Origin of the sequence: Flavobacterium sharifuzzamanii, assembly GCF_003254585.1 — a bacterium.
Classification (GTDB): domain Bacteria; phylum Bacteroidota; class Bacteroidia; order Flavobacteriales; family Flavobacteriaceae; genus Flavobacterium; species Flavobacterium sharifuzzamanii.
The window spans coordinates 461,370-576,712 of record NZ_QJGZ01000041.1; the positions used below are offsets into that span (position 1 = coordinate 461,370).

At 34.1% G+C, this 115,343-nt stretch carries 97 protein-coding genes, 2 tRNA genes and 1 riboswitch (2 of these 100 cut by a window edge); of the genes, 54 read left to right on the forward strand and 45 right to left on the reverse strand.

All coding sequences use genetic code 11. The features are described 5' to 3' along the window. Positions 1-2,435, reverse strand: partial view of a type IX secretion system sortase PorU gene (gene porU / locus DMA14_RS19235; RefSeq protein ID WP_111426151.1) — the 5' portion only. Its footprint begins 1,402 nt before the window's first position; only the first 2,435 of its 3,837 coding nucleotides appear in the window; its start codon is at positions 2,433-2,435; the stop codon falls past the left edge of the window. A gap of 212 nt (positions 2,436-2,647) precedes the next feature. Here porU and gldJ point away from each other — a divergent pair, with 212 nt between their 5' ends. The 3 genes from gldJ (at position 2,648) to DMA14_RS19250 (ending at position 6,390) form a co-directional block, all read left to right on the forward strand. After that, positions 2,648-4,333: a gliding motility lipoprotein GldJ gene (gene gldJ / locus DMA14_RS19240; RefSeq protein ID WP_111426152.1), complete on the forward strand. Its 1,686-nt coding sequence runs from the start codon at positions 2,648-2,650 to the stop codon at positions 4,331-4,333. A 117-nt stretch (positions 4,334-4,450) separates the two neighbouring features. Continuing rightward, the gene (locus DMA14_RS19245; RefSeq protein WP_111426153.1) at positions 4,451-5,734 is read left to right on the forward strand and encodes a UDP-N-acetylmuramoyl-tripeptide--D-alanyl-D-alanine ligase; all 1,284 of its coding nucleotides are present in this window, start codon (positions 4,451-4,453) and stop codon (positions 5,732-5,734) included. Between the two features lie 380 nt (positions 5,735-6,114). Then, positions 6,115-6,390, forward strand: coding sequence for a SymE family type I addiction module toxin (locus DMA14_RS19250; protein WP_111426154.1), 276 nt, complete (start codon positions 6,115-6,117; stop codon positions 6,388-6,390). A gap of 40 nt (positions 6,391-6,430) precedes the next feature. On the opposite strand, the gene DMA14_RS19255 is transcribed toward DMA14_RS19250, so the two are convergent. After that, on the reverse strand, positions 6,431-9,310 hold the full coding sequence (locus tag DMA14_RS19255) for a helix-turn-helix and ligand-binding sensor domain-containing protein (RefSeq protein WP_111426155.1): 2,880 nt from the start codon (positions 9,308-9,310) through the stop codon (positions 6,431-6,433). 345 nt (positions 9,311-9,655) lie between these two features. On the opposite strand from DMA14_RS19255, the gene DMA14_RS19260 reads away from it, so the two are divergent. The 13 genes from DMA14_RS19260 to DMA14_RS19320 all read left to right on the forward strand — a co-directional run bounded on the left by DMA14_RS19260 (position 9,656) and on the right by DMA14_RS19320 (position 33,180). Beyond that, the gene (locus tag DMA14_RS19260; RefSeq protein ID WP_111426156.1) at positions 9,656-12,886 is read left to right on the forward strand and encodes a SusC/RagA family TonB-linked outer membrane protein; all 3,231 of its coding nucleotides are present in this window, start codon (positions 9,656-9,658) and stop codon (positions 12,884-12,886) included. A gap of 16 nt (positions 12,887-12,902) precedes the next feature. Continuing rightward, complete coding sequence (locus tag DMA14_RS19265; RefSeq protein ID WP_111426157.1) at positions 12,903-14,609, forward strand: RagB/SusD family nutrient uptake outer membrane protein; 1,707 nt, start codon at positions 12,903-12,905, stop codon at positions 14,607-14,609. Between the two features lie 28 nt (positions 14,610-14,637). Further along, the gene (locus DMA14_RS19270; protein ID WP_111426158.1) at positions 14,638-15,429 is read left to right on the forward strand and encodes a hypothetical protein; all 792 of its coding nucleotides are present in this window, start codon (positions 14,638-14,640) and stop codon (positions 15,427-15,429) included. 975 nt (positions 15,430-16,404) lie between these two features. Further along, the gene (locus DMA14_RS19275) at positions 16,405-19,515 is read left to right on the forward strand and encodes a SusC/RagA family TonB-linked outer membrane protein (protein ID WP_111426159.1); all 3,111 of its coding nucleotides are present in this window, start codon (positions 16,405-16,407) and stop codon (positions 19,513-19,515) included. Positions 19,516-19,530: 15 nt separating this feature from the next. Further along, the gene (locus DMA14_RS19280) at positions 19,531-21,039 is read left to right on the forward strand and encodes a RagB/SusD family nutrient uptake outer membrane protein (protein ID WP_111426160.1); all 1,509 of its coding nucleotides are present in this window, start codon (positions 19,531-19,533) and stop codon (positions 21,037-21,039) included. A gap of 169 nt (positions 21,040-21,208) precedes the next feature. Then, positions 21,209-22,663, forward strand: a complete 1,455-nt coding sequence (locus tag DMA14_RS19285) for a glycoside hydrolase family 30 protein (protein ID WP_111426161.1) — start codon at positions 21,209-21,211, stop codon at positions 22,661-22,663. A 93-nt stretch (positions 22,664-22,756) separates the two neighbouring features. Then, positions 22,757-24,208 (forward strand): glycoside hydrolase family 30 protein, encoded by a 1,452-nt coding sequence (locus tag DMA14_RS19290; protein ID WP_111426162.1) that lies wholly within the window; start codon positions 22,757-22,759, stop codon positions 24,206-24,208. A gap of 29 nt (positions 24,209-24,237) precedes the next feature. After that, entirely contained in the window at positions 24,238-25,707 is a 1,470-nt protein-coding gene (locus DMA14_RS19295) for a glycoside hydrolase family 30 protein (protein ID WP_111426163.1), read from the forward strand. A gap of 18 nt (positions 25,708-25,725) precedes the next feature. Continuing rightward, positions 25,726-27,471 carry a cellulase family glycosylhydrolase gene (locus DMA14_RS19300; protein ID WP_111426164.1) on the forward strand — a complete coding sequence of 582 codons (1,746 nt, stop codon included), beginning with the start codon at positions 25,726-25,728 and terminating at the stop codon, positions 27,469-27,471. A gap of 60 nt (positions 27,472-27,531) precedes the next feature. Continuing rightward, on the forward strand, positions 27,532-28,602 hold the full coding sequence (locus tag DMA14_RS19305) for a glycoside hydrolase family 16 protein (RefSeq protein ID WP_111426165.1): 1,071 nt from the start codon (positions 27,532-27,534) through the stop codon (positions 28,600-28,602). Positions 28,603-28,674: 72 nt separating this feature from the next. Further along, a complete protein-coding gene (locus tag DMA14_RS19310) occupies positions 28,675-29,514 on the forward strand; it encodes an endonuclease/exonuclease/phosphatase family protein (RefSeq protein ID WP_111426166.1) in 840 nt (279 codons plus the stop codon). 2 nt (positions 29,515-29,516) lie between these two features. Continuing rightward, positions 29,517-30,941, forward strand: a complete 1,425-nt coding sequence (locus DMA14_RS19315; protein WP_111426167.1) for a glycoside hydrolase family 30 protein — start codon at positions 29,517-29,519, stop codon at positions 30,939-30,941. Positions 30,942-30,954: 13 nt separating this feature from the next. Next, positions 30,955-33,180, forward strand: a complete 2,226-nt coding sequence (locus tag DMA14_RS19320; RefSeq protein WP_111426168.1) for a glycoside hydrolase family 3 N-terminal domain-containing protein — start codon at positions 30,955-30,957, stop codon at positions 33,178-33,180. Positions 33,181-33,225: 45 nt separating this feature from the next. Here DMA14_RS19320 and DMA14_RS19325 read toward each other — a convergent pair whose 3' ends face one another. Continuing rightward, on the reverse strand, positions 33,226-35,247 hold the full coding sequence (locus DMA14_RS19325) for a hypothetical protein (protein ID WP_111426169.1): 2,022 nt from the start codon (positions 35,245-35,247) through the stop codon (positions 33,226-33,228). A gap of 151 nt (positions 35,248-35,398) precedes the next feature. After that, positions 35,399-35,656 carry a hypothetical protein gene (locus tag DMA14_RS19330; protein WP_111426170.1) on the reverse strand — a complete coding sequence of 86 codons (258 nt, stop codon included), beginning with the start codon at positions 35,654-35,656 and terminating at the stop codon, positions 35,399-35,401. Positions 35,657-35,938: 282 nt separating this feature from the next. Here DMA14_RS19330 and DMA14_RS19335 point away from each other — a divergent pair, with 282 nt between their 5' ends. Further along, positions 35,939-36,694, forward strand: coding sequence for an NUDIX hydrolase (locus DMA14_RS19335; RefSeq protein WP_111426171.1), 756 nt, complete (start codon positions 35,939-35,941; stop codon positions 36,692-36,694). Positions 36,695-36,720: 26 nt separating this feature from the next. Beyond that, a complete protein-coding gene (locus DMA14_RS19340) occupies positions 36,721-37,041 on the forward strand; it encodes an MmcQ/YjbR family DNA-binding protein (RefSeq protein ID WP_111426172.1) in 321 nt (106 codons plus the stop codon). Between the two features lie 5 nt (positions 37,042-37,046). Here DMA14_RS19340 and DMA14_RS19345 read toward each other — a convergent pair whose 3' ends face one another. The 10 genes from DMA14_RS19345 to ahcY all read right to left on the reverse strand — a co-directional run bounded on the left by DMA14_RS19345 (position 37,047) and on the right by ahcY (position 46,213). Beyond that, positions 37,047-37,655, reverse strand: coding sequence for an alpha-ketoglutarate-dependent dioxygenase AlkB family protein (locus DMA14_RS19345; protein WP_111426173.1), 609 nt, complete (start codon positions 37,653-37,655; stop codon positions 37,047-37,049). Then, complete coding sequence (locus DMA14_RS19350; RefSeq protein WP_111426174.1) at positions 37,642-37,887, reverse strand: Ada metal-binding domain-containing protein; 246 nt, start codon at positions 37,885-37,887, stop codon at positions 37,642-37,644. Before DMA14_RS19350 ends, DMA14_RS19345 begins: the two co-directional genes overlap by 14 nt. 222 nt (positions 37,888-38,109) lie before the next feature. Next, on the reverse strand, positions 38,110-38,823 hold the full coding sequence (locus tag DMA14_RS19355) for a 2OG-Fe(II) oxygenase (RefSeq protein WP_111426175.1): 714 nt from the start codon (positions 38,821-38,823) through the stop codon (positions 38,110-38,112). Between the two features lie 116 nt (positions 38,824-38,939). Further along, the gene (locus DMA14_RS19360) at positions 38,940-39,782 is read right to left on the reverse strand and encodes a bifunctional helix-turn-helix domain-containing protein/methylated-DNA--[protein]-cysteine S-methyltransferase (RefSeq protein ID WP_111426176.1); all 843 of its coding nucleotides are present in this window, start codon (positions 39,780-39,782) and stop codon (positions 38,940-38,942) included. A 184-nt stretch (positions 39,783-39,966) separates the two neighbouring features. Further along, the gene (locus DMA14_RS19365; protein ID WP_111426177.1) at positions 39,967-40,428 is read right to left on the reverse strand and encodes a GNAT family N-acetyltransferase; all 462 of its coding nucleotides are present in this window, start codon (positions 40,426-40,428) and stop codon (positions 39,967-39,969) included. Positions 40,429-40,451: 23 nt separating this feature from the next. After that, on the reverse strand, positions 40,452-41,411 hold the full coding sequence (locus tag DMA14_RS19370) for a Fic family protein (RefSeq protein WP_111426178.1): 960 nt from the start codon (positions 41,409-41,411) through the stop codon (positions 40,452-40,454). Positions 41,412-41,452: 41 nt separating this feature from the next. Next, positions 41,453-41,785 carry a DMT family transporter gene (locus DMA14_RS19375; RefSeq protein WP_111426179.1) on the reverse strand — a complete coding sequence of 111 codons (333 nt, stop codon included), beginning with the start codon at positions 41,783-41,785 and terminating at the stop codon, positions 41,453-41,455. A 52-nt stretch (positions 41,786-41,837) separates the two neighbouring features. Beyond that, positions 41,838-42,122, reverse strand: a complete 285-nt coding sequence (locus DMA14_RS19380) for a hypothetical protein (protein WP_111426180.1) — start codon at positions 42,120-42,122, stop codon at positions 41,838-41,840. A 252-nt stretch (positions 42,123-42,374) separates the two neighbouring features. Then, positions 42,375-44,693 (reverse strand): patatin-like phospholipase family protein, encoded by a 2,319-nt coding sequence (locus DMA14_RS19385; protein WP_111426249.1) that lies wholly within the window; start codon positions 44,691-44,693, stop codon positions 42,375-42,377. 203 nt (positions 44,694-44,896) lie between these two features. Next, positions 44,897-46,213: an adenosylhomocysteinase gene (gene ahcY / locus DMA14_RS19390; RefSeq protein WP_111426181.1), complete on the reverse strand. Its 1,317-nt coding sequence runs from the start codon at positions 46,211-46,213 to the stop codon at positions 44,897-44,899. 294 nt (positions 46,214-46,507) lie between these two features. On the opposite strand from ahcY, the gene DMA14_RS19395 reads away from it, so the two are divergent. Beyond that, complete coding sequence (locus DMA14_RS19395) at positions 46,508-47,158, forward strand: 4'-phosphopantetheinyl transferase family protein (protein WP_111426182.1); 651 nt, start codon at positions 46,508-46,510, stop codon at positions 47,156-47,158. A gap of 159 nt (positions 47,159-47,317) precedes the next feature. Here the strand turns inward: DMA14_RS19395 and DMA14_RS19400 are convergent, their stop codons facing one another. The 3 genes from DMA14_RS19400 to DMA14_RS19410 all read right to left on the reverse strand — a co-directional run bounded on the left by DMA14_RS19400 (position 47,318) and on the right by DMA14_RS19410 (position 48,679). Further along, positions 47,318-47,716, reverse strand: a complete 399-nt coding sequence (locus tag DMA14_RS19400; RefSeq protein WP_111426183.1) for a group III truncated hemoglobin — start codon at positions 47,714-47,716, stop codon at positions 47,318-47,320. After that, on the reverse strand, positions 47,713-48,000 hold the full coding sequence (locus DMA14_RS19405) for a hypothetical protein (protein WP_111426184.1): 288 nt from the start codon (positions 47,998-48,000) through the stop codon (positions 47,713-47,715). The genes DMA14_RS19400 and DMA14_RS19405 overlap by 4 nt, the downstream gene beginning before the upstream one ends. Before the next feature lie 82 nt (positions 48,001-48,082). After that, positions 48,083-48,679: a Crp/Fnr family transcriptional regulator gene (locus DMA14_RS19410; RefSeq protein ID WP_111426185.1), complete on the reverse strand. Its 597-nt coding sequence runs from the start codon at positions 48,677-48,679 to the stop codon at positions 48,083-48,085. A gap of 94 nt (positions 48,680-48,773) precedes the next feature. Between DMA14_RS19410 and DMA14_RS19415 the strand changes: the two genes are divergently transcribed. The 5 genes from DMA14_RS19415 to DMA14_RS19435 all read left to right on the forward strand — a co-directional run bounded on the left by DMA14_RS19415 (position 48,774) and on the right by DMA14_RS19435 (position 55,099). Then, the gene (locus tag DMA14_RS19415; RefSeq protein ID WP_111426186.1) at positions 48,774-49,502 is read left to right on the forward strand and encodes a geranylgeranylglyceryl/heptaprenylglyceryl phosphate synthase; all 729 of its coding nucleotides are present in this window, start codon (positions 48,774-48,776) and stop codon (positions 49,500-49,502) included. 20 nt (positions 49,503-49,522) lie between these two features. Then, positions 49,523-50,146, forward strand: a complete 624-nt coding sequence (pnuC, locus tag DMA14_RS19420) for a nicotinamide riboside transporter PnuC (protein WP_111379299.1) — start codon at positions 49,523-49,525, stop codon at positions 50,144-50,146. After that, entirely contained in the window at positions 50,107-52,221 is a 2,115-nt protein-coding gene (locus tag DMA14_RS19425) for a DUF4301 family protein (protein ID WP_111426187.1), read from the forward strand. Before pnuC ends, DMA14_RS19425 begins: the two co-directional genes overlap by 40 nt. 1 nt (position 52,222) lies before the next feature. After that, positions 52,223-52,627: an alternative ribosome rescue aminoacyl-tRNA hydrolase ArfB gene (arfB, locus tag DMA14_RS19430; protein ID WP_111426188.1), complete on the forward strand. Its 405-nt coding sequence runs from the start codon at positions 52,223-52,225 to the stop codon at positions 52,625-52,627. A 282-nt stretch (positions 52,628-52,909) separates the two neighbouring features. Then, entirely contained in the window at positions 52,910-55,099 is a 2,190-nt protein-coding gene (locus tag DMA14_RS19435) for a TonB-dependent receptor (RefSeq protein ID WP_111426189.1), read from the forward strand. Between the two features lie 53 nt (positions 55,100-55,152). Here the strand turns inward: DMA14_RS19435 and DMA14_RS19440 are convergent, their stop codons facing one another. Beyond that, positions 55,153-55,569: a Rieske (2Fe-2S) protein gene (locus tag DMA14_RS19440; RefSeq protein WP_111426190.1), complete on the reverse strand. Its 417-nt coding sequence runs from the start codon at positions 55,567-55,569 to the stop codon at positions 55,153-55,155. A gap of 159 nt (positions 55,570-55,728) precedes the next feature. Here DMA14_RS19440 and greA point away from each other — a divergent pair, with 159 nt between their 5' ends. Both greA and DMA14_RS19450 read left to right on the forward strand, forming a co-directional pair. Then, on the forward strand, positions 55,729-56,205 hold the full coding sequence (gene greA, locus DMA14_RS19445) for a transcription elongation factor GreA (RefSeq protein WP_026728641.1): 477 nt from the start codon (positions 55,729-55,731) through the stop codon (positions 56,203-56,205). 71 nt (positions 56,206-56,276) lie between these two features. Further along, on the forward strand, positions 56,277-56,666 hold the full coding sequence (locus tag DMA14_RS19450) for an HIT family protein (RefSeq protein ID WP_111426191.1): 390 nt from the start codon (positions 56,277-56,279) through the stop codon (positions 56,664-56,666). 54 nt (positions 56,667-56,720) lie between these two features. On the opposite strand, the gene DMA14_RS19455 is transcribed toward DMA14_RS19450, so the two are convergent. Further along, the gene (locus DMA14_RS19455) at positions 56,721-57,872 is read right to left on the reverse strand and encodes a sensor histidine kinase (protein WP_111426192.1); all 1,152 of its coding nucleotides are present in this window, start codon (positions 57,870-57,872) and stop codon (positions 56,721-56,723) included. Positions 57,873-58,033: 161 nt separating this feature from the next. Here DMA14_RS19455 and DMA14_RS19460 point away from each other — a divergent pair, with 161 nt between their 5' ends. From DMA14_RS19460 to DMA14_RS19475, 4 genes are all read left to right on the forward strand, one after another. Then, positions 58,034-58,909: a flavin reductase family protein gene (locus tag DMA14_RS19460; protein WP_111426193.1), complete on the forward strand. Its 876-nt coding sequence runs from the start codon at positions 58,034-58,036 to the stop codon at positions 58,907-58,909. Between the two features lie 33 nt (positions 58,910-58,942). Beyond that, a complete protein-coding gene (locus DMA14_RS19465; protein ID WP_111379285.1) occupies positions 58,943-59,314 on the forward strand; it encodes a DUF3127 domain-containing protein in 372 nt (123 codons plus the stop codon). 241 nt (positions 59,315-59,555) lie between these two features. Beyond that, entirely contained in the window at positions 59,556-60,200 is a 645-nt protein-coding gene (gene aat, locus DMA14_RS19470) for a leucyl/phenylalanyl-tRNA--protein transferase (protein ID WP_111426194.1), read from the forward strand. A 3-nt stretch (positions 60,201-60,203) separates the two neighbouring features. Then, positions 60,204-60,998, forward strand: a complete 795-nt coding sequence (locus DMA14_RS19475) for an MOSC domain-containing protein (RefSeq protein WP_111426195.1) — start codon at positions 60,204-60,206, stop codon at positions 60,996-60,998. Here DMA14_RS19475 and DMA14_RS19480 read toward each other — a convergent pair. From DMA14_RS19480 to DMA14_RS19530, 11 genes are all read right to left on the reverse strand, one after another. Next, complete coding sequence (locus tag DMA14_RS19480) at positions 60,995-61,705, reverse strand: HesA/MoeB/ThiF family protein (RefSeq protein WP_111426196.1); 711 nt, start codon at positions 61,703-61,705, stop codon at positions 60,995-60,997. The two genes, DMA14_RS19475 and DMA14_RS19480, sit on opposite strands and share 4 nt — an antisense overlap. 77 nt (positions 61,706-61,782) lie before the next feature. After that, complete coding sequence (thiH, locus tag DMA14_RS19485) at positions 61,783-62,895, reverse strand: 2-iminoacetate synthase ThiH (RefSeq protein WP_111426197.1); 1,113 nt, start codon at positions 62,893-62,895, stop codon at positions 61,783-61,785. Between the two features lie 151 nt (positions 62,896-63,046). Continuing rightward, positions 63,047-63,823, reverse strand: coding sequence for a thiazole synthase (locus DMA14_RS19490; RefSeq protein ID WP_111426198.1), 777 nt, complete (start codon positions 63,821-63,823; stop codon positions 63,047-63,049). Continuing rightward, entirely contained in the window at positions 63,804-64,442 is a 639-nt protein-coding gene (locus DMA14_RS19495) for a thiamine phosphate synthase (RefSeq protein ID WP_111426199.1), read from the reverse strand. Before DMA14_RS19495 ends, DMA14_RS19490 begins: the two co-directional genes overlap by 20 nt. Continuing rightward, positions 64,435-65,187, reverse strand: a complete 753-nt coding sequence (locus DMA14_RS19500; protein ID WP_111426200.1) for a hydroxymethylpyrimidine/phosphomethylpyrimidine kinase — start codon at positions 65,185-65,187, stop codon at positions 64,435-64,437. The genes DMA14_RS19495 and DMA14_RS19500 overlap by 8 nt, the downstream gene beginning before the upstream one ends. Then, entirely contained in the window at positions 65,145-65,768 is a 624-nt protein-coding gene (locus tag DMA14_RS19505; protein ID WP_111426201.1) for a thiamine phosphate synthase, read from the reverse strand. The genes DMA14_RS19500 and DMA14_RS19505 overlap by 43 nt, the downstream gene beginning before the upstream one ends. An 89-nt stretch (positions 65,769-65,857) precedes the next feature. Beyond that, positions 65,858-67,681: a phosphomethylpyrimidine synthase ThiC gene (gene thiC / locus DMA14_RS19510; RefSeq protein ID WP_111426202.1), complete on the reverse strand. Its 1,824-nt coding sequence runs from the start codon at positions 67,679-67,681 to the stop codon at positions 65,858-65,860. A gap of 101 nt (positions 67,682-67,782) precedes the next feature. After that, a complete protein-coding gene (gene thiS / locus DMA14_RS19515) occupies positions 67,783-67,989 on the reverse strand; it encodes a sulfur carrier protein ThiS (RefSeq protein WP_111426250.1) in 207 nt (68 codons plus the stop codon). 66 nt (positions 67,990-68,055) lie between these two features. Then, positions 68,056-68,152, reverse strand: a riboswitch (TPP riboswitch). Between the two features lie 85 nt (positions 68,153-68,237). Then, on the reverse strand, positions 68,238-68,801 hold the full coding sequence (locus DMA14_RS19520; protein WP_111426251.1) for a DNA-3-methyladenine glycosylase I: 564 nt from the start codon (positions 68,799-68,801) through the stop codon (positions 68,238-68,240). A gap of 16 nt (positions 68,802-68,817) precedes the next feature. Then, entirely contained in the window at positions 68,818-69,495 is a 678-nt protein-coding gene (locus DMA14_RS19525; protein ID WP_111426203.1) for a hypothetical protein, read from the reverse strand. Between the two features lie 18 nt (positions 69,496-69,513). Beyond that, complete coding sequence (locus DMA14_RS19530; protein WP_111426204.1) at positions 69,514-70,176, reverse strand: queuosine precursor transporter; 663 nt, start codon at positions 70,174-70,176, stop codon at positions 69,514-69,516. A gap of 173 nt (positions 70,177-70,349) precedes the next feature. Between DMA14_RS19530 and DMA14_RS19535 the strand changes: the two genes are divergently transcribed. After that, positions 70,350-72,413 carry a M3 family metallopeptidase gene (locus DMA14_RS19535; protein ID WP_111426205.1) on the forward strand — a complete coding sequence of 688 codons (2,064 nt, stop codon included), beginning with the start codon at positions 70,350-70,352 and terminating at the stop codon, positions 72,411-72,413. A gap of 57 nt (positions 72,414-72,470) precedes the next feature. Here DMA14_RS19535 and tsf read toward each other — a convergent pair whose 3' ends face one another. The 6 genes from tsf to DMA14_RS19565 all read right to left on the reverse strand — a co-directional run bounded on the left by tsf (position 72,471) and on the right by DMA14_RS19565 (position 77,141). Then, positions 72,471-73,433 (reverse strand): translation elongation factor Ts, encoded by a 963-nt coding sequence (tsf, locus tag DMA14_RS19540; RefSeq protein ID WP_111426206.1) that lies wholly within the window; start codon positions 73,431-73,433, stop codon positions 72,471-72,473. Positions 73,434-73,576: 143 nt separating this feature from the next. Continuing rightward, a complete protein-coding gene (rpsB, locus tag DMA14_RS19545; protein ID WP_111367996.1) occupies positions 73,577-74,344 on the reverse strand; it encodes a 30S ribosomal protein S2 in 768 nt (255 codons plus the stop codon). A gap of 176 nt (positions 74,345-74,520) precedes the next feature. Beyond that, complete coding sequence (gene rpsI, locus DMA14_RS19550; protein ID WP_008466792.1) at positions 74,521-74,907, reverse strand: 30S ribosomal protein S9; 387 nt, start codon at positions 74,905-74,907, stop codon at positions 74,521-74,523. Further along, positions 74,907-75,362 (reverse strand): 50S ribosomal protein L13, encoded by a 456-nt coding sequence (rplM, locus tag DMA14_RS19555; protein ID WP_008466793.1) that lies wholly within the window; start codon positions 75,360-75,362, stop codon positions 74,907-74,909. Before rplM ends, rpsI begins: the two co-directional genes overlap by 1 nt. A gap of 194 nt (positions 75,363-75,556) precedes the next feature. Continuing rightward, positions 75,557-76,369, reverse strand: coding sequence for a ferritin-like domain-containing protein (locus tag DMA14_RS19560; RefSeq protein WP_111426207.1), 813 nt, complete (start codon positions 76,367-76,369; stop codon positions 75,557-75,559). 25 nt (positions 76,370-76,394) lie between these two features. Next, on the reverse strand, positions 76,395-77,141 hold the full coding sequence (locus DMA14_RS19565; protein ID WP_111426252.1) for a ferritin-like domain-containing protein: 747 nt from the start codon (positions 77,139-77,141) through the stop codon (positions 76,395-76,397). 207 nt (positions 77,142-77,348) lie between these two features. Here DMA14_RS19565 and DMA14_RS19570 point away from each other — a divergent pair, with 207 nt between their 5' ends. Then, positions 77,349-78,374, forward strand: a complete 1,026-nt coding sequence (locus tag DMA14_RS19570; protein WP_111426208.1) for a LacI family DNA-binding transcriptional regulator — start codon at positions 77,349-77,351, stop codon at positions 78,372-78,374. A gap of 36 nt (positions 78,375-78,410) precedes the next feature. Here DMA14_RS19570 and DMA14_RS19575 read toward each other — a convergent pair whose 3' ends face one another. From DMA14_RS19575 to polA, 3 genes are all read right to left on the reverse strand, one after another. Then, entirely contained in the window at positions 78,411-78,803 is a 393-nt protein-coding gene (locus tag DMA14_RS19575; protein WP_111426209.1) for a hypothetical protein, read from the reverse strand. Between the two features lie 2 nt (positions 78,804-78,805). Further along, complete coding sequence (locus DMA14_RS19580) at positions 78,806-79,924, reverse strand: hypothetical protein (RefSeq protein WP_111426210.1); 1,119 nt, start codon at positions 79,922-79,924, stop codon at positions 78,806-78,808. A 134-nt stretch (positions 79,925-80,058) separates the two neighbouring features. Next, positions 80,059-82,896, reverse strand: a complete 2,838-nt coding sequence (gene polA / locus DMA14_RS19585) for a DNA polymerase I (RefSeq protein WP_111426211.1) — start codon at positions 82,894-82,896, stop codon at positions 80,059-80,061. A 323-nt stretch (positions 82,897-83,219) separates the two neighbouring features. On the opposite strand from polA, the gene DMA14_RS19590 reads away from it, so the two are divergent. The 6 genes from DMA14_RS19590 to DMA14_RS19615 all read left to right on the forward strand — a co-directional run bounded on the left by DMA14_RS19590 (position 83,220) and on the right by DMA14_RS19615 (position 87,707). Continuing rightward, positions 83,220-83,447 carry a hypothetical protein gene (locus DMA14_RS19590; RefSeq protein WP_111426212.1) on the forward strand — a complete coding sequence of 76 codons (228 nt, stop codon included), beginning with the start codon at positions 83,220-83,222 and terminating at the stop codon, positions 83,445-83,447. A gap of 186 nt (positions 83,448-83,633) precedes the next feature. Further along, the gene (locus DMA14_RS19595) at positions 83,634-84,308 is read left to right on the forward strand and encodes a response regulator transcription factor (RefSeq protein ID WP_111426213.1); all 675 of its coding nucleotides are present in this window, start codon (positions 83,634-83,636) and stop codon (positions 84,306-84,308) included. 10 nt (positions 84,309-84,318) lie between these two features. Then, entirely contained in the window at positions 84,319-85,647 is a 1,329-nt protein-coding gene (locus DMA14_RS19600; RefSeq protein ID WP_238990009.1) for a sensor histidine kinase, read from the forward strand. Positions 85,648-85,751: 104 nt separating this feature from the next. Further along, the gene (locus DMA14_RS19605) at positions 85,752-85,934 is read left to right on the forward strand and encodes a hypothetical protein (protein ID WP_111426215.1); all 183 of its coding nucleotides are present in this window, start codon (positions 85,752-85,754) and stop codon (positions 85,932-85,934) included. 161 nt (positions 85,935-86,095) lie between these two features. Beyond that, complete coding sequence (locus DMA14_RS19610) at positions 86,096-87,331, forward strand: metallophosphoesterase (protein WP_111426216.1); 1,236 nt, start codon at positions 86,096-86,098, stop codon at positions 87,329-87,331. 73 nt (positions 87,332-87,404) lie between these two features. After that, positions 87,405-87,707 carry a thioredoxin family protein gene (locus tag DMA14_RS19615; RefSeq protein ID WP_008466807.1) on the forward strand — a complete coding sequence of 101 codons (303 nt, stop codon included), beginning with the start codon at positions 87,405-87,407 and terminating at the stop codon, positions 87,705-87,707. Positions 87,708-87,732: 25 nt separating this feature from the next. Here DMA14_RS19615 and DMA14_RS19620 read toward each other — a convergent pair whose 3' ends face one another. Then, entirely contained in the window at positions 87,733-88,374 is a 642-nt protein-coding gene (locus DMA14_RS19620) for a polysaccharide deacetylase family protein (RefSeq protein WP_111379249.1), read from the reverse strand. A 100-nt stretch (positions 88,375-88,474) separates the two neighbouring features. Next, the gene (locus DMA14_RS19625; protein WP_111426217.1) at positions 88,475-91,753 is read right to left on the reverse strand and encodes a glycosyltransferase family 117 protein; all 3,279 of its coding nucleotides are present in this window, start codon (positions 91,751-91,753) and stop codon (positions 88,475-88,477) included. A gap of 246 nt (positions 91,754-91,999) precedes the next feature. Between DMA14_RS19625 and DMA14_RS19630 the strand changes: the two genes are divergently transcribed. Then, a tRNA-Gln gene (locus tag DMA14_RS19630) sits at positions 92,000-92,070 on the forward strand. Positions 92,071-92,179: 109 nt separating this feature from the next. Beyond that, a tRNA-Gln gene (locus DMA14_RS19635) sits at positions 92,180-92,250 on the forward strand. A gap of 220 nt (positions 92,251-92,470) precedes the next feature. On the opposite strand, the gene DMA14_RS19640 is transcribed toward DMA14_RS19635, so the two are convergent. The 3 genes from DMA14_RS19640 to DMA14_RS19650 all read right to left on the reverse strand — a co-directional run bounded on the left by DMA14_RS19640 (position 92,471) and on the right by DMA14_RS19650 (position 95,740). Next, positions 92,471-93,277, reverse strand: a complete 807-nt coding sequence (locus tag DMA14_RS19640; RefSeq protein WP_111426218.1) for a helix-turn-helix domain-containing protein — start codon at positions 93,275-93,277, stop codon at positions 92,471-92,473. A gap of 61 nt (positions 93,278-93,338) precedes the next feature. Next, on the reverse strand, positions 93,339-94,760 hold the full coding sequence (locus tag DMA14_RS19645) for an aldehyde dehydrogenase family protein (protein ID WP_111426219.1): 1,422 nt from the start codon (positions 94,758-94,760) through the stop codon (positions 93,339-93,341). A gap of 155 nt (positions 94,761-94,915) precedes the next feature. Continuing rightward, a complete protein-coding gene (locus DMA14_RS19650; RefSeq protein ID WP_111426220.1) occupies positions 94,916-95,740 on the reverse strand; it encodes a universal stress protein in 825 nt (274 codons plus the stop codon). Positions 95,741-95,915: 175 nt separating this feature from the next. Between DMA14_RS19650 and rimP the strand changes: the two genes are divergently transcribed. The 5 genes from rimP to DMA14_RS19675 all read left to right on the forward strand — a co-directional run bounded on the left by rimP (position 95,916) and on the right by DMA14_RS19675 (position 102,191). Continuing rightward, positions 95,916-96,380 carry a ribosome assembly cofactor RimP gene (rimP, locus tag DMA14_RS19655; protein ID WP_162536295.1) on the forward strand — a complete coding sequence of 155 codons (465 nt, stop codon included), beginning with the start codon at positions 95,916-95,918 and terminating at the stop codon, positions 96,378-96,380. 19 nt (positions 96,381-96,399) lie between these two features. Continuing rightward, entirely contained in the window at positions 96,400-97,653 is a 1,254-nt protein-coding gene (gene nusA, locus DMA14_RS19660) for a transcription termination factor NusA (protein WP_095927936.1), read from the forward strand. A 58-nt stretch (positions 97,654-97,711) separates the two neighbouring features. Then, a complete protein-coding gene (gene infB / locus DMA14_RS19665) occupies positions 97,712-100,585 on the forward strand; it encodes a translation initiation factor IF-2 (protein ID WP_111426221.1) in 2,874 nt (957 codons plus the stop codon). A 224-nt stretch (positions 100,586-100,809) separates the two neighbouring features. Next, positions 100,810-101,607, forward strand: a complete 798-nt coding sequence (locus DMA14_RS19670) for an acid phosphatase (protein ID WP_238990010.1) — start codon at positions 100,810-100,812, stop codon at positions 101,605-101,607. Between the two features lie 71 nt (positions 101,608-101,678). Beyond that, a complete protein-coding gene (locus tag DMA14_RS19675) occupies positions 101,679-102,191 on the forward strand; it encodes a DUF4920 domain-containing protein (protein WP_111426223.1) in 513 nt (170 codons plus the stop codon). 77 nt (positions 102,192-102,268) lie between these two features. Here DMA14_RS19675 and DMA14_RS19680 read toward each other — a convergent pair whose 3' ends face one another. Continuing rightward, positions 102,269-102,658 carry an SPOR domain-containing protein gene (locus DMA14_RS19680; RefSeq protein WP_111426224.1) on the reverse strand — a complete coding sequence of 130 codons (390 nt, stop codon included), beginning with the start codon at positions 102,656-102,658 and terminating at the stop codon, positions 102,269-102,271. A 220-nt stretch (positions 102,659-102,878) separates the two neighbouring features. Here DMA14_RS19680 and DMA14_RS19685 point away from each other — a divergent pair, with 220 nt between their 5' ends. From DMA14_RS19685 to ruvB, 9 genes are all read left to right on the forward strand, one after another. Then, the gene (locus DMA14_RS19685) at positions 102,879-104,213 is read left to right on the forward strand and encodes a c-type cytochrome (protein WP_111426253.1); all 1,335 of its coding nucleotides are present in this window, start codon (positions 102,879-102,881) and stop codon (positions 104,211-104,213) included. Positions 104,214-104,245: 32 nt separating this feature from the next. Next, positions 104,246-107,296, forward strand: coding sequence for a TAT-variant-translocated molybdopterin oxidoreductase (locus DMA14_RS19690; protein ID WP_111426225.1), 3,051 nt, complete (start codon positions 104,246-104,248; stop codon positions 107,294-107,296). 34 nt (positions 107,297-107,330) lie between these two features. Continuing rightward, complete coding sequence (gene nrfD / locus DMA14_RS19695) at positions 107,331-108,734, forward strand: NrfD/PsrC family molybdoenzyme membrane anchor subunit (protein WP_008466839.1); 1,404 nt, start codon at positions 107,331-107,333, stop codon at positions 108,732-108,734. Beyond that, a complete protein-coding gene (locus DMA14_RS19700) occupies positions 108,727-109,251 on the forward strand; it encodes a DUF3341 domain-containing protein (protein ID WP_111379238.1) in 525 nt (174 codons plus the stop codon). Before nrfD ends, DMA14_RS19700 begins: the two co-directional genes overlap by 8 nt. 8 nt (positions 109,252-109,259) lie before the next feature. Next, positions 109,260-109,805, forward strand: a complete 546-nt coding sequence (locus tag DMA14_RS19705) for a c-type cytochrome (protein WP_111426226.1) — start codon at positions 109,260-109,262, stop codon at positions 109,803-109,805. Positions 109,806-109,832: 27 nt separating this feature from the next. Further along, positions 109,833-111,227, forward strand: coding sequence for a cation-translocating P-type ATPase (locus tag DMA14_RS19710; RefSeq protein ID WP_111368074.1), 1,395 nt, complete (start codon positions 109,833-109,835; stop codon positions 111,225-111,227). 19 nt (positions 111,228-111,246) lie between these two features. Then, positions 111,247-112,437, forward strand: coding sequence for a cytochrome c oxidase subunit II (locus tag DMA14_RS19715; protein WP_111426227.1), 1,191 nt, complete (start codon positions 111,247-111,249; stop codon positions 112,435-112,437). 30 nt (positions 112,438-112,467) lie between these two features. Continuing rightward, entirely contained in the window at positions 112,468-114,270 is a 1,803-nt protein-coding gene (locus DMA14_RS19720) for a cytochrome c oxidase subunit I (RefSeq protein WP_111368034.1), read from the forward strand. 107 nt (positions 114,271-114,377) lie between these two features. After that, on the forward strand, positions 114,378-115,343 hold the 5' portion of the coding sequence (gene ruvB, locus DMA14_RS19725; RefSeq protein ID WP_111426228.1) for a Holliday junction branch migration DNA helicase RuvB. Its footprint extends 57 nt past the window's final position; 966 of the gene's 1,023 nt are visible here — the first part of the coding sequence; it begins with the start codon at positions 114,378-114,380; its stop codon lies off the right edge, out of view.

Genomic DNA, 115,343 nt, shown 5'->3' on the forward strand with positions numbered 1-115,343 from the left:
TGATTGGTAAGGTTTTGTCCGTCAGATTTCTCCCAAATTCTTTCGCTGGCCAATCCATCCTCACCGCCATGTCCTAAATAATTAAATATTAGAGCGCCTTTTTCAAAAGCATTAAAAAAGTCGGTTCTTGCTTTTGGGTATCTCGATCCGCCTGCAGAAGCTTCTTGAGTGTAGGCGTCTAGAAAAATTTTGTCGATGTTAAAAAAAGGTTTTTCAGTCGCGATTTGATCTGCAAGTGCGTTTTGATTTGCCTGTAAAGTCTGGTCGCCTGCTTTGTCTGAGTCATCGCTAATTAAAACTACATTGTTTCGCCAGTTTCCATAAGATTTTGTGTCATGATACTCCAAAACTTTGCTGACCATTTCCTGCGCTTGCGCATTGTCTGAAACCAACATTCTTCCTAAGGCAATATCAATTCCTGCAAGAGACGGAATGACAACTCCTTCGTTAGCATCCATCAATCCGTAAAAATCATCAGAGGGAAACGAAGCTTCGCCTACAGTATTACTGATTAATGATTGATATATAGGTACAATATTAGTATTGTTCGAAATTCGGTCTTTGTAATCATACGAAGCGTCTCCGAATAGATTTAAGTAACGTACTTTTCTCTCTGTAGAGGAAGCATTGTCATAAATATATTTGATGCAATTTCGGATAGCGGCAATATCTTGTTTACCAGAAGAAAATTCTTGATAGATGTTTTCTAATGCAATAACTTTTACACTTAAATGGGAGTTTGTTCTATGGAAATTGGCCAATCTCTCGGCTTGAGAAGCTAAGGATTTTGGAGTTATTATAACATAATCAATGTCTTGAAAAATATTTTGGCTGTTTCTAAAAAGGGTCCCTTTTAAATTCTGATTGGCAATTTTTGACTGATTTTCTTTTAATGGAGCATAATAATCAGAAGGATCTATTGCAATGTATTTTTTAACCTCTCCTAAATTAGCTTTAAAGCTAAAAGAAGACTGATTAGCGTTTTCAATTTTAGAAACATTATATAGGTCAGTAACGTCCCAGATTTGAGTTATTCCTGATGCGTTTCCAATTGTATAATTGGCAATTCCAGCTGTAGAACCTGCAGCATTATATTGAAAATGAAATTGTTTGCCTACGCCTAAAAGTTTTCGTTTAGCTGTTAGGTTGATGTAATCTAAATAGCCTTTTGATCCTGGAACACCATTGTTATTATAAGTAAGTTTTATTCTGATATTGTCTGTTCCAGTAAATTGAGCATTTGTAGGGAGTTTGCCTATTGTGTATTTCGTGTCAGAGTTGGCAATTAAAGAGGGAAAACTTATAGAACCTACGTTTTGTCCGTTGGCTGTTATGGCAAAAGAAGTAGGCGTTAAAGACGCGGCGGCTGCGCTTACCTCTATTTTTACAGGTATAGAAGTTTCCAGGTTTGGAAAACTAAAAGTGAATTCTTGTTCCTGATTAATGTCAAATGATTCTCCGAGCCATTGACGTCCAAGATGTACAATGTTGGTTTGGTCAATTTCGTGGTATTGATAGTCATCAAACGTGTTTAACTCTAAAGTGCTATTTCCTGTAGGTTGATTTAGGTTTTGAATTCGCTTTCCATCACCGCCAGAAACGGTGATATAATAATAGGACTTGTTGTCGTATAGGTTAATGTTGGTTTGGCTTTCGGAATTCCAGTTGTCAGTTCCTTCAGCATAAAAAAGAATATAATCTTCATTATTAAAAACACCGTCATTTTCGCCAGCTATCTGAATTGCGTTTTCTGTTAAGTCATTAGGATAATAAGCGCTGTTGGCAAGAGGAAGCATTCTTCCTCCGTTTCCATAAATTTTTATTCTCCTTGGATCAACTCTAGAAGCGTCGAATCCTAAACTTTGTAAAAAAGACCTGTCTATTTTATAAACTCCTGATTTCTGGATGTAAAACCGATACCAGTCTCCTGAGGCTAAAACAGAATTTGAAATTGCGGCGGATTTTTGAAATGAAGAAATTGCTGCTGTTCGGGTAGATGTATTGCTAATAAAGTAAGAAAAGGATTTTATTCTTTTGTAGCTGTTTCCTTCTTTAATTATAGGAGACAAAGAAAGGAAAGAATATTGTATATCTCTTGCGTTGGTAACAATTACCGATTCGTTTAGTTTTTCAGGGATGTTTTCAGGGGTTAAATCGCCTAAATCTGTTCTGGAAATTGATTCGTAAACAATGTTGCTAATTTGTGCAGAACTGCCAGCTGAAATGCCAGATTGATTTAGATTTTGAAGCAATATTATGCTTTTTTTTGTAATGTCGAAGCGAAAACTGCTTCCTGAGAAGTATGGAATTGTGATTTTGTTTTCGCCATAATTTACCTCTTTTTTATTTTGCCAATCGATTGTTATAGTCCCATTTGTCTGTGAAAACGAGAGAATTGGAATTAAAAAAAAGTAAATTAGAAATGCTTGCTTCATCGGTTAAAAAGGCGAAATTTAATTAAAAAATAATTAGTAAGTAAAAATATAGTATTTCATGTTATAGTAATAATAAAAAGTATATTTTTGCGTTCGTAACTAAAGGTTATTTTCTGGTAAAAAACAGCTAAATAAAATTATTAGAACAGATGTTGCCAATTAAATGTTAATTATTATATTGCAGCACCTAAATTTATCACCTAAGAATGAGTATGAAAGTAAACAAAATTGTAGTCTTGCAGTTAATGATGTCAATGGTATTGATGTTGGGCACGGCTAGTTGTAGCAAAAAATCGAGTTCCACTCACGCTTCTAGAGCTACTGGCTGGGATGTAGATAGTCAGAATGGAACTGCTGCCAGAAATGCAGGTAAAAAACAACAGGCTGGTCCTGGTTTGGTTTTTGTTGAAGGAGGTACGTTTACTATGGGTAAAGTACAGGATGATGTTATGCACGATTGGAATAACACACCAACTCAACAACACGTTCAATCATTCTATATGGATGAAACCGAAGTTACGAACGGTATGTACTTAGAATACCTAGAGTGGTTAAAGAAAGTTTTCCCACCAACAGAAGAAAATTACAAAAACATTTACGAAGGAGCGTCTCCTGATACATTAGTTTGGAGAAATCGTTTAGGATATAACGAAACGATGACTAACAACTATTTAAGACACCCATCTTATGCTAACTATCCTGTAGTTGGTGTTAATTGGATTCAAGCTGTTGAATTTAGTAAATGGAGAACAGACCGTGTAAACGAGGCTGTTTTAGAGAAAAGCGGATATCTTAAAAAAGGAGCTAAAACAAATGATGTTAATGCTGAAAATGCATTTAATACGGAAGGATATTTAATGTCTCCAAGTACATCACGCGGTGCAAGCGAAGAAATCGTATTAAAGAAAAGCCCTGATGGAAGAAAACCAAAAGCAGGAAAAGACGGTGTAGTACCTGAACAGACAAATGTATACGCACAACGTTCTTCTGGAATCATTTTACCAGAATACAGGCTTCCTACTGAAGCAGAATGGGAGTATGCTGCTGCTGCTGATGTTGGACAAAGAGAGTACAATATCTACAAAGGACAAAAGAAATATCCTTGGTCTGGAGATTACACACGTTCTAACAAACGTAAAAACAAAGGTGATCAATTGGCTAACTTTAAACAAGGAAACGGTGATTACGGTGGAATTGCAGGTTGGTCAGATGATGGAGCAGATATCACAAATGCTGTGAAAAGTTATGCGCCAAACGATTTCGGTCTATATGATATGGCAGGAAACGTTGCAGAATGGGTAGCTGACGTTTACAGACCTATTATTGATAATGAAGCAAATGATTTCAACTATTACAGAGGTAACCAATATGCTAAAAACAAAATTGGTAAAGATGGTAAAATTGAAATCGTTACAACATCTACTATTAAATATGACACTTTAAGTAACGGTAAAGTTATTGCAAGAAACCTTCCAGGAGAAATCGCGCAAGTGCCAGTTGATGAGCAAGAAACTTACTTGAGAACAAATTTCAGTACAAGCGATAACATCAACTACAGAGATGGTGACAAACAATCTTCTAGATTTTTTGATTTTGGTGATTCAGAGTCTGGACCTAAAGCAGATCAGGCAATGTACAACTCTCCTAAACACAACGTTACAACAGACAGTTTAGGAAAAATGATCAGAAAATATGATAACTCTAGTAAACGTACAACTTTAATCGATGATAAAGTAAGAGTTTACAAAGGAGGATCTTGGAGAGATAGAGCTTACTGGTTAGATCCAGCTCAAAGAAGATACTTCCCTCAAGATATGGCAACTGATTATATTGGTTTCAGATGTGCAATGTCTAGAGTAGGTTCTAAAGCTGAAAAAAGAAAATCTCCTAGAAACTAATATTTAGGAATTCAAATAATAAAAATTCCAAATTCCAAAAGCTGAATATTCAGTCTGGAATTTGGAATTTTTTTATTGTTTTTTTTCTACTTTTATGACTTATTAAAATATATATAAATGAATATTCAAGACATTCATAACTTGTTTTTACAATGCAGTTCTTTGTCTATTGATACAAGAAAAATCGAGAAAAATTCGATGTTTTTTGCTATTAAAGGAGAGAATTTTGATGCGAATACATTTGCCCAAGAAGCTTTGAATTTAGGAGCTTTATTTGTAGTTATAGACAATGAATCTTATTTTATTGACGACAGGACTATTTTGGTAGAAAACAGTCTTCAAACGCTTCAGGAATTAGCGAAATTTCACAGAGCTTATTTGGCTCTTCCAATTGTTGCTTTGACAGGTAGTAACGGAAAAACAACAACAAAAGAATTAATCAATGTTGTGCTGTCAAAAAAGTTTAAAACAAAAGCTACTGTCGGCAATTTAAATAATCATATTGGCGTACCATTGACTTTGCTTTCTTTTACAAAAGAAACAGAAATTGGAATTGTTGAAATGGGAGCGAATCATCAAAAAGAAATTGAATTTCTATGCCAGATTGCTCAACCTGATTTTGGCTATATAACGAATTTTGGAAAAGCGCATTTAGAAGGTTTTGGAGGAGTTGAAGGTGTGATTGCTGGTAAAAGCGAAATGTATCAATATCTTGCAGCAAATCAGAAAACAGTTTTTGTAAATCTGGAAGATCCAATTCAAATAGAAAAGTCAAGAGGAATAAAAGCATTTACTTTTGGGGTAAAAAAAGAAAATGCAGATTTAAATATTCAAAACATTACAGCAAATCCATTTGTTGCTATTGAATACAATGATTTTGCTATAGAATCGCATTTAATTGGACTTTACAACGCGAACAATATAAATGCAGCTACAGCAATTGGAAAATATTTTAATGTAAAAGAAAGCGATATAAAGAGCGCTATTGAAAATTATATTCCTGCTAATAATAGATCTCAGATGATGCAGAAAGGATCAAATGAGATTATTTTGGACGCTTATAATGCTAATCCTAGCAGTATGGCTGTCGCTATTGCTAATTTTCTACAATTAGACAAGAAAAATAAGATTATGATTCTTGGAGATATGTTCGAATTAGGCGACGAAAGCCTTTACGAGCACAAGGTTATTGTTGATTCTTTAGCAAATCAGAATGATGCTCAATGCTTCTTGTTGGGTAAATCTTTTTTTGCTAATAAGATTTCGAATGAGAATATTCAGTTTTTTGAGACATTTGATGCTTTTGCTGAATTCTTAAAAACCTTCAAGTTTGATTCTAATATGATATTAATAAAAGGTTCGCGAGGCATGGCCTTAGAAAGAACGTTAGATTATATTTAAAAAGAAAGCCATTCAAAATATAGTTTACGTTCAAAAGCTTAGGCAAACTTTATAAGTACGTTTGATATGATAAAGAGCTCGATATTTTGTCGGGCTTTTTTTTTAAATTTGAAAATTACTAGTTTCGTGCCCATGTAAGTTTTGAAAACTTTTTTAATCTTTTTTCTTACAAAAAAATAAGATTTTTAGTTACATTTGCTACGATTTACATTTTATCGGGCGAGTATTTTGTCAAAAGAAAGTAGATTTTTATCTAATAATAAATACGCGGTTTTGGTACCCCCGTGTGGTGCGTTAATGCGCCCACTGCTCTTAAAAGGTGTAAGTCAACGGGAAAGGCTAAAACCGTATTTTTTTTGGCCGGCTAAAAAATTTCTGAAATGACTTACACAGAAAAAGCAAGCAGTAAAGAGGTGGAAACAAGGATCTCTACAATCAAAAGAACTTCAAAAGTATTATCAATTCGGAGAATGAAAGCTTATGGATTTTATAGACTTTCGCGCTCTATTGGCATGTATAAAACACAGCCAGTAATTGTACCGCAAATACGGTTGTGCGGTAATTGGCTCAAAGATGCTGGATTTTTAATTGATGAAACTGTTGCCGTAACGGTAATGAAAGGAAAACTTATTATACGGCCCATACAAAAGGAATAATTAAAAAAAGAAAGCCATTCAACACTGAATGGCTTTCTTTTTAAATACTCATTAAGAACCCAATTAGGTTTTCTTTTTTGTTTAAACCTAATTTCTTTCTTAAACGATAACGGGCCAATTCAACTCCACCTGTTGAAATATTCATAATTTCAGCTATTTCTTTGGTAGACATGTTCATTAGCAAATAAGTAGACAAATCTAATTCTCTAGGAGAAATGGTCGGATATTGCCCTTTTAATCGCTTTAAAAATTCGAAATGAACGTTTTTAATGTGTTTTTCTAAGTCTTTCCAGCTCTTGTCGGTGTTTACTTCTTTTACAATGCTTTTGTGAAGTTTACTAAATTCGGCTTTAGTAGTATCGTCTAATATGGCAGTGTCTATGTCTTTCAGTTTATGAATAATTCCATTCAAAACCTTATTCTTTTTAACTACTTGCAAGGAGTTGTTTACTAATTCTTTGTCTTTTGCTAAAATTTTAATTTGAAGCTTATCGTTTTTCAGTTTTTCGATTTCTTTCTCTAAATCATGCTGCTCATGTCTGATTTTTGATTCTTTTTCTAGGTATAATCTTCTTTGTTCTATGGTTTCGTAATACCTATTTTTTCTGATTTTCAGTTTTATCCTAACGGAAATCAAGTATGCTCCAAGTAAAATGAGCATCAAGTAAAACAAGTAAGCCAGAAAATGCCTGTACCAAGGTGGAGATACTGTAAATTCGACTTCAGTAATATTTGATTCTATGCCATAGCTATTTCTTGCTCTTAATTTCATTACATAATTACCTTCTCTTAAATTGGTATATTCTTTTATCGCTGTAGATGACCAGCCACGCCAATTTTCTTCAAAAGGTTCTAATTTATACGAATACATTACGTTTTCCTGATTTTCATAAGTTGGCGATGCAAAAGTAAATTTGACGCGATTGTACTTGTAAGGTATGCTGTATGATTCCAGTCTATTGGTTAGATTTCCGGTTAAAATCGTATCTCCAGGGTTGGTGAAACTTTCAATAAAAGCTTTCGGCTTTGTCATAAAAGTGTTTGGAATAGTCGAATTGTAATGCGCTAAACGATCTGTTAAACCAATAAAAATATTTTGCGGATCTATAGCGTTAACCGAAATATAATTGTTTACCAGATTCCCTGTTAAATTAGAAAATATGGCCTGTTTCTTAGTAAAAGTCCCATTTTTATTTTTAACCAATACGCCAAGTGATTCGTTAAAAGCATACCAAAGATTTCCTGCAGAGTCCTCAATTAAGGTGTTTATAGTTGGGATTCCGTTGAATAAGTTTGTTATTTTTTTATCTTCAAAAAACGTTTCTTGTTCAACAGAATATCTATAAAAATGATTTTTTACTTGGAAGTATACTTTACCGTTAATGTTTTGCAGGCTGTTTATTCCTTTAAATTTTTCTGAAATGTTAACATGCTTTTTTATGAAATCAAACCTTTGTAAGTCTTCCGATAACTTTACTTGATACAGGAATGGATTTTTCTTTAGCCACAAATAATTTGCATCTATTTCCACAGAAAAATTATTGGTCGTTTCGTCAAAACCTTTTACTTGATGTAAGTAGTCGTATCCTGTTGCTGATCGTTTGAAAACCGAAAAGCCGTTATAACTTTCACCTATTATATAGTTTTCATGATCGGGTATTTTTTTAAATCCGAAATAACCTTTGTTGTCTAGTATTTTTGAAACTCTATTGTTCTCAATAATTAATGCTCCACTATTACTGGCACATATTAAAACATTATTTATGACTTGAATATTCCAAACTTGAGAGATTGTTCCTTCGACCCTTGTAAATGGACTGTCTTTAAAGGAACTTCCCCACGCGTGATAAAATAATCCCTGGTTTGTAGCCACATAAAGATTTCCGTTATGGGTTGTTGAAGCATATACTGTTCCTATATTGTAGCTATAATCAAAATAGGAGAAGGGTGAATTTTCATTTATAAAAGTGATACCATTATCAAGTCCAAGCCAGATATTATTTTTCTTGTCGACAAAAGAAGCCAAAATGGTATTGTTCTGAATTCCTTTTTGACGATTTAAATGTTGAATTATTTTTCCGTTTAAATCACAGATAATGGCTCCATCTAATACAGAATTTAGTATTATAAATCTGTTTTTGATGATGGCGCCTCCAAGAGAAGTGTTTTTCTTGATAAACTCGTTGGCTTCTGTTGCCCAAGGCTTGATAACGCCGTTTTCTGATACGAAAAGACCTTTTTCCAGAGTGGCATATAATAATCTGTTATTTGATAACGGAAAAAGGGACCATATTTCTTTATCATTAAAAATAGTTGTGCCTTTTATTGCGGTAAGTTTTCTGTTTTTATATTCTAGCAGACCTAAAGTTTTGTCCTGAAAATACAGACGGTTGTTTACCAAAAATGAAAATTGAAATTTATGCGGAGCAGTTAGAGTCGTTACTTTTTCATTTTTTAGGAAAAATACTTTGCTAAAAGATTGAAAAATAACTTCTCCATTAAAAATGTGAATTCTCCAGATAAGATTAATGTTTTCTTTGTCTATTGGACTTAAGAGATTGTATAAAGAATGATATTTTAAGATTCCTTTCTCGTCATTTTTAAAGTATCCAAATTCATTATTTCCTCCAACAAATATCCTTCCTAAAGCATCAATCTTTAAGCTTCTAATCTCAGATTTGTTTGGTAAAGAGTATTTATGCCAGTTTGAACCGTCAAATTGAATCAGACCGCTATTATTTGCAAAATAAATGTTTCCGTTTTTATCCTGATCAATACTCCAGTTTTGAGTTCCACCTTTATATTCTGATCTTTTATAGTTTTTAATGTCTGGAATTCCAATATTTTTTACTTGAGAGAAACTTTTTATTTGTAAGAAAAATAATAAAATTAATACAAAAGATCTAACTGTGGATTTCATAAAATTTTAAATATATTTTTATTATAAATGCTTTATTTTGATTTTAAATTGTTGATTTATCAATCAGAATAAATCATGATTTTTAAATTATTTTCAATTTATAACGCAATACTTGCTGTTAAACTAATGTAATATACGTTTTTTTTAATTAACATTTTTGTAACATTTTTTTTTCAAAATTAAATTACTGTAAATTAATTAATTATGAGTTATATGTTGTGTTTTTGTAGAGTGTTAAAATTTAATTTGAAGTGTTTTTGTAAAGAAATCTAATCTAATACTTATTAAAATTTAACATTATAATTGCATCAAATTACTAATTAATTAACCAAAATTTTTAGAAAAATGAAATTAACAAAATTATTTATTTTTTGTGTTTCGTCTTTACTGTTTTCTGTAGTCGCATTTGCTCAGGATGTGACTATAAATGGAATCATTAATGACGAAAGCGGATTACCCGTCCCAGGAGCGACGGTTTTAGTAAAGGGGACTAATAAAGCAACTGCATCTGACTTTGATGGGAAATTTCAGATTAGTGCTCCCTCTAATGGAACTTTGACAATTAGTTTCGTTGGTTTTGAAACTGTAAATGAGCCAATAGGCGGAAAAACAAAGCTTACAATTGCTCTTAAGGCAGTATCTCAAAGTTTAAATGAAGTTGTGGTTATCGGTTATGGTACACAAAAGAAAGCTTTGATTACTGGTGCTTCGACAAACTTAAAAGGAGAAACGCTGCAGGAACTAAATACTGGATCTGCAATGGAAGCTCTTCAAGGTATTGCACCTGGTATTAGTATTACAAGAAATAGTGGTGCGCCAGGAGCTGGTACAAAAGTCGTTATCCGAGGTATTGGTACAATCGGAAATTCAAATCCTTTGTACATTGTCGATGGTGTTGCTGTAGGAGATATCGATTATTTGAGCCCTTCGGATATTGAATCTATAGATGTTCTTAAAGATGCGGCTTCTGCTGCAATCTACGGTTCTAGAGCAGCAAACGGGGTTGTTTTGGTGACTACAGTGAAAGGACGTAAAGGTAAACCAGCTAGAATTTCTTACGACTCTTATTTTGGAATTCAAAACATCTACAAAAATCTGGATCCTTTAAATGCACAAGAATACATGTATATCATGGATGAAGGAAGGGTTAATGACGGACTTGCGCCAAATGACTGGAAAAAGATGCTAACCAGCAACGATTGGTTGGAGCGTAATTATCCGGGCGCAGGAACACAGCTTGGAGAAGAAATTTGGAATAAATTGCAAAATGGCTGGACAGGAACGAACTGGATTAACGAAATGTCTAAAAAAGATGCTCCTGTAGTAAACCATACAATTAATATTACAGGTGGATCAGAAGATATCACATACTCATTAGGGGTTTCTTATTTTGATCAAGACGGTATTTTGGGAGGAAATATTATAGACGCAGGATTTAAAAGATTGACTACAAGATTGAATACTCAAATGGTTTTGAAAAAGAATGAAAGCCATAACATCATTACCGTTGGAGAAAATGTGACATACACAAATATTCAAAAAAGAGATGTTTCTAGCGGAAATATTTATGGTAATGACTTGCATAATGCTATAACGCAAAACCCGTTGCAACCTGCTTATTGGCAGACCGCGATTGATAGAAATATTAACGAATTTGGATTTACCCCTACGTTAGACGGCTTAAGTACAAATCAGACTAATCCTTTGGCTGTAATGTATTACAGAAGTAATTACAATTATCCAAAAGATCATAAAATTATTGGAAATGTGTTTTTAGAGGTTGAGCCTATTTCCAATCTTAGATTTAAATCGGTTTACGGAATTGATTCATGGTTTGGCTACAATAGAACAATGAATCCAACCTATCATTTAGGAGTGCTTTATGATGATGCAGTTGATGGTGCAACTCAATCTCAATATTTTGGAGCTAATTCAACTTGGACTAATACGGTTGCTTACCAAAAACAATTTGGGAATCATAATATTAACGCTGTTATTGGTACTGAGCTATGGAAAAAAATTGTAGAGAATAACGTTTATGGCTCAAGAAACGGTTTGTCGTTTCCTAATGATCCAAAATATGCTTATTTAGACAATACAAAAAGCCCAGGTTCAGTTGCGGATATCAATACAACAGGTTTTGATAAAGCAGCAGGAGGAGGAGCTATTATGTCGTATTTTGCTCGTGCACAATATGATTATAAAGAAAAATACCTTCTTTCTGGTATTATACGTCGTGACGGGTCTTCTAACTTTGGGGATGGTCATAAGTATGGTAATTTTCCGTCGGTATCTGCGGGTTGGGTTGTTACCAAAGAAGATTTTATGGCTAGCACATCAAAATATCTTGATTTCTTGAAGTTGAGAGCTAGCTGGGGGCAAAATGGTAATCAATACACAGATTATGCCTTTTACTACTCATCTAATATTAAATATGCCTTTCCGGGTTACTTTTTTGGAGATACTAAACCAGTTTCTGGCCAGACTGCTTACCCTGCTAAAGTTACTAATGCAGACGTTACTTGGGAAACTTCTGAACAGTTAGATTTTGGATTAGATGCAAGTTTATTCAATTCTAGATTAGGAATAACATTTGACTGGTATAAGAAAAAAACTAAAAACTGGCTGGTTTTAGCTGAATTGCCAGGAACTGCTGGTGCGGATTATCCTTATAAAAATGGCGGGGATATTGAAAACAAAGGTGTTGAATTTTCTGTAAGCTGGAAAGATAAAGTAGGCGATTTTAAATACGGTTTAACTGTGAGCGGTGCCTTTAATAAAAATGAAGTGACAAGAATTGCTAATGCAAACGGTATAATTAATGGGCCAACAAATGTATTGTCACAAGGGACATCAGAGATTTCAAGAGCGCAAGTAGGTTATCCAATTGGTGCTTTCTATGGTTTTAAAACGGCTGGAATTTTACAAAACCAGCAGGAGGTTGATGCATACGTAGGTCCTACAGGTCAGCCTTATTTTAATGATCAGCGCCCTGGAGATGTTCGTTTTGTGGATCAAAATAACGACGGAGTAATTGATGAAAAAGACAAAGTAATTTTAGGAGATCCAAATGCAAACTTCCAATTGGGTATCCAATTAAACTTGGAATACAAAAATATCTATCTGAATACTACAATGGCAGGTAAGTACGGAATGCAAGTGATGCAATCTTACAGATCATTTGCTGATATGCCGAAACAAAATTATACTTCTGATGTCTTTGATCGTTGGCATGGAGAAGGAACTTCAAACAAAATGCCTCGTTTAAGCTCAGTGTCAAACAGAAACACAAATTATATTTCTGATATCTATATGCAGAATGCTGATTATCTAAGAATTAATAATGTAACTCTAGGTTATAATTTTAATGAAATTTTGAAAGACATTAAATTTATTTCAAATCTTAAATTCTACGTTGCTGTAAATAACTTATACACATTTACAAAATACGATGGTATGGATCCAGAGGTTCGTTGGTCAGGAGATAATACAAATGCTCCATGGGCTTCGGGAGTAGATTTAGGTTTATATCCACAATCTAGAACAGTAATGTTTGGATTAAGTGCAGATTTTTAATATTAAAACATTGACAATGAAAAAACTAAGATATATAATAGCGATCTCAGCAATTTTTGTGGTATCTAGCTGTAATGATGAGCTTGATACAGAGAATCTTTCAGAAAAGAGCTTGGATAATTTTTATAAAACTCCAACAGATATAAATGAAGCAATGGCCGGTGTTTATAATGCCATCTATACAGTAAATGTGCATAGCGAGGAACAAGTTGCAGCAAATTTGATGGATAATATGATGTTTGGCGGGGGAGGTCCTGATGATAAATCGGCTAAATGGGTTGATAATTTTGAAGATCCTGCAGAAGACACTTATCGTGATATGTGGAAACAATCTTATAATGGGATTTCGAGAGCGAATGCTATCATAGAAAAAGCGTCGTTAGCAGATTTTTCCAAGCATTTCAATACGCCTCAAGAAGCAGAAGATTTTAAAAAACAGGCTGTTGGTGAAGCCTTGTTTATGAGGGCTTTCTTTTACTTCAGATTAGCTAAATTCTTTGGAGGAGTACCAATGATCATAAAATATGATGGAGATAGATTGGTAGCGAGATCAACTTATACCGAAACATTTGCGCAAATAGCATCCGATTTAAAATTGGCTATCGAGACTATGCCTGCCACGCCATTTCCAAGTATTCCGACTTCAAGATACGGTCATGCAAATAAATGGGTTGCAGAAGCATATCTAGGGCGCGTATTTTTATTTTACACTGGATACATGAGTAATATTGAAAAGAAGGCAACTACAGATTTACCACTTGTAGGAGGAGGTTCTTTAACAGGAGCACAAGTGGCAGCGTATTTAGATGATTGCATCAATAATAGTGGACATAAATTGGCATCTGATTTTAGAAATCTTTGGGCTTATTCTTATGTAAATAAAAGTGCAGGAAAGAATGTATTGCCTTGGGCTACAACAGAAGGCTTAGCATGGGTAGGTCAAGATGGAGTCACTCCTACATTTGGAACAGGAAACTATGAGACTATGTTTGTGCAAAGATTCTCTTTTGGCGATTGGGGTTGGACAAATGGTAATATTTATACCAACAGATTAGCGTTGTTTAATTCGTTGCGTGGCAATTCACTAGTTCCTTTTGGAGAAGGATGGGGATGGTGTACTGTAAACCCAAAATTGTATAGTGGTTGGGATGATGCAGATCCAAGAAAAAGAGGTTCTATATTAGAAGTAGGCAGAGCTGATCAAGGAACAGATGGTTATGCAAAAGACAAAGGAGATCATGAAACAGGATATTTCAATAAAAAATATACTTCGTTGCAGCATGATAATGGCAAAGGATCAAATGTAGGTATGTTTGTTCAGATGTATGCTTGGTCAAATGCAGATATGCAGTTAATGCATGCCCAAGATTTTATTTTTATGCGTTTTGCAGATGTATTATTAATGCATTCTGAAATTACCAAAACAGCAGACGGTATGAATGCGGTAAGATTGAGAGCACACTTAGGACCAGTTGCTTATTCTCTTGACAATATTAAAACAGAGCGTCTGCACGAATTGGCTTTTGAAGGTATACATTGGTTTGATCTTGTTCGTTGGGGAGATGTCGATACTGCATTTAATGATGTGATCCAAGTTAGAAACTCTGGAGTGGATGCTAATTATAGTGTGAAATACAGAACAGAAACGAAAGGTTTAGTTCCTATTCCTGAAGCAGAAGTAAGACTGCTAAATGGAGTTTACAATCAAAATCCAGGTTGGTAATATTCAATAACTTTTAATAATTAGAAAGATGAAAATTCATAATATAAAATATTTACTAATTGTTGCGTTTATGCTGGTCTTTTCAGCATGTGACCCGATTGTAGATGAACAGCATTTACAGAATTCTACAGACGTTGCAGGGGTTGAATTAAAGAGTTCACAAAGTCCTGCAGGTGGAAATAAGATTACTTTAAGCATGAATACACCTGGTGTTACAGGTTATTGGGATTATAATTTAGGGAAAGCACTAACGAATGAAGTGACTATTGTTTATCCAATTCCTGGGAAATCGACTTTTACATTTGTTGGTACGCTAGGTGGTGAATTTTTTACTAAAGCCATTGATGTTCAGGTTGATAAACTTGACACTCCGTTAGATCAGGACTGGTACGATTTAGTTAGTAACAATACTGTTGCTGGTAAAACATGGGTATTTGATGGCGTTGCGGGTACTGGTGATCAGTACTGGTTTATGTCTCCTCCGGATAATCCAGATTCTGCTATGAGTGCATGGTGGAATGCAGGTGATTGCTGTCCTCCTTTGGATGCAAGTGGTAAAATGCACTTTGACTTAAATGGTGCAGCAAACTATAATCATTATCAAACCGCTTCTGCAGCAGCAGAAAAAGGAAGTTTTGTTATGGATATTGCTAATAAAAAATTATTTATTAGTAATTCTAAAATTTTAGGATACGAGGCTGGAAATACAGCTAATGAGTATACCATTATTACACTAACAGAAGACAAATTAGTACTGTATGTTCCTAGAAGTTTAAAAGATCCTGGAACTGGCTGGACATTTGTTTACAAACCTGAATAATATATTTTGTGTTAGTTATTTCGAAAAAGGAAGACTAAAAGATTCCTTTTTCGAATTTCAAACATTTTATGCTCGTGCTAAATCGTGCAAGCATATTTTAAGATTTAAACTATGGTTAGTTTAAGTTAAGTTTATTGCCTGGGTAGCCCATAATTTCGATTATGGGCTATTTTTTTTGCCTTTTACTAGGATAAAGGTCGAATTATTGCAAAACATGGCATATATAGAAAAGATAAAGTGTAAATGACAATGTGAGAATTCAATTTTAAGAGTGTATTTGACTTAGATGCCATTTTCCTTCATATATGCAGGCAGTGTTGAAAAGATCAAATATTTGCGGACATTATTTCTGCTTGTTTTGATGCTTGGTCCCCTCTAAAGTCTTTAAGATAAAAAAGCAATCTCAGATCTTAGAATTGCATATAAAAAAGACTTAGTGATGATTTTTATAAAAAAAACGACCTTTTTCCCAATTTTAGAAGATGAAATTTCGTTTTTTCTTGCTTATAATTCTTATTAAAAGTAAGGTATTTTTTATAAATTTATTGAAAATAAGATTTTTCCTTCGTTAAAAATTATTATCAATAATGTAAAAAAAGTAGGGTAAAAATATCATATTCTTTATTTTTTGGTTTTTATGAAAAATCAGGATTTTGGTATCGTAATTATTTAAAAAATAGCTATTTACGAGGTGTTTGGTGCTACTACCACGTTGTAGTTTTAATATTTTTTGCTAGAGTTTTTCTCTATAAATATAGTGTAGTGTTATTTTTTAAAATTAACTTTTCTTTAGTACTATTTTTTGTTTTTGTAAATATTTAAAAATCAATATATTATGTTTTTTTTGATGTGTTTTTATAATATTATTTTTTTCGATTTGATGTGTTTTTGTAATGATTTTTGCCTGTGAAAAGTAAAAATTTAGTTTTAGTATTGCATCAAATTACTAATTAATTAACCAAAATTTTTAGAAAAATGAAATTAACAAAATTACTTGTTTTTTGTATTTCATCTTTGTTATTCTCGGTTATAGCTGTGGCTCAGGATGTCACAGTAAATGGAATAATTAACGATGAAAATGGTTTGCCTGTTCCAGGCGCAACAGTTTTATTAAAAGGTACTACAAAGTCTACTGCGTCAGACTTTGACGGAAAGTTCCAGATTCAGGCACCTTCAAACGGATCATTAACAATTACTTTTATTGGTTACTCTACAGTAACAGAAGCAGTAAACGGAAGAACAAAAATTACAATTCAATTAAAACCAGAATCACAATCTTTAAATGAGGTTGTAGTTGTTGGATATGGTACTCAAAAGAAATCTGTTGTAACTGGAGCAATCTCTAGTGTAAAATCGGCTGATCTTGAAAAAGTACCAAACGGAAGAGTTGAACAGGCCTTACAGGGTAGAGTAGCAGGGGTTTCTGTTGCTGCAGTTTCTGGACAGCCAGGTGAAAAGTCTAAAGTTCGTGTTAGAGGTATCACTACATTTAGAGAAGGTGGAAACGATCCTTTATGGGTTGTTGACGGTATCGCTGTAGATGCAAACGCAATTGGTTTTATCAACCAAAGTGATATTGAGTCTATCGAGGTGCTTAAAGATGCTGCTTCTGCTGCAATCTATGGTACTCGTGCAGCTACAGGGGTTATCTTAGTTACAACTAAAAAAGGTAAATCAGGAAAAATTTCTGTAAACTATAATGGTTTTGCTGGTATATCTGCTCCGGCTAAAAAATTAGATATGTTGAATGCTACTCAGTATGCAACTGTAATGAATGAAAAATCTTTAAATGACGGAGGAGCTATTAAATATCCTAATCCTTCAGCATTAGGAAAAGGTACAAATTGGCAGGATGCAATCTTTAATGATTCTGCTTTCAGATACACACATGAATTAAGTATTAGTGGTGGTGGTGAAAAATCTACTTTCTACGCTTCTTTCGGAATTCAAGATCAGGAAGGTATCGTTACTACAGATATTTCTAACTATACTAAGAAAAACTTCAGATTAAACTCTACACACAAAATTTCTGATTACTTTACTTTCGGACAAACTTTTGGATATACACATCAAAAAACAAAAGGTATTGGTAATACAAACAGTGAGTTTGGTGGACCTTTAAGCTCTGCGATCAATTTAGATCCGCTTACTCCACTTGTAGTTACTGATCCGACGGAAGCAAATTCAGGATTTTATACTAATCCAAATGTTGTTAGAGATGCAAATGGTAATCCTTACGGAATATCTTCTTTAGTACAACAAGAGATGACAAACCCTCTTGGGTATATCCAAACAAGATTAGGAGGATACAGCTGGTCAGATGATTTTGTTGGTAATGCTTATTTAGAGGCTAACATTACAAGTCACTTAAAATTTAGAACTACTCTTGGTGGTAAGTTAGCTTATTGGGGAGATCAAATGTTTACTCCAGTTTTCTTCTTGAACCCAAACATGAAAGCTGATAGAAATAACTACAGCCAAAACAACAATAAATCTTTAGCATGGACACTTGAAAATACTTTAAGCTATGCTAACAAATTTGGTGATCACAACGTAAGTGTTTTAGCTGGACAAGGAGCTTATGTTGAAAATATTGGTGGCTCTATTGGAGTAACAATGTTCGGATTGCCAATTACAAGCTACAAAGATGCTTCTTTTAACTTTGATATTCCTCAATCGGATAGAGTTAACAGAGCAAGTGATTTTGTAGAGCACAAATTATCTTCATTGTTTTTGCGTGCTAACTACGATTACATGGAAAAATATCTTTTTACTGGTATTGTTCGTCGTGATGGATCAACTCGTTTTGGTGAAAACAATAAATGGGGAGTTTTCCCTTCATTCTCTTTAGGATGGGTACTTTCAAAAGAAGGTTTCTGGAAAGAAAACAATGTAGTTAATACTTTAAAACTACGTGGAGGTTACGGAGTTGTAGGTAATGATAACATTGATGACTTCAAATATAGAGCTTTAGTTGTTGGTGGTTATAACTATGCTGTTGGAACTTCAGGAGGTATTACAACTGGATATGGAAACTCGACTCTTCCAAATGCAAACTTAGGATGGGAAGAAACTTCTCAAACTACTGTTGGTCTTGATGCAAAATTATTTAATGATTTTTCTCTTACACTTGATTACTACAAGAAAACAACAAAAGGTATCTTGAGAAACGTAGTAATTCCTGGATATGTTGGAGTAGTTGACGCGCCATCTGCAAACATTGCTGATATGGATAACAGCGGTTTTGAAGCTGAATTAGGTTACAAGAAAAGACTTGGAGAGTTCAATTTAGGTGTTAATGCAAACTTTGCTTACTTGAAAAATGAAATTACTTATGTTGGTTCATCTACAAACTTCATTGTTGGAGATGCTTCTTTCCAATCTATGGGACCTGTAACAAGAACACAAGTTGGACACTCATTTAACGAATTCTACGGATTTAAAACAGCAGGAATTTTCCAAAATGATGCAGAAGTTGCAGCTTACAAAAATGCAAATGGAGGCTTAATTCAGCCAAATGCTAAACCTGGAGATTTCCGTTGGGTGGATGCTAACAACGATGGAAAAATTACTGATGACGATAAACAATTCTTAGGAACTAACATCCCTAAATATACTTTTGGTTTCACAGTAAACTTAGATTACAAAAACTTTGACTTTATGGCATTTACTCAAGGAGCTGCTGGAAGCAAAATTTTCCAAGGTTTAAGAAGGCTTGATGTATTGAATGCAAACTACCAAACAAAAGCTTTAGATCGTTGGCACGGTGAGGGAACTTCAAATGACTACCCAAGATTGACAAATAATGATCCAAATAAAAACTACACAAACATGTCTGATTTTTATCTTGAAGATGGAAATTACCTACGTTTAAAAGTGGTAACTGTTGGATACACAATGCCAACTAACTTATCATCTAAAATTGGAGCAGATAAAGTTCGTTTTTACCTAACAGGAGAAAACTTAGTGACTTTTACAAAATATACTGGGTATGATCCAGAAATTGGAGGTCAGGTTTATGGTGTAGATAAAGGAGTTTATCCACAAGCAAGATCTATTCTGTTTGGAGCTAACGTTCAATTTTAAAAAAATTAAAGAATCATGAAAACGATAAAATTTAAATATATATATGTAGCTGTGGCATTGGCAGTTCTTGGATCTTGTTCTGAGGATTTTGTGACCATCAACCCAGAAGGAAAATTTGATACAAGTACTTACTTTTCTAATGAGCAACAATGTTATGCCGCTTTAATTGGAGTTTATGATCCGATTAGAAAAAACACAGGTGGTTTTGAAAATTTAGTAGCAATGTTAAATGCTGGTTCTGATGATTTTTATGCTGGTGGAGGTAGTTCTACAGATGGAACAGGAATTCAGAATTTCTCTACACACTCGCTTACTTCAATTACCATTCCGGGAAGCTACTGGAATGATCACTATCAAGGGATCTCTAGAGCAAATATGTTGTTAGCTAAATTACCAGCTGCTTCAATGAATGATGCAGTTAGAAACAGATTTGCAGCAGAAGCAAAAACATTGCGCGCATTTTACTATTTCAACTTAGTAAGATTGTTTAAAAACATTGCATTAGTTTTAGAGCCATTGTCTACAGAAACAATCTATAATCCTGAGCAAGTTGCACCAGAAGTAATTTATGCTCAAATTGAGAAAGATTTAACTGAAGCTATTGCAGTTTTACCAAATAATGTAGCTAAGGATACTGAAGCAGGAAGATTTAATAAAGGAGCAGCTCAAGCACTTTTAGGGAAAGTGTATTTGTTTGAAGGTAAAAAGACAGAAGCTGCTGCAGTTTTAGCAGAAGTAAATGGTACTCCAGGAGCTGTAAATCAATATGGTAATAAATTATTAGATGATTATAGTGATTTATGGGATACATCAAACAAATTCAACGAAGAGTCATTAATCGAAGTATCTCACAGTAGTGCAGGTAACTCTGATTGGACGTTCTGGGGGAATGGTAGAGACGAAGGTAACTCTTTAAACATCATGGTTGGACCTAGAGGATATTCAAAAACAAAAGGTACTGATGCGCCAGATCTTCCTTCAGGATGGGCTTTCAACGTTGCAACTCAAAAATTATATGATGCAATGCAAGGCGATCCACGTAAAGATGCTACAATTCTTGATTTAAAAGCATTAAAAGCAGCAGGTAAAGCAAATTATATCCCAGCTTACCAAGATACAGGATATTTCTTGAACAAATACCTTCCAAGACAGTCAGATGTTAGTACAGGTGGTGGTAACTCAGAGTTGAACTACAAACAAAACTCTTACGTAATCAGACTTGCAGATACATACTTAATGGAAGCAGAAGCTTTAGGATCTGGACCAAGAGCACAAGCATTACTTGATGCAGTTAGAGATAGAGTAAAACTACCTCACGTTCCTGTAACGTTAGCGGCTATTAAGCATGAAAGAAGAATGGAATTAGCAGGTGAAGGACACAGATTTTTTGATTTAGTAAGATGGGGAGATGCAGCAGCTGCATTATCTGACAGAGGCTTTGACGCTGGAACAGATGAGATTTTCCCAATTCCGTACACAGAACTTAACGGTACTAAATTGAAACAAAATCCTAACTATCAATAAAAGTTGAATTCCGACAAAAATAAAAAGTTAAGTTAAGTTTAAGTTTAAGTTTGGTTGTAAATAGCCCATAATCATTATGAGTATGGGCTATTTTTTAAATCCTTCATAGGTAGAACTCGATTTTGATTTCTTCTAAACTTCAATTTAAAATCATAATAATTGGAAGCGAATGAAAAAAAATAGTTTAAAAATTTTATGCCTTTTGTTTTCTGCTGCAGCTTTTGCACAACAGCCAAAAACAAAAAAAGAGTTTACAACCAACGGAAAAAAAATAACCGTTTACACTACCGCAGAAAACTCAAAGTTGCGATTAACCACTACAGATAATTTAACTTTTTCTGCCGCAAAACAGCCTCTAGAAACAGAAACTTCTGTTTTTGTACAGCCAGCTAAAAAATTTCAAACTTTTATGGGAATCGGTGGAGCTATCACAGATGCTAGCGCCGAAATATTTGCTAAACTTTCAAAAGAAAAACAAGCAGAATTCTTAGATGCTTATTACGATAAACAAAAAGGAATTGGCTATTCTTTGCTAAGAACAACAATTCAAAGTTCTGATTTTAGCAGTGGAAGCTATTCTTATATCGAAGAAGGAGACAAAGATTTGAAGACTTTTTCTATTGATCATGACAAGCAATATCGTATTCCTTTAATAAAACAAGCCATTCAGAAAGCTGGAGGAAAATTGACAACATACGTTGCGCCTTGGTCGCCAAATGCTTTTATGAAAAGCAACAAGAATGTATTAAAAGGAGGAACTTTACTTCCTGAATACTATCAGACTTGGGCAAATTTCTATGTAAAATTTATTAAAGCCTACGAAAAAGAAGGCATTCCAATTTGGGGAACTTCTACACAAAATGAGCCAATGGCGGTACAGACTTGGGAATCTTGTATTTATACAGCTGAAGCCGAAAGAGATTTCATCAAAAATTATCTTGGGCCAACTTTGAAAAAAGAAAACCTTGGCAATAAAAAAATTATTGTTTGGGATCATAATCGTGATTTGATGAATTATCGTGCAAACGTAATTTACTCAGATCCTGAAGCAGCAAAATATGTTTGGGGAATGGGATTTCACTGGTACGAAACTTGGTCAGGCGGAGCGCCAATGTTTGATAATGTTGGAAAAGTAAATGAAGCTTATCCAGATAAAAAACTGATGTTTACAGAAGGGTGTATCGAAAAATTTGACGCATCAAAATATCAATTTTGGGGTAATGCAGAACGTTACGGCACTAACATGATTCATGACTTTAATAACGGAACTGTTGCTTGGACAGACTGGAATATTCTTTTAGACCAGAATGGTGGACCAAATCATGTTGGAAATTTCTGTTTTGCACCAATTCACGCAGACACAACAACAGGAGAATTAATCTACACGCCATCTTACTATTACATCGGACACTTTTCAAAGTTTATCCGTTTAGATGCTGTGAGAGTAAGTACTGCAGTGAGCAAAAGCGCTTTATTGAGTACCTCTTTTTTAAATGCTGATGGAACTATGGCCACTATCGTCATGAACCAATCAGCAAATGACCTTACCTACAATTTGATTATTGGAGATCAAAAGGCAGAAGTAAAAATTCCGCCACACGCTATACAAACACTTGTTTATTAATATTTTGTAGTAAAGTAATGAAGAGGACTAATTTGAATCATCCATATTAGTCTTCTCTTTGCTTTTAATTTTTAAAACGATTTTTTAAGCAACATGAAAGTTACCTCTCAAATATTTTTATCAGCCTTTGTCTTAATGCAATTAAGCTGTTTTACCTCAAAAATAACAGCTCAAAAAAATAATAAAATAAAGGTTTATACTACTGCCGAAAACACCAATTTGAAATTATCATTATCAAATGATCTAATTTCAAAAAACAACACTACACAACAAAAAACATCAACAGTATCTATTTTAGTAAATACTGAAAAAACAGACCAGACCTTCCTGGGAATCGGTGGGGCAATTACAGATGCTAGTGCAGAAGTTTTTGCAAAATTGTCGCCAAAAAAACAACAGGAATTCTTAACGGCCTATTACGATAAAAACAAAGGTATTGGATATTCTTTGGCAAGAACAAACATTCACAGCTGTGATTTCAGTAGTGACAGCTACACTTATATTTCTGAAGGAGACAAAGACCTTAAGACTTTTAATATTGACCACGATCGCAAATATAGAATCCCTTTAATCAAAAAAGCAATTGAAACAGCCGGCGGAAAACTAACCTTATTTGTCAGCCCATGGAGTCCCCCAGCTTTCATGAAAGACAATAATGATATTTTGCACGGCGGCGTTTTGTTGCCTGAATTTGCTCCAGCTTGGGCATTGTATTATGCTAAATTTATAAAAGAATACGAAAAAGAAGGAATTCCAATCTGGGGATTAACGGTTCAGAACGAACCAATGGCAAAACAAAGATGGGAATCTTGCATCTTTACTCCAGAAGCAGAAAGGGATTTTCTTAAAAATCATCTTGGTCCAACTTTAGAAAAAGAAGGTCTAGGTTCTAAAAATGTTATTATTTGGGATCATAACCGAGGAAACATGCTAACTAAAAGAGCAAATCTCGTTTTCTCAGACCCAGAAGTTTCTAAATATGCTTGGGGAATCGGATTTCATTGGTATGAAACTTGGAATGGAGGTCCGCCTCAATTCGAATCGGTAGCAAAAGTTCACGAAGCATTTCCAAACAAAAATCTACTTTTTACAGAAGGATGTATTGAAAAATTTGATGCTTCTAAATATCAGTTTTGGGGAAATGCAGAACGTTACGGAATCAATATGATTCATGATTTTAATAATGGAACTGTAGGCTGGACAGACTGGAATATTCTATTAGATCAAAATGGAGGTCCAAACCACGTTGGTAATTTCTGTTTTGCACCGATCCATGCTGATACTACAAAAGATGAATTAATTTATACTCCGATGTATTATTATATTGGACATTTCTCAAAATTCATTAGACCAAACGCAAAAAGAGTACTTGAAACCACAAGCGATAAATCTTTATTAAGCACTTCTTTTAAAAATTCTGACGGACAATTGATTACGATTGTAATGAATCAATCTGAAAAAGAGGTTGTTTATTCTTTAGAAAATCAAACTGGAAAAGCGACAATTACAATTCCAGCACACGCTATACAGACTATTGTATATTAATTGTCAGACTAACTAAAAAACCACATAAAATGAAGTTTAATTTAAAGAATGCCATAAAAGCATTTTTCTTAATGGCAGTTATATTGGCTCAAGTAAAATGCTCCTCTTCAAGTGATCCTATAGAAAATACACCTATAGATCCGCCAGTGGTAAATCCTCCAGTAGTTACAAAGGATGTTGATTTCTGGCTGACAAAGGGCAATCAGAGTGCTTTACTGGAAAAACAATCCTTGATATTAGGATTTGGTACAACAGCAAATGCTTATGCTAACATTGAAGTCAAGGATACGCAGAAGTATCAAACTATTGATGGTTTTGGATATACTTTGACAGGAGGAAGCGTAGACGTTATTAACCAATTAAATGCAACAAAAAGAACTGCTCTTTTGCAGGAGTTATTTGGTTCTGGAGAAAACGCAATAGGAGTAAGTTATATTAGGATCAGTATTGGGGCTTCAGATTTAAGTGCTGCGCCTTTTACTTATAATGATCTTGCAACTGGAGAAACAGATTTAAATTTAGATAAATTTAGCTTAGAAAAAGACAAAAATCTAATCGCCATGCTGAAAGAGATCTTGGCAATTAATCCCAAAATTTTAATCTTAGCAACACCTTGGTCTGCACCTATTTGGATGAAAGATGTTGCTAGTTTTAAAGGAGGGAAACTAAAAACAGAATATTATAATGTTTACGCTAAATATTTTGTAAAATACATTCAGCAGATGAAAGCTGAAGGGATTACAATCGATGCAGTAACTCCTCAAAACGAACCTTTGCATGACGGAAACAATCCAAGCATGTATATGTCTGCAGCAGATCAGGCAAGTTTTATAAAAAATAGTTTAGGGCCAGCTTTTAAAGCAGCAAATCTAAATGTCAAAATTATTGCCTACGATCACAATTGCGATAATCCAAATTATCCAAAAACAATTTTGGCAGATGCAGATGCTTCTCCATTTGTAGACGGATCGGCTTTTCATTTATATGCGGGAGATATCAGTGCACTAACTGATGTGTATAATTCATACCCGACCAAAAATGTGTATTTCACAGAACAATGGACTTCTTCTGATGGGCAATTTGGAGGCGATTTAAAATGGCATCTTCGAAATGTAATTATCGGATCGATGAGAAATTACAGTAAAAATGCATTAGAATGGAATTTGGCTAACAATGCAAATTTTGGTCCTCATACAGATGGAGGTTGTGACATGTGCAAAGGCGCTATAACTATAACTTCTAACAATAGTTTTGATCGTAATGTAGCGTATTATATTATTGCACATGCTTCAAAATTTGTCCCAATGGGATCAACTAGAATTGAAAGTAATTCAACTGGCAATTTGCAAAATGTAGCTTTTATCACTCCTTCAGGTTCTAAAGTATTGATTGTTGAAAATGATGGTGCTGCTACAGAAACCTTCAATATCAAATTTAATGGGAAATGGGTAACAACTTCGCTTGAAGGGGGATCAGTTGGGACTTATACCTGGAAATAAATTTAGAAACCTTTCGATATGAAAAAAATAATTTTAACAATACAGCTTTTAGTTTCTATTGCTTCTTTTGGGCAAGGTTTCTTGCACAGAGACGGACAAAAAATTGTTGACGGTAATGGAAAAAATGTTCTTTTAAGAGGTTTAGGTCTTGGCGGATGGATGGTGCAGGAAGGTTATATGTTGAAGACACAGCCATTTGCCAGCCCGCAATATCAGATTCGACAAAAAATACAAGATGTAATTGGCGAAGAGGGAACAAAAGAATTTTATGCAGCCTATAAAGCAAACGGAATTACAAAACGAGATATAGACTCTTTGGCAAAATGGGGATTCAATTCTATTCGTCTTCCAATGCATTACAATCTGTACACTCCACCAATTGAGCAGGAAAAGAACGGTGAAATCACTTGGATAGAAGAAGGTTTTACCATGACCGATAATCTACTGAAATGGTGTGCAGAAAATAAAATATATCTGATTTTAGATTTGCATGCTGCTCCAGGCGGACAAGGAAATGATGCTGCAATTTCGGATTTTGATACAACAAAACCAGCACTTTGGCAGAGTGAGGCTAATCAGAAAAAAATGATTGCGCTTTGGAAAAAATTGGCTTCTCGTTACCGTGATAATCCGTGGATTGGGGCTTATGATATTATCAACGAACCCAACTGGAATTTTACTGGATCAAATAAAAATGGCTGTGATGAAAACTCAAATGGGCCTTTAAGAGATTTGATGGTTGCGGTTACAAAAGCCATTCGTGAAGTCGATACCAATCATTTAATTTTTATTGAAGGAAATTGCTGGGGAAATAACTACAACGGAATTTTTCCGTTATGGGATGATAATCTAGCTTTAAGTTTCCACAAATATTGGAACTATACCGACAAGGCTTCGATTGAACAAATGTTGAGCTACAGAGAAAAATACAATGTACCAATCTGGATGGGAGAAAGCGGAGAAAATTCTAATGTTTGGTTTAAAGATGCTTTGACATTGGTTGAAACAAACAACATTGGATGGGCATTCTGGCCAATGAAAAAAATAGACAATATTGCTGGAGTAACTTCTGTTACTAAAACTCGTGAATATGATGCTCTGTTGAAATATTGGAAAGACGGTGGTTTAAAACCATCTCCAGAATTTGCAAAAAAGACTTTGATGAAAATGGCGGATAATTACAAAATGGAAAACGTAACTGTTAAGCCAGATGTAATAGATGCAATGTTCAGACAAGTACAGACTGATGATACAAAACCATACAAGAAGAATGCAGTTCCTGGCAAAATTGCAGCAACACATTACGATTTAGGAACCAACGGAAAAGCTTATTCAGATACTGATTTTATAAATTATAGATCGGTAACTGGAAAAGACGAGCAATGGAATCGCGGTAACAGCATGAGAAATGATGGAGTTGATATTTTGCCATGTAAAGACAAAGATTCAAACGGTTATCAAGTTTCATTTATCGAAGACGAGGAATGGATTCAGTACACTGTTGATGCAAAAGAAGGAACTTACAATATTGCTATTCGCTATTCTAGCGAAAAAGCAGAAGGGAAATTGTATTTAGAAATTGAAGGAGGAACAAAATCTGAAGTGATTTCACTTCCTGCAACTGGAGGAAATGACAAATGGAAAACAGCTGTTTTATCTAATGTAGCATTGAAATCAGGTTCAAATAAAGTAAAAGCTGTATTTGAAAAAGGAGGTTTTAATCTGAACTATTTTGACTTTGTTTTGAACAAAACAAAAAAATAGAGGAAATAATATTTATCTTGATATTCAATTTATTAACTAAACCATTTAAATAATAAAAAGATGAAAATAATCAATCTCGCAAATAGAGCAGGAGTATTTACCTTAATTCTATTGTTTGTATTTCAGTCTTGCAGCAGTAACAACGATACAACTGATACTCCTGTTGTAACTCCCGATAAAATTTCTGTTCAAGTTGATGTAGTTGGAAAAACTGCTGAAATGCCAAATGGAGACGGAAGCGGAAAAATTAATTTAAAAATTGATGCTTCTAATGCAAAGTCATATAAAGTTGTGGTAAACAATGAAACAAAAGAATTTACAACCAGCAATTTTTCATATGAGTTTACTCAACAAGGAACCAAAACCTATACGATTGATGTTACGGCATTTAATGGAATAAAATACACTAATACTTCTACAAAAGTAAATGTTTTCGTAGCCAGAAAATTAATCTGGTCAGACGAGTTTAATACAGATGGAGCACCAGATACTTCAAAATGGGGTTACGATTTAGGAAATGGAAACGGTTTTGGGAATAACGAATTACAATATTACACAAACCGCTCTGAAAATGTAAAAATCGAAAATGGACTTTTAAAGATTACAGCAATCAAAGAAAGTTATCAAGGAAGCCAATATACTTCTACAAGAATGCTGACAAAAGGAAAATTTTCTTTTAAGTATGGAAGAGCAGAAGTTCGTGCAAAATTACCAGTTGGAGGCGGGACATGGCCAGCTTTTTGGTTATTGGGAGATAATATAGAAACAGCAGGATGGCCTTTGTGTGGCGAAATTGACATTTTAGAATCAGTTGGAAATAATCCAAATGTTATTCACTCGTCACTGCATTCTCCGGGACGTTCAGGTAATACGCCAGACACCAAAACGACAACGGCTCCAAATTCAACAACCGAGTTTCATATTTATGCCGCTGAATGGGATGCCGAAAATATCAAATTTTATGTAGACGATAATTTATTTTACACTTATAAAAACTCAAGTACAACTCCGTTTAATGCGAAATTCTTTGTGATTCTAAATTTAGCAATGGGAGGAAATTTTGGAGGAACTGTAGATCCAAACTTTCAAAGAGCGACTTATGAAATTGATTACGTAAGAGTGTACAATTAACATAACTTTTAAACAAATTTTTTTCTTTAAAGTCCCGTAAACGCTAGATTTACAAGATTAAAATTTTTTAACATGAAAAAGATAAACAAACTTGTTCTTGCAGTAATGCTGCTTTTAACCGTGAACTCATTTTATGGTCAGAATTTAAAAATTATGACTTACAATATCCGTTTGGATGTTGCTTCAGATGGAGAAAATGCGTGGCCAAAACGAAAGGATTATTTTACCTCTCAAATTGGGTTTTACAGTCCAGATGTTTTTGGAGTTCAGGAAGCAACACCAAATCAAGTTTTAGACATTGCATCGGCTTTGCCAAATTATAGCAGATTTGGAGTAGGAAGAGAAGAAGGCGGATTGGGAGAAGCTTGTACGATTTACTATAAAAAAGATCGTTTTAAAGTCGAACAATCTAACACTTTCTGGTTATCTGAAACTCCAAATGTGGTGTCAAGAGGTTGGGATGCTGCATGCAATAGAGTTTGTACATACGGACTTTTTAAAGATCTAAAAACAAAAAAAATATTTTGGGTTTTCAATTTGCATTTAGATCATATGGGGGAAGAAGCTAGGGTAAAAGGCGTACAGCTTGCTCTTTCTAAAATAAAAGAATTGAACACAAAAAATTATCCCGCTTTTTTAATGGGTGATTTCAATTCTGAACCAAACACAACGCAAATTGGAGAAATCAAAAAAGTGATGGATGATACCAAAGATGTTTCAATAGAAAAACCTTTTGGACCTTCAGGAACTTTCAATGATTTCAAACATAATGAACCCGTAACATTATTATTAGACTACATTTTTATTTCAAAAAATAGTGGTCTAAAAGTTCAAAAACACGCAGTGTTAAGTGATTCTAAAGATTTAAAATATCCGTCGGATCATTTGCCTGTCTTAATAGAAATAGATTAAAAATGAAAAACATCAACAAAAAACTTCAAATCCTGGTTTTGCTGCCGTTAATTGCGATGCAGTTCAATTGCGGATCTTCAAAAAGTGTTACTTCCAATTCTGGAGAAGTAGAATCTTGGATTACTACTACAGATGAAACTTCAAAACTTAAAAAACAAACTGATTTAGTTTTTGGTTCAGAAACAAATTCAAATCAGACAATCGAGATTAATCCAGCTGAAAAATTTCAAACCATCGAAGGTTTCGGATTTTCATTAACGGGCGGAAGTGCTCAAGCTATTAAAAAACTGGATAAATCAAAAAGAGAGGCCTTGCTTCAGGAATTATTTTCTAGAAAAAATGGCGCAATTGGTTTAAGTTATTTAAGAATAAGTATTGGAGCATCAGATTTGAATGAAAAAGTTTTTTCGTATGATGATATGACAGAAGGACAAACAGATATGAATTTGGAACACTTTAATCTTGGCCCAGATTTAGACGATGTAATTCCGGTTTTAAAAGAAATCTTAGCTATAAATCCTAAAATAAAAATAATGGGATCTCCGTGGTCGCCTCCAGTTTGGATGAAAGACAACGGAAGCTCAAAAGGCGGAAGCTTACAGCCAAAATACTATGGAGTTTATGCACAGTATTTTGTAAAATACATTCAAGCAATGAAATCGCACGGAATTGTGATTGATGCCATTACGCCTCAAAACGAACCATTGCACCCAGGAAACAACCCGAGTTTGTTAATGTTGGCAGAACAGCAAGCAGATTTTGTTGGAAACCATTTAGGTCCCGCTTTCGCGAAAGCAGGAATCAAAACCAAAATTATTGTTTATGATCACAACTGCAACAAACCAGAATATCCTTTGACGATTTTAAGAGATCCAAAAGCAAATCCGTTTGTAACGGGATCGGCTTTTCACTTGTATGAAGGAGATATTAGCGCTTTGACTACTGTTCATAACGAATTTCCAAATAAAGATTTGTATTTTACAGAACAATATACAGGTTCGGGAACTAATTTTGAAACAGACTTAAAATGGAGTGTGAAAAACGTAGTAATCGGTTCTATGAGAAACTGGAGTAAAAATGCACTTTCTTGGGGATTGGCAAATGATGAATTCTATAAGCCTTTTACACCAGGAGGATGTTCAACTTGCAAAGGAGCTTTGATGATTGATCAGAACCAAAATATCAAAAGAGAAGTAGGATATTATATCATCGGGCATGCTTCTAAATTTGTTCCAGAAGGTTCGGTAAGAATTGGAAGTAATATTGCAGGAAGCTTATATAATGTGGCTTTCAAAACTCCTTCAGGACAAACCGTTTTAATTGTAGAAAATGATGGAGCTTCAGCTGCAACATTTAATATTAAATATAACCAAAAACAAACCACAACCACTCTAAACGCAGGTGCAGTTGCAACTTACGTTTGGTAAACAACTTAAACACATGAAAACAACAACAATTATGCTGTTTATGCTTTCGCTTTTAGCGTCGGCACAACAGCAGACAATAGATCAGAAAGTCAATGATCTGTTGAAAAAGATGACAATCGAAGAAAAAATTGGCCAGTTAAATCAATACACTGGCGACAATCAGGCAACGGGTCCAATTACAATAAACCCAAACAAACAAGCTGAAATAAAAGCAGGTTTAATTGGTTCGATGCTAAACGTAATCGGAACAAAATATACCAGAGGATATCAGGAATTGGCGATGCAGTCAAGACTTAAAATTCCGTTGTTATTTGGTCAAGACGTTATTCATGGTTACAAAACTACTTTTCCGCTTCCATTAGCAGAAGCGGCAAGCTGGGATTTGCAAGCAATTGAATTAGCAGCAAGAGTAGCAGCAACAGAAGCTGCAGCAAGCGGAATTCACTGGACATTTGCGCCAATGGTAGATATTAGCCGCGATCCTCGTTGGGGACGTGTAATGGAAGGAGCAGGAGAAGATACTTATCTAGGTTCTAAAATTGCTTACGCAAGAGTAAAAGGTTTTCAAGGAAACAAATTGGGAGATTTAAACTCAGTTATGGCCTGCGTTAAACACTTTGCAGCTTATGGAGCTGGAGCTGGAGGAAGAGATTATAACTCTGTAGATATGAGCGAAAGAATGTTGTGGGAGACTTATTTACCACCATTTAAAGCGGCTTTAGACGCTGGTGCAGCAACATTCATGAATTCGTTCAACGATATTAACGGAATTCCAGCAACTGGAAATGTGCATTTGCAGAGAGATATCTTAAAAGGAAAATGGAACTTTCAAGGTTTCGTAGTTTCAGATTGGGGATCAATTGGAGAAATGGTAGCACACGGTTATTCTAAAAATCTTAAAGAAGCTGCTTATTCAGCTATTACTGCAGGAAGCGATATGGATATGGAAAGTAATGCATACCGTAAGAATTTAGCAGAGTTAGTAAAAGAAGGCAGAGTTGCTATAGATTTGGTTGATGATGCAGTAAGACGTATTCTTCGCAAGAAATTCGAATTAGGATTATTTGATGATCCTTACAGATATTCTGATGAAAAACGTGCTGAAAAAGCATTAAGTAACCCAGAGCATAGAAAAGCAGCTCTTGAAGTTGCGGAGAAAAGTATTGTTTTATTAAAGAATGAAAACCAGACTTTGCCAATATCAAAAAATGTAAAAACAATTGCATTTATTGGACCAATGGTTAAAGAATACAAAGAGAACATGGGCTTTTGGTCTGTAGAACTTCCAGAAGTTGATTACAATAAATGGATCGTTTCGCAATGGGATGGTTTACAAAACAAAGTGGGTAAAAACACTAAATTATTGTACGCAAAAGGTTGTGAGATCGAAGGAACAAACAAAGATGGCTTTGCAGAAGCTGTTGCAACAGCTAAACAAGCAGATGTTGTAATCTTGAGTATTGGAGAAAGACGCGACATGAGCGGTGAAGCAAAAAGTAGAAGTGACTTGCATTTGCCAGGCGTTCAGGAAGATTTAGTTAAAGCAATTCAGGCAACAGGAAAACCAGTTGTAGTTTTAATAAACGCTGGAAGACCTTTAGTTTTTAATTGGACAGCAGATAACGTTCCTGCAATTGTTTACACTTGGTGGTTAGGTACTGAAGCTGGAAATGCAATTGCAAATGTTTTGTTTGGAGATTACAATCCATCAGGAAAACTGCCAATGACTTTCCCAAGAGAAGTAGGGCAGGTGCCAATTTATTACAATCACTTTAGTACAGGAAGACCAGCTAAAGATGAAAATTCAACAAACTATGTTTCAGCTTACATCGATTTGAAAAATTCTCCAAAATATCCTTTTGGATATGGTTTGAGCTACACAACGTTTGATTATTCTGGTTTGAAATTATCTTCAACTAAGATAAAAAGCAATGAAACAATCAAAGTTTCTTTCCAATTGAAAAATACTGGAAAAGTAGCTGGAGAAGAAGTGGTTCAATTGTATTTGAAAGATAAATTTGGTTCTGTAGTAAGACCAGTTTTAGAGTTGAAAGATTTTCAAAAAGTGAAATTAAATGCAGGAGAATCTAAAACAATCGAATTCACAATCGACAAAGAGAAGCTTTCTTTCTATAATGATAAAGTAGAATGGGCTGCAGAACCAGGAGATTTTGAAGTTATGATTGGAGCTTCATCAGCAGATATTAAATTAAAATCAGATTTTGAATTAGTAAATTAAATTAAAAACGGGGCTTCTTTTTGAGCCCCGTTTTTTTTATCAAAATTATTTTAGTCGTTTCTTAAAACTGTATTTAAGCATATTTATTAAACCTTGTTCAATAATATCGATTCCAATTCCATAATTGCTGTCGGCAATTTCATGATGTGCATTTCTAAAATCTTCAAAATCTTCACTTGGGATTTCTAAATTGATCAATGGTTTAAAATCGACATAAATAGAAGCGCCATTTTTAGTTACTTTTTTGCGGCTTGTAAAATCAAAATAAGGATTTGTAATAGTACTTTCTTGAATAGTATATTTTTCTTGAGTATCTATTTTCTGATCTGTCGATAAGTTGATCTCGTATTTTTCGTTGTCAAAATTATGCCAGAACGAAACATCGCTGTGTATAAAATCGCGTGCTGAGTTTTTAACCACATTTCGATCAAAATACATTAAAAAACGATTCTTTTCGGGATCTGTAAAATACGGATTTTCGATTGAAGTGTTGTATTGAATTGTAAACTCATTCAGCTTTTTATCATCGCTAACAATTTCAATTGAAGCATCTTTAAAAATAGTCCTGATATCAGTTCCGTTTCTATCGCTAGAATAATTTAAGGCATAGAATAAGAAATTATTCCAGCTGTCAATTATTTCTCTTTTATTAGTGTTTTTGAAATATTTGCGCATATAATTGGCACGATTTCCTTTGTAAGTCGAAACCAATTTTAACTGGCCTATATTATTTTCGGCACTGAAATCTACTTTTTCAGTTATACCATAATAAGGAAATTTATACGGTTCTTTAATCGCTAATTCTTGATTTGGTTTTACCTCCAAATAATGCTTAAAGTAGATAAAACCGCGGTTTTCAAGCAATCCAAATTCATCTCTTGAGGTGGCATCAACAAAATAAGTTTCTCCTTTGTGTTTAATTTTTACAATAACATGATTAAAAGTCAGCAGAGAAGGAAGATAATATTTAATGTAATGGTCAGAATTAAAGTTTACTAATACTACAGAAGAATCAACATTGATATAATCCAGAACCACTTTCAATAAAACCGATTTTGCCTTACAATCACCTTGTTTATTTTCATAAGTTACTGATGGCTCTTGCGGTTTGTGCCCGTTCATTTCATCAGCATTAAAAATATAGTACACATGATTTTGTACATAATCAATTGCAAATTGCAACTTCTCATCTTGATCTGCAATGGCATTCAGTTTTTCAACAAGGTTTGGAGCAAATTCTTTTAAAGAGGCTTTACTGTATATTTCTTCATAAAGCGGAGAAATGTAATTAGATAAATCAATCCAATTACCATCTGTAGCAAAATCAATAAAAGGAGCAATTTCTCTATTAACGTCAAAAGAGTTAATGTAATTTTCTTTGTCAATAACAAAACGCTCTCCTTTTTTCAGGTAATTGATTTCTGGTTCTATAACATTTCCCTCTTCATCTCTGAAAAATGTTTTTTTGTAAGCGATTGTTTCTTTTCTATCATTGATAAATGAAAACTTATATTTTCCGTAAGCCCAATAAGAACTTGGTGTTACATAGACATATTTAAGAAACTCCTTTCTCATAAAATCGCGATCTGTAAAAACCTTTGTGCGAGAATCTTCAGTAATCAAAATATCATAAAGACGTAAATCTTTAATTGTTATGTTTACTTTTTTGTTACTGCTCAAAATGCCGCCTTCGCTTTGATTTTCGCTATCCAAAACTTTAATTTTAGTATCAGCAATTTTATCAATCAAAACACCATCTCTTAAAACACTGATTCTGTGTATAACATAAGTCTCGTTTTCTTCTACGACAACATCTCTTACCGAAGCGCTTTCTAGATTTGATGGTTCGTTAAGTGTATAGGCAACACAAGCATATTCACTATTTTCGATATCGCTTGTATAATAAATTTTATCTAAGAAGTAACAGAAATCTCGACCTTCTTCAACTTGTTTGTTGGAGAAATCGGATTCTTTTATATAGTCAATAAGTTGATCGTCGTTAATTGTAGGCGCCCAGCTTTCTGGTTTTTGAATTTTGTAGCTTTCTGATTCAATGATGTTTTCCATGTACTTTTTCTATAGGGGTATATTCTTACTTTTAAAACGGCTAAAATAATTAATAAATGACCATTTTCTTTCATTTTAGTGTAAAATTTATAATAAAAAAAAAGCCTCACTAAAAGTGAGGCTGTATTATAAATTATAAACATGGACAAGGTTATTTTATTACAGTATTTACAAAATCCATGGCGCCAATTCCTTTATAAGAAGCATACAAAGCTTTGTCAAACGCTTCTTGTTTTGCTTTTTTGTTTTTTGCATCAGTTTCAACAATCATCTCGTTGAAAATTCTTTCTTGTTCTTCACTATATTTCAAGGAAGCTTCTAAGAGATAGGTTTTAGAAACAAACCCAAAAGAATTTAGAATCTTACTTCTAATCTTTTGATTAAAATTTTTTAAAGTATTGGTATTCATGGCTTTCTACATTTAATTTCTACACTCACTTTGAAGATAAATGGTAGCTTTGTATTATTATTCTTTGTTTTTTGATTTCAATTATAACAATTAAAATCATTAATGTGTTATTATGACGCAATGTACTTATTTTTTTTAAATTTGATTTTAAATTTTCGTTAAAATTGTGGTTTAAACACTTCTGTTTTGATTGAAAATCATCTCTTTAGAAAAATACTTGAGTTTTATAAAAATGAAGTAAATTGCAGAGTTATTAAAAGAAAGAATTTATAAAGATTTTTGATGTTAAAAGACATTATAGATAATAACGAAAATTACCAGCCTGGACTTTCCATAGATTGCGTCATTTTTGGTTTTCATGATAATCAATTAAAAGTTTTATTGATAAAAGTGGAACGAGCCAATAAATGGTCTTTACCCGGCGGATTTATTCCTGTTGATCAGGATATAGATACAGCCGCGATTACGGTATTGAATAGCAGAACTGGTGTTGATGGTGTTTTTTTAAGACAATTTGCAACCTTTGGAAAAGTAGATCGTAACAAGCAGCATTTTGATAAAAAAACACTGGAATACCTTAAAATTGAGGAAGCAAAAGGAAAATGGCTTATGCGCCGTTTTGTGACGATTGGCTATTATGCTTTGGTCGATTTTTCGAAAATTCTTCCAAATCCAGCAAACAGACATGAAATAGTAGAATGGATTGACCACAAAGAAGTTCCTGAACTTATTTTAGATCATCGTGAAATTCTGGATAAAGCACTAGATACTCTAAGAATCGAATTGAATTTAATGCCAATAGGTTACAATTTATTGCCAGAAAAATTTACCATTCCAGAACTGCAAAAATTATACGAAACGATTTTGGATAAAAAACTCGACCGCCGAAATTTTTTAAGAAAAATAACCAATATCGGAATCCTTACTAAACTCGATGAAAAGAAAAGCAACGTAGCGCATAAAGCTCCAAACTTATATTCTTTTGATAAAGAAAAATACGATGAGGTTCTTAAAAACGGACTGAATCAAGGCTGGTAGAAGGGTAATAATCTAAAAATGATATTATGGTTTCAATTGAAGAATTTAGAAAGTTAGCAATGTCATTTCCAAATGCAACAGAGGAACCTCATTTTGAAAAAACATCTTTTCGAATCAAAAAGAAGATTTTTGCCACTTTTGACGAAAAAAATAATCATGCCGTTTTAAAATTGACCGAAATAGACCAGTCGGTTTTTTGTGCGTCAAGCGAAAAGATTTTCTACCCAATTCCAAATAAATGGGGAAAACAAGGATGGACAATTGTTGAACTTTCAAAAGTAAGACCCGAAATGTTTGAAGATGCCTTGATACGTTCGTACGAAAATGTTGCCACAAAAAAGAAGTAGCATCTTTATCTTACAATAGTTCTAAAAGTCAAATTAACCCTTGGTTTCTGAGTGGTTTTTGTTGGAGGAAGTCTATGAAGCCAATGTGTTTGCGTTTCATCTTTCATGACCAATAAACTTCCATGTTCCAGAATCATAGAAACCGTTTCTTTTGATTCTTTATGTTTGAAAGCAAATTTACGTTCTGCTCCAAAACTTATAGATCCAATTGCACCATTTTTCTTTAAATCTTTTTCGGCATCGCTGTGCCAAGCCATTCCTTCTTCTCCAGTATGATATAAATTTAGCAGACAGGAATTGAAAGTTTCACCTGTTTTTTCTTCAATGATTTTTTTTAGTTTCAAAAGTTCAGGAGTCCAAGGCAATGCTTTTTTTGTTGTATTCGAATACGTATATTCAAATTCCTGATCGCCGTACCATGCCACTTTTCTTTTGGTTAAAATTAATTTTCCGAAGATAACAGCTTCATCATTTTTCCATTCAATTGTATTTAATAAAATATCACGGTAGAAGTCGGCTTCTGTTCTCGAAAATAATTTTCCATAATAATTCACCGTTCCATCTTTTGGAAGCAGATTGGTTGTTTCGTCTATTTGAGGATTAAATAAGTCCATTTTTCCATTTTTGATAATCTGATTTCATACAATGCCCGCAAGGTCTGAAACCATTTTGTTTGGCATCATTTTCAGATAAAAAGAAAACACGATTTTCTCGTTTCATTCTTTTTCCCGAAGAACATTTAAGTGTTCCGTAGATTTTTAATTTTTGGTTGCCTCCGAAACAAATTTCGCCTTTTTTAATTTTATTTCGAAGATCTGAATCTGAAATTTCAATATGTTTTACCATTTATTTTTATAGATATTTTTATTCTGTAGAGACGCACCGCAGTGCGTCTACGCAAAGATTGGTTTTTTAATTTGCCACAGATTAAAAAAATTATTAGGATTAAAATTTGTTTAAATCTGCGGTATCTGCGAGAAAAATGCCTTTGCCGATTTGCGTTATGTAGACGCACTGCGGTGCGTCTCTACAGATATGCGTGGTTCAAAACCTTTGCACCTCTGTACCTTAATTTAACGCATCATGGAAAATAATTCCCAGCGTATATCTTTCACCCGAATGTACTTCACTTACGCCATGTTTCATGTTTACGCGATAATAGCCTTTTGTGCCTCTCACAGGTCTGAAATTGGTTGTAAAAATGAGAATATCTCCCTTTTTTGGTTTTAAAACTATTGCCTTAGATTGTGCTCTTGGCGTTTGTTGAGTCAAAACAAATTCACCGCCAGTAAAATCTTCATCAGGGTCGTTTAGAAAAAGTACGATTTGAATTGGAAAATAAACATCACCATACAAATCCTGATGTAAAGTATTAAAACCGCTTTTACCATATTTTAGAATTAAAACTGTAGCCTTCAGCTGATTATTGTCATGACATTGTTTTAGCAAATCTTCATGTTTGATTGGAAAAACAGTATCAATATTTAAAGCTATCATCCATGCATTTGCAATAGGGGCTAATTTGGGATAGATGGCAGATCGAATGCTCTGAATTAAATCTGGAAGCGGATAATTGAAATATTTGTATTCGCCCAAGCCAAATCGGTAGCGCTCCATTACAACTGTTTTTCGGTATATGGATGGGTTGTCATAATCGAATTTTAAGTCTTCACACTGTTCATTATTAAGCACTTTTGGAATAATTGCAAATCCATTTTCGTGCATAGATTCAGTGATGCTTTCCCAATCCTGGGAAGCAATTTTTGATTGTATATTTTGCATAAAGAATTTTTAGATTGAATTTTTTTTCAGCCACGAATTACACAAATGTTCACGAATTAATTTTTTATCAATCAGAATAAAAATTTGTGCAATTCGTGTAATTCGTGGCCGAAAAACTATAGATTTACATGCGCACCTTCCCAGCCAATAATGGCTGTTTTACGCGTATTTCCCCACATATAACCGCCAAAAGTTCCCGAAGATTGAATCACACGATGGCAAGGAATTAAAAACGCAACAGGATTGCTTCCAATTGCAGTTCCAACAGCTCTGGATGCATTTGGTTTTTGAATTTGGTGTGCGATTGAACCATAAGTGGAAAGCTGTCCCATTGGAATTTTTAGTAAAGCTTCCCAGACTTTCAGCTGGAAATCGGTTCCTTTTAAATGCAGTTTGATTTCTGATAATTTGCTCCAATCATTCTGGAATATAAATAGTGCATTTTGCTGTGCTAAGTCTAGTTTTTGGGTAAAAGAAGCATTTGGAAATTTATCTTTTAATGCAATAAGTCCGGTGATTTCATCTTCGGCGAATGCCATAAAACAAACGCCTTTTGAGGTTGACGCAACAATGATATTTCCAAACGGACTTTCGGCAAAACTGTAGTTAATAGCCAGATTTTTTCCGCCATTTTTATATTCTGCAGGCGTCATTCCTTCAATATTTACAAACAAATCATGAAGACGACTTGTTCCTGATAATCCTGTTTCAAAAGCAGTTTCAGAAACGGTCGCCTGATTTTCTTTGAGTAATTTTTTGGCGTGCTCGATGCTTGTATATTGTAAAAACTTCTTCGGACTCGTTCCTGCCCATTCACTAAAAAGCCTCTGAAAGTGAAACGGACTTAAATGTACTTTTTCTGCAACCTCATCAAGATTGGGCTGATCTTTAAAATTTGCTTTGATATAATCGATTGCTTCTGCAATGCGATTATAATTAATGGTTTCTTGTGTGTTCATTTTTCTTCCATTTTATAAGGCAAAGATCGATTGGTTTTGGCAGGTATAAAATCCGAAACTTGCTTTGTTTTTTTGTTTCTGGTTTCAAGTTTCTGGTTTCAAGTTTCAAGTTTCTGGTTTCAAGTTTCTGGTTTCAGGTTTCAGGTTCCAACTTAACTTGAAACCTGAAACTTGAAACAAAATTTTACAATTCTTTTTCCATCTTAAAGTTAATTAATTCAACGCCCAAGCGAATATTTTTCTGTTCGGCTTTTACAGCAAATCCTTTCTTTTCAAAAAATGGTTTTGCTGTTATGCTGATATCTGAAGTTATTATTTTTGAATGATGTTTTCTAGCTTCAATTTCTAATTCGTTTAGAATTTTGTCTGCAATTCCTTGTCGCTGAAAATCTTTATGAATGTAGAAGAAATCAATGTAGTTTCCATCTTTTAAGGTTCCGAAACCAGCAATCTGATTTCCAATAATGGCTAATAAAACAAATTGTTTTTCGATAACTTCAATCCAACGTTCTTTATTTTTTACTCCATAAGTCCATGCTTCTATTTGCTCAGGATTATAATCGTTTTTGCAGACAGATTGTATGGTTTCGATATACAATTGCTGCATTTCGGCAAGATCTGAGATTGTAGCTTTTCGAATGTCCATGTTTTATATTTTTTAAAATAGGGTTAAGGGTTAATTAAGGTGTACTTGGCAGTACTCTGATTTCCGGTAATATCAAAAAGGTTTAGTGATAATCCTTTTTTTAAATCTCGGCTTGCGGTAGCAGCAGAAATATCCTTAAAAACATGCATATAATCTTTCCTGGTAAATTCCTTAATTCCTAGAGAATAAAAATACTCTAATCGGTCAATGTCTTTTATTGTTCTGTTATCGTAATTAAGTAAGTTTTCCAATGATTTATTTATTACATCTAACATATACTCGATAAAATAAGTTGATTTACCACTACTATCACTCATTGCGAGAGATTTGTAATAACGGTCTTGTGTTTTACTTATCAATGTCTCAAAAGGTAAAAATTCGAAAACAGGGTATTCTTCCATTAGAATAACAGTCTGCCATAATCTTCCCATCCTGCCGTTTCCGTCTAAAAAAGGATGAATAAATTCCATTTCATAATGGAAGACACAACTTTTTATTAAAGTTAGTTCATCTTTGTTTTTTAAATAGTCAAATAAATCATTCATTAAAAAAGGAACATTCTCGTAAGGAGGAGCTATATGTGCAACTTTTGTCCCTTTTACAATTCCAACTCCTTGTTTTCGATACTTTCCTGCATCAAGAACGAGGTCTTTCATTAATAACTGATGAGCACTTAAAAAGCTTTTTGAAGAAGTTGATTTATATTCTCTTAATTTATCATAAAGCTTGATTGCATTTAAAACTTCTAAGACATCTTTTTGTGGGCCAATTACTCTCTTGTTTTCAATTAATGCAGTAATTTGTTCTTCTGTTAAAGTGTTTCCTTCAATTTGTAATGAAGAATGTATTGTTTTAATTCTATTCTGCTTTCTAAGTTTTGGAGATTGTTTGTCAAGGTATAAGATGTTCAACGCTCCAATCTTTTCAGATATAGAACTTATTAATTTTAATATGATGGGAGTAATGTCATAAGGTGGCTTCATGATAGTATCATTTGATACTATCAAAAATAATATTTTTTGATTTAATGCGCTGTAGTTTTGGAAAAAACATTGATTACAATAACTCCAATTATAATTAAACTCAATCCAATTATGGCGGGTAAATCTGGAATTTCTTTGAAGAAAATGGCGCCAATTGCGGTAATTAATACAATTCCGACTCCAGACCAGATGGCATAAGCAAACCCGACAGGAATGGTTCTGATGGCAAAACTCAAACAATAAAATGCTCCGCAATATCCAATAATGGTAATAATGCTAGGAATAAGTTTTGTGAATTCTTCGGACTTTTTTAATGCTGAGGTAGCGATGATTTCGAAAACAATGGCTATAAATAGGAATAAAAAATTTTTCATGATTTTCGTTTTTTGAAAAGTTAAGCTTTGTTTGAAACGGACAGGAATTTATTTATCGAATATGAATTTCTGTTTCATTATTTTTTACTTCATCAAAACAATCAATACATAGCATTTTAAAATCGGCTTTGGCTTGAAAAACATCAGTCCATTCTTCGCCATTATCAAGAAGCCATTGTTCGCATTCTCCGCACCAAGCAATTTGAGGAAGATCGCCCTCGGCTTCTGAATAGTAAAAACCAATTTTTTCTTTAGAGTCTGTTGCCATTGCAATATGAATGCAACCAAAAGTCATTTCTTTTGTGCCATGTATTTCGCATAAAACTTTTTCGATCATAATTTTATTTTCTTCTTATTTTTTTGATGTGCTGGGAAGTTTCAAATTTAAGCTTAAAATCTTAGGGCTTATAAATAATTTGGGACTATTTATGGTTCTTGATTTACGTTTGCGTGAGGGATAGGAGCTAGCTACCGAAGTAGCGCGGATAGCCCGACGTAATTTAAGAAAAGGCCTAATGTACGCAAAGTATATTAGGCCTTTTCTTAAATTATGGCGCGCCCTGATTATTTTAGATTTCTAATATTTCTTCTACGGGTTGAGTGATAGTCCTACGCTGAAAAATAATCTTACCTTGTCGATATTGTTTATCCATGAAGTATCAAAATGGATCGGGCCTAAAATGGATTGATAAGAAATCGCTGCACCTCCTGATATTACTAGGCTGGTATCGATGTTGTTATCCCAATTTCCTTTTGGATTAAAGGCATGTTTTATATATTCATTGAAATTTTCAAAACCAACAGAAGCAAGATTGAAGTGAGGAGTTAGATAAATTTTTCCAATTAAGTTTATCTGAGATCCAAGTTTAAGTCCCATATATTGTGTAACATTAAGTTCGTCTTCATGAAGTCCTGCAAATGAAAAGCGATTGCTGCCAGAACTTGGTATAATGCCACCTATGAAATATTTTGCGGCATAGCCAAATCCTGAAAACGGAATATCGTCATGTTTAACTTTATCCTGAAAAATAAAATAAGAATCAAATCCTATGATTCCTGTAATTTTCTTTTTTATGGGCAATCTCTTTTCATAGGTTAAACCAAATTTGGTGTAGCCATTTGTAGAGCCAGAAACACGTGTTAAGTCTGGATCAGAAAAAGAAGCGTCGATATCGGTAAGAAATGATCGTGCTATGTTTGATTTTATAATTGTCCCTTCTGTGGCAAAGAAAACTCTATCCATGTCATTATAAGAATAATGCAGGTTGAATTCTATATTATTGAAGTTGTAATTGTTAATGCTGACCGAGTTTGGGTTGTATTCTCGATCATATTTAGGTTTTAGATTGGTATAGCTATAATTTAGTCCAAAACCTAAATAGCTTTTTAGAGAATTTAAGTTTCTGTTTACTTCATTGTTTACTTCAACAGTGTTGTAAAGTATGTTGTCTGATGCTTTACCATTAATATAAATTTCTTGGCGAAGTAAAGCTCCATAAGCTTCAGATATCCACCACCATTCTCTATGCTGTCCAAAATTTTTCTGATAATTGATTCTTGCTTTTGGCTGTTCGGCAATATCAACCGTTAATAGAAGACGAGAGGCATCAGCAAGAACATTTCTACCTGTGTAGTTAAAAATTATTCCGACACCTCTGTAAGTGTCATAGTGAATTGAGGTATTTAGCTGATTTTTGGCACGTTCAAATCCGAACAATGTAATACCTAATTTATCTTCATCTTTAATGAAGTAACTATACGTAATTTCATCAAAAAGATTGGTTCCCATTGCTCTGTTAATACCAGCTATTAAATCTTTGGTGGTATATTTTACGTGGGTTTTTAGATTTGCCCTTCCGACAACCAACGGCATATTTTCAGGACTTATTTTTTTGTAAACGATTGTGTCCAATACAAACTCATTTGGCATATTAGGCAATTTGTGGGTTCGCTGCTGAAACCCCTTTAATTTTTCTGATAGAGCAATTAAAGCTGGAAGATTTTGATTTGTAGCAATTTTACCGTCTTTGTAGATTTCGTTGCTATTAGCAAAATCGGCAGTAGAAAAACGTAGATTAGGTAAATGATCAACCAATATTGTACATAAATCACGGTTTGCAGGATTTTTGATGTTGCTCGGGAACATACTGGTCTGCATTAATATGGTCATTAGATTATTCAGTTTGTCGACAGGTTCCATTCCGCCTCCGACATCACTTCCGATAATAATATCGGCGCCCATTTGTTTGGCAACATCAGTTGGGAAATTATTTAATACTCCACCGTCTACCAAAACTGTTTTTCCATAAGGCATTGGTTTGAAGATGGCAGGCAGCGACATGCTGGCACGCATAGCGTAGGATAGACTTCCTTTGCTTAAGATAACTTCTTTTCCCTCGACCAAGTCTGTGGCCATAGCTCTGAAAGGAATCGGGAGACTGTCAAAATCTTTGACATTGTATACAGGGAAAGTTAATTCCGAAAGGTATTCTCTTAGATTTTGATCATTTAATAGAGAACCAATGCTGTTAAGTTTTCCGTCTTTAACACCTATTCCAACTAAATATCGTTGAAATTCTCTTTTTTCTTCGGCACTTACAGCTCGTAATGACTGGCCTCCGCCTAGCAATTTATCCCAATAAATATCTTTCGTGATTTTTTCGATACTGTCGCCAGAATATCCCATTGCATAGAGACCGCCAATAATGCTTCCCATACTATTCCCGACAATAAGGTCTGGAACAATATGAAGTGAGTCTAATTTCTGTAAAAGAGGAATATGTGCAATTCCTTTTGCGCCTCCACCGCTTAACACTAATACGACTTTAGGCTTTTTTTCCTGAGAAAAAATAATTTGCGGAAGGCTTAATAAAAACAAGAATACGAATAAATAGGATGTTTTTTTCAATTTTTTACTATTTAAGTATTTGATAAATAGATTCTTATTCTGGTTATTAAAAGTAAGCAGATATTTATAAAAGTACAATTTTTTGATGGAAATGTTTTACCTGAAACATAAAAACAGAAAACCCGACAGATTTTTAAAACCTGTCGGGTTTGAATATATACTTAAAGAAATCTAACCCAGATAGCTATCGGGACTAAAATCAATTAATATCTGTAGTACTCTGGTTTGAATGGACCTTGAACTTCTACACCAATGTAAGCAGCTTGATCTTCACGTAAAGTTTCTAATTCAACGCCTAATTTAGCTAAGTGCAAAGCAGCAACTTTTTCATCTAAATGTTTTGGTAACATGTAAACTTCGTTTTTGTAAGCTGCGCTGTTTTTCCATAATTCGATTTGAGCTAAAGTTTGGTTTGTAAATGAGTTACTCATTACAAAACTTGGGTGACCTGTAGCACAACCAAGGTTTACTAAACGACCTTCAGCTAAGATAATGATATCTTTTCCAGCGATAGTATATTTGTCAACCTGAGGTTTGATTTCGATTTTAGAAGCACCGTGGTTTTTGTTTAACCAAGCCATGTCGATTTCGTTATCAAAGTGCCCGATGTTACAAACAACAGTTTTGTCTTTCATTTTTTCAAAATGACTTCCAACCACGATATCTTTATTTCCTGTAGTTGTAATGATGATATCAGCATTAGCAATTACAGTATCTAATTTTTTAACTTCGTAACCGTCCATTGCAGCTTGTAAAGCACAAATTGGATCGATTTCAGTAACTGTTACAATAGAACCAGCACCTCTAAAAGAAGCTGCAGTTCCTTTTCCAACATCACCATATCCGCAAACAATCACTCTTTTTCCAGCCAACATTAAGTCAGTTGCACGACGAATAGCATCTACAGCAGATTCTTTACATCCGTATTTGTTATCAAATTTAGATTTAGTAACAGAGTCGTTAATATTGATTGCAGGCATTGGTAAAGTTCCAGCTTTTACTCTTTCGTAAAGTCTGTGAACACCAGTTGTAGTTTCTTCAGAAAGACCTTTAATTCCAGGAACCAATTCTGGGTAACGATCGATAACCATGTTTGTTAAATCTCCACCATCATCCAAAATCATGTTCAATGGTTTTCTGTCTTCACCAAAGAATAAAGTCTGCTCAATACACCAGTCAAATTCTTCTTCATTTAAACCTTTCCAAGCGTAAACAGAAATTCCAGCAGCAGCAATAGCAGCAGCAGCTTGATCCTGAGTAGAGAAAATGTTACAAGAAGACCAAGTAACTTCTGCACCAAGAGCAATTAAAGTTTCGATCAAAACAGCAGTTTGAATCGTCATGTGTAAACATCCAGCAATACGAGCACCTTTTAATGGTTGTTCGTCTTTATATTCAGCGCGAAGTGCCATTAAACCTGGCATTTCAGCTTCAGCTAGTTCAATTTCTTTTCTTCCCCAAGCCGCTAGAGAAATGTCTTTTACTTTATAAGCCACATAAGGCGTAGTTGTAGTACTCATTTATAGTATATTTGTATATTGTAAAATTTTTGCAAATTTACGTAATAGGTTTTTAATTTTACTAATTTCTGTAAGATTTGTGAAATCTTTAATTTCTTAATCCATAGAAAGTTAGTTATAAAGGTCTTTAGGAGCTAATCCTGCTGTCCGCTGTATCTTTTCCTGGCTAAAGAAGCCAGAAAAAGGATGCCGCTTCCATCAGGGCTAGGAAAGGTCAGATATTCATTAGAAATTTCATTTTCAAAAAGAGAAATAATTTATAATTTACAACTCATAATTCATAATTAAAAAGTAATGCCTTTATTTGAGACCATACAATTCAACGAAACTACTAAAATCCTAATTTGGGAAATAACCGAATCTTTTGATGAATTGTATAATCGCGTTTCTTTGAAAGAAAAGACGCAACGTAGACTAGACGGAATGAAGTCTCAAATGCATCAGCGTGCTTTTTTAAGTGTTCGAATGCTGATTCAGGAAATGGGGTTTACAGATAAAGATCTGCATTATGATGAATTCGGGAAACCGTATTTTGATTGCGATAATCATATCTCAATTACACATTCGTACCATTTCGCGGCGATAATTATAAGCAAAGAAAAGGTTGGAATTGATATGGAATTACAGCGCGATAAAATTCAGAGAATTGCTGATAAATTTACCGATTTCGAATGCAAGTATTTAGAACCGAAATCTACAGAAGAATACATAAAAAAACTTACCGTTATCTGGGGAGCCAAAGAGGCAATCTTTAAAATAAGAAATGAAAAAGGTATAAGTTTTAAAGATCATATCAATGTAAACAACTTCTCTTTAGAAGAAACCCAAACTCAGGCAAGTCTTCATTTTGATAATTTGATTAAGGATTTTGATGTGCATTATCAGGAAGTCCAATCAGATAATTTTGAGGGAACGTTTACTCTGGTTTATGCTTTTGAGAAATAAAGTTTTAATGTAAAAATTCCAAATTCCAAATTCCAAATTCCAAATTCCAAATTCCAAATTTGAAGATTTATTTTCAATTTTGTCATTCCGAGGAACGAGGAATCTTCGCAGGAAACTCTGCAAAGTAAATCGTAAGCCTTTTAAATAAATAAAAGAATTTTAAATCTCGCTTTCTTTTTGTCTGTGCTGAAACATACTCATGTACAGAAAAGTGCTCATTTTTCGAGCGCGTCTTTTTAGTGTTTCGGCGTTTTCACCTTCAAAATATTCGTCAATGGTTTGAAACCAATGATTCAGCCAGATTCCGAATTCATTAGGTGTGATTTTTTCGTCAAAATGAGCGTCAACTTCATTGTGAACAGCATGCGGATTTCCTTTGTATTTTCGGACACCAAATAGATTAGTTTCCCAAAAATCTGTCAGTTTTTCGAGATGCGCATCCCAATCAGAAATCATTTCATTAAAATAAAAGCCGATTTCTCGATCGGCTCTTATTTTAGCATAAAATTGATGTACTAAAAAAGATACATCAGTTCTATTTTCTATTTGTTTTTTCATAGAATAAAACTATTCAAAAGTATAAAGAACAAACTTAAAGTTGTGCTTAACATAATAAGATTGAAAACTACTTTGTGCTTCATTTGTGCCAAGATAGATGTATTTGCAAAAACACAGGCTAAAACAATAATTCCTAGCTGAATCATTTGCGGAATAGAAGTTCCGTTGGCTAAAACATACATTGCTGCAGCGCCTCCTAAACAGCTTTGTCCAATTACTGCCATTGCAGCAGAACCCATATAATTTCTATTGAAAATGTCGAATGTTGTTTGATATAGTGTCATGGTATTCAGTTTTTTATATCAACAAAATTACAGCTACAATAGCATTGCATTTTATGACTTTAATCATAAAACGGGAATTTTTTTATCTGTATACTTTTCGATTAATAATCTTCAGTTCGCCTTTTTTCTCCAATGCTTTAATGGTTCTAATAACCGTTTCTACACGTAAACCAGTTAAATCTCCAATCTGCTGTCTGGTAAAATTAATGAAATAGCCATTTTTATCTTTTTGAAAATTGAAATAAGCAATTCCGTGATCAATCAGCTTTAGAACGCGATGTTCGGGTTCATGCGTCGAAATTTCGGCAGCCATAATTGATTTATAATACAATCTTTGCGCTAAATTTTCGATTATTTGAATGCTCACTTTTGGATTTTCTTCTAAAAGCTTCATGAAGTTTTCTTTTGGAAGAATAAAAAGCTCAGTATTTTCAACAGCTATTGCATTTGCTGGATATTTTTGATTTAAGAATAATGGAGGTTCTCCAAAAGATTGTCCATTATAAAATATGCCTTGAATAAATTCGCGTCCGTCATCATTGTAATTACTCATTTTTACTTCACCAGAAATAATCTGATAATAGTGTAATGGTAGATTTCCTTCTTCAAAAATAATGTCATTTTTATCAAATGATCTTTTTATAACTCCGTACTTTTCAAGTAATCCAACTGTAATCATAATGTGTTATTTACGTTATCAAAAGACGTTGGACAAATATAATTCATTCAAAATAGTTCTTCTACATTAAAAATCTTTTACTTTTACACCCCGTATGCAAGAACAGATACTCACTATTAGACAACAGATTTTAGAAGCTAAAAGCAATGGCCAAAAATTACTGGCAGTGCTTTTGGATCCTGATAAAATTGTATTGGAAAATGTCAATCATTTAATTGAAAAAATTAATGGTTCGCCTGCAACTCACATTTTTGTTGGAGGAAGTATTGTTCAGAACAACATTTTAGAAGAATTGATTTCGGAGTTAAAGCAAAAAACAAACCTTCCTGTTATTTTGTTTCCTGGAGACCCTTCTCAGATTTCACCAAAAGCCGATGGCATTTTATTTCTTTCTTTATTGTCTGGCCGAAATCCGGATTATTTGATTGAATATCAGGTTCAGGCTGCTCCAATTCTTAAGAAAACAAGTTTAGAGGTTATTTCTACAGGTTATATTTTAATTGAAAGTGGCAATGAGACAGCTGTTGCCCGTGTGAGTAAAACAAAACCTTTAAGCCGCGAAAATCTTGATTTGGTTTTGGCAACAGCACAAGCGGGTGAAATGTTAGGAAACCAACTTATTTACTTAGAAGCAGGAAGTGGTGCAAAACAGCCTGTTCCTACAGAAATGATTGAACTTATTTCTCAAAATATTCAAATTCCTGTTATTGTTGGTGGAGGAATTGTAGATTTGCAAGGAATTCAGAAAGCCTATCAGGCTGGAGCAGATTTGGTTGTTATTGGAACTGCTTTTGAAAATAACAGTCGTTTTTTTGAGTTATAAAAGACAAATACCACATTTTCATGATAGATTTTTTTTTAGAAAGTTATAAGAACGCACCGCTATGGCATATTGCTTTGGAGTTCCTAGTATTTGTCTGTGGAATTTTGAGCGTTTGGTTTGCTAAAAAAGAAAATATCTGGGTATATCCGACAGGATTAATAGCTACAGCAATATCAGTATATCTGCTTTATGTTGCAGGTTATATCGGAGATATGATTATAAATGCATATTTTTCGATTATGAGTATCTACGGCTGGTATGTCTGGGCAAAAGGAGGAACTGCAGAAGATAATCTGCCAATTACCCGTACAAATTTTAATGAAAAAATAATCGGAATCTTACTGTTTATTGTGACTGTTTTTGTAGTTTTCGGGATTTATAAATATTTCGATTATGAAATACATAAAGACAATTATGTAGATATGATTTCGTCAGGAATATTTTTCGCAGGAATGTGGTATATGGCCAGAAAAAAAATAGAAAACTGGACACTTTGGATTATTGGTGATATTATTGTTGTGCCTCTCTACGCTTATCGCGGCTTAGGGATGTTGTCACTTCAGTACATAATTTTTACAATTTTGGCTATTTCAGCTTATTTAGAATGGAGAAAGATCTTAGACAGCAAAAAACAACCATCATAAAAATTGCTTTGTTTGGTCCTGAAAGTACAGGAAAAACAACCCTTGCAAAACAGCTTGCAGATTACTACGAAACCGAATGGGTTCCTGAGTTTGCACGTGATTATTTGCAAGAAAAATGGGAAGAAAATAAGCATATTTGTGTAGCCGATGATATGATGCCAATTGCGTATGGTCAGACTGCATTAGAAAATGAAAAACTGGCCAATGCAAATAAATACTTGTTTTGTGATACCAACTTAATGGTGACCAAAGTATTTTCTGAAATGTATTATGGTTTTTGTGATCCGCTTTTGAATGAAGCGGCGCTAAAGCATGAATATGATTTGTTTTTCCTTACCGATATTGATGTTCCTTGGGAGAAAGATGATATTCGTGATACTCCCGAAGGAAGAGAAACGGTATTTTCTGTTTTTAAACAAACTTTAATTGATACGAAAAAGCCTTTTATAACCTTGTCAGGTGATAAAGAAACACGTTTGGCAAAAGCAACAGCTATTATTGATGAATTGACTATTGCTAAAGAGCATGATTTTTCATCTAATGATTTTGTGCAAATACATAATAGAGGAATCTCTTTTGAGACTATTTTAAAGCAATTAAAAAGTTTTAAAAAAGGAATAGCAAAAAGTAATTTAATTAGACCTGCTACAATCAACGATGGAATTTTAAATTTATCAGAAAACGAATTTCACCAGAAAGCTTTATTTTTTGATCAAGAGAAGGATAAATTTAAAATTAAAAAGTTTGTTCCAGCATCTGGCGCGGCGACAAGAATGTATAAATTCTTAATAGCATTTCTGAATGATTTTGATATTGAAAAGGAAACGATAAATGCCTATATCAATAGAAAAAACGATAAAGAATTGGCTATTTTTATTGTTGGTATGGAGAAGTTTCCTTTCTTTGAAACCGTCGATAAAAGGTTAAGAGAAATTTATCCTGAATTTGAGACTTTAGAAAGAGATTATAAAAATTATTATTTTATAAAATTATTACTGTCTCCAGACTACTATAATTCGGCAAACAAACCTAAAGCAGTTTTACCGTTTCATCAATATGATACGCATATTGCTAATCCCATTGAAGAACATTTGAATGAGTGCGTACATTATGCATCATCAAAAAATGTATCCAATTTGCATTTTACAGTTTCAGAAATACATCAAAATTTATTTGAAGTAGCAGTTGATGAAATTAAAGAGAAGATCGAGAAACCTTCAGGTATTAAGATTGATATCGGATATTCTTATCAAAATAAAAGCACAGATTCTATTACAATAGATGAAAAAAATAAACTGGTAAAGGATAAGAATGACAATTTAGTTTTTAGACCAGGCGGACATGGCGCTTTGATTGAAAATTTAAATAATTTGGATGCCGATGTGATCTTTATTAAAAATATAGATAATGTAATTCAGAATCATATTGATCAAATTACATTATATAAAAAAGCTTTAGCGGGTGTTTTGGTCGAGATGCAGCAAAAAGTTTTTGAATATTTAAGATTAATTGATCAAGAGAAAATCAAAGAAGACAATATTGAAGAAATACTTCATTTTTTAGAGAAGAGTTTTAGTGTAGAAATGACTGCGGATTTCAATAAATTTACTTTTGAAAATAAAGTAAGTAAGCTAAAAGAACTTTTAGACAGACCAATTCGCGTTTGCGGAATGGTAAAAAATGAAGGAGAACCAGGAGGTGGTCCTTTTTGGGTTATGAATAAAAATGGGATAAAATCGCTTCAGATTGTGGAGGCTTCTCAAGTTGATTTAGAAGATAAAAAGCAAGAGAAGATTTTAGCTGAGGCAACACATTTTAATCCAGTAGATTTGGTTTGTGGTATAAAAAACTATAAAGACGAAAAGTTTAATCTGCTGCAATATGTAGATCGAGAAGCCGGATTTATTGTAGAAAAAAGTGTTGAAGGGAAATCGGTTAAAAATTACGAATTACCAGGTCTATGGAATGGATCAATGGCCAATTGGCTAACCATTTTTGTTGCAGTTCCGTTGATTACTTTTAATCCGGTAAAAACGGTAAACGATTTGTTGAAAGCAGCGCATCAGCCACAATAATATGGATTCCGAAAAAATTATATCAGAATTAAACTTTAAAGCTGTTCGAAGCAGCGGAGCAGGTGGGCAAAACGTGAATAAAGTTTCGTCTAAAGTGGTTTTGAGTTTTGATCTGAATGCTTCGCAAGCTTTATCTGAAGACGAAAAATTACTATTGCAAACCAATATTGGTGCTCGTTTAACAACCGAAAATATTCTGATTTTAAACTGTGACGAAGATCGAAGCCAGATTAAAAACAAAGAAATTGTAATAAAGAGATTTCTAGAAGTAATAAAAAAAGGGCTTTATGTTCCTAAAGTTAGAAAGGCGACAAAAGTTCCAAAATCTGTAATTAAAAAAAGAATTAAGGATAAGAAGAATATTTCTGATCTAAAGCAATCCAGAAGAAAACCTAACTTAGATTAAATATCAATTTTTAAAGTTCCAAATTCCACTAAACTAATTAAAAGTAAGTTTTTGGAATTTGGAATTTCTTTTTTGGAGTTTTAAATATTTTAACACTAAATTTGCACTGTCTCAAAGGGGTGCTCCAAATAACGAGCTGAGATCATACCCAAAGAACCTGAGCGAGTAATGTTGCTAAGGGAAAAACGACACTATCGAGCGTGCACACTTTATTTTGTCGTGAAACACATTTATTAATTTAACAAAAGAATAATTCCCCCTTTTATTCGTAATTCTTTACGAATGAAAACTATTTTTAAAGGTACTGAGGTACTAAGTTGCAAAGGTTCTAAGATTCAAAAAATGAGCAGGACCAAATCTATTTTCTTTCTTCTCTCTTCTGGTTTCTTCACACTACTATCTTTTGCACAGCAGCAAGATTCTACAAAAGTGAATCAGCTTGATGATGTATTGGTTTCTGCAGTTCGTGTTACTTCTAAGACTCCTGTGAGTTTTAGTAATATGGATAAAAAGGAAATTAAGTATAGAAATCTAGGCCAAGACATTCCTGTTCTGATGAATTACATGCCTTCAGTTGTAACTACGTCAGATGCTGGAAATGGTGTTGGTTATACTGGTATTCGTGTGCGTGGAAGCGATGCAACACGTGTAAATGTAACCATAAACGGAATTCCGTACAATGATGCAGAAAGTCAAGGAACATTTTGGGTAAATATGCCCGACTTTGCTTCTTCAGTAGAAAGTCTTCAATTACAGCGCGGAGTTGGAACATCAACAAATGGAGCAGGAGCTTTTGGAGCTAGTTTGAATTTATTGACTGATACTTATGCTAGAAAAGCAACAGGTGAAATCTCAAGTTCTGCAGGTTCATTCAATACAATTAAAAATACGGTAAAGTTTAGTACAGGTTTATTAAATGATCATTTTGAAATTGCGGGACGTTTGTCTACAATAAAAACACACGGATATATTGATCGCGGAAGTGCGGATTTAAAATCATATTTCTTGCAGGGAACTTATGTTGGTAAAACAACTTTGATTAAAGCGTTGGTTTTTGGAGGAACTGAAAAAACGTATCAATCTTGGAACGGAATTGATGCAGAAACTCTAAATACAAATCGTACTTTTAATTCAGCAGGAATGTACACAGATGATGCAGGAAATGTTCATTTTTATGATAACGAAACAGATAATTACAATCAAGATCATTATCAATTGCATTGGAGTGAATCTATTTCTGATAAATGGAGCACAAACCTGGCATTTCATTATACAAAGGGAAAAGGATATTACGAAAATTATAAAGAAGATGAACCTGTTGAAGGTTATGGGCCAATTAAGCCAACAAAAACAGTTGAAGATGATAATGGAAATTTAATTCCAGTAACCGATTTGATTCGTCAAAAATGGTTGGATAATGATTTCTACGGAACGACTTTTTCTGCTAAATATGTAACAGAAAAACTAAATGTTATTTTAGGAGGAGGTTGGAATAAATACGAAGGTGACCATTTTGGAAAAGTAATCTGGGCACAATATTCAGATCAGTCAGCGTTAGGAGCTCATTATTACGATGATTATTCGTCAAAAACGGATGGTAATGTTTTCGCGAAAGCAAATTATCAATTCACAGAAAAATTAAGTTTCTACGGAGATTTGCAATACAGAAATGTGAAATATAAAGCCAATAGTGCAGAAACTGGTTTGGTAGACGATAATTTCAACTTTTTCAATCCGAAAGCTGGTTTGAATTATGCTTTCAATGAAAAAAACACTTTGTATTTCTCTTACGCACGAGCGAATCGTGAACCAAACAGAACAGATTACGAAGGTGGAAATGTAAAACCAGAAAAGCTTAATGATTTTGAATTAGGTTGGAGATTCAATTCAGAGAAATTTCAATTGAATTCTAATTTGTATTATATGGGATACAAAGACCAGCTGATTTTAACGGGAAGATTAGACGATGTTGGAAATCCTATTCGCGCCAATACAGAGAAAAGTTACCGTTTAGGATTTGAGTTTGATGCCACGATTGCACTTTCTGAGAAATTCACTTTAAGGCCAAACTTTACTTTAAGCAGCAACAAAAACGTAGATTTAGCTGTTGATGGAGAATTTTACGGAACTACAAAAATTGCCTATTCTCCAGAAGTAATTGCAGGAAACGTTATTGTGTATAAACCTATGGAGAGATTGTATCTTGCATTATTACAAAAATATGTTGGAGAACAATACATGAACAATATTGAACTTCCGGCAGCTAAATTGGCAGATTACTTTGTAAACGATTTTAATGCATCTTACGAAATAAAACCAAAAACAATTTTCCAATCGATAACAATTACTGCTTTGGTAAATAATATTTTCGACAAGAAATATGTTTCAAACGGAGCAATGTGGGATGTTTATCCATACTATTATCCGCAAGCTGGAACCAATTTCTTAATTGGTTTGAGTTTGAAATTCTAATTAAGTTAAGACACAAAAAAAAAGCCTGAAATTATTTTCAGGCTTTTTTGTTTTTAATTGTATACATGAATAACGGTTCCAGAATATTCGACACGATATTGTTTCATCGGATATTCTTTTCCGCCAAGCCCTGTAAATAGATTATATTGAGTTTTGTCGCAGGAACAAACAGCATAAATCCCATCAATTGTCATTGCGGTGCAAGAAGTTAAAGCTTGGTTTGGACAAGCTGCATCAAAAGCAGTATAAGTTCCTTCACCAGTTTTCATTACGATAATTCCTTTTGCACCATAATTAGCAACATAAACAGGGTTGCTTGGATACAGTAGTTTGTTGTAAGTAGGAAGATTAGTGTCCAGATACGCGTTTATCGAATAGTTGGGAATGTACGGATTGTTATTACTTCTGTTATTGTCACTGCAAGAGAATAAAACTGCAGTAAATGCGATAAAGAACCAGATTTTTTTCATTATTTGAATAAGAATTAGTTAAAACAAAAATAATTTATTTAGATTTGAAATCTATATATGATTAACATATAATTATGTACTATTAAAAATTATAGTATATTTGTGGTAAGAAAATCCCGTCGCGATGGGATTTTTTGTATTTATATAAACGATGAAGTTATGAGTAAAGTATCTTATTATACAGCAGAAGGATTAAAAAAATTAAAAGATGAATTGGAGCATTTAAAGAGTGTAATGCGTCCAAAGGCATCTCAAGATATTGCAGATGCAAGAGATAAAGGTGATTTGTCTGAAAATGCAGAATATGATGCAGCAAAAGAAGCGCAAGGTTTATTAGAAATGAGAATTGCTAAACTTGAAGAAGTATATGCAAATGCAAGATTAATTGATGAATCGCAATTGGATGTTTCTAAAGTTTTGGTTTTATCGAATGTAAAGATCAAAAACCAAAGTAACGGAATGGAGATGAAATATACGCTTGTTGCAGAAAGCGAAGCAGATTTAAAAACAGGTAAAATTTCTGTAACTTCTCCTATCGGGAAAGGTTTATTAGGGAAATCTGTTGGAGAAGTAGCTGAAATTACGGTTCCAAACGGAGTTTTGAAATTTGAAATTCTGGAAATTTCGAGAGACTAAATTTTAGTTTAACCGGTTAATCGTTTATTCGTTTGACCGATTTAATGATTAACCGATTACACAAATAAACAATGGCATCAATATTCACTAAAATTGTAAACGGAGAAATTCCCGCATACAAAATCGCTGAAGACGAGAACTATTTAGCATTTTTAGATGTAAATCCAAACGCTAAAGGACACACACTTTGTATCCCAAAACAAGAGATTGATAAGATTTTTGATATGGACGAAGAACTGTATTTAGGATTGATGAAGTTCTCTAAAAAAGTGGCGGCAGCTTTAGAAAAAACAGTTCCATGCAAAAGAATCGGAATTGCAGTTGTTGGACTTGAAGTACCTCACGCACACGTACATTTGATTCCGTTAAACCACATGGACGAAATGCGTTTTATTGATAAAGTGACACTTTCTAAAGAAGAGTTTGAAGCTTTAGCAAAAGATATTCAATCGAATTTATAAGACTTCGACTTCGCTCAGTCTGACAAAAAAGATAACTAAAGTGCAGTAAATTTTTTACTGCACTTTTTTATTTAAAGCAATCTGAAAAGTAGTTCCTTTTCCAATTTCAGAATTCAGTACTTTTATTTTTCCGTTGTGATATTCCTCGACAATTCTTTTGGTTAAAGAAAGTCCAAGTCCCCAACCGCGTTTTTTTGTGGTATATCCAGTTTCAAAAATGGTTTTAAACTGTTTTTTAGGAATTCCGGTTCCAGAATCTTTAATATTAATTTTTACATGCTGAGCATCTTGTTCAACTTGAAGATCTAATGTTCCTTTTCCTTTCATCGCATCGATAGCGTTTTTTACTAAATTTTCGATAGTCCAGCTATGCAATGTTGGGTTTATCATAGCTAAAATAGGTTCATTTGGAGCATAAAATGAAAACGTAACCTGTTTTGAAAAACGAGATTGTAAATATTCATAAGCCGTTTTAGTTTCTTCTACAATATCATGAAGTTCTAAAACTGGTACCGAGCCAATTTTAGAAAAACGATCTGTTATAGTTTGCAGGCGTTCGATATCTTTTTCGATTTCAATGCTAATTGACGGATCAATATCTTCTGTTTTTAATATTTCGACCCAGCCAATTAATGATGAAAGGGGGGTACCAATCTGATGTGCTGTTTCTTTTGCCATTCCTGCCCAAAGTTTGTTCTGGGTTGCCATTTTGGTGCTTTTATAAAAGTTGTAAATTAAAGCAATACATAGAAATATAATCAGAAGCAGCGCAATAGGATAATATTTGAGTTTGTTTAGCAATGAAGAGTTGCCGTAATATAATGTCTGATATTTTCCTGGTGCATATTCGAAAGTGATTGGTTCATTTTCATTTTTCAGCTTGTTCAAGAAAGCAATTCTTTTTTTCTTATCATTAAGAATTTCATCGGGAACATTTACCGCACTCACCACTTTATCATACAGCATTATTATACCCGGAATCGAAGTGTTATTGTTGAAAATCTGAAGAGGAAGTTCGACATCAGTATTTTCATCTGCATTAACTATTGAAATTTGAGCCTTTACAAAAAGGTTCATTTTCAAGCGTTCTTCATTTTTAAAAATTTGGAAGAAAGTATAAGTGTTCCAAAGAATTAGAGAAATGATTATAAAACATACCGAAATAATAATCCAGCGGGTTGTATTTGTTCTTTCAGAAAAAGACATATCAGTTTTTTTGAGGTATAAATATAACGAAATATAAACATTTTATATTTTGCCGATGTAGAAAGATTTTTTCGTTTTTATCTGCAAAACTATTTCTTCGAATTAAACCATTTCAATACTTTTGTAGCTGCTAAAATGAGATTCTGTCTAAATTTTAAAGTATGATCAGCGTTAACCCAAAAGAGATTCCAACGGCCAAATTGCAAGGCTATCTTCAGAGTTCAATCGGACCAAGACCTATTGCTTTTGCAAGTACAATTAGTGAAACAGGAATACCAAATTTATCTCCGTTTAGTTTCTTTAATGTATTTAGTGCCAATCCGCCAATTTTGGTTTTTTCGCCATCAAGACGTGTTCGTGACAATACTGTAAAGCATACTTTAATTAATGCCGAAGCAACTCGAGAAGTAGTGATAAATGTTGTAAATTACGATATTGTACAGCAAACTTCTTTAGCAAGTACAGAATATGGAGACGGAGTAAACGAATTTATTAAAGCTGGATTAACCCAAATTCCATCCGATTTAGTAAAACCATATCGCGTAAAAGAGTCTCCAGTTCAGTTTGAATGCAAGATTACGCAGATTATCCCGTTAGGAACAGAAGGTGGAGCAGGAAATTTGATTTTATGCGAAGTCGTAAAAATTCATATTGACGAATCGATTTTAGATGAAAATGGAGCAATCGACCAGCATAAAATTGACTTGGTTTCAAGACTTGGAAATAATTGGTATTCAAGATCTAATCAAGGACTTTTTGAAGTCGCAAAACCCCTGACAACATTGGGAGTAGGTGTAGATGCGATACCCGATTTTGTAAAAGAAAGCCCTGTTTTTGATGGGAATGATTTAGGAAAATTAGGAAATGTTGAAACCTTGCCTACAAAAGAAGAAGTTAGTATATTTGTGAAAGAAAATTTCACAGTCAAAGGAGTTTTAAGCTCAGACGACCAGAAAAAAGTACATTTAGAAGCCAAAAAATACTTGGATAATGGCGATGTAGAATCGGCTTGGAAAGTGCTTTTAGCTAAAAAATAAAAGAAATAGAAACAATAATTAATACAGACGAAGATGGAAGTTACAGGAAAAGTAAAAGTGGTTAACCCAGAGCAGCAAGTTAGTGCCTCATTCAAAAAAAGAGAGTTAGTTGTTACTACTGAGGAGCAGTATCCACAACATATTTTAATCGAATTTACACAAGATAAATGCGATTTGTTGAGTAGCTATAAACAAGGAGATGCAGTAAAAGTTTCTATCAATTTAAGAGGAAGAGAATGGGTTAATCCGCAAGGAGAAACTAGATATTTCAATAGTATTCAAGGTTGGAGAATCGAAAGATTAGCAGCAGAAACTCCGGGACAAGCTCCTGCAATGCCAGCAGCAGAAACTTTTGCTCCAGCAACAAACTTAAATGAAGACGAACCAGACGATTTACCGTTCTAAGAGTTTAAAATTCAATTTACTAAATTCCAAATTCCAATTCATTCTCGTGAATTTGGAATTTGGAATTTTATTTTTGATTAAAGAATAAAAAAACTTACTCATAGTTTTGTCATTTCGACGAAGGAGAAATCTTCGCAAGTAACTCCACAAAGATTTGTTTTTCATACGGAAATAATAAGATTATGAAACATTGGTATTTGGAATTTTACTATTTGAATTCAAAAATTGATTATTTTTAAAAATGTACTATTTATTCAACGATTTATTTTTTCCGCCAGTTGAAGAAGCTGATGAAGAGGGAATTTTAGCGATAGGAGGAGATTTAAGTCCAGAGCGTTTACTGTTGGCTTACAAAAGCGGTATTTTTCCATGGTTTAATGAAGGAGAACCGATTCTTTGGTGGGCGCCTGATCCGCGAATGGTATTGTTTTTTGATGAGTTGGTAATATCCAAAAGCATGAGAAAAATTCTCAATAAGAAAATGTTTAAGGTTACTTATAATAAAAGTTTTAGAGAAGTAATTTCAAATTGCCAACAAATAAAAAGAGAGGGGCAAGAGGGTACTTGGATTTCTGATGAAATGATTGAAGCCTATTGCAAATTGCATGAAGAAGGAGTTGCAAAATCAGTTGAGGTTTGGCAGGATGATGCGTTGGTAGGTGGTTTATATGGAATTGATTTGGGAAAAGGAAATATTTTTTGCGGAGAAAGTATGTTTTCTAAAGTTTCGAATGCTTCAAAAACAGCTTTTATTGCTTTAGCACTATATTTGAAGAAAGAAAATTATAAATTATTGGATTGCCAGGTTTACAATCCGCATTTGGAGAGCTTAGGCTGCCGAGAAATTGATCGTGAAGAGTTTATGTCCATTTTAAAAAGTAAATAGAAAATGAATGCCATTTACAGCGTAAAAGAAATTTATATTTATCCGATAAAAAGTTTGGCAGGAATCAGTCTTGAATCTGCAAAAGCTGAAGAAATGGGATTTGAAAACGATCGCCGTTGGATGCTTATTGATGCAGAAAATCAAATGCTGACACAAAGAGAACATCGAATTATGAGTCAGTTTTATCCGCAGATTTCAAATGGAAAAATTAGCATTACTTTTCAGGATCAAAAGCATGAATTTTCTATTAACGAGCATTTAGAAAATGTGATAGAAGTTAATGTTTGGGATGATAAAAGCGAAGTGGTTGAGGTAAATCATGAAACATCAAAATGGTTTAGTCAGCATTTAGGTTTTGATTGTAAATTGGTTAAAATACTTAAAAATGGAGCTCGTAAACACGAAAGTTCTAAATTAAAAGAAACATTCAATGTGAGTCTTGCAGACGGTTACCCATATTTATTGATTGGATCTAAAAGCTTGGATTTTTTGAATGACAAATTGGATGAAAAAATTACCATAAAAAGGTTCCGTCCTAACATTGTCGTAAGCACCGAAAATCCTCATGAAGAAGATGATTTTAAGACTTTTGCGATAGGAGACGTTCAATTTAAAAACATAAAACCCTGCGGAAGATGTGTTATGGTAAACAATGATCCGGAGAATGGGCGTTTGAAAAAAGAGCCTTTAAAAACTTTAAGCAAATATAGAAATGTAGATAATTCTGTTTTATTCGGAACCAATATTGTAAGTCTGAATTCTGGAATTATTAGCGTTGGCGATGAGGTTATTTTCTAGAAATTCAGTTTTATAAAATTCCAATTTAAAGTATTAAAAATGACCAATTCATTTTTTAAAGTTGGTAATTCTAAGATCAGTTTTAAGGTTTCGTGTGCCATCATATTACCCATAATTCCGGGCAATGTACCTAAAACGCCATTCAAATTGCAATTCGGAACATCTTTTGGGTCAGGCATTTCAGGAAATAAATCTCTAAGATTTTTACTTCCGTTATGATTAAAAACCGCAATCTGACCTTCAAATTTTAAAATGCTTCCGTAAACTAAAGGTTTGTTAAGCTGAACGCAAGTATCATTGACTAAATAACGAGTAGAAAAATTATCAGAACCATCTACAACAATGTCATATTGCCGAATGATTTCTGATGCATTTTCAACCGTTAATTTTTCATTGATTGCAACAGCTTCAATCAGCGGATTTAGTTTTGATACGACTTCTTTTGCCACGACAGATTTATGTTTGCCAATTTCATTTTCAGTATATAAAATCTGTCTATGAAGATTATGAATTTCGATCGTATCAAAATCCATAATTCCAATAAAACCAACTCCTGCAGTTGCAATATATTGTAAAATTGGACAGCCCAAACCACCTGCTCCAATTACTAGAACTTTAGCTTTTTTTAATTTTTCCTGACCTTCATCGCCAATTTCAGGCAGAATAGTTTGTCTGTTGTAACGTAAAAATTCTTGTATAACACTCATTTTTTTAATTGTGAATTGTGAATTGTGAATTGTAAAATGTTAAGTTTTCAAACTTGAAACTTGAAACTTGAAACATTTCAACTATAAGCCTTGTTCCAGTCTTTCCAAACAGGTTCATAACCTGCATTTTTTATGATGTTTGAAATTTCTTCTGCAGAACGTTCATCGCTGATTTCAAATTGCTCCAAAGATTGGGGATCAACAACATAACCACCTGGATTGGTTTTAGAACCAGCACTCATGCTCGTAACGCCAATCGGAATAATGTTGTTTCTAAATTTCTCATTTTCACGGGTTGAAATGGAAATTTCTAAATCTTCATTCCATAAACGATAAGCGCAGATTAATTGTGTCAAATCTTTATCGTCCATAATAAAATTGGGTTCGATAATTCCTTCAGCGGGACGAAGACGTGGAAAGGAAACCGAATATTTTGTCTGCCAATATTTTTTTTGGAGATAATCTAAATGTAGAGCGTTAAAAAAACTATCTGTTCGCCAATCTTCCAAACCTAATAAAACGCCCAAACCAATTTTATGAATTCCAGCTGTTCCAATTCTATCAGGAGTTTCCAATCTATAATCGAAGTTTGATTTTTTACCTTTGGTATGGTACTTTTTATAAACTTCCTGATGATACGTTTCCTGATAAACCAAAACAGAATATACTCCGGCATTGTGTAAACGCTCGTAATCTTCTGTAGAAAGTGGCTGAACTTCAACAGAAATAATGGAAAAATCTTTTCTAATTAAATCAATTGCATTCAGAAAATAATTAATATTTACAGTATAATTTGCTTCTCCCGTAACCAATAGAACATGATCAAAGCCAGTTTTTTTTAAGGCTTCGACTTCTAGTTTTATTTCAGCATCAGAAAGAGTTTTCCGTTTGATTTTATTGTCTAAACTAAATCCGCAATAGGTGCAGATATTTTGGCATTCGTTGCTTAGATATAATGGAGCGTACATTTGGATAGTTTTTCCGAAACGTTTCTTGGTAATTTCATGGCATTTTTGAGCCATTTGCTCTAAATAATTTTGAGCAATAGGAGAAATTAGAATCAAAAAATCGTCAAGATTGTATTTGGTTTTGGCCAAAGTGCGTTCTACATCTTTTGATGTGGTTTTATATATTCTAGATTGGATTTCATCCCAATTATATTGCTCGAAAATAGATTTAAAAGTATTCATGTGAGTTTAGTTTACTGCAAAAGTTTTTTAACGCAAAGCGCGCTAAGAATACGCAAAGATCGCTAAGCTTTGAGTTCTTGTCTTTGGCAAAAAGTCCGCAAAGCTTAGCGAACTTTGCGAAAAAACTCTGCGAACTTTGCGTTAAAAAAAATTACTCATAAAGAAATGAAGTCAAAGGACTAGAAGCCGAAGCGTAATTTTGTTGATTGGCAACTTTAGCTTCAAAAGCTTTTCTTCCTGCAACAACAGCTTCTTTAAAAGCCTCAGCCATTAATTTCGGATTTCCAGCAACAGCAATTGCAGTATTCACTAATACCGCATCGGCACCAATTTCCATTGCTTTTGCTGCATCAGAAGGCACTCCAATTCCAGCATCTACGATAACAGGAACAGTGCTTTGTTCAATTATAATTTCTAAAAAATCGATCGTTTTTAAACCTTTATTGCTTCCAATTGGTGAACCTAACGGCATTACAGCCGATGTTCCAACATTTTCTAAATGCTTGCATAAAACAGGATCAGCATGAATGTACGGCAGCACAATAAAACCCAATTTTGCCAATTCTTCTGTTGCTTTTAAAGTCTCAATCGGATCTGGCATTAAATATTTCGGATCGGGATGAATTTCTAATTTTACCCAATTGGTTTCCAAAGCTTCACGAGCCAATTGCGCAGCAAAAACAGCCTCTTTGGCATTTCTTGCTCCAGAAGTGTTGGGTAGTAAATTGATATTTGGATGTTTTAAGTGCGATAAAATAGCATCTGTATCAGTTTCAAGATCAATACGCTTTAGGGCAACAGTAACCAATTCGCTTTCTGAAGCTAAAACAGCATCTTCCATTTCTTCATTCGAACCAAATTTCCCAGTTCCGAGAAACAAACGGGATTTAAAGGTTTTGTCTCCTATATTAAACAATGATGTCTGCATATAATTTTTCTTTTAATTGTTGAATTAATTTTGGTTTTTCATCGCTTTCAGTAATGATTCCAGATACGGCAATTCCGAAAATTCCAGTTTCCATTAACGGACTTACATCACGCACTGTGATGCCTCCAATAGCATAAACAGGAATGTCAATTTTATTTTTTTTCAGTTTTTGAAGAATTTCATGATAACCCGACAAACCCAAAATCGGACTCAGTTTTTCTTTTGTTACTGTAAACCTGAAAGGCCCCAAGCCAATATAATCACAGCCATTTTTTACATGATTTTCGATATCTTCAAAAGTATTGGCAGTTCCTCCGATAATTTTTGTAGAACCTAAAAGTACTCTTGCTTCGTCGATTTTTGTATCTGTTAATCCTAGGTGAACGCCATCTGCTGCAATTTGTTCTGCGAGATGCAAATCATCATTTACAATAAAATTGGCAAGATATTCTTCGCATAAAGGTTTTACTGCTTCCGCTAAAGTAAAAACGTCTTTTTGCGTTTGGTTTTTAAATCGCATTTGTACCCAATTGCATCCAGCATCAAGTGCCTGATGAATGTTGCGTAATTGGTCGTCAATTGTTTCGCCTTGCGAAATATATTGCAGTTTGCTATACATAATGGTATCCGATTAATGTTGATGTTGAACTCAAATATTTTTCTATGTAGATTTTTGCATTTTTGCAAGCTACTTCCATAGTTTGATTTAGTGCTAAATTGGAAGCGATTGCTGAGGAAAGGACACAGCCGGAACCATGTTTTTCATGGCAATCTTTTTCAGTTGGGAATAAATCAAGAATTTTATTTTTTAAAAACAATTGATCTTTTCCGATTTCATTTGAGTTGTGTCCGCCTTTGAGTAGAATTGCAGTTGAAATCTCATTCTCAATCCAAAGATGATCTTTTATGAAACCAGGAAGTAATTGTTCAATTTCTATATAATTTGGTGTAATCAAATTGATTTTGGAAAGGATTTGGTTTAGATTCGAATGATCTTCAATGTTTAAGAAATCAAATTCTGTTGTCGATTTTAAAACTGGATCCCAGACAATTTTTGTGTCAGGAGAAATTAATTTTATCGTCGAAAGAATCCGATTTAAATAAGAAAGAGAAGGTACAATTCCGATTTTAACAGCACTGATTTTATAGCTTTGAAACAAGACTTCAATAGACCGTATTACAAAATTGATATTGATCCATTCAATTTTATGAAATTCATTTTCAGTCTGAATGGTATTAGCTGTTGCAATTGCAAAACCAGAAACTTTATGCTGTTCAAATGTTTTGATATCAGCCAAAATTCCAGCACCACCGGATGGATCTAAACCTGCGATTGTGAGTACGAATGGACGATTTTCTGACATAATTTAAATTGTTTTAACGGATTCTCATGGTTCCATATACTTCCTAAAAGTGCAACTTCATCAAAACCGTTTTCAAGTGTTTTTTGAATGTTTTCGGCATTAATTCCGCCTAAAGCAACCACTTTTGTTTTACTATTTGTTCTTGATTTTATAGCATCGAAAAGATCAATTTTCGGATGATAATTTTCCTTCGAAATACTTTTAAAAACCGGACTTAAGAATGCATAATCAAATTTGTTTTCTAAGGAATTAAAATCTTCGATAGAATGTGTTGATGTTGAAATTGATTCACATTTATTCCTACTAGGTTTTGAAAACCTTGCAGGAAATCCTGAACTCTGTTTTCTTTCTTTCTCGGAAAAATGAAATCGGCTAATTCCAAAATCTTCGGCTAAATGATGATGATTATGCAAAATCAGTTTATTTCGAAATTCTAATTTTATCTGATCAAGAAACTGTGCCATTTCTAATTCTGAAAAATCAGGTTTGCGAATATGAAACAAAGACAATCCTTCCTCCAATAAAGAATGAAGAATATCTATTTCATCTTCAATAAAAAAACGATTTGTAATCACAATCATTTTTTGAAAGTATTAAGTATTAAGATGAAAGAATTAAGAGATCGTCTATTTAAATCTTAATACTTAATTCTTCCATCTTAATACTCACGTTATATATAAATCTCTTTTCCTTGTTCAATAAATTCCTCTGACTTCTCTTGCATTCCTTTTTCAGCTGCTGCGACATCTCTAATTTCCTGAGATATTTTCATAGAGCAGAATTTAGGACCGCACATCGAGCAGAAATGGGCTACTTTTGCGCCATCAGCAGGGAGTGTTTCGTCGTGAAATTCTCTTGCAGTATCTGGATCAAGAGCCAAATTAAATTGATCTTCCCAACGGAATTCAAAACGAGCTTTACTCAAAGCATTATCACGATATTGTGCTCCCGGATGGCCTTTTGCTAAATCGGCAGCATGTGCAGAAATTTTATAAGTGATTACACCGTCCTTTACGTCTTTTTTATTTGGTAAACCAAGATGTTCTTTTGGCGTAACATAACACAACATTGCACAGCCATACCAACCAATCATTGCGGCACCAATTGCAGAAGTAATATGGTCGTAACCCGGTGCAATATCTGTTGTTAATGGACCTAAAGTGTAAAAAGGAGCTTCATGACAATGCTCTAATTGCTTGTCCATGTTTTCTTTAATCATGTGCATTGGTACGTGTCCTGGCCCTTCGATAAAAACCTGAACATCATGTTTCCAAGCGATTTTTGTCAATTCTCCTAAAGTTTCTAGTTCGGCAAATTGTGCAGCATCATTCGCGTCAGCAATCGAACCTGGACGTAAACCGTCTCCCAAAGAAAAAGCAACATCATATTGTTTCATGATTTCGCAGATTTCTTCAAAATGTGTGTATAAGAAGTTTTCTTTATGATGAAATAAACACCATTTCGCCATAATTGATCCTCCTCTCGAAACGATTCCTGTAACACGATTGGCTGTTAAATGGATGTAACGAAGTAAGACTCCTGCATGAATTGTAAAGTACGAAACACCTTGTTCTGCTTGTTCAATTAAAGTATCACGGAAAATTTCCCAAGTCAAATCTTCAGCAATTCCTTTTACTTTTTCAAGAGCTTGATAAATAGGAACGGTTCCGATTGGAACAGGTGAATTACGTATAATCCATTCTCTGGTTTCATGAATGTTTTTTCCCGTTGATAAATCCATGATCGTATCGGCTCCCCAACGACAAGCCCAAACGGCTTTTTCAACTTCTTCTTCAATGCTTGAAGTCACAGCGCTATTTCCGATATTGGCATTAATTTTCACTAAGAAATTACGACCAACAATCATCGGTTCACTTTCTGGGTGATTGATATTGTTTGGGATAATAGCTCTTCCGCAGGCAACTTCAGAGCGCACAAATTCGGGTGTGATTTTGTTTTTTGGAGTATTCGCACCAAAGCTGTTTCCGTTGTGTTGGCATTGCATTGCTTTGGTTTGCTCGTTTAAAAGTTCAATACGCTGATTTTCGCGAATAGAGATATATTCCATTTCTGGAGTAATAATGCCTTGTTTAGCGTAATATAACTGTGTTACATTTGCGCCTTTTTTAGCACGTTTTGGCTGATGAAGATATTCAAAGCGAAGATGATTTAAGCTTTCGTCCTTCAATCGGCTTTGACCATAATCTGAGGTGATTTCGTCTAAAATTTCGACATCATTTCGATCTAGAATCCAACTTTCGCGTAAGCGTGGCAATCCTTTTCTAATATCAATTTCGATATTTGGATCTGTATAAGCTCCAGAAGTGTCATAAACAGTTACTGGAGGATTTTTTTCTATTCCGCCATTTGAAAGTTTAGTGTCGCTTAAAGTTATTTCGCGCATGGCTACTTTTATTGGATGAATTTCACCATCGATATAAACTTTTTTAGAATTCGGAAATGGGGTTCTTGATATTTGTTCTTCGTTTGTCATGATATTTTTGTTTCAGGTTTGAAGTTTCAGGTTGACTTGAATTATAGTTATCCTCAACTATAAATAGGAATTTGTAATTTTCTGTTTTGGAATTTTAAAAATTATCCTCCTTGGGTAGCAGAAATAATTAAAATTTCGTCGGTTTCTTGTACGAAGAATTCGTTCCATTTGAGTTTTGGAACAACAGTATTGTTAACAGCAACAGCGATTCCGTTTTGTTTGTGCGGAATTTCGAGATCGAGCAATGATTGAACGCTTAGCGATTCAGCATTGAATTTTTTGGTTTGTTGATTGATTTTTAGTTCCATTCCTTTTGAGTTTAGTGTATAGATACACATTAGGAATGGCTACAATAACGCATAGAAATGCGTTCAAGAAGTCATCTTACTTTTCCCTACGCTAGTATGAACTAGATCAGGTTCAGAGGGTAAAATCTCAGCCTGCGCGATGCAGACACCCCTAAAGTGTGAAGCAAATGTAATAAAATTTTGTTTGAAAGTCCCAAGTTTCAGGTTTCAAGTTCAAAAAAACTGAAAACTGAAGGTAAAAACTGCGGTTATTTTCCTTTTCGAGTAAAGCAATCTTCCACGTGATCATTGACCATTCCGGTTGCTTGCATGTGAGCGTAAATAACGGTTGAGCCAACAAATTTGAAGCCGCGTTTTTTTAAATCTTTGCTGATGGCATCAGAAATTGGAGTAGTTGCAGGGACATCTTTCAGGGTTTTTGGATTGTTATCAATTGGTTTGCCGTTAGTAAATTTCCAGATATAATCAGAGAATGTTCCAAATTCCTCTTGAACTTTCATAAACGCCTGAGCGTTTGTAACGGCAGATTTAATTTTGAGTTGATTACGAATGATTCCTGTATTCTGCATTAATTCTTCGATTTTATCTTCAGAATAATTAGCAATTTTTTTATAATCAAAATTGTCAAAAGCAGTTTTGAAGTTTTCCCTTTTATTTAAAATAGTAATCCAACTTAATCCAGCTTGAAAAGTTTCTAGAATTAAAAATTCAAAAATTGTTGGGTCGTCGTAAATAGGAGTTCCCCATTCTTCATCATGATATTTTTTATATAAATCGCTGGCAGAACACCAGCCACATCTTATTGGCTCCATTTTTTTAATTCTATTTTTATCTTCCAATTTGCCAGCTATATCCTTTTACAGTCGGAATGTAAGCTGAGCGTCCAATTATAATTAAATTAGTGTAGATTTTTTTGTTGTATTTAATGCCAATAGCATTGCCTGACATGTACATTTTATTTGCTTTGAATTTTACTTTCATTTTGCCATCTTCAAGTTCAGCATCTGATACTTTTTCGACAAGCCAAGTTGACTTCCATTTAACTGATAGTTCATTTTCGGCCGTTTTAGTGACGCTTTTAACTAGTTTAACAGCTTCTTCAGGAATTTCAAAGTTTTGTGTCAGCTCTTTTTGTGTCATTGTTTGACCCATTTTACAATTATCAAGGATCTTTCGAATATTAATAAAGTTTAGCAATTTGTCATTTGCTTCTTTTTTAATATCAATATTTGCATTTTGAGTTTTGTTTACAAGATCAGAAGTTGGAGTTATTGCAATGGCATTTTTTACAGCAAAAGCTTTTTGATTTACAGCAGTTTTTTCTACTCCAAATTCTTTAGAGGACTTAATGTTTTTTGATGAAATTTTTACACCTTTTTTGACGGGAGCTGGTGTTAACTTATTAACAGGTTGAATGACTTCTTTAGGCTGTTTTTTCTCGTCATTGCCACAGCTTAAAAAGAAATAGGTAACAGAGAATAAAATAAGCAAGTAATTTTTTTTCATGACCTAAATATGTTTTTTTTATCCTTTATGAGCAGGATCTTCGTCCAAATATTTCTTAATCAGATGATGCCCCAGATAAATTGCTGGAGTTAATAAAATAGCAATTGCTAACTTAAAAGTATATCCTATCATTCCTGAAGATATAAAAGTGTCAAAATCAATTTTTCCAGGAAGCCAAAATGCAATTCCTAAAACAATGAATGAATCAAATAATTGCGAAATTACAGTAGAACCAGTAGTTCTTAACCATATTTTTTTCTCGCCAGTTCTGTTTTTGAAGAACCAAAATATCCATACATCAATAAGCTGAGATGCCATGAAAGCTATTAAGCTTCCAATAATAATCCACATGCTTTGTCCAAAAACAGCTTCAAACTGACTGTCATTTACTGGGCTAATTCCTTTTGCGGCGGGAATGACAATTGCCATAAAAAGTATCAAAAAAGCATAAGCAATCAAACATGCAGTTATAAAAGAAAGTTTTTTTACACCTTTTTCACCAAAATATTCATTAATCAAATCGGTAGTTAGAAATACAACTGGCCAAGGCAAAATTCCTATACTCATTACAAAGGGGCCAATTTGAATTAGCTTTCCTCCAATTAACTCAGCCACAACAGCATTGGTAATAAATATTCCTGCTAAAATTACAAAAACAATTTCTTTTCTGGTTTTAAACATGTTATTTTTAAATTGGTATTTCAAAAATAAACTATTTCTTTTTAAATCTTAGAAGCAGATTAATTTTTATAATCTGTTGGCGTATGAAGTTTGCTTCCGATTGGTTAATTTTGAGATTCTGTTGCTCTTTTTTCTGATAGAAATTTTGCGCAGAATTAATTAATGTATTTGTTATGAAAACACCGATAGAGTTAGATAATTCATTGCTAAAAGATTGGTCCGGTCCTTATGGAGGTATTCCAGATTTTACAGCATATAAAATTTCAGATTTTAAGCCTGCAATAGAATTTGCGATTAAAGAAAAATTAGAAGAGATTGATGCAATTGCGAATAATCCACAAAAGCCTACATTTGAAAACACCATTGAAGCTTTAGAGCTTTCGGGTACAAAATTAGATCGAATTCATGCAGTTTATGGCATTTATAGATCTAATCTAAGTACTCCAGAATTTAATGTTATTGATACAGAAATGTCGCCAAAATTGGCAGAGATCAATGACAAACTGTATCAAAATAACAAACTGTTCTCTAGAATTGAAGCTTTGTATAAATCGGATGAAAAGAAGGATTTAACTAAGGAACAGCAACGCGTGCTTTGGCTTTATTACACTGACTTTGTTAGAGAAGGAGCGGAGCTAGAAGAAAAGGATAAAGATAAAGTTGCTAAAATCAATCAGGAATTGGCGACACTTTTTACCGCTTTTAGTCAAAAGTTATTGGCAGAAGAAAATGATCAGTATATAGAGTTAGAGACAGAAGCTGATTTTGACGGTTTGCCTGAGGAATTTAAGAATGCAGCAATTGCAGAAGCGAAAGAAAGAAATCTAAAAGCTTTAGGATGCATTGGAAACACAAGATCTTCAATAGAGCCTTTTCTGACTTTTTCAAACAGGAGAAATTTAAGAGAAAAAGCTTTTGATGTTTTTGTAAAACGTGGCGATAATAAGAACGAAAATGATACGAATGAAACACTTGTCTCTATTTTAAAATTAAGGACGGAAAAAGCGAAGATTTTAGGTTTTGCAAATTTTGCTGAGTGGAGTTTGTCTAACAAAATGGCTAAAGATCCGCAGAAAACACTCGATTTGATGCATTCTGTATGGAAACCTGCGGTAGAAAAAGTAAAGAACGATGTTTCGGCTATGCAGGAAATGGTCGACAGAGAAGATGGCAGCTTTAAAATTCAGCCTTGGGATTATCGTTATTATGCAGAAAAAGTGCGTAAAGCAAAATACGACTTAGATCAGAATGAAATCAAGCAATATTTACAGCTGGAAAATTTACGCGAAGGAATGTTCTGGACAGCAGGAGAATTGTTTGATTTAGGCTTTAAGCAATTATTTGATGTTCCGGTTTATCATCCAGATGTTCGTGTTTGGGAAGTGAATAATAAAAATACGGGAAAACCAATTGGGCTTTGGTATTTTGATCCTTATGCTCGTACAGGAAAACGTTCGGGAGCGTGGATGAATTCGCATAGAGATCAGCAGAAAATAAAAGGTAACGTGCTTCCTATTGTGTCAAATAATTGCAATTTTATTAAAGGAAATAGCGATGAACCGGTTTTAATTTCATGGGATGATGCAACGACTCTATTTCACGAATTTGGCCATGCACTTCATGGATTATGTTCAAATGTTATTTATCCAAGTCTTTCTGGGACTTCTGTAGCGAGAGATTATGTGGAATTTCCTTCGCAATTATTAGAACATTGGCTGGCGACTCCAGAAGTGTTGAATAAGTTTGCTCTTCATTATAAAACAAATGAAGCTCTCTCTCAATCATTGGTAGAAAGAATTGGAAAAGCTGCTAATTTTAATGAAGGTTTTGCAACAGTTGAGACGATTTCAAGTTCGTTTGTAGACATGGAGTTGCATTTAACAACCGAAACAATTGATCCGCATGCGTTTGAGAAGAAGATTTTGAGCGAAATTAATATGCCGTCTGAAATTGTAATGCGACACAGGATTCCGCAATTTGCTCATATATTTTCAAGCGATGGATATGCGGCAGGGTATTACAGCTACTTATGGGCAGATGTGATTAATGCAGACGCTTACGAAGCTTTTTTAGAAGGAGATGGGCCTTTTGATAAGAATGTTTCAGAACGTCTTTTTAAAACCGTTTTAAGCGTTGGAAACACTATTGATAACGAGGAAATGTATGAGAGTTTTAGAGGTCATGCTCCAAAATCTGATGCATTGATGCGAGCAAGAAATTTTCCAGTTGAAAGCTAAAAATAAAAAAGCCCGAATAAATAAATATTCGGGCTTTTTAATATTGAAAATAATATATTAACCTAAAGTAACTCTTTTGAAACCTGTAATTTCAACATTGAATCCTTTTACGTAATCACCAACTTTTTTACTGTCATCTTTGATGAAGTTTTGATCTAAAAGAGCTTTCTCTTGATCTAAAGTAGTGTTGTCAGAAATGAAACGTTGAACTTTTCCTGGAAGAATTTTGTCCCAGATTTGCTCTGGTTTACCTTCAGCTTTTAATTCAGCTTTAGCATCTTCTTCAGCTTGTTTGATAACCTCAGGAGTTAATTGAGAGAAAGAGATGTATTTAGGAACATTTTTTAAAGTTTTTCCTAAACGTGCAGCTTCTTCATTATCTTTTTCGATTACAGCAATACGAGCAGCAAGTTCAGATTCAACGAAAGCAGGATCAAAATCTTTGTAAGATAATGTATCAGCTCCCATAGAAGCAACTTGCATAGAAACGTCTTTTGTTAAAGCTTCAGCGTTAGCAACTGGAGCAGAAATTGCAGTTAAAGCAGCAATTTTATTAACGTGAACATAAGATCCAACGTAAGCACCTTCTAAAATTTCAAAACCACCGATTTCGATTTTCTCACCGATAACACCAGTTTGCTCGATTAATTTCTCAGCAACAGTGATTCCGTTGAAATCAGAAGCTAAAAATTCTTCTTTATTAGAGAAGTTGATAGCTCTTTCAACTAAATCTTTAGCTAAAGTTACGAAAGCTTCATTTTTACCTACGAAGTCAGTTTCGCAGTTTAAAGTGATGATAGCTCCTTTAGTGTGGTCAGCATTGATAAAAGAAACAGCAGCTCCTTCAGAAGACTCACGGTCAGAACGGTTAGCAGCAACTTTTTGTCCTTTTTCTCTAAGGATTTGGATAGCTTTATCGAAATCACCTTCAGCTTCAACTAAAGCCTTTTTACAGTCCATCATTCCGGCACCTGTAGATTGTCTTAATTTATTTACGTCTGCAGCAGTAATTGTTGCCATAATATTTTAAGTTTTAATATGTTTTTAAAAGTAAAAAATTCCAGCTTTTAAATCCCAAACTCCAATTTTAATAAATTATCAACATAACGTTTTTAATTTTGTCTTGGATTTTGGAATTTAAAATTTGGAATTTAAATTTTGATTTATTCTTCAGTTTCAGTTGCAGGAGCTTCAGCTTCAACAGCAGGAGCTTCTTCAGCAGCTTCAACTTCTTTCTCAGCACCTCTGTCAGAAAGACCTTCGATTACTGCAGTAGTTACTAAAGATAAAATTTTGTCAATTGATTTAGAAGCGTCATCATTTGCAGGAATCACGTAATCAACCTCTCTTGGGTCAGAATTCGTATCAACCATTGCGAAAACTGGAATGTTTAATTTTTGAGCTTCTTTTATTGCGATGTGTTCAGCTTTGATATCTACTACGAACAATGCTGCAGGTAGTCTAGACATATCAGCAATTGAACCTAAGTTTTTCTCTAATTTAGCACGTAGACGATCAACTTGTAAACGCTCTTTTTTAGATAAAGTGTTGAAAGTACCATCTTTCTTCATTTTATCGATAGAAGACATTTTTTTAACTGCCTTTCTGATAGTTACGAAGTTAGTCAACATTCCACCTGGCCATCTTTCAGTGATGTAAGGCATGTTTGCAGCTTTTGCTTTATCAGCAACGATGTCTTTTGCTTGTTTTTTGGTAGCTACGAATAAGATTTTTCTACCTGATGCAGCGATTTTTTTCAAAGCTTCGTTAGCTTCTTCAATTTTAGCTGCAGTTTTATATAGATTGATAATGTGAATACCATTACGCTCCATATAAATGTAAGGAGCCATATTTGGATCCCATTTTCTAGTCATGTGTCCGAAGTGAACACCTGCTTCTAGTAATTCTTTTACTTCTATTTTGTTTGCCATTTTTGTACTAGTTTACGTTCTGTTGATTAGCAATGTATAAATGGCGATTTCTCTGGCTTTATACATTTAGATGCTAAACTATATCCTACCTCGATAGGAGAGCAACAATAACTGTGTTTTTTAATTTCAATAAATAATTGATAATGTCTTGTCCCATCTGAACAAGACAGGTAATATTAACGTTTAGAGAATTGGAATCTCTTACGAGCTTTCTTCTGACCGAATTTCTTACGTTCAACCATTCTTGGGTCTCTTGTTAATAAACCTTCTGGTTTAAGGATAGCTCTGTTTTCAGCGTTAACTTCACACATTACGCGTGCTAATGCCATTCTTACAGCTTCTGCTTGACCAGTTGTACCACCTCCGTAAACGTTTACTTTTACGTCAAAGTTACTAGCGTTTTCTGTCATAGAAAGCGGTTGTAAAACTTTGTATTGTAAAGTTGCAGTTGGAAAGTAAGTTGCGAATTCTTTTTTGTTTACAGTGATGTTTCCAGTTCCTTCAGAAACGTATACACGTGCAACAGCGGTTTTTCTTCTACCGATTTTGTGAATAACTCCCATTACTTAAGATCATTTAGGTTAACAGTTCTAGGTTTTTGAGCTCCGTGTTTGTGCTCAGATCCTACAACAACATTTAGATTTCTAAAAAGTTCAGCACCTAATTTGTTTTTAGGTAACATACCTTTTACAGCTTTTTCTACTAATGCAGCTGGATTTTTAGCTTGCAATACTTTAGCAGTTAAAGTTCTTTGTCCTCCTGGGTAACCTGTATGACGCATGTAAATTTTGTCATTCATTTTTGTACCTGTAAGGTTAATTTTTTCTGAGTTGATAACAATTACGTTATCTCCACAGTCAACGTGCGGTGTGTAACTTGGCTTGTACTTACCTCTTAAAATCATTGCAACTTTAGAAGCAAGACGTCCTAAGTTATGACCTTCAGCGTCAACAACAATCCACTCTTTAGTTACAGTGGCTTTACTTGCTGAAACTGTTTTGTAGCTTAATGCGTCCATAATATTATTTTAATTAAACATTCCATCCCCAATAAAGGGGATGCAAAAGTACAATTAATTATTTTAAAACCAAATACCTGAAAGAATATTTTATCTGCTGAAAATCAGGTACTCAGTTTTTTAATTGATTAATGAATAAAAAAACCGTCTTCACAATAATGTCAAGACGGTTAAATATTTAGAGAAAAAAGTAATTATACAATAAATATATTGGCAATATCAACCACTTGTTGTGTTGTAAGTGGCTCATCATAAGCTTCTGAGCCTGCTGCAGCTCCAAAAGCGGCGGCAGTATTAAACCCAGCTTGCATGGTTACGCCTTCGCCATCATAAACTGCCTGTGTTGCTGCCGGCATGCCAGCGCCTCTTTCGGCATTAGAAATCCATCCTTTTAAGCCTCTTAGTCTTCTAACTTCAGAAGCATGACGAGCTTCAACAGAATGAATCTGCAATGCAGCAGTCAATAAATCGGGTGTCGTTATCAAATTTGCGGCTTGCCCTTTATATGCTCTAACTCCTGTATCTTCAAAAGCTTGTGCCAAAGCTAAAAATGTTGGATAATCGTGAAAAGGATCAAATGCTCCACCCACAGTAAAGTCAAAAGTTGGTTTAGGAACAAAGTTCGGGCTTGCGGTACCGCCTAGGCCTGCAATTAAAAATTTGACATGATCAGATTCATGATCCGCAATCTGTTGGAATACTTTTAAATCGCGTCCGCCATTTTCAGAAGCTGGAATTACCCCAGAATCTAAAGCCATTGCGTAAAATTCGTTTTCAAGATACTCTAAGGTCAGGGCGAATTGTAAAGCTCCAATAGGAGTTGCCGGAGTTGCTGTGATGTCTTTTGCGAAAGCTTTATTGGTAAGAGCCGATAATCCGAAAGGAATTGATGCTAAGGCTAAATTTTTTCCAATATTTCCAAACTGCGAAAAACTATCTCTGCGGGAACCAGTACTGTTCATTAAATTGTCATCAGTAAAGGATTCTATAAATTTTAAAATGTTCATAATTTCTAAGTTTTACTGGTTAAGATTAAGGCAAGTATTTAGCTGTAAATTTTGTGGTAATAAAACCAGCAGCAATCGGCAGGATTTTAGAGGGATCTTTTGCGTCATCTAAACCGGTTGACATATTTACGATATCGTCTCCAGCAAAATCTTTAGAATTTGGGTTGATCAAACTTCTTATTGCTGATGCATGTCTGGCTTCAACGGAAACAATTTTCCCTGCTAATAATAAGTAATCTGCAGTTTTAATTAATTTTCCAGCTCCATTGTAAGCAGCAACACCTGTGTCTTCAAGAGCTTTTGCAGTAGCTAAAACTTCGTTACGGCTATTAAAATTTAAAGAGCCATATGTAAAAGACAAAGTCGGAAGCAATTGAGAACTAGGATCGGGAAGTGCGCCAGTCAAAGCTGCTTTGAAAAAATCTCTGTGAACTACTTCATGATGATATAAGTCGGTCAAAACTTGACGCTCAGTGTCATTAAATACAGTATTAAAGCTTGTAGAATTTACAACCTTAGTATAAAAGTCCGCTTCTAGCTGCTCTAGAGCGTAAGCGTAAGTGAGAACGCCAAAGTCACCTGAGCCTAGGTCAAAAACGCCATTTCTGACTCCTGGCAAAGATGTGTCCTCCATATTGTTGTTATCGTCATTATCGCTGCAGCCAGCAAGAACCAAACCTGTGGTAACTAATGTTAATCCACTGAGCTTAAGAAAGCTCCTTCTGCTATTCAGTGAAGGGTCAACTTCATGAATTTTAACTTCGTTTTTCATAATCAAGTTTTTTATTAGGTTAACAACATTGGCCATAGTTGTTTGGTATTTAATTATTAACGAAATTTTAGGAGATGCGGTTTCAGAAAAATCTTCTTTTATAGATTTTTTTCGAATACGTGGCATAATTTGAAAGACAAATGGTTGTTTTTTGTTTTATTTTCGGTAATTCTACTATATTTGTATTAATTACATAAACTTTTATAGATGAAAGCTAAAGCAACTCTAAAACAAATTGCGAAAGAACTAGGAGTTTCTGTGTCAACAGTGTCTAAAGCATTGAATGACAGTCCAGAAATTAGTGAGCAAACGAAGGTTAAGATTAAGGAGTATGCCAAACTCAAAAATTATAAGCCGAATGTTATTGGTCTAAATTTAAAAAATCGTAAAACCAAAACGATAGGAGTGATTATTCCTAATATTCTAAATTCTTTCTTCGCGAAAGTTTTTAGCGGTATTGAGAAAGTTGCCGATAAGAAAGGATATAATGTAATTACTTGTATTTCTAACGAATCTTTAGAAAAGGAAATTCATACACTTGAAATGTTGAGTAACGGAACCATTGACGGATTTATTCTTTCGGTTTCTGAAGAAGCTCAAAAACTTCAAGATTATAATCATTTTTCTGAAATAATTAACGACGGAACACCAATCGTGATGTTTGATCGTATTGCTGATGAAGTAGATTGTGACAAAGTTGTTGTAGATGATTTCGATTCTGCATTAAATTCGACACAACATTTAATTAATCTTGGATGTAAAAATATTGCTTTAATATCTTCTGTGGATAATTTGAGCGTTGGAAAATTAAGAGCTGACGGATATTTGAAAGCTTTAAAAGACAATAATATTCCGGTAAACGAAAAAATCATCCTTCGTACCGATTCTGAAGAAGATATGAAAAGTAAAATTGATGCAATTTTTGACAATAAAATTGATGGAATTTTTGCTTTGGACGAAAATGATTCGGTTGCAGCATTACGAGTAAGTTTGAAAAAAGGATACAAAGTTCCAGAAGATATTTCGATTATTGGTTTTGCAGACGGAATTTTAGCTTCAAGACGTTTGTCACCAAGTTTGACTACAGTAAGTCAGCATGGTGTTGAAATTGGAGAAGTTGCTGCGAAAAGATTAATCGAAAGATTAGAAGAACCAGAAGGAACAGTTTCAGAATACGAAACAATTGTCATCAAGACTAAATTGAAAGAACGAGAATCTACTCGAAAAAAATAATAAAAAAACCATCAGTTTTCGCTGATGGTTTTTTTATTATAGGCTTTCTTGAATGTATTTTATTAGATAAACAAATATAATTACGGAAATAAGAGTAATTCTAAAAGTTTTTTGTTGTTTTGCTTTTAAGGTATAACCGTCCTTTTTTAATTCCCATGTAAATAATAATTCAAATAAAGTGCTTTTGGGTTTAAGTAGAAAATCTGTAATTTGATAGCTTTTGTTTGCTTTTCTTAATCTTTCCTCTTCTTCTTTTAGTTCAGACAATTTTATAGCTTTATCTATTTCTGAAGTATCTACATTTCTATTGGATAATTCATATTTGGCAAGATAAGCTGCATCGCGATTCCATTTTTTAGGAGATCCTACAATGTCTAATAACTGTTGCGTTGTTCTTGTTTTTATGGGAGGTTTAAAATTGTCAATCATTTCTATTTAAGGTTATATAAGAATTTTGGATTTTTGTATTTCTTCAATTTCTCAAAAGGAACTAAAAAAGATTCTTCACAAGATCTTGCTGCTCTATAAAAAATAGGAGTAAATTCAATTCCTTTTTCTGTGTAATTCCAAGAAGGAAAATCCCAATATTCTTCATTGGTATAATCACAATAATCATCTTCATTTTTTGGTTTTTCAAAATGTTCCTGAGAGTTAATTACAGCCAGTAATTTTGGTGCAAAATAAGTGCTTCTGTATTTTGAAAAAGCATCAAAATTATTCTCTTTGTCACCAGTTACGCTTTTGTCAAAAGCTAGAATATCATCAATTCCATATTGTTTTCCGTTGTTTAAATCAATAAGATAACCGCTGCTTCCGAAATCTGGATGAGCTCCTCCGCAGTCCCAAAACATCGAAACTTGAAAACCTAATAAATCATTATTTAGAAAGTTAATTGTTGTATTTCCTTCAATGCCTTTTCCTTGGCTGTATTCAAAACTAGAGGCGCAATTAAGCTGAGATAATGTATTTTCAATATGTATGCTTTCTAAGATCGGATTAATCAAAGCCTTGTTTTTTTCAGAAAAATTGTTCCCTAATCTAAAAAAATCAGAATCGCAATGTTTTTCAGAATACCAAACAAATTCTTTATTGTTGTAAAGTGTGGTTTTCTGTTTTTTAAATTCTAGAAATTTATATTTTACTAGATTAAGACGTTCATCCTCAAATCTAATTTTGAGATTTGATTTGTAATTATCAAAATTTACTGGTTCAAGATGAACAGTCAATTGTTTTTCTTTAGCATCATACCAGAATCCATCAAAATTATTGCCCGATTTTTTCAGGTAGAATTTCTCAGTAATATTATCGCCAGGTTTAAAGTAGAAAGTAAAATTATTGCTGTCTTTAAGTTTTCCTTCCAGCTTAATATCTTTTAATGAACTTTTATAGAAATATACGGCATTGAGATTATTCTCGTTATCTGAGTTGTAGACCTGAACAGTCATGAAAATAGTGCTTTTGCCTAAAGTTCCTTCTAGATAATAAATTTTGCTCTGACAAATTGCAATTGTTGAATAAAGCAGAAATAGGTATAAGAGATATTTCTTCATTTTACTTTCTTTTAAATCTTTAAAGGTTGTTATGAGTTGTAAATGTAGCAAAAGTAATATTCTTACAATGTCACTTTTAGTGATTAAAAAAAGCCATTCAATTTGAATGGCTTTTTTAATATGAATAATATTTTTTAGTGAGCTTCTAACCAGTCTTTTCCTAAACCGAGTTCAACCTCTAAAGGAACCGACATTTTAAAAGCATTTTCCATTTCGTGTTTAATCATTGGCTGGATTTTTTCGAGTTCGTCGTTATGAACATCGAACACAAGCTCATCATGCACTTGAAGTAACATTTTAGATTTCCAGTTTTCGTCACGAAGTTTTTTATGAATGTTGATCATGGCAATTTTGATCACATCGGCAGCACTTCCTTGAATTGGCGCATTTACAGCATTTCGTTCTGCTGCACTTCTTACAACAGCATTAGCAGAATTAATGTCTTTTAAATAACGGCGACGACCTAAAATAGTTTGTACGTAACCTTTTTCACGAGCAAATTCAACTTGTTCTGAAATATAAGATTTGAGACGTGGATATGTTTTGTAATATGCATCGATCAAAGCAGCACTTTCGCTTCTAGAAAGTGAAGTTTGGCTACTTAAACCAAAGGCAGAAACACCATAGATAATTCCGAAGTTTACTGTTTTTGCATTGCTTCTTTGTTCACGAGAAACTTCTTCAAGAGCAACATTAAAAACCTTTGCAGCGGTTGCTCTGTGAATGTCTTCTCCATTTTGGAAAGCTTTAATCATATTTTCTTCTCCACTTAGAGCTGCAATAATTCGCAATTCGATTTGAGAGTAATCGGCAGAGATCAAAGTGTGGTTTTCATCGCGAGCGACAAAAGCTTTACGAATCTGACGGCCTCTTTCAGTACGAATCGGGATGTTCTGTAAGTTCGGATTATTAGAACTCAAACGTCCTGTTGCAGCAACTGCCTGCATATAATCGGTATGAACGCGTAAGGTCTTTTTGTCAACTTGTTCTGGTAAAGCTAAAATATAAGTGCTTTGCAGTTTTACCATTTGTCTCCAATCCAAGATATCTTTTACGATTGGATTATCATTGGCTAAATAAGTCAAAACTTCTTCGCCAGTTGCATATTGCCCAGTTTTAGTTTTCTTTTGTTTTGCTCCGCCAATTTTAAGTTTGTCGAACAAAATATCTCCTAATTGTTTTGGAGAAGCCAAATTGAATTTCTCACCAGCTGTTTCGTAAATTTTCTGTTCCAAAGATTTGATTTCAACATCCATTTCTTTCGACATTTGATTTAAGAAATCAACATCAAGACGAATACCTTCCATTTCCATATCGGCCAAAACACTTACTAAAGGAATTTCGATTTCATCAAATAACTTTTTGGTTTCAGTTTTGTCTAATTGAGTTGTGAAGATTTCTTTCAATTGTAACGTAATATCGGCATCTTCTGCAGCATATTCTTTAATATCTTCCAAAGGAACGTCACGCATATTAAGCTGATTTTTTCCTTTTTTACCAATTAAAGTCTCAATTGATTTTGGAGAATATTTCAAATATGTTTCTGCTAAAATATCCATATTATGACGCATATCTGGATTAATCAAATAATGCGCAATCATTGTATCAAAAAGTTTTCCTTTTACGGTAACACCATAATTAGAAAGAATTTTTAAATCGTATTTTAAATTTTGTCCGATTTTCTCAATATTTTCATTTTCAAAAAACGGAACAAATTTTTCTACCAAAGCTTTTGCTTCTTCCTGATTTTCTGGAAACGGAACATAAAATGCTTTTCCTTTTTCATAAGAGAAAGACATTCCGACCAATTCTGCGTGCAGAGCATCGATTCCTGTAGTTTCTGTATCAAAGCAAACTGAAGTCTGTTTTTGTAAATTCTGTAAAAGCATTTTAATACCTAAATCGCCTTGAATGATTTGGTAAAAATGCTCTGTATTTTCTAAAGTGTTATAGAAAGAAGTTCTTGGAGCATCTGTATCTTCTTCTGCATCAGTACCTCCAAAAAGATCAAATTGGTCTTCATTTTTAGCAGCAGCTTTTTTAGCTGGTTTTGCATCTGTAGCTGTAGTAGCAGTCTGAGCTCCATCTGCTTTAAATAAATTATCAAACTGCTCAGCCATTCTTCTGAATTCTAATTCTTGAAAAATAGCATCTGTTTTTTCAATATCTGGGCGAGAAAGCTCATAATCTTCTTCATTAAAAGTAACATCGCAATCTGTAATAATTGCGGCCAGTTTTTTAGAAAGAATACCTTTTTCTTTATTAGCTTCGATATTCTCTTTCATTTTGCCTTTTAGCTTGTCTGTATTAGCCAAAAGATTTTCCATAGAGCCAAACTCTTTTAGGAATTTTTTAGCCGTTACTTCTCCAACACCAGGCAATCCAGGAATATTATCGACAGCATCACCCATCATTCCAAGAAAATCAATTACTTGCTCTGGTCTTTCTATTTCAAATTTTGCCAAAACCTCAGGAACTCCCCAAATTTCGATTCCGTTACCCATTCGAGCTGGTTTGTACATAAAGATATTTTCAGAAACCAATTGTGCAAAATCTTTATCGGGTGTTACCATAAATACCTGATAGTTCTGTTTTTCAGCTTGCTTGGCAATTGTTCCAATTAAATCATCGGCTTCGCAACCTGCAAGTTCAATAATCGGAATATGCATGGCTCTTAATAATTCTTGAATATAGGGAACTGCAATCTTAATTGCTTCTGGAGTTTCGTCTCTGTTCGCTTTGTAATCAACAAACATTTCTGACCTTACATGACTACCGCCTTTATCAAAAGCAACGGCCAAATGATCTGGTTTTTCTCTTTTAATAACATCTAAAAGTGAGTTCATAAAACCCATAATTGCAGATGTATCCATTCCTTTTGAGTTGATTCTCGGGTTTTTTATAAAAGCATAATAACCACGAAAAATTAATGCATAAGCATCTAGAAGAAAAAGGCGTTTTTGAGTTGACATATTAAAAATATTAGTCTGTAAAAATAAACAATTGAGGTTGCAAAAATTAATCAAAAAAGAAATTTTTTACCATATAGGCTATATAAATTCATTTTGGCTGAGATGCACCTGTAGAGACACACTTGTAGAGACGCATTGCAGTGCGTCTACATATTTGTGAAGAGTTTTTAAATGAACTTATATAACTTATATGGTAAAAAAACTCAAAGCGTTAATATCAAGTTAAAATTTTTTATTCAGGGATTTCTTCATTTTGGCTTCATTTTCAGAAGGTAATTTTGATCTGTAAAATAAAAGGTATTAATTCATAAATATTAGAAATCATGAGAAATTTATTAATGTTACTAGTGGCAGTTTTAGGAACAAGTGCAATGGTTCACGCATTTCCTGCAAAAGATGGAAAAACAGCTCCAGCAAAAGAAGTGAAAGCTACAAAACATCCTAAACACAAATCTGATAAAAAAGCAAAAACTGTAAAAGCGGAAGCTCCAAAAACAGAAGCTGCAAAACCAATGGCGCCGAAAGCAGAAACTGCAAAAGCTAAAAAATAGTAATTGCTCTCGTTTTGTTTTCGAAGCATTGTAACGAAGGCAAAACAGGAATAATGATTATGAGAATGCGATTGAATAAGCTGATGAAGAAATTTATCAGCTTTTTTTCATTCGTTAATTTTTTAATAATGTGCAGCTGGATTTTTGATAATTGATTAATTTTAGTTGTGCTTAAATGCTTTGTTTATGAATGTTTTAATAGTTGAGGATAATAAAGAACTTGCTGTAGAAGTTTACGATTTTCTGTGCAATGCAGGTTATATCTGTAAAATTGCAAATAATTGTGCTGATGCATTGGAAGAATTTGGGAGCAATGATTATGATGCCATGCTGTTGGATCTTGGTTTGCCTGATGGTGATGGTTTTGAGGTTTTGCGGGCGATTCGAAAAACAAAATCAAAAATTGCAGTAATTGTCCTTACAGCGCGCGGAGAATTGGATGACAGGATTAACGGACTTCATCTTGGAGCCGATGATTATTTGACAAAACCTTTTGCCTTGACAGAATTGGGAGCAAGATTGTTTGCTGTGATTCGCAGGATTCATGGTTTCACTTTAAACAATTTAAGTATTCATGGTTTTTTATTGCAACTTCAAGATTATAAAGTGAGTTTTGATGAAATTCCCTTAAGTCTCACTAAAAAAGAATTTGATATTTTTCAGTATTTAGTTCTCAATAAAAACCGAGTTATTACAAGGTTACAATTGACCGAGCATATTTGGGGCGATATTCTAGAAGTCAATTCAGATTCTAACTTTATAGATGTCCATGTTCGAAATCTTCGAAAAAAATTAGACAAACATACTTCGATAGATTGGTTTGAAACTGTTAGAAATGTGGGTTATCGTATAAACGAATAAATTTATTCTTGTGAAAATAAAACATCAATTAGCCATTTTTAATGCCATGACTAGATTGCTGGTCATTTTGGTGTTATGGTTGATGCTTCCTATTTTGGTAGAAAATGTAGTCTATCATCATATCAATAATACGCTACTGGAGAAAAAGAAAAAATTTATTGAGCATCTGAATAAAGAAGAAATTAATGATTTCATCGAAAATCCAGACGATTCAACTGACGCGTTTTCTGAGTTTTCGACGCTTCATAGCGAGTTTTTGGTGCTATCTAGAGTTTCTATAAAACCACATCAGAAAAAAACGACGTTCAGTAACGAATACCGAAAAATAGAAGGGGAAGAAAGCGAGTATCGAATCCTGCAGCATTATTTTACATATGATGGTGTAGATTATCAGCTTGAAATAGGAAGCAGTTTGAGTGAGGTTAACGATTTGACTTTTGTCATAAAGCTTTTTATTATAATTGTTTTTGTGATAATTCTCTTGATTACTTTTTTGGCAGATACTTTTTATATTGAATACCTTCTAAAACCATTTTATAAAATTATTGATACCAAAATTAGGCGTGTAAACGAACCAGAAACATTTGACCATACTCCGATAAAAGCAACTTCAAGAGACTTTAGAGAATTAGACTTTGTTTTGAACCAAATGATGGATCGAATTACTGAAGTTTTTAAAAAAGAAAAACAGTTTATCTCAAATGTTTCACATGAACTTCTTACCCCGATTGCATTGCTCAAAAACAAACTTGAAAATTTGTTGCAGAATCAATCTTTAGATGATAATGCAGTCGATAAAATTGCGGGCTCTCTAAAGACGTTAGATATGCTGAAAAAAATCATCAATAATTTATTGCTGATTTCTAGGATAGACAATAATCAATATGAATTGAATGAGGAGATTAATCTTCGTGAAATTGTTTCTGATTTGCAGGAGGACCTTCAAGACCGAATTGAGGACAAAGATATTCAGTTCATGAACGAAATGGAGAATGATTTTGTTTTTATAGGAAATAAAACCTTAGTTCATATTCTTATATATAATCTTGTAACTAATGCCATCAAATACAATAAACCAAAAGGAGGCATAATTATAGAAGACGGTTTTGCAGATGAGCACTATTTTATTTCGGTAAAAGATTCGGGAATAGGAATGGACGAATCTCAGTTGGAGAAAATATTCACGCGTTTTGCTAGAATCAGTTCAGACCAGGAAGGGCAAGGGTTGGGGCTTGCAATTGCACAAAGTATTGCTTCTTTTCATCATATTCAAATCAAGGTAAAATCGGTTTTAAATCAAGGAACTACTTTTACTTTGCTGTTTGAGAAAGCTAATTAAAAGTTAAAATTTCTTGTAGGACTTTATCTTCATTTCATCTTCATTTTGCGATTCTATCTTTGACTTGTAAATAATAAATTAACAATCAATAAAAATTTAGAATCATGAAAAAATTAGCAATTTTAGCAGTAGCAGTTTTAGGAACATTTGCAATCGCAAACGCGCAAACAACTCCAGCACAAACAAAAGAAGTAAAAACTGAAAAACACGATAAAAAAGCAAACAAAAAAGCTAAAGGAGAGAAAAAAGCAGAAGCTCCAAAAACAGAAGCTCCAAAAGTAAAATAATATAAGATTTTAAGTCTTAAGATTAAATAGTTTTAAAGGTTGGTAGGTTAGAAGCTGGGAGAGACATCTTCCAGCTTTTTGGTTTTACAGCGTTAAATTTTTTATAATAAAAAGAAATAGAATTTTCATTCTTTGTTACTTTGTTTAAAACTATATATTAAATGATTTTTCGTTTTATAATTCTATGTGCTCTTTTATTATTTATTGAGTTCTATTCATATCAGGCTTTTCGAACTTTAATCAAAACACGTTGGGTTCTGATTAGTTATCAAGTTATAAGTTTACTGGTCTTAGTATTTATTATCTATTCTTTCTCGCAAGTAGATCGCTCTGTTGGTCAGACTAGACAATTTATGTTTACTACAGGTTTGATGCTGACGGTATATGTGCCAAAAATTGTGCTTACGCTAATAATGTTCGGCGAGGATATTTTTAGAATAGGCGCCAGCATTGTAAATTATTTTGTTTACAATGCTCCAAGAAAAGAAATGATGCCTGATCGCAGAAAGTTTGTGAGTCAGATTGCATTAGGTTTGGCAGCGATTCCTTTTTTGTCTATAATTTATGGAATATTTGAAGGGAAATATAATTTCAAGGTAATCAAACAAACTATATTTTTTCCAGATCTTCCAGATGCTTTTGATGGGTTTAAAATCACACAAATTTCTGATGTGCACAGTGGAAGTTTTGATAATCCAGAGAAAATTAACTATGCTATTGATTTGATCAACGCACAAGAAGCAGATTTGATTTTGTTTACGGGTGATATTGTTAATACACATGCAAAAGAAATGCATCCGTGGCTGGAAACTTTTAGCCGTATTAAAGATTATAAATATGGGAAGTTTGCAGTTTTAGGAAATCACGATTATGGTGAATATGTGACTTGGCCTTCTGAAAAAGAAAAAGATGAAAATTTTAAGGCGATTAAAAACCTGTACGGTCAAATTGGTTTTAAATTAATGCTGAACGAACATACTTATATTCAAAAAGGTGATGATAAAATTGCTTTGGTCGGTGTAGAAAACTGGGGAGTGAATTTTAAGAAAGCAGGTGATTTGAATAAAGCTTCAAAAGATGTGCATCAGGACGATTTTAAAGTTTTAATGAGTCATGATCCAAGCCATTGGGATGCCGAAATCAAAGACCATCCGAAGAACTTTCACCTTACTTTCGCAGGCCACACGCACGGTATGCAGTTCGGAATCGAGATTCCGGGATATTTTAAATGGAGTTTGGCACAATACATTTATAAACAATGGGCAGGATTGTACGAAAACGTCGGAAGATACGTTTATGTTAACCGCGGATTTGGTTTTCATGCGTATCCTGGACGAGTAGGAATTATGCCTGAAATAACAGTAATTGAACTAAAAAAAGGCCGTAATGTCGGTTAATTCGTTAAAAATGCTACATTTGTATAATATTTATTTCTTTTAAGAGATTTAAAAAACTTAATTTTTTGGTTTTATGTCAAAATTTGGAGAACTAATAAATGCCCAAGTTCCAGTGTTAATTGATTTTTACACAGATTGGAATGAATCTTCAGTTTCTATGCATCCTGTTATTAAGGACGTAGCTGCTGCGCTTGGCGATAAAGCCAAAGTAATCAAAATTGATGTAGATAAAAATCAGGAACTAGCAGAAGCACTTCGTATTAAAGGGCTTCCAACTTTAATGATTTACAAAGAAGGACAAATGATCTGGAGGCAATCTGGAGAGCTTGATGCTAATACTATAATTGGAATTGTTCAGGAACAATTTAACGTCTAAATAACTTCTCTTTTGTTGATGTTATTTAGTGAATAATATCAAATTTATATCCATTTTCTTTTAAAAAATGCAGTGTTCGAGGCAAAGCAAATCTTAAATTTGGAGAAGCTTTAATACTGTCATGAAAAACAATTACGCTACCAGATTTTACATTTTTGGTTACATTTTCAAGACATTTTTCTGGAGTAATGCTTTGATCAAAATCAGCACTCAAAACATCCCACATTACTATTTTATATCCTAAACTTCTAAGAATTTTAGACTGTGCTTTTTTGATTTTTCCGTAAGGAGGGCGAAACAATAGGCGATGAGGAGCTTTCTCTTGCTCATCTAAAACGGCAGCGCAGTTTTTTACATTTTCAATATAATCATTCGTATGGATTTTCCATCCATTCACATGATTCATGGTATGATTGCCAATAGAATGTCCGTCGGTAATTAACTTTTCAAATAAAGCCAGATTTGCTTTAATGTTTTTTCCGATGCAGAAAAAAGTAGCTTTCGCATCAAATTTTTTTAATTCAGATAAAACCCAGTCTGTAATTTCTGGAGTAGGGCCGTCATCAAAAGTCAAGTATATTTTCTTTTCGTTGTTAGGAATATCCCAGCAATATTTAGAAAACACCTTTTTAATAAATGCGTTAGTTTTTACCCAATAGAAGCTCATTTTGAATTAAAATTGTATTATATGTATAAAATTAAAAAATGCAGCGCTATTTATCAAACAGCGCTGCATTTTTTTAATAAGTAAGATTTTCGTATATTATTTACTCTTTTTCACGTCCGAAACGCTCAAAAACATTTACGTAAGTATTAAATGTAGTTTTGTGCTGGTTGTAAAAAGCAGTGTCTTTGTTGTCATCCATTACATGCAGTAAGCTTCTGTAACGCTCGATATCTGTAATAATATCTACTGCTAGATCAGTTTGGTCAGAAGGAGTCAACGTGCTGTAATAGTTTAGATTCTCTTTGTATTTCTGAACCAATTTGTTTAAAAGATCTTGTGCTTTAGCTTTTTCTCCAACTTTATAATAACCATCAGCAAAACCTTCAACCAATGAATAATAGCCATATTGGTCTAAAGGCATTTTGGTCATTGCCAAATTGATTACATTTTTAGCCTTGTCAATTTTGCCTTCAGCAATAAGCTGGTTCATTAATCTAGAAAGATTGGTACGGTAAGTAATACTATTTCTTCTCGTTTCAGGGTCATGATAAATGTTTCCATTGCTATTGCCCCAATCCCATTTCATTACAATATCGTACATTTTATCAGCATCAATTTGTCCCATGTCTAATGGTCCGCCATCTTTAGAAGGAGTATTTTTTACTGGAACTAATTTATACACCATTCCATCCAATTGCAGATAATCTTTTAGCCATAAATAATCTTCATCATCAAAAGCTCCACCACTAAAGTAAATTGGTCTCTTCCAATTGTTGTTTGCTAAGATATCAAGCATCATTAAACGGTTTTTGTATAATGCGCTTCCTTTAATATCAATGTCCAAGTAAGGAACAATAGAATCGTAATATTTAGGATTAACTACTTTATTTTGAATAATAGTGTTTTTATCCACATTCACTCTAATCTTATTTGTTGGATAAAAATGGATTGTTTGTCCGTTTTGTAAACCAACAGTCGATTTAGGATTTTTGATGAAATCGATAAAATCTTTAATATTCCAACGTGTGTCAATTTTCTGGATGTATGCTGTGTAATCTAAATTATCTCCCACATATTGGCTATGTTCAAACGAAATAGGCAACGGATTTGATTCGTAAGACTTCGCTTTCATTTGATCAATATACCAATCTGTCATAAATAAACTTGTATTTACAATTTTTACATCGGTTCTAAAATGCTCAATTTCCTGCGCGTACCAAAGAGGGAAGGTGTCATTATCTCCAATTGTAAATAAGATTGCGTCTTTATCACAAGAGCTTAAATAAGCTTTTGCCATTGCTACAGCAGTATATTTTCCAGATCTATCATGATCATCCCAGTTTTGAGAAGCCATTAAAACAGGAGCGGCCAATAAACTTCCGGCAATAATTACTGGTCCAGCAATTTTTGGAGCTAGGTATTTGTACAAACTTTCATAGAGTGAGTAAACACCAAATCCGATCCAGATGGCAAAGACATAGAATGAACCTACAAGAGCATAATCTCTTTCACGAGGCTCAAAAGGTCTTTCATTTAAATATATTTTTAGTGCAATTCCTGTAAATAAGAATAAAGCCAAAAGAACATAGAAGCTCTTCAGATCTTTGTTTGCGTGGTACATAATACCAATTAATCCTAAAATAAAAGGAAGGAAATAATAAGCGTTACGGCCTTTGTTGTTTAAAACATCTGTTGGAAGATTGTCTTGTGAGCCTAAATGCACAGAATCCAAAGCTTTGATACCGCTGATCCAGTTTCCGTCCAAATTATCGTATTTGCCTTGAATATCATTTTGGCGTCCAACAAAATTCCACATCAAATATCTCCAGTACATATATCCAAATTGATATTCAAACATAAAACTGAAATTGTCAGCTGTAGTTGGTTTTTCAATAAGTAGATATTCGCCGTAACTTCTTAAGAATTTTACGTAACCTTCGTTGTCAATTTGTTTTTGAGCGTAAGCTTTTCTAAACTCAGAAACTGTTTTTTCAACTTCGTTACGCAATTGAGCTGTAGCTTTATTGTATTCGTCTTCGCTTAATTGGCTTGCATCGATTCCGTATTTTGCCAAATCTTCATCATAATTATAATTAGGATTGATTCGGAACTTTGGAGGATTTGTAAAGTTGATATAATTTTGAATGTGACCTGTTTCTGTACTCCACATTCTAGGCAGAATTGCTTTCTGGTTATCATCAGAATTTTGTTCTGCATTTTTATAATTATTGGTAATGATGTATTTACCTGTTTTATAATCTCTCTCGTAGTTTGGTTTTTTGTCTAAATAAGGTGTTTTAGCATCAAGACCAGCAAAAAGTTCAGTGTATTGAGGTCCGTAAAACAAAGGATTTACACCATATTGCTCACGATTATAGTAAGCCAAAACCTCGGTAGCATCTGATGGTTTGTTTTCATTAATAACGGTATTGGCATTTGCACGAACAGGAAGCATTAACCAAGTCGAGAAACCAATCAGAATGAATAAGATACATAATATAATGGTATTGTAGAATATTAAGCCTTTTTGTTTAGTGTATTTTAATCCAAAATAGAAAAAGGCAACAAACAATAATGCTACAAAGATAGTTCCTGAGTTAAATGGAAGTCCCATGCTGTTTACCATGAAAATTTCGGTTTTCCCGAAAAATGCCATAGTTAATGGAAGTAATAATTTGAAAATGAATAATAAGATGCCAATAACAACTACGTTGGCAATTAGAAAGTTTTTGATAGTAACTTTTTCGTAGTGTTTGAAATAGTATAAGAATCCAATAGAAGGAATAGTCAAAAGAGCCATAAAGTGAACTCCAAACGAAAGACCAATAACCAATGAAATAATTAAAAGCCATTTGTTTCCTTTTGGCTTATCCATGTCTTGTTCCCAACGTAAACCAAGCCAGAAAAGCAAAGCAATTAATAAAGAAGCCATTGCATAAACTTCGGCTTCTACAGCATTAAACCAAAAACTATCAGAAAATGTATAAGCTAAAGCGCCAACAAAAGAGCTTCCTAAAATAACAATTGAATTGTTTTGGTCAATTTCAGTAAAACGACCTACGATTTTTTTCAAAATCATAGATGATGACCAAAACATAAATAATATGGTAAATGCGCTAGAGAAAACAGACATCATGTTAACCATAAGAGCTACATGCTGAGCATCTATTGCAAACATGGCAAAAAATGCACCCATCATCTGGAAAAGTGGAGCCCCTGGTGGGTGACCTACTTCAAGTTTGGCTGCGGTAGCAATATATTCTCCGCAATCCCAAAAGCTCATTGTAGGTTCTACTGTTAATGTATAAGTTATTAAAGCGATTGCAAATGCAAACCAACCAATAATTGTATTCCATTTATTGAAATTGAATTGTGCCATATTTAGGTGTTAAAAATTTGAATGTTTTTCTATCCTACAAAGAAAATGTTTTTTTATGTAAAGAAACGAGCATTAACAAAAAATTCTACAAAACTATAAGTGAAAAGTAATGTATTGTCTATGAGGAGTTTTTGAAGTTGAAGCAGATTTGAATGTGAAAAAAATCAAAAAAAATGATTTTTTTTGGCCAAAAAGTTTGCACAAACTAAATAAAGACTTAAATTTGCACTCGCTTTACAGCACTGCTGGTCTATGGTGTAATGGTAACACTACGGTTTTTGGTGCCGTCTTTCTAGGTTCGAGTCCTAGTAGACCAACAGAAAAGTCTCTCAGAAATGAGAGACTTTTTTTTATTTAAAAAAGTTTGCTTTAAAATTTGCATAAATTAAATAAAGTTTTAATTTTGCACCCGCTTAACCGCACTGCTGGTCTATGGTGTAATGGTAACACTACGGTTTTTGGTGCCGTCTTTCTAGGTTCGAGTCCTAGTAGACCAACAGAAAAGCCTCTCAGAAATGAGAGGCTTTTTTTTATGCTTTAAATTTAGGTTTTTTAGCGCAAAGCGCACAAAGGTATGCGTAAAGTGTGCAAAGCTATTTTATAATGAAGGCAAAGTTCTCAAAGCTTTATGTGTCTTGTTTTAAATATAGCCCGTGGTTTCAACCACGGGAAACTTATTGTGAAAGACGTATTTTTGAGGAGGCTTATTGTGAAAGCTTATTTATGATTTAAAGAAGAAGGAACGATTCCGAATTTCTTTTTAAATGAAAAAGAAAAATGCGAAAGATCTTCAAAGCCAACGCCGATATATACTTCTGAGGGCGGACTTCCTTGGCTGATTAAATAATAAGCTTCCTGAAGCCTTTTGTTTAAAAGCCATTTTCCAGGCGTTTGCTGAAAAACTTTTTGAAAATCTCTTTTAAATGTGGCGAGACTTCTCCCTGTTAGATAAGCGAATCGTTGCATTTGAACATTGAAATGGAAGTTTTTGTTCATAAATGCTTCTAAGTCAATTTTTCCTGGCTCGTTAAAATCGAATAAAATGTCTTTTAATTCTGGATTTACTTTTAATAAAAGGTGAATCGCTTCTTTGATTTTTAGATTGAACAAAGTTTCGTTGTTCTCTTCTTCAACTTCAAGATAAGACAGTAGAGATTCCATGAAGGATTTGTAGAGTGGATTTGGAGCCAATGTAAACATGGCATCTGTATCGGCTTTTTTATCAGCTTTCAAATTGTGCTCCTTGCTGATTTCTCTTAAAATTTCCTGATCAAGAAAAAGAGAAATGGTTTTAAATTCTCCTCCTTCTGGCGGGATCTTAGTGAACTTTGCCAAATGATTTCTTCTGCTAAAGCGAAAATCTCCAGGTTTTGAATGAAAAGTGTTTTTGCTGTCTGAAGCAATCATTTCGCCAGAAATCTGATAACTGAAAACATGTTCGGGTATAAAATGTTCGCCCTCTCGACTGCGTGAGTAATAGCACGAGTAGAGGATTTTGGGTTTTGTATTTGGTTTTGTGCTCATATTTGTAAAAATACTAAAATCTGGAAATCTTTAGGTGTAAAGACTTCCAGATTGATGAAGATTATTTTGGCTGAATTAGTGCTCGTGGCTCTAAGTAGGCCTCTAGACCAAGCGTTCCGAATTCACGTCCAATTCCAGATTGTTTAAATCCTCCAAAAGGAGCCATTGGATCGTGACCGATTCCGTTGATCTGAACACGGCCTGCATTAATTTGAGAAGCAACTCGATGAGCTCTTTCGGTATTTGAAGAGCTTACATAGGCTTGCAATCCGTATGTTGTGTCGTTGGCGATTTCAATCGCTTCTTCTTCTGTTTTGTAAGTGATAATGGATAGAACAGGGCCAAATATTTCTTCTCGTGCAATTCGCATTTGATTCGTTACATTGACAAAGACTGTTGGTTTAACAAAATTTCCGTTTTCTAGTCCTTCTGGTTTTCCTAGTCCGCCAGTTAATATTTCTGCGCCTTCATTGATTCCAATTTGAATATAATCTTGAACACGATTGTATTGTTTTTCACTAACCATTGGCCCGACTGCAGTATTTGGATTTTTAGGGTTGCCAACAATAAAGTTTGAGGCTATTTCTTTAATTAGAAGTTTTGTTTCTTCTAGTTTGTTTTCTGGAATCAGTAATCTAGTTCCTGCGATGCAAGCCTGTCCGCTATTCATAAACGCTGCTCCAAGTGCAAGCGGAATAGCTTTTGAGAAATCGGCATCGTCTAGAATGATATTTGGAGATTTTCCGCCAAGTTCCAGAGTAACTCTCTTCATGGTGTTGACTGCTTCTTTTGCAATTATTTTTCCAACATTGGTTGATCCTGTGAAAGATATTTTAGAAATATCTGGATTTCTGCTTATTTCTGCACCAACAACTTCACCTAATCCATTTACGATATTAAATACACCTTTCGGTAGATTTGCTTCGTGAAGACATTCTAGTATTAATTGTGTCTGTTGTGCGCTCATTTCGCTAGGTTTAATTACGGTTGTGCATCCGGCAGCAATTGCTGTAGATAGTTTACTGCAGATAAATCCGTTGCTTGAATTCCAAGGGATGATAATTCCCACAACGCCAATAGGTGTCATTTGAACTTCGGATTCTCCCATTGTTTTGGTGAAATCATAATTGTTTAGCAGATTGATTGCTGATTCAAAACTTTTTAGCATATAATCGTAGCTTACGCTAGCAAACTGAAATGTGCCTCCGTATTCTTCTGTCATTACATCGATAAAATCATCTTTTCTTTTTTCGATGGCAGATTTTATGTTTTTGAGATACTGAATTCTTTCTGAAGCTGTAGTTTTTGAAAAAGTTTTGAGTGCATTTTTGGCTGCTTCAATTGCGTTTTGAGTGTCTTCAGTGTTTCCTAAACGGACTTTTCCTAATTTTTCATTTGTCGTAGGGCTAATTAGGTCAAAATATTCTGTTCCTTGCGGAGTAACAAATTCTCCATTAATGTAAATTTTGTCTATTGTTTTCATATTGTTGTTTTTAATGAATTTTTATTTGACAAATTTCTGCATTAAATGGATTTGAGGTTTTGTTGAAAAGCTCAGTTGTGCTTTGTTGAAAAGCTCATTTTTTTTGCAAAAAAAAGCTTCTCGTTTGAGAAGCTTTAAGGGGAAAAGTAATTGTGTTAGATTTTTAATGTTATAACGGGTTTAACAGCATGATTAACCAAGCCTTCGCTAATGCTTCCGTTAAAGAAATGTGCGAAACCAGTTCTGCCGTGTGTGCACATTCCGATAACATCGGCGTTTATTCGGTTAGAGAAATTTATAATTCCTTTTTCAATATTGGTGTCATTATAAATTTGTGTGGTGTAATTGGTGATGTTAAATTCTTTTACAAAATCATCCATTGCTTTTTCGCTTACGTGAGTTGGTTTGAAGCTGTTGGGTGTGCAAATAGTAACCAAATGCAGTTTCGAATCAAATAACTTTGTGAAGTTTAAAAGTTTTTCGAATGGTTTTTTTGCTTCATCAGAAAAATCAGAAGCAAAAACAATATCAGAAGCATTAAAATTTGGAATATTTTTCTTGATGACTAAAACAGGAATTTCTGAGTTTCTAACTACTTTTTCTGTGTTGGATCCTATTAAGAGTTCTTCAACACCAGAAGAGCCGTGGGAGCCCATGATAATTAGGTCAATATCGTAATCTTTACTTATTTGTGTTATTCCGTGTATGGGTTTGTCCATTTTTACAATTTCAGTTACCGGAATTCCTTCTAGATAATTTTTAGAAGCAACTTCGTCTAGCGTTTCGTTTGCTTTCTTCATAAAAAGCATGGTTTCGGGGATGCTGGTTCCGCCCATTATAGCATCGTTTGATTGCTGCGGCAATTCAAGCATGTGAAGAAGAATGAGTTCAGAATTGTTCTTTTTTGCGATTTGAGCGGCAACTCTTAAAGCGTCTTCTGCATGTTCTGAGAAGTCGGTAGGTACTAAAATTCGTTTCATGATTTTGAGGGTTAAAAAATATGAATAATTCTATGTTTTAATGCTATTATAAAGATACGGAATTATTTTAGAGCAATCTATTTATTTGATTTATAAAAAAAACACTATATTTGCACTGTTATTTATTAAAATCTAAATAATGAGGGGACTAAGTGTCCCCTCTTTTTATAAAATTATGACATTTAAAGAAAAAGTAAACGGATTAATTACGGAAGCTCTTCTGGAAAAACCATCAGTCTTTTTGGTTGATTTGGCAGTTTCGGATTCTTTTAAAATTAGTGTTGGTTTAGACGGAGATAATGGAGTGGCGCTACAAGACTGTATTGACATTAGTCGTGCAATCGAGAATAATCTGGATCGTGAAGAGCAGGATTTTTCGCTAGAAGTAGCATCGGTTGGAGTAGGAACTCCTCTTAAAATGATAAGACAATACAAGAAAAATGTTGGTAGAACGTTGATTGTTACCACAAATACAGAAAAAATAGAAGCAGAATTAGTAGAAGCTAATGATGTTTTTATAATTTTGTCTTGGAAAGCAAGAGAACCGAAAAAAGTAGGAAAAGGAAAAGAAACAGTTCAAAAAGAGCAACAAATACCTTATACAGAAATTAAAGAGGCAGTTGTTACGGTAACATTTTAATTTTAATTAAAAAATTCGCATGGAAAATTTAGCATTAATCGATTCATTCTCAGAGTTTAAAGACAATAAACTTATTGATCGTGTAACGCTTATGGCAATTTTAGAGGACGTATTTAGAAATGCATTAAAGAAAAAATACGGTTCAGATGAAAATTTCGATATCATTATAAACCCTGATAAAGGAGATATGGAAATTTGGAGAAGAAGAGTAATTGTTGCTGATGAGGATCTTGATTTTGAAAATGAGGAAATTACATTGACTGAAGCAAGAAAAATTGAAGCGGATTTTGAAATTGGTGAAGAGGTTTCTGAAGAAGTAAAGTTGATTGATTTAGGAAGAAGAGCTATCTTAGCGCTTCGCCAGAATCTTATATCTAAAATTCACGAACACGATAATACAAACTTATACAAACAGTTTAAAGATATTATCGGGGATATTTATACAGCCGAAGTGCACCACGTACGTCCTAGAGTAGTTATCTTGGTTGATGATGAAGGAAATGAGATTGTGCTTCCAAAAGAAAAACAAATTCCGTCAGATTTCTTCCGTAAAGGAGATAATGTTCGTGGAATCATTGAAAGCGTTGAATTAAAAGGAAATAAACCTCAAATTATTATGTCTAGAACCTCAGAAAAGTTCTTGGAGAAATTATTTGAGCAAGAAATTCCAGAAGTTTTTGATGGTTTAATTACGGTTAAAAACGTAGTTCGTATTCCAGGTGAAAAAGCAAAAGTAGCTGTTGATTCTTACGATGATAGAATTGATCCAGTTGGAGCTTGTGTGGGAATGAAGGGTTCTCGTATTCACGGAATTGTTCGCGAATTAGGAAATGAAAATATTGATGTAATCAATTATACAAACAATATTCAATTATTTATAACAAGAGCTTTAAGCCCTGCTAAAGTTTCTTCAATCAAAATCGATGAAGATAACAAACGAGCTGAAGTGTTCTTGAAATTAGAAGAGGTTTCTAAAGCAATTGGTAGAGGTGGTCACAATATCAAATTAGCTGGTCAGTTGACAGGTTATGAGTTAGATGTTATTCGTGAAGGAGATGTTGCCGGTACTGTTGCAGATGAAGACGATGTTGAATTAACAGAGTTCTCAGATGAGATCGAAGAGTGGGTAATTGAAGAGTTTGCAAAAATCGGTTTAGATACTGCGAAAAGTATCTTGAAACACGACGTAGAAGATTTAGTAAGAAGAACAGACTTAGAAGAGGAAACGATTCTAGATGTTATGAAGATACTAAAAGAAGAGTTTGATAATTAAGCAATAGCTTACATCTGCTCTAACAACACAACGAAAAAGGTAATAATAAAAAGGTTATATGTCTGAAGAGAGAGTAATAAGAATAAACAAGGTTTTAAGGGAATTAAATATTTCGTTAGAAAGAGCTGTAGATTATCTAAAAGATAAGGGAATTGCTATTGATGCAAATCCAAATGCAAAAATTTCTGATAGCGAATTTAATATCCTTCAAAGCCAATTTGCGGGCGATAAGGGGAACAAGGAGGCTTCTAAAGAGGTTGGAGAAGAAAAAAGAAAGGAAAAAGAAGCATTACGTGTAGAGCGTGAGAAAGAAATTGAAGACAAACGCAGACAAGAAGAAGAGCGTCAAAAACAGCAAGAAATAATTAAAGCAAGAGCAGTCGTTTCCGGGCCTGTACAAGTTGGTAAAATTGACTTAAATCCAAAAAAACCTGCGATTACTCCTTCTGAGGAAGCAGCTAAGGTTGAAGAACCAAAAGTTGTTGCTGCGCCTGTGCAGCCAGAAAAACCTGTTCAAAATGAAACAGTAAAATCTGAACCAGTTGTTTCAACTCCTGTTTCTGAAACTAAAAAAGAAGAACCTATTATTACTGAGAAAAAAGAAGTTAAAGCAGAATCTAAAGTTGCGCAGGAGCCTATCGTGTCTACTGATCCAACAACTTCAGAGGAAACTATTACGACTCAATATCAAAAGCTTACTGGAACGACTCTTACAGGTCAGACAATTGATTTATCTCAATTTAATAAACCTAAGAAAAAGAAAGAAGATCCTAAAGCGGCTCAGAATAAACCTGGAGCTCCTGGAGTTGGCAATAATAATAACGCAAATAAAAACAAGCGTAAAAGAATTGGTCCAAAACCGGGTACGCCTGGTGCGCCAAAACCTGCGACGGGTAATGCGCCTGGAACTCCAAATCCAAATAAACCTGCTCAAGGTAATAATGGTGGAGGTTTTAATGCTAACAGAAGTCAAAGACCTGGTTTTGTAAAAGGAAACCGTCCTGCAATTGTTGCTAAAGTTGAGCCAACAGAAGAAGAAGTAAAAAACCAAATTAGAGAAACTCTTGAAAAACTTCAAGGTAAAGGAGGAAAATCTAAAGCGGCAAAATATAGAAGAGATAAAAGAGAAACACACCGTCAGAAATCTGATGATGAGCAAAGAGCTCTTGACGAAGGAAGTAAAACGATTAAAGTTACAGAGTTCGTTACTGTAGGTGAAATTGCAATCATGATGGATGTGCCGATTACTAAAGTAATTGGAACTTGTATGTCTCTTGGTATCATGGTAACCATGAACCAACGTCTAGATGCTGAAACATTAACTATTGTAGCAGATGAATTTGGTTATGATGTTGAATTCATTACAGTAGATATTGAAGAAGCTATAGAAGTTGTAGAAGATAGAGAAGAAGATTTAGTAACAAGAGCGCCAATTGTGACAGTAATGGGTCATGTTGACCACGGTAAGACATCTTTGCTGGATTATATTCGTAAAGAAAATGTAATTGCTGGTGAGTCAGGAGGTATTACTCAGCACATTGGAGCGTATGGAGTTACTTTAGATAACGGACAAAAAATAGCATTTTTAGATACTCCGGGTCACGAGGCGTTTACAGCGATGCGTGCGCGTGGAGCTCAAGTTACAGATATTGCTATTATCGTAGTTGCGGCGGATGATGATATCATGCCACAAACAAAAGAGGCAATTTCTCACGCACAAGCTGCGGGAGTGCCAATTATATTTGCAATCAATAAAATTGATAAACCAAACGCGAATGTTGATAAAATTAAAGAGCGTTTGGCTGGTATGAATTTACTTGTTGAAGATTGGGGTGGAAAAATTCAGTCACACGATATTTCTGCAAAAGTCGGAACAGGGGTTAAAGAATTATTGGAGAAAGTTTTATTAGAAGCAGAGATTTTAGATCTAAAAGCAAATCCAAATAAAGCAGCTCAAGGGACTGTTGTTGAGGCTTACTTAGATAAAGGAAAAGGATATGTGTCTACGATTTTAGTACAGCAAGGTACTTTGAAAATTGGAGATTATATGTTGGCTGGTAAACACCATGGTAAAGTTAAAGCAATGCATGATGAAAGAGGACATACTATTTTAAGTGCTGGTCCTTCGACTCCGGTATCTGTTTTAGGTTTAGATGGAGCTCCAACAGCGGGTGATAAGTTTAATGTATTTGAAGATGAAAAAGAAGCAAAACAAATTGCATCTAAACGTTCTCAATTAATGCGTGAACAATCTGTACGTACTCAAAGACATATTACGCTTGATGAAATTGGACGTCGTATCGCTCTTGGTCAGTTTAAAGAATTGAATGTAATTCTTAAAGGAGACGTGGATGGTTCTGTTGAAGCATTATCAGACTCGTTCTCTAAACTTTCGACAGAAGAAGTTCAAATCAATATTATCCATAAAGGTGTTGGGGCGATTACAGAAACAGATGTTAACTTGGCTTCTGCTTCAGATGCAATCATCATCGGATTTAACGTTCGTCCTGCAGGAAATGCTAGACAGCTTGCAGATAAAGAAGAAATTGATATCCGTTACTATTCTATTATTTATGCGGCAATCGATGACTTGAAAGATGCGATGGAAGGAATGTTAGCGCCAGAAATGAAAGAAGAAGTTTTAGGTAATGCTGAAATTCGTGAGATTTTCAAAATTTCTAAAGTGGGTTCAATTGCTGGATGTATGGTAACTGATGGTAAAATCTTGAGAACTTCTAAAATTAGAGTTATTAGAGATGGCGTTGTTGTTCATACAGGAGAGTTAGTTGCCTTGAAACGTTTCAAAGACGATGTGAAAGAAGTAACTAAAGGTTACGATTGTGGTATCCAAATAAAAGGATTTAATGATATCGAAATTAATGACGTTATCGAAGCTTACCATGAAGTAGCAATCAAAAAGAAATTGAAATAAAATTCAATTGATATATTTAAAAGTCCCAATGAAAGTTGGGACTTTTTTTGTTTTGGTTTTATGTATAGTGATTCTGCGGTCATGAGAATAATTTTTATAAATGTGTTTCATTTTATAATATGAAACCTAAATGAAAGATTTGGCAACAGTTCGGTTAGTAGGTTATTTGTTTCTTTGTGCAGGAATTTTCTTTTTTAATATTAAATGCATGTGAAAGAATATTGTTGAATAAAAATATTTGTACTGATATGAGGATAAGGATAAATCATATTGTGAACGCAATTTTTGGCAGGAGTTTTAAATCGGAGAATCCTGTTAGTAATTTTACAAATGTTCAGCAGTTAAGAGAAATAATGCCTGCCTTGTTAGAAGGATATTTGTCTGAAGCAGAAATGCCAAACAGTCTTCTTTTGTTATCACCGCCTCCAGCAAACGACTCAAATCTTTTTGAATCAGATCTAGAGCATGCAAGAAAGGCTCTGGAGTCTAAAGATGATGAGCGTTTTTTACAAGCAGCAAGAGATGCAGATTTGTCTTTTCCTTTTGCAGTTAAGTTATTTGAGCCAATTATAGGTATAGCAATTAGTGAGTCAAATACCCCTAAGCTTTATGTATTGATGCGAAGGGTTATGACAGATGCGGGATTGTCTACTTATGCTGCAAAAAATCATTATAAGCGCGAGCGACCGTTTATGGTTAATAATCAAAAAACATGCACTCCAGATCAGGAAAATATATTGTATAAAGTAGGGTCGTTTCCTTCGGGTCATGCTGCAGTTGGTTGGGCATGGTCATTGGTTTTGATCAAGCTTTTTCCAGAGAAAGAGAAGGAGATTTTAAAGCGCGGATATGATTTTGGCGAAAGTCGTGTTGTTTGTAATGCGCATTGGGATAGTGATGTAAGGATGGGGAGGGTTATGGGGCAGGCGGCTGTTGATTGCCTGTGGACTAATTCAGCTTTTTTGACTGATTGGAATAGTGTTGGAAAAGAGATACAACAGATTTTAGATTCGAACTCCTAAAGTGAAGTCGTTGTGAATTTGGTGACGTATTTCAAATTTTAATATTATTTTTGGATATAAATGATGTACAGATGAAAAGAGTTTTAATATATGCGACCTTGTTTTTTATAAGTTTTTCAACAGTATCTTTTTCGCAAGAGAGTGTTGAAAAACCTGCTCCGCCAACAGGGAATGCTTTAGTGGGCGATTATTATGGAGCTGATGTTTCAGAAGTTGTTTTAAATAAGGCGATTTCAGTTGACAAGCTTGAAGGCGAATTAAGCAATGCTAAAAAGCTAGAAGCGATTGCAGTAAAAGGTGAAGTAACTGATGTTTGTGAGAAAAGAGGATGCTGGATAACTCTTAAAACGGAAGATGGAGCATCTTTCTTTGTGAAAATGAAAGATTACGCTTTTTTTGTGCCTACTGCATTAAAAGGTAAAAATGTAGTTTTAGAAGGAAATGCTGAAAAGAAAGTAACTTCGGTTGAAGAGCTTAAGCATTATGCGAAAGATGCTAAGAAAACAAAGGCAGAAATAGATGCGATTAAAATGCCAAAAGAAGAAATACGTTTTTTAGCGAGCGGGATCAAAGTGATAAATTAGATTTAAAAGTTATAATTCTGAAATAGAAGCAAAAAAAGCGAGATATAAAAATCTCGCTTTTTTTGTTTCTACATGAATCATTTTCCAGGTTTAAGCAAGAAAACGCTTTTGTATCTTTTTTTGATTTCGGCTAAATTTCTTTCGGCTTCTATTCTGGTTTTAAAATTTCCAACAATTACTTTGTAATTTGGAGTGCTGAAAATAATTGTTCCGTCAATATCTGAATTTTCTCTTTTGAAATCAGATAAGGTTTTTTTGGCTTCATCACTTTTGCCGCTAAAGATTTGGATTCTATAAGTGTCGTTTGTATTTATTGACGTGTTAATTTTGCGTTTCTCATTTAGTAATTGCTCAAATTTAGGATCTTGCTTCAGTGTTAAATTTTGGTCTTGAGCATTAATATTGTGTGCGAAAGCAATCGTTGTAATTGTTAATAAAAGGCTTTTTGAAGGACTTAAAATTCTCATAATGTGATGGTTTTTATGCAAAAATACTATTTAAAGTTTGAGTGTGAAATTTTAATATTATTTAGAATTGATATAAATTGATAATTAAGACTATTTTAAGGTTTTGAGAATAGTTCATAAGTCGTATTTTTGTGCAAGTTTTAAAAGAGGGTATAGGTTTTTGCTGGATTTAATACAGAAAAAATCATACCAAAAATTAGTAGACAATTATTTATACTATATGAAAAAGGTGGGTAACCATAATTCGATCTCAAGAAAATTGCTGTTTGGCTTATCGCTAACGTTAATTTTCTCCCTAACTTCATTTGCTCAAGATGCTGCTGCTCCGGCGGCGCCTGAGGCTGCTGCGGCTGCTCCAGCTGCAGGAGGCGGTGATCCAGTAAAAGGGAAAGAACTTTTTAATGCAAATTGCGCTGCATGTCACAAATTAGATGCTAAATCAACTGGTCCTGCATTAAGGGGAGTTGCTTCTAAGCATGATATGGCTTGGATTTACAAGTGGGTGCATAACAGTTCTGACATGATTAAGTCAGGTGATGCTGTTGCTGTTAAACTTTTTGAGGAAAATAACAAAGCTGTTATGACTTCATTTCCTCAATTGTCTGAAGGAGATATTGATAATATTATAGCTTATACTTCTGAGCCTAAGGCTGAGCCTGCTGCTGCTGTAGGAGGTGCTGCGACTCCTCCTGGAACAAATGTTCAAGATGGTGCTATTTCGAATAACATTATTTTAGGAGCTCTAGCTCTTGTAATGGCTATTTTGGTTGTGATGTTGTTTATGGTAAACAAGGTTTTAACTAAAGTTGCTAATAAAAACGGTATTGAGGTTGCTCCAAAAGAAGAAAGACTTCCAATCTGGAAAGCTTTCGCTAAAAATCAATTCTTGGTTTTGGTAACTGCAATTTTCTTGCTTTTGGCTAGTGGTTATTTTGTTTACGGATACTTAATGCAAGTAGGTGTAGATCAGAATTATGAACCAATTCAGCCAATTCACTACTCTCACAAAATTCACGCTGGTGATAACGAAATCAATTGTAAATATTGCCACTCTGCTGCGCGTGTAAGTAAAACAGCTGGTATACCTTCTTTAAATGTTTGTATGAACTGTCATAAAAACATTTCAGAGGTTGCTGAAACTACTGCTACACCTGAGTACAGCAAAGCGTTTTACGATGCTCAAATCCAAAAATTATATGATGCTGTTGGATGGGATAAGACTAAGCAAGCTTATACTGGAAAAACAATGCCTGTAAAATGGGTTCGTATTCACAACTTACCTGACTTCGTTTACTTCAACCACTCTCAACACGTTTCTGTTGCAGGTATTGAATGTCAAACTTGTCATGGGCCAGTACAGGAATTTGAAATCATGAAGCAATACTCTAAATTAACAATGGGATGGTGTGTTGATTGCCATAGAAAAACTGATGTTAAGATGGAAGGTAACGCTTACTATGACAAAATTCATGCTGAACTTTCTAAAAAATACGGTGTAGAGAAATTAACTGCAGCGCAAATGGGAGGTTTAGAATGTGGTAAATGCCACTATTAATCGATTTATTAAGATTTTAATATATATATACAATGTCATCAAACAAAAAATACTGGAAAAGTGTTGAGGAGCTAGAAAATAGCTCTATTGTTGAGGCGCTTAGAAATAACGAATTTGTTGAAGAAATTCCTACTGATGAGTTTTTAGGTAATGCAGAAGCTTTAGCTACATCAGGAACTTCACGTCGTGACTTTTTAAAGTACGTAGGGTTTAGTACAGCGGCTGTAACATTAGCTGCTTGCGAAGGTCCTGTTCACAAGTCTATCCCTTATGTATTACAACCAGAGCAAATCATCCCTGGTGTTGCAGATTATTATGCAACTACAGTTTTTGATGGATTTGATTTTGCTAATCTTTTGGTTAAAACTCGTGAAGGTCGTCCAATTAAAATTGAAAACAATACAATTGCAGGAGCTAAATTTTCTGCGAATGCTAGAATTCATGCCTCTATCTTAGGTTTGTATGACAGTGCTCGTTTGAAAGAGCCAAAAGTAGATGGTAAAAATTCTTCTTGGTCAGCTGTAGATTTGAAAATCAAATCAAGTTTAGCAGATGCTAAAGCTAAAGGTGGTCAAGTAGTATTATTAACTAATACTTTAGCAAGTCCATCTACAGAAAAATTAATTGGTGAGTTTATTGCAAAAAATCCAAACGCTAAGCACGTTGTATATGATGCAGTTTCTTCATCTGAAGCTTTAGATGCTTTTGAGGCTGTTTATGGTCAAAGAGCTTTAGTTGATTATGATTTTTCAAAAGCTTCTTTAATTGTATCTGTTGGTGCTGATTTCTTAGGAGATTGGCAAGGTGGAGGATATGATGCTGGATATGCTCAAGGACGTATTCCACAAAACGGAAAAATGTCTCGTCACTTCCAGTTTGAATCAAACATGACATTGTCTGGAGCTGCTGCTGATAAGCGTGTTCCAATGACTGTAGCTGCTCAAAAGCAAGCTTTAGTTCAAATTTATAATATTATTGTAGGTGCTTCTATTCCTGTAGCTTTAGAAGGAAACTTTAAAACTGAAGTAGTAAAAGCTGCGCAACAGCTTAAAGCTGCTGGTTCAAAAGGTGTTTTAGTATCTGGAATTGAAGATAAAAATGCTCAATTATTAGTTTTAGCTATCAATCAAGTATTGGCTAGTGAAGCTTTTAGTACTGCTGGAGCAAGACAAATTAGAAAAGGTTCTAATGCTGTCGTTGCACAGCTAATTAAAGATTTGAATGCTGGAAGTGTTCATACTTTAATTATGAGCGGAGTTAATCCTGTTTACACTTTAGCTGATTCAGCTTCTTTTGTTTCTGGATTGAAAAAAGTTAAAACATCAGTTGCTTTTTCATTAAAAGAAGATGAAACTGCATCAATTGTTTCAATTGCTGCGCCAGCTCCTCACTATTTAGAGTCTTGGGGAGATCTTGAGCTTACAAGCGGAACATATAGCTTAACTCAGCCTACAATCCGTCCTATTTTCAATACAAAACAATTTCAAGATGTTTTATTGTCTGTAAACGGTACTGCTGGTACTTATTATGACTACTTGAAAGCAAATTCTGGAGCTTATACTGCAGGTGCTTCTTGGAATAAAGTATTACATGATGGTGTAGCTGTTCTTGGTGCTACGGCATTATCTGGAGGTGCTATTGACGCTGCTACAGCTGCAAATGCTGTTGCAAAATCTAAATCTGCTGGTGAGTTTGAATTAGTATTATATACTAAAACAGGACTAGGAGATGGACAACATGCTAACAACCCTTGGTTACAAGAGTTTCCAGATCCAATTACAAGAGTTTCTTGGGATAACTACGTTACAGTTTCTAATGCAGATGCTAAAAAACTTGGTTTATCAAATGAAATTGTTGCAAACGGAGGTTTAAACGGTAGCTACGCTACAATTACTGTTGATGGAGCTAAATTGGAAAATGTTCCAGTTATCGTTCAACCAGGTCAAGCAGTTGGTACTTTGGGTCTAGCTCTTGGTTACGGACGTAAAGCAGCTCTTAAAGAAGAAATGCAAGTAGGTTTAAATGCTTACGCTTTATATAAAGGTTTCAATAATGTTCAATCTGTATCTATTGTAAAAGCTGGAGGAGTACATGAGTTTGCTTGTGTTCAAGGTCAGAAAACTTTAATGGGTAGAGGAGATATTATTAAAGAAACTACTTTAGAAATATTCAATACTAAAGATGCTGAACATTGGAATGAAAAGCCAATGGTATCTTTAGATCACCAAGAAGTTGAGGCTACTACTGTAGATCTTTGGGAATCATTTGATCGTACAACTGGTCACCACTTCAACCTTTCAATTGACTTAAATGCTTGTACTGGATGTGGAGCTTGTGTTATTGCTTGTCACGCAGAAAACAACGTTCCAGTTGTTGGTAAAGCAGAGGTAAGAAGAAGCCGTGATATGCATTGGTTACGTATCGATAGATATTATTCTTCTGAAAGCACTTTTGAAGGTGATAACGAAAGAAAAGAAGGAATTGCAGGTTTATCTAGTTCATTATCTACATTTAATGAAATGGAAAAAGCAGGAGATAATCCACAAGTTGCATTCCAACCTGTAATGTGTCAACACTGTAACCACGCACCTTGTGAAACAGTTTGTCCTGTTGCAGCGACTTCTCACGGTCGTGAAGGTCAAAACCATATGGCTTACAACAGATGTGTTGGTACTCGTTACTGTGCAAACAACTGTCCATATAAAGTACGTCGTTTTAACTGGTTCTTATACAACAAAAACAGCGAGTTCGATTATCATATGAACGATGATTTAGGCCGTATGGTATTAAATCCTGACGTTAACGTACGTTCTCGTGGTGTTATGGAGAAATGTTCTATGTGTATCCAAATGACACAAGCTACTAAATTAAAAGCTAAAAACGAAGGCCGTCCAGTTAGAGATGGTGAATTCCAAACAGCTTGTTCTAGTGCTTGTTCTTCAGGAGCGATGATATTTGGTGATGTAAATGATAAAGAAAGTAAAGTTGCTAAATTAGCTGCTGACGAAAGATCATACCACTTATTAGAGCATGTAGGTACAAAACCTAATGTGGTTTACCATGTTAAAGTTAGAAATACTTAGTAAAATTATTAATTAAGAAACAATATAAAGGATTATGTCGTCTCACTACGAAGCACCCATTAGAAAACCTTTAGTTATAGGTGATAAATCTTATCACGATGTAACTGTAGATGTAGCTGCACCTGTTGAGGGGCCTGCAAACAAGCAATGGTGGATTGTATTTTCAATCGCATTAATAGCCTTCCTTTGGGGGTTAGGTTGTATAATTTACACCGTATCTACCGGTATCGGAACATGGGGATTAAATAAAACAGTTGGCTGGGCTTGGGATATTACTAACTTCGTTTGGTGGGTTGGTATTGGTCACGCCGGAACATTAATTTCTGCGGTATTATTACTTTTCCGTCAACGTTGGAGAATGGCCATCAACCGTTCTGCTGAAGCAATGACTATTTTCTCAGTAGTACAAGCGGGTCTTTTCCCAATCATTCACATGGGACGTCCATGGTTAGCATACTGGGTATTACCTATTCCAAACCAATTTGGATCTTTATGGGTAAACTTTAACTCACCTTTACTTTGGGACGTATTCGCGATTTCAACGTATCTTTCGGTATCATTAGTTTTCTGGTGGACTGGTTTATTACCTGACTTTGCAATGCTTCGTGATAGAGCTATTACTCCTTTTAACAAAAGAGTTTATTCTATCTTAAGTTTTGGATGGAGCGGTAGAGCAAAAGACTGGCAACGTTTTGAAGAAGTATCTTTAGTATTAGCTGGTTTAGCTACTCCACTTGTACTTTCTGTACACACAATTGTATCTATGGACTTTGCTACTTCTGTAATTCCTGGATGGCATACAACAATTTTCCCTCCATACTTCGTGGCAGGAGCGGTTTTCTCTGGATTCGCGATGGTAAATACATTGTTGATCGTTATGAGAAAAGTATCTAATCTTGAAGCTTACATCACATTACAGCATATCGAATTAATGAATATCATTATCATGATTACTGGATCTATTGTAGGTGTGGCTTACATCACTGAGTTATTCGTAGCTTGGTATTCAGGTGTAGAATATGAGCAATATGCATTCTTAAACAGAGCTACTGGACCTTACTGGTGGGCATATTGGTCAATGATGACATGTAACGTGTTCTCTCCTCAGTTCATGTGGTTCAAAAAATTAAGAACTAGTATCATGTTCTCATTCATCATTTCGATTGTAGTAAACATCGGTATGTGGTTTGAAAGATTCGTAATTATTGTTACTTCTTTACATAGAGATTACCTTCCATCTTCTTGGACAATGTTTTCACCAACATTTGTTGATATTGGAATTTTCATTGGAACAATTGGTTTCTTCTTCGTGTTGTTTTTATTATACTCTAGAACATTCCCTGTAATTGCTCAGGCAGAGGTTAAAACAATTTTGAAAGGAACAGGAGATAATTACATTAGAGAAAGAGCAAACAGTAAAGATTCACATCATGAGTAATAAAGTTATATACGCCATTTATAATGACGATGACGTTTTGATGAGTGCAGTAAAGAAAACTAGAGCTGCTCATCATCATATTGAAGAGGTTTTTACTCCATTTCCGGTTCACGGATTGGATAAAGCCATGGGATTAGCACCAACAAGATTAGCAATATGTGCTTTTTTATATGGATGTGTTGGTATTTCTGTTGCAACAACTATGATGGGATACATCATGATTCACGACTGGCCGCAGGATATTGGAGGTAAACCAAGTTTTAGCTTCATCCAGAATATGCCATCTTTTGTGCCAATTATGTTTGAGATGACTGTATTCTTTGCGGCTCACTTAATGGTAATTACTTTTTACATGAGAAGTAGATTATGGCCTTTTAAAGAAGCTGAAAACCCAGATGTAAGAACAACTGATGACCACTTTTTAATGGAGGTTGCTGTAAATGATAACGAAGCTGAGTTAGTTTCTTTCTTCGAAGGAACTGGAGCTGTTGAAGTTAAAGTAATAGAAAAGAATTAATTGTAGCTATGAAAAGGATATATAAAATAACACTTTTAGTTGGTATAACTATTTTAGTTTCATCTTGCCACAATAATTCGGCACCGAACTATCAGTATTTCCCAAATATGTATGAGTCTGTTGCTTACGAGCCATATTCAGAAGCAAAAATATTTAAGGGAGGAAAAGAAGGACAGCTTCCTGTTGCAGGAACTATCAATAGAGGTTTTGAACCTTATGAATATGAAAATTCAACTGCTGGTTATGAATTAGCAAAAGCTAATTTAAAATCACCTTTAACTGAAGAGGAAAGAAATTCTGGGAAAGGTAAAGAGCTTTTTGAAATTTACTGTATTAGCTGCCATGGTGCTGCTGGTAATGGTAAAGGTAAATTGGTTGAAAGAGAGAAATTTCTTGGAGTACCTAGCTATAAAGACAGAGAGATCACAGAAGGAAGTATCTTTCATGTTGAGACTTATGGTTTAAATGCAATGGGTTCACATGCAAATCAATTAAGTGCTCACGAACGTTGGTTAGTTGCTGACTATGTTCTGAAACTAAGAAGCCAATTATAATTGTTGAACAAACTGATCGTAATAGATATGTATACATTTTCAAGTAAATTAAAAACTTTTTCTATCATCTTAATGGCCGTTGGTTTATTAGGAATTGGGTATGGTTTTTTAAGTGCACCAAAAGATATTCAAGAAGTTGAAAAAATACTAGCTGCAGATGAACATGGTTCACATGGTGCTGCACATGAAGAAAAAGCGGAGGCATCTCACAAAGAAGCAGGTCATCATGAAGCTGCTGAAGCTGGACATGACGCTCACAAAGGAGCTGCACATGCTGAAGTTTCTGGTGCAAATGAGCACGAAAAACATTTAGAGCACGTATTACACCAATTGCAAAATAAGCCTTGGTCTGCTGTATATGTAGCTTGTATTTTCTTTTTACTACTTTCAATGGGGGTTTTAGCTTTCTATGCTATCCAACAAGTTGCTCAAGCAGGTTGGTCTCCAGTTTTGTTTAGAGTTATGCAAGGTATCACAGCTTATTTACCAGCTGGTTCTGTTATCTTCTTTATCATCTTAGTTTTATGCGGATTACACTTTAACCATATCTTTGTTTGGTTAGGTGAAGGTGTAACAGATCCTAAAAACGCTAACTATGATGCAATTATTGCTGGAAAATCTGGCTATTTAAACTTTCCTTTTTGGATTGTAAGAGCAGCTATCTTTTTACTGGGATGGAACTTATACCGTTACTATTCAAGAAAGAACTGCTTGGAGCAAGATGAAGCAAATGATGATCTTTACTACAAAAAGAACTTCAAAGCTTCTGCAGGATTCTTAGTATTCTTCATTGTATCTGAGTCTATTATGGCTTGGGATTGGATTATGTCATTTGACCCGCACTGGTTTAGTACATTGTTTGCTTGGTATGTATTTGCTTCTTTCTTCGTAAGTGGTATTACAACTATTGCATTAGTAACAATTTATTTAAAATCTAAAGGATATTTAGAGTATGTAAATACAAGTCATATCCATGATTTAGCTAAGTTCATGTTTGGTATTAGTGTATTCTGGACTTATTTATGGTTCTCTCAATTTATGTTGATTTGGTACGCTAACATTCCAGAAGAGGTAACTTATTTTGTAACAAGAATTCAATTATATAACCTTCCTTTCTTTGGAGCGGTTGTTATGAACTTTGTTTTCCCATTATTAATATTAATCAATACTGACTTTAAACGCCTTAATTGGGTTGTTGTTATGGCTGGTATTGTAATATTGTTAGGTCATTATGTTGATTTCTTTAATATGATTATGCCTGGTACTGTAGGAGACAAATGGTTTATTGGAGTTCCTGAAATTGCATCGATTCTTTTCTTCTTAGGTCTATTTATATTTGTTGTATTTACTGCATTAACTAAATCTCCTTTGCTTGCAAAAAGAAATCCTTTCATCGAAGAAAGTAAACATTTTCATTATTAATATTTAAAGAAGTAAACAGATGACAAGTTTGTTGGTAATTATAGTTTTAGTTTTATTAGCGGTTGCATTATGGCAATTGACGAAGATATTTGATCTTACGCAGGTAGGAACTTCTTCGGATGATTCTCAAGTTGCATCTGATAATGATAATAATATTCAGGGATATATTATGTTTGGCTTTTTGGCTTTCATTTATATATTTACTATTTATGGTTTACTAAAATGGGGTAATTTGGCACTTCATACTCCTGCTTCTGAGCATGGGCTTTTAGTAGATAATTTAATGAATATTACTTGGGTTTTAATCTTTACAGTTCAAGTTATTACACAAGGTTTGCTTTACTGGTTTTCTTTCAAAAATAGAGGAAACAAAGATAGAAAAGCATTGTTTTTTGCTGATAGTAATAAATTAGAAGCAATCTGGAGTATTATACCATCTGTTGTTTTAGCTTGTTTAATTCTTTACGGATTATATGCTTGGAATAACATCATGTTTGTTGACAAAGATGAAGATGTAATCGAAATTGAATTATATGCTCAACAGTTTAAATGGACAGCAAGATATGCTGGACAAGATAATGTGCTAGGAAAAGCGAATGTACGTTTAATCGAAGGAGTGAATACATTAGGAGTTGATATGTCAGATCCAAATGCTCAAGACGATATCGTAGTTTCAGAATTGCATATTCCTAAAGGTAAAAAAGTTCACTTTAAAATGCGTTCTCAGGATGTATTGCACTCTGCTTACTTCCCTCACTTTAGAGCACAAATGAACTGTGTTCCTGGTATGGTCACTGAATTTGCTTTTGTTCCAACTTATACAACTTCAGAGTACAGAGAGTTACCATTTATGGTTGAGAAAGTAGCACACATTAATAAACTTAGAGCTGAAAAAAGTACTGAGTTAGTTGCAAAAGGAGGTACAGCTTTAGATCCTTATACATTTGATTATTTATTATTATGTAATAAAATCTGTGGAGCTTCTCACTATAACATGCAGATGAAAGTTGTAGTTGATACGCCTGAAGATTACAAAAAATGGTTAAGTGAAAAAACTACTTTAGCTCAGGATATTAAAGCTGCAAAAGCTGCTGAAAAACCAGCTGAAGGAGCTGCACCAACTACAGATACTGCTGCAAAAGTAATTGACACTGTTAAAACTGTTGTTGATACTGTTAAAGCGGCTGTAGCTAAAGTTGCGATGAAATAATATTATTAAGAAAATTTAAAGTACAAATATATGTCAGCAGAAGCGCACGGTCACGATCACGGACACGATCACGAGCACGAACATCATCATAAAGACACGTTCATTACTAAATATATTTTTAGTATTGATCACAAAATGATTGCTAAACAATACTTGATTACTGGTATTGTTATGGGAGTAATTGGGATTGCAATGTCCTTGCTTTTTAGAATGCAATTAGCGTGGCCAGAAGAGTCTTTCAAAATATTTAATGTTTTATTAGGAGATAAATTTGCACCTGATGGTGTAATGGCAAATGATATTTATCTGGCTTTAGTTACAATTCACGGTACCATCATGGTATTCTTTGTACTGACGGCAGGTTTAAGTGGGACGTTTAGTAACTTATTGATTCCGCTTCAAATTGGAGCACGAGATATGGCATCTGGATTTATGAATATGATTTCATACTGGTTGTTTTTCTTATCTGCGGTTGTAATGTTATGTTCATTATTTGTTGAAGCAGGACCAGCATCTGCGGGATGGACAATTTACCCTCCTTTAAGTGCATTGCCACAAGCAATTCCAGGATCAGGAACAGGTATGACATTATGGTTGGTATCTATGGCTATTTTCATCGCATCTTCTTTGATGGGATCTTTAAATTACATTGTTACTGTACTTAACTTAAGAACTAAAGGAATGTCTATGACTAGACTTCCTCTTACAATCTGGACATTTTTCGTAACAGCTATCATTGGTGTTATTTCGTTTCCAGTTTTATTATCTGCAGCTTTATTATTGATTTTTGATAGAAGTTTTGGTACTTCATTCTTCTTATCTGATATCTATATTGCAGGAGAGGTTTTACACTACCAAGGAGGTTCTCCAGTATTGTTTGAGCACTTATTCTGGTTCTTAGGTCACCCTGAGGTTTACATCGTAATCTTACCAGCGATGGGACTTGTTTCAGAAATTATGGCTACAAATGCTCGTAAACCAATTTTCGGTTACAGAGCGATGATTATGTCAGTTCTTGCAATTGCATTCTTGTCAACTATTGTTTGGGGTCACCACATGTTTATTTCAGGTATGAATCCTTTCTTAGGATCTGTATTTACTTTTACAACTTTATTGATTGCAATTCCATCTGCTGTAAAAGCGTTTAACTGGATTACAACTTTATGGAAAGGTAACTTACAGTTTAACCCTGCAATGTTATTCTCTATCGGAATGGTTTCTACTTTCATCACTGGAGGTTTAACAGGGATCATTTTAGGTGATAGTACACTAGATATTAACGTTCACGATACATACTTCGTAATTGCTCACTTTCACTTAGTAATGGGTATCTCTGCACTTTACGGAATGTTTGCGGGTATTTACCATTGGTTCCCTAAAATGTACGGAAGAATGTTAAACAAAAACTTAGGTTATATTCACTTCTGGGTAACTGCAGTTTGTGCTTATGGAGTTTTCTTCCCAATGCACTTCATCGGGTTAGCTGGTTTACCAAGACGTTACTATACAAATACTAACTTCCCGTTATTTGATGATTTACAAAATGTGAATGTTTTAATTACAACATTTGCTCTTGTAGGAGGTGCGTTCCAGTTAGTATTCTTATACAACTTCTTTAGCAGTATTTTCTACGGTAAGAAAGCAGTTCAAAATCCTTGGAAATCTACGACTTTAGAGTGGACAACGCCAGTTGAACATATCCACGGTAACTGGCCAGGAGAAATTCCTCACGTATATCGTTGGCCGTATGACTACAGTAACCCTAATCACGATGTAGATTTTGTTCCTCAAAATGTACCGATGAAAGAAGGTGAAGAAGTTTTACACCACTAAAAGATAATTAAAGGCTGTCAGAAATGACAGCCTTTTTTGTATAGTTAAAATTTTAATCGTTCAGATTAACTGTTTTACAAACTGATTAGTTTATATATCTTTGTGGGATGAATGAAAATCTAGATCCTACTACTAAAGGATATAACTCAGAAGAGTTAGATCTTGAGAAAAGATTGCGTCCGCTGTCATTTGATGATTTTGCTGGACAAGATCAAGTTTTGGAAAATTTAAAAGTCTTTGTTGCCGCAGCTAATCAACGTGGTGAAGCCCTTGATCATGCACTTTTTCATGGCCCTCCTGGTTTAGGAAAAACAACTTTGGCAAATATATTGGCAAATGAATTGCAAGTTGGCATTAAAATTACTTCTGGTCCAGTACTAGACAAGCCAGGTGATTTGGCTGGTTTGCTAACAAACCTTGACGAAAGAGATGTTTTGTTCATTGATGAAATTCACAGGTTAAGTCCTGTTGTCGAAGAGTACTTGTACTCTGCAATGGAAGATTTCAAAATTGATATTATGATTGAATCCGGACCAAATGCGAGAACGGTTCAGATTAATTTGAATCCTTTTACTTTGATTGGAGCAACAACGCGATCAGGATTATTAACGGCACCAATGCGTGCCCGTTTTGGTATATCTTCGCGTTTGCAATATTATACTACAGAACTTTTGACAACAATTGTTGAAAGAAGTGCATCTATTCTAAAAATGCCTATTGACTTAGAAGCTGCAATTGAAATTGCAGGAAGAAGCCGTGGAACTCCTCGTATTGCAAATGCATTATTGAGACGAGTTCGTGATTTCGCACAAATTAAAGGAAATGGAAGAATTGATATAGAAATTTCTAGATATGCATTAAAAGCCTTAAATGTTGATGCTCATGGTCTAGATGAAATGGATAATAAGATACTGCTAACGATTATTAATAAATTTAAAGGTGGTCCTGTTGGTCTTTCAACACTAGCAACAGCTGTAAGTGAAAGTAGTGAAACTATCGAGGAAGTATATGAACCTTTTTTAATTCAAGAAGGATTTATCATGAGAACACCTCGAGGAAGAGAAGTTACGGAT

What these genes read in the sequence shown, in the direction of transcription:
- tsf (WP_111426206.1), bottom strand. Translation starts at nt 73,433, where the DNA reads ATGGCAACAATTACTGCTGCAGACGTAAATAAATTAAGACAATCTACA.
- DMA14_RS19315 (WP_111426167.1), top strand. Translation starts at nt 29,517, where the DNA reads ATGAAAAACATCAACAAAAAACTTCAAATCCTGGTTTTGCTGCCGTTA.
- DMA14_RS19330 (WP_111426170.1), bottom strand. Translation starts at nt 35,656, where the DNA reads ATGAATACCAATACTTTAAAAAATTTTAATCAAAAGATTAGAAGTAAG.
- DMA14_RS19285 (WP_111426161.1), top strand. Translation starts at nt 21,209, where the DNA reads ATGAAAAAAAATAGTTTAAAAATTTTATGCCTTTTGTTTTCTGCTGCA.
- DMA14_RS19350 (WP_111426174.1), bottom strand. Translation starts at nt 37,887, where the DNA reads ATGGTAAAACATATTGAAATTTCAGATTCAGATCTTCGAAATAAAATT.
- DMA14_RS19295 (WP_111426163.1), top strand. Translation starts at nt 24,238, where the DNA reads ATGAAGTTTAATTTAAAGAATGCCATAAAAGCATTTTTCTTAATGGCA.
- DMA14_RS19480 (WP_111426196.1), bottom strand. Translation starts at nt 61,705, where the DNA reads ATGAGTGTTATACAAGAATTTTTACGTTACAACAGACAAACTATTCTG.
- thiS (WP_111426250.1), bottom strand. Translation starts at nt 67,989, where the DNA reads ATGGAACTAAAAATCAATCAACAAACCAAAAAATTCAATGCTGAATCG.
- ahcY (WP_111426181.1), bottom strand. Translation starts at nt 46,213, where the DNA reads ATGAGTACTACAACTACGCCTTATGTGGCTTATAAAGTAAAAGACATT.
- aat (WP_111426194.1), top strand. Translation starts at nt 59,556, where the DNA reads ATGTACTATTTATTCAACGATTTATTTTTTCCGCCAGTTGAAGAAGCT.
- DMA14_RS19375 (WP_111426179.1), bottom strand. Translation starts at nt 41,785, where the DNA reads ATGAAAAATTTTTTATTCCTATTTATAGCCATTGTTTTCGAAATCATC.
- DMA14_RS19560 (WP_111426207.1), bottom strand. Translation starts at nt 76,369, where the DNA reads ATGAACATTTTAAAATTTATAGAATCCTTTACTGATGACAATTTAATG.
- DMA14_RS19520 (WP_111426251.1), bottom strand. Translation starts at nt 68,801, where the DNA reads ATGGAGCCAATAAGATGTGGCTGGTGTTCTGCCAGCGATTTATATAAA.
- DMA14_RS19370 (WP_111426178.1), bottom strand. Translation starts at nt 41,411, where the DNA reads ATGAAGCCACCTTATGACATTACTCCCATCATATTAAAATTAATAAGT.
- DMA14_RS19715 (WP_111426227.1), top strand. Translation starts at nt 111,247, where the DNA reads ATGACAAGTTTGTTGGTAATTATAGTTTTAGTTTTATTAGCGGTTGCA.
- DMA14_RS19690 (WP_111426225.1), top strand. Translation starts at nt 104,246, where the DNA reads ATGTCATCAAACAAAAAATACTGGAAAAGTGTTGAGGAGCTAGAAAAT.
- DMA14_RS19440 (WP_111426190.1), bottom strand. Translation starts at nt 55,569, where the DNA reads ATGAAAAAAATCTGGTTCTTTATCGCATTTACTGCAGTTTTATTCTCT.
- DMA14_RS19405 (WP_111426184.1), bottom strand. Translation starts at nt 48,000, where the DNA reads ATGACACTATATCAAACAACATTCGACATTTTCAATAGAAATTATATG.
- DMA14_RS19255 (WP_111426155.1), bottom strand. Translation starts at nt 9,310, where the DNA reads ATGAAATCCACAGTTAGATCTTTTGTATTAATTTTATTATTTTTCTTA.
- DMA14_RS19435 (WP_111426189.1), top strand. Translation starts at nt 52,910, where the DNA reads ATGAAAACTATTTTTAAAGGTACTGAGGTACTAAGTTGCAAAGGTTCT.
- rimP (WP_162536295.1), top strand. Translation starts at nt 95,916, where the DNA reads ATGACATTTAAAGAAAAAGTAAACGGATTAATTACGGAAGCTCTTCTG.
- DMA14_RS19275 (WP_111426159.1), top strand. Translation starts at nt 16,405, where the DNA reads ATGAAATTAACAAAATTACTTGTTTTTTGTATTTCATCTTTGTTATTC.
- infB (WP_111426221.1), top strand. Translation starts at nt 97,712, where the DNA reads ATGTCTGAAGAGAGAGTAATAAGAATAAACAAGGTTTTAAGGGAATTA.
- thiH (WP_111426197.1), bottom strand. Translation starts at nt 62,895, where the DNA reads ATGAATACTTTTAAATCTATTTTCGAGCAATATAATTGGGATGAAATC.
- DMA14_RS19245 (WP_111426153.1), top strand. Translation starts at nt 4,451, where the DNA reads ATGAATATTCAAGACATTCATAACTTGTTTTTACAATGCAGTTCTTTG.
- DMA14_RS19680 (WP_111426224.1), bottom strand. Translation starts at nt 102,658, where the DNA reads ATGAGAATTTTAAGTCCTTCAAAAAGCCTTTTATTAACAATTACAACG.
- DMA14_RS19605 (WP_111426215.1), top strand. Translation starts at nt 85,752, where the DNA reads ATGAAAAAATTAGCAATTTTAGCAGTAGCAGTTTTAGGAACATTTGCA.
- nrfD (WP_008466839.1), top strand. Translation starts at nt 107,331, where the DNA reads ATGTCGTCTCACTACGAAGCACCCATTAGAAAACCTTTAGTTATAGGT.
- DMA14_RS19345 (WP_111426173.1), bottom strand. Translation starts at nt 37,655, where the DNA reads ATGGACTTATTTAATCCTCAAATAGACGAAACAACCAATCTGCTTCCA.
- DMA14_RS19590 (WP_111426212.1), top strand. Translation starts at nt 83,220, where the DNA reads ATGAGAAATTTATTAATGTTACTAGTGGCAGTTTTAGGAACAAGTGCA.
- DMA14_RS19625 (WP_111426217.1), bottom strand. Translation starts at nt 91,753, where the DNA reads ATGGCACAATTCAATTTCAATAAATGGAATACAATTATTGGTTGGTTT.
- pnuC (WP_111379299.1), top strand. Translation starts at nt 49,523, where the DNA reads ATGATAGATTTTTTTTTAGAAAGTTATAAGAACGCACCGCTATGGCAT.
- DMA14_RS19335 (WP_111426171.1), top strand. Translation starts at nt 35,939, where the DNA reads ATGTTAAAAGACATTATAGATAATAACGAAAATTACCAGCCTGGACTT.
- rplM (WP_008466793.1), bottom strand. Translation starts at nt 75,362, where the DNA reads ATGGACGCATTAAGCTACAAAACAGTTTCAGCAAGTAAAGCCACTGTA.
- DMA14_RS19250 (WP_111426154.1), top strand. Translation starts at nt 6,115, where the DNA reads ATGACTTACACAGAAAAAGCAAGCAGTAAAGAGGTGGAAACAAGGATC.
- DMA14_RS19580 (WP_111426210.1), bottom strand. Translation starts at nt 79,924, where the DNA reads ATGAAGAAATATCTCTTATACCTATTTCTGCTTTATTCAACAATTGCA.
- DMA14_RS19685 (WP_111426253.1), top strand. Translation starts at nt 102,879, where the DNA reads ATGAAAAAGGTGGGTAACCATAATTCGATCTCAAGAAAATTGCTGTTT.
- DMA14_RS19325 (WP_111426169.1), bottom strand. Translation starts at nt 35,247, where the DNA reads ATGGAAAACATCATTGAATCAGAAAGCTACAAAATTCAAAAACCAGAA.
- DMA14_RS19595 (WP_111426213.1), top strand. Translation starts at nt 83,634, where the DNA reads ATGAATGTTTTAATAGTTGAGGATAATAAAGAACTTGCTGTAGAAGTT.
- DMA14_RS19320 (WP_111426168.1), top strand. Translation starts at nt 30,955, where the DNA reads ATGAAAACAACAACAATTATGCTGTTTATGCTTTCGCTTTTAGCGTCG.
- DMA14_RS19305 (WP_111426165.1), top strand. Translation starts at nt 27,532, where the DNA reads ATGAAAATAATCAATCTCGCAAATAGAGCAGGAGTATTTACCTTAATT.
- DMA14_RS19300 (WP_111426164.1), top strand. Translation starts at nt 25,726, where the DNA reads ATGAAAAAAATAATTTTAACAATACAGCTTTTAGTTTCTATTGCTTCT.
- DMA14_RS19450 (WP_111426191.1), top strand. Translation starts at nt 56,277, where the DNA reads ATGGCATCAATATTCACTAAAATTGTAAACGGAGAAATTCCCGCATAC.
- DMA14_RS19310 (WP_111426166.1), top strand. Translation starts at nt 28,675, where the DNA reads ATGAAAAAGATAAACAAACTTGTTCTTGCAGTAATGCTGCTTTTAACC.
- DMA14_RS19365 (WP_111426177.1), bottom strand. Translation starts at nt 40,428, where the DNA reads ATGGACATTCGAAAAGCTACAATCTCAGATCTTGCCGAAATGCAGCAA.
- DMA14_RS19475 (WP_111426195.1), top strand. Translation starts at nt 60,204, where the DNA reads ATGAATGCCATTTACAGCGTAAAAGAAATTTATATTTATCCGATAAAA.
- arfB (WP_111426188.1), top strand. Translation starts at nt 52,223, where the DNA reads ATGGATTCCGAAAAAATTATATCAGAATTAAACTTTAAAGCTGTTCGA.
- DMA14_RS19710 (WP_111368074.1), top strand. Translation starts at nt 109,833, where the DNA reads ATGTATACATTTTCAAGTAAATTAAAAACTTTTTCTATCATCTTAATG.
- DMA14_RS19360 (WP_111426176.1), bottom strand. Translation starts at nt 39,782, where the DNA reads ATGAACACACAAGAAACCATTAATTATAATCGCATTGCAGAAGCAATC.
- DMA14_RS19620 (WP_111379249.1), bottom strand. Translation starts at nt 88,374, where the DNA reads ATGAGCTTCTATTGGGTAAAAACTAACGCATTTATTAAAAAGGTGTTT.
- DMA14_RS19650 (WP_111426220.1), bottom strand. Translation starts at nt 95,740, where the DNA reads ATGAAACGAATTTTAGTACCTACCGACTTCTCAGAACATGCAGAAGAC.
- DMA14_RS19645 (WP_111426219.1), bottom strand. Translation starts at nt 94,760, where the DNA reads ATGAAAACAATAGACAAAATTTACATTAATGGAGAATTTGTTACTCCG.
- DMA14_RS19720 (WP_111368034.1), top strand. Translation starts at nt 112,468, where the DNA reads ATGTCAGCAGAAGCGCACGGTCACGATCACGGACACGATCACGAGCAC.
- DMA14_RS19465 (WP_111379285.1), top strand. Translation starts at nt 58,943, where the DNA reads ATGGAAGTTACAGGAAAAGTAAAAGTGGTTAACCCAGAGCAGCAAGTT.
- DMA14_RS19270 (WP_111426158.1), top strand. Translation starts at nt 14,638, where the DNA reads ATGAAAATTCATAATATAAAATATTTACTAATTGTTGCGTTTATGCTG.
- DMA14_RS19395 (WP_111426182.1), top strand. Translation starts at nt 46,508, where the DNA reads ATGCCTTTATTTGAGACCATACAATTCAACGAAACTACTAAAATCCTA.
- polA (WP_111426211.1), bottom strand. Translation starts at nt 82,896, where the DNA reads ATGTCAACTCAAAAACGCCTTTTTCTTCTAGATGCTTATGCATTAATT.
- DMA14_RS19505 (WP_111426201.1), bottom strand. Translation starts at nt 65,768, where the DNA reads ATGATTGTGATTACAAATCGTTTTTTTATTGAAGATGAAATAGATATT.
- DMA14_RS19260 (WP_111426156.1), top strand. Translation starts at nt 9,656, where the DNA reads ATGAAATTAACAAAATTATTTATTTTTTGTGTTTCGTCTTTACTGTTT.
- DMA14_RS19610 (WP_111426216.1), top strand. Translation starts at nt 86,096, where the DNA reads ATGATTTTTCGTTTTATAATTCTATGTGCTCTTTTATTATTTATTGAG.
- DMA14_RS19400 (WP_111426183.1), bottom strand. Translation starts at nt 47,716, where the DNA reads ATGAAAAAACAAATAGAAAATAGAACTGATGTATCTTTTTTAGTACAT.
- nusA (WP_095927936.1), top strand. Translation starts at nt 96,400, where the DNA reads ATGGAAAATTTAGCATTAATCGATTCATTCTCAGAGTTTAAAGACAAT.
- DMA14_RS19525 (WP_111426203.1), bottom strand. Translation starts at nt 69,495, where the DNA reads ATGAAAAAAAATTACTTGCTTATTTTATTCTCTGTTACCTATTTCTTT.
- DMA14_RS19280 (WP_111426160.1), top strand. Translation starts at nt 19,531, where the DNA reads ATGAAAACGATAAAATTTAAATATATATATGTAGCTGTGGCATTGGCA.
- DMA14_RS19455 (WP_111426192.1), bottom strand. Translation starts at nt 57,872, where the DNA reads ATGTCTTTTTCTGAAAGAACAAATACAACCCGCTGGATTATTATTTCG.
- DMA14_RS19355 (WP_111426175.1), bottom strand. Translation starts at nt 38,823, where the DNA reads ATGCAAAATATACAATCAAAAATTGCTTCCCAGGATTGGGAAAGCATC.
- DMA14_RS19640 (WP_111426218.1), bottom strand. Translation starts at nt 93,277, where the DNA reads ATGAGCACAAAACCAAATACAAAACCCAAAATCCTCTACTCGTGCTAT.
- DMA14_RS19415 (WP_111426186.1), top strand. Translation starts at nt 48,774, where the DNA reads ATGCAAGAACAGATACTCACTATTAGACAACAGATTTTAGAAGCTAAA.
- gldJ (WP_111426152.1), top strand. Translation starts at nt 2,648, where the DNA reads ATGAAAGTAAACAAAATTGTAGTCTTGCAGTTAATGATGTCAATGGTA.
- DMA14_RS19460 (WP_111426193.1), top strand. Translation starts at nt 58,034, where the DNA reads ATGATCAGCGTTAACCCAAAAGAGATTCCAACGGCCAAATTGCAAGGC.
- DMA14_RS19565 (WP_111426252.1), bottom strand. Translation starts at nt 77,141, where the DNA reads ATGAAAAACGAAGTTAAAATTCATGAAGTTGACCCTTCACTGAATAGC.
- DMA14_RS19575 (WP_111426209.1), bottom strand. Translation starts at nt 78,803, where the DNA reads ATGATTGACAATTTTAAACCTCCCATAAAAACAAGAACAACGCAACAG.
- DMA14_RS19705 (WP_111426226.1), top strand. Translation starts at nt 109,260, where the DNA reads ATGAAAAGGATATATAAAATAACACTTTTAGTTGGTATAACTATTTTA.
- DMA14_RS19535 (WP_111426205.1), top strand. Translation starts at nt 70,350, where the DNA reads ATGAAAACACCGATAGAGTTAGATAATTCATTGCTAAAAGATTGGTCC.
- DMA14_RS19490 (WP_111426198.1), bottom strand. Translation starts at nt 63,823, where the DNA reads ATGCAGACATCATTGTTTAATATAGGAGACAAAACCTTTAAATCCCGT.
- DMA14_RS19380 (WP_111426180.1), bottom strand. Translation starts at nt 42,122, where the DNA reads ATGATCGAAAAAGTTTTATGCGAAATACATGGCACAAAAGAAATGACT.
- rpsB (WP_111367996.1), bottom strand. Translation starts at nt 74,344, where the DNA reads ATGGCAAACAAAATAGAAGTAAAAGAATTACTAGAAGCAGGTGTTCAC.
- DMA14_RS19615 (WP_008466807.1), top strand. Translation starts at nt 87,405, where the DNA reads ATGTCAAAATTTGGAGAACTAATAAATGCCCAAGTTCCAGTGTTAATT.
- thiC (WP_111426202.1), bottom strand. Translation starts at nt 67,681, where the DNA reads ATGACAAACGAAGAACAAATATCAAGAACCCCATTTCCGAATTCTAAA.
- greA (WP_026728641.1), top strand. Translation starts at nt 55,729, where the DNA reads ATGAGTAAAGTATCTTATTATACAGCAGAAGGATTAAAAAAATTAAAA.
- rpsI (WP_008466792.1), bottom strand. Translation starts at nt 74,907, where the DNA reads ATGGGAGTTATTCACAAAATCGGTAGAAGAAAAACCGCTGTTGCACGT.
- DMA14_RS19675 (WP_111426223.1), top strand. Translation starts at nt 101,679, where the DNA reads ATGAAAAGAGTTTTAATATATGCGACCTTGTTTTTTATAAGTTTTTCA.
- DMA14_RS19700 (WP_111379238.1), top strand. Translation starts at nt 108,727, where the DNA reads ATGAGTAATAAAGTTATATACGCCATTTATAATGACGATGACGTTTTG.
- DMA14_RS19425 (WP_111426187.1), top strand. Translation starts at nt 50,107, where the DNA reads ATGGAGAAAGATCTTAGACAGCAAAAAACAACCATCATAAAAATTGCT.
- DMA14_RS19530 (WP_111426204.1), bottom strand. Translation starts at nt 70,176, where the DNA reads ATGTTTAAAACCAGAAAAGAAATTGTTTTTGTAATTTTAGCAGGAATA.
- DMA14_RS19495 (WP_111426199.1), bottom strand. Translation starts at nt 64,442, where the DNA reads ATGTATAGCAAACTGCAATATATTTCGCAAGGCGAAACAATTGACGAC.
- DMA14_RS19410 (WP_111426185.1), bottom strand. Translation starts at nt 48,679, where the DNA reads ATGATTACAGTTGGATTACTTGAAAAGTACGGAGTTATAAAAAGATCA.
- DMA14_RS19265 (WP_111426157.1), top strand. Translation starts at nt 12,903, where the DNA reads ATGAAAAAACTAAGATATATAATAGCGATCTCAGCAATTTTTGTGGTA.
- DMA14_RS19340 (WP_111426172.1), top strand. Translation starts at nt 36,721, where the DNA reads ATGGTTTCAATTGAAGAATTTAGAAAGTTAGCAATGTCATTTCCAAAT.
- DMA14_RS19290 (WP_111426162.1), top strand. Translation starts at nt 22,757, where the DNA reads ATGAAAGTTACCTCTCAAATATTTTTATCAGCCTTTGTCTTAATGCAA.
- DMA14_RS19570 (WP_111426208.1), top strand. Translation starts at nt 77,349, where the DNA reads ATGAAAGCTAAAGCAACTCTAAAACAAATTGCGAAAGAACTAGGAGTT.
- DMA14_RS19500 (WP_111426200.1), bottom strand. Translation starts at nt 65,187, where the DNA reads ATGTCAGAAAATCGTCCATTCGTACTCACAATCGCAGGTTTAGATCCA.